Source organism: Thermobacillus xylanilyticus, from assembly GCF_907165215.1.
GTDB lineage: Bacteria > Bacillota > Bacilli > Paenibacillales > Paenibacillaceae > Thermobacillus > Thermobacillus xylanilyticus.
The window spans coordinates 78,238-162,056 of sequence record NZ_CAJRAY010000026.1; the positions used below are offsets into that span (position 1 = coordinate 78,238).

Consider the following 83,819-nt stretch of genomic DNA (forward strand, 5'->3'; position numbering starts at 1 on the left):
CGCGGGCGCGGCGATCAACGCGTCGATCGTCGATCTCGGCGACCGGTTCCGGCTGCTCGTCAGCGAGGTCGAGGCGGTGGCCGTCGAGCGTCCGATGCCGAAACTGCCGGTCGCGCGCGTCCTCTGGCGCGTCCTGCCGAACCTGCGTGACGGCGTCGAGTCGTGGATTCTCGCCGGCGGCGCGCACCATACCGGCTTCTCCTATCATGTGACGGCCGCGCAGATGGCCGATTTCGCTGAGATGGCCGGCATCGAGTCGGTCATTATCGGAGAGGGTACGCGCCCGGATGTGCTGCGCCGCGAGCTGGTGCTGGCCGACCTGGCGTGGAAATTGCGCACGTAACGGACGGAGGTTGGGCGGTGTCGACGGAATGACGCGCGGCGGCTTGCCGAAATATTTGCAACTGAAACGGGAAATTCTCTCCTGGCTGCACAGCGGCGAATGGAAGCCGCATGAGATGCTGCCGTCGGAGAACGAGCTGGCGGCCCGGTTCGGCATGAGCCGGCAGACCGTCCGCCAGACGCTCGGCGAGCTGGAGCAGGAGGGGTACCTGTATCGCCAGCGCGGCAAGGGAACCTTCGTGGCGCCGCCGAATTTCGCATCGAAGGCCGGGGCGGCGGGAGCTGCCGTCGGCATGGTGACGACTTATATTTCGGACTATATCTTTCCGCATATCGTCCGGGGGGCCGAGGCGGTGCTGCGCGCCCGCGGGATGGGCCTGTACCTGTCGAGCACCGACAACGACAAGGACCGCGAGCGCGACAGCCTGCGGATGATGATGGACCGCGGCGTCGGCGGCTTGATCGTCGAGCCGACGAAGAGCGCGGAGGGCAACCCGAACCTCGAGCAGTATCTCGCGTTCCGGTACCGCGGCGTGCCGATCGTCATGATCAACGCCCGCTATCCGGAGCTCGACTGCCCGTGCCTCATCGTGGACGACGAAGCCGGCGCGTTCGCGGCGGCGGAACATCTGATCCGGCTCGGCCACCGGCGGATCGCCGGCTTCTTCAAGACGGACGACCTGCAGGGCACGCGCCGGATGAAGGGGTTCCTGCGCGCGATGAAGCGCTATGGCGTGCCGGTCATGCCGGACGGCGTCGTCACGTACGCGTCGGAGAACAAGTGGACGTACCCGGCCGAACGGGCCGGGCTTCTGCTGCGGCGCGAAGACCGGCCGACGGCGTTCGTCTGCTACAACGACGAGCTCGCCGTCGCGCTGCTCAAGACGGTTCGGGAAGCGGGGCTCAGCGTGCCGGACGATCTGTCGATCGTCGGCTTCGACGATTCGACGCTGGCCCAGGCGGCCGAGGTGAAGCTGACGACGCTGACCCATCCGAAGACGGCGATGGGCGAGCGCGCGGCGGAGCTGCTGCTCCGCCTGATGGCCGATCCCGTGGCCGAGGCGGAGGATGTGACCTACGCGCCCGAACTGGTCGTCCGCGAATCGACGAAGGCGATCGGCGGGGAGACGCGCGACTAACGAAGGCAATTCCAAAGTGAAACAGCGCCATCATCAAGCCCGTGATCGCTTGATCGATGGCGCTGCTTGATTATCGCCGTTTCGCCTTCCGGATACCGGCTGCGGTCAATGTTGCCCCAACCGGCCTTCCAGTTTCAATACCGTATGGCCGGTCAATTCATCCTGGAAGGTGATCACTCCCCCGTATTTGTGTGCGTCATAAAGCAGTTTGTCGTTTTTGTCCAGTTTGAACTTGCCCTGATAAACGCCCGTGATCCAATAACCGTTTTCCACGATTTTGCCGTTATGCGGATACAGGAACAGAACGTAGCGCTTCTCTTTGTCAAAGGTAGTCATGCTCACCGGGGCGTATTCGAGAATATTGACGGTCTTGCCGAGCAGAGAAGGATCTCCTTTCAGAACCTTTGCAACCTTGACTTCCGTTATGGTGAAGTTCAAGAACTCGACTTCTTTGTTCATGCTGTTGCCGGTTTTTTCGGCCAGAATAATGAGCGTAGACTCCTCTTCCAAATCCTGAAACGTATCGAAAACGTGTACGGACATTCCGCCGTAGAAAGGTTCTTTTGAACCTTCAACGCCGCTTCCGGAAATGGAGCAGCCTGCAAGAAAAACAAGGAGCAAAGCGACGATGGCCGGGGTAACCGTCTTTTTCACGAAAGATCACTCCCGAATCTTTGGGTTTATCAAATTTTACAGTTCATACAATTTTCTTACTCCCGTTACGTCGTCATCCTGCGGGACATACCATCCTTTAACCAGAAAAGCCTCATCCATTATTTTCGGTTTTTGTGCCGTCCCCACATCATGTGCCAAACCAAAGGCATGTCCGATTTCATGAGCAGCCACGGCAGTGTATTCGGTTTCAGTCAATTGGTGATAATCAATCCCTTTCAAATTCAGAGCGATATATGCTTTTGTCCAATGATCGTTCGGAATATCCATCCTTGTGGAGCCTTTGTACCATATGCATATGCCGTACAAGTGTTTGTCGTCCAAATCTACGGAATAGGCAACGACTTTCGCGTCGGTCAGATTGCCGGATACCAGGTTAGCGATGCTTCTTTGTCTCCAATCGGTAAACGCGTTATTGAAAGCCCGCATGATGTAGTAAGTTTTACCGTTGTAGACGACTGTGACGCTGGTTTGTATGCTGTAGTGTCCTTCAGATATGCCGCCTTCCATTCGATAAAAGTTAAAGTACTGGTAAGCCATGGCGTTACCTCCGGTCAGCACGAAGGCAAAGACAGAAATCAGCAACATGCTTACAACTTTTTTCATCATAATCTCCTCCTCTCGATTATGTGAATGTTTTCCGTTTTCGGGTTAATTCCTTAGAATGGTTATATCACCTCCTATTGAAATAAAAACGTTTACATTGGTTTCTAATATTAATAATAAGTAATCATCAATTCTAATAACATGCATTTTTTTAATGTTTTATATATTAATCTTTAGAAAAACATGGGATTGGCTGTCGGTTCCAAAATGTGCGGAGCATCCGAGGAAAACTAGGGGCGAGTGGAGAGAGGCCACCTCAAAACAACCTTCCGCATGCGGGGCATCGCTGCGGGAGGTTGATCGTCTTCGTTCACTTCAGTCTGTCGATCCATGGACCAAGCAGGAGACGGCCGGGCAGATCTGGAATCTGTAAACCGTGGCCTAACGGACAATCCGCCCATGGAGGTGCCCATGCTCAAAACGCCGGAAGGCATTCTGGACTGGAAGAAGACGGAATGGATTCTGCACCCCGGAAATCCGGGGGTCACGCCGAACGTGGCGCATTGTGTCAGGCTGCTGGCCGACGGAACCGGCCTGTTCGAGCTCCGTTGCCATTATGAAGGCGATCGCCTGATCCGCACGGAGATGCTGGAGCTCGATCGGGACTTCGAGCAGCTGACGGATCGGCAACGGATCGAGGAGATGCTGCTCGGCCGGTAGGGCCGCCGCAGGGCGGGCGGAAGCGCCGCACATCGAAATACGACGGGCTGCCCGGTTCAGGCAGCCCGTCGTTGTCATTGTCCGAAGTTCGCCAGCGCGATCGCCGCGTCGGCGGCCACTTCCGCGGCCGCAACGATGAGCGCACGGTTCGCCGCCGCCGTCGCGCCTCCCGTCTCCTGCTCGATGGCGCGGATGATGCGGGGCGTGACGTGCTTGCCGTCGCCCTTGCCGCCCGCATCCGCCAGCACCCGGCTGATGATCGCCTCGATCCGCTGTCCGGACAGCGCCGCTTCTTCCGGAATCGGAACGCCGAGCAGCAGACCGCCGGATCTGCCGATCTCCCAATGCCTGAGTGCGATCCCCACCGCTTCTTCTCCCGAATCGACCCGGATGGCCGGAAATTCCGATTCCCGCACGTAGTAGCCGGGGAACCGGTCCTGTCTGTACGAAAGCACCGGTACGCCGAGCGTCTCCAGCGCTTCGAGGCTTTTGCCGATGTCGAGGAACGTCTTGATGCCGCCGCATACCATCAGGACGCTTGATGAGGCGAGCGTGTTCAGGTCACCGGAGATGTCCCAGGTGTCGAGCACATCGCGATGGACGCCGCCAAGGCCGCCGGCCAGCGCCACGCGGATGCCCGCCCGCGCGGCTATCCAGGCCGTGACGGCGGCCGTCGTACCGCCCGACAGCCGCCGGGCGCTGCTGACGCCGAGATCCGCCATCGACAGCTTCACCCGGCCTTCGGCGGAGGCCAGCCATTCCAACTCACCGCGGTCGAGACCGACGCGCAGCTCGCCCCGCACCATGGCCAGAAACGCAGGCACCGCGCCGCGCACGCGAATCGCCTCGTCGACGCCGAAGGCGAGGTCGAGGGCCCGCGGCAGGGAGAGGCCGTGCGTCAGAATCGTCGATTCGACCGCGACGACCGGCCGGCCGGCGTCGATCGCGCTTCGCACTTCAGCCGAGTAACGCAAGCTCATCACCCGCCTTGTCTGATTCAAGTTCCGGATCCGCGTTCGCCGTTTTTCCGTTCGCATCCGCACTTTCCGGTCCTTCTCCGCAAATACCGGTTCGCATCCATATTCCCCGCTTACAGGTCGAGCACGAAACGGCCTTCGCGAATGACCGTGACGCCGGAGCAGATGAACCAGGCGATGTCCGACGGGGCGCATCGGTGCACGACCGCCGACACGCGGTCGTGGCTGCAGACGAATGCCTGGCTCTCCGGGTCGAGCACGAGGAACGACGCCGCCTTGCCGACTTCCACCGTGCCGAGGTCGCGGTCGATGTTCAGCGCCCGCGCGCCGGTCAGCGTCGCCGAACGCAGCAGGAACCGCGCGTCGATGCTCCCCGGGTCCTGCGTTGCACCGCGCGTCACGCGGCTGGCCGTGTCCATTTCGCGGAACATGTCGGGGCTCGAGAACATCATGTTGTCCGAACCGATCGAGAACGGAATGCCCCGGCGGTAAAAGTCGTGCAGGGGCGGAATGCCGTCGCCGAGCAGCAGGTTCGTGCGCGGGCACACCGCGATCGCCTGGCCCCGTTCCTTGATTTCGTCCATGTCTTCTTCCGTCGCGTGGGTGAGATGGACCATCAGATCCGGCTCGAACTCGAACGCGCGCCGGATTTCGGTCCTGCCGTAACGCTCGAGCGACATCGCCGCGTCGCGCGGCGACTCGCTGACGTGGATCGCGACGAGCTTGTCCCGGGCGATTCTCCGCATCAGGCGAAACACGTCCATGTCGAACGCGTTGATGCCGGAAATGCCGAATCCGTCCGCTTCCTCGGCGACCATTTCCAGCTCCCGCCGCGTCAACTGCTCGTTCGCGCGGTAATCGGCCATCGGGCGGCCGAGGATGACCGGACGGATCGGGAGCCCGCGGCTTGCCTCCCGGAGCGCCCGCACGCCGTCGAGGCCGCCTTCGCGGAAATCGCCGAACGCGGCGATGCCGGACATCAGCATCTCCTTGAGTCCCTGGCGAATCGAGGCGAGCAGTTCCTCACGGCTCAGCTGCTGCAGGAAGCGGTGCTTCAGCCCGTGCGGCGGCTGCACCGCCAGCTCCACCTGCATGCCGATGCCGAGCTCCTTCGCCGCCGTGTCGCCGATGTGCGTGTGCGCGTCGACGAACGCCGGCATGACGAGCCCGCCGCGCAGGTCGATGCCGTCCCGGCTTGCGTCCCGTTCGATCGCCGCGATGCGCCCGTTCTCCACGACGATCGTCGCGTTCGGCGTCCATTCCAGCTCTTCGCCGACAAGGACGTTAGCGTTGGTGTAAATTTCCATTGGATCCCACCTCGATGACCGAAGGCACGACCGGGGACTTCTCCAGCATGTCCGCGATGTCGTCCTTCGTCGGATAGCAGACGGCATCCGGCGAGCGGCTGACCGATACCGCCGAAGCCGCCGTCGCCGTCACGGCCGCCTCTTCCGGCGGCTTGCCGGACAGGAGGGCGCAGACGAAGACGCTGGAGAAGATGTCGCCGGCGCCGAGCGAGCTGACGGTTTCGACCGGGATGGCCGGACAGGTGATCAGCCGGCCGGGCGCGCAGACGACGGAGCCGCGGGAGGCGCGCGTGCAGACGACGATCGACGGGCCGGAGGCGGTGATGCCGGGCAGCTTCGTCTCCGGCCCGGCTCCTCCGGGTACCAGCATGTTCACGGCCCGCTCGTTGACGAACGCGATGTCGGTGAGCGCAAGCGCCCGCCGCACCGCCTCGGTGCCCCAGCGCTCCACGGAAGACGGCTCGACATCGAGGGATGTCGTGACGCCCTGCCGCTTCGCCAGATCCAGCACGCGCAGCACGAGTTCCTCGCGGAACAGGTGCGTATGCAGATGATCGGCTGCGGAGATGTCGACGCCGGGCGGCAGCCCGGCCTCCGCCAGCCGTTCCCGGTCGATCGGCGGCGAGAGCAGCACGGCTTTCTCGCCCGTCCGGTCGACGATGACGACCGCCGTCGGCGTCGGCGCTTCGGGCACGCGCTGCAGCAGCGGCGACACGCCGCGCCGGCGCAGCGTCTCCTCGATCTGCCGGCCGAACGCGTCGGTGCCGATCCAGCCGAGCACGCCGGAAGAGAGGCCGAGCGAGGCGGCTTCCAGCGCGAAATGGACCGCCGGTCCGCCCGGCGACCAGGCCGCAGAGGACGCGAACACTTTCTCGTCGTGACCGGGCAGGGATTCGACCCGGTACAGGCCGTCCATGACGATGTTGCCAAAGGTCAGGATGGTCGGTCGTTTCATGGCATGCCTCCCGTCGATGATGCCGGGACTTGCGGACGACCCTCCTGCAAGACGAGTTCCGGCAGCCGGTTCGTCGTGTTCCCGTCGAACAGAAGCGCGGCGTCCGTCTGTACGGCCAGTCCGATGCGCTGCCCCGCCTGCGGCACGTCCTGCGGGGGAGCGACGGCGCACAGCCGGCTGCCGTCCGTCGTTCGCGCGTGCACCAGCGCCGATCCGCCCAGATGCTCCACGGCTTCGACCTTCGCGGCGATGACGGAGCCCGAGGCCTCGTCCGCATCGGTGACCCTCAGGTTCTCCGGCCGGATGCCGAGCACCAGCTCGCGTCCGTTCCCGATCGGCGCGCCGTCGCGGGCATCAAGCCGGAACCGCTTGCCCCAGACCGGCAGCTCCGCGCCGCCGTCCGCGATCTCCACCCTGCAGGGTTGCAGGTTGATCGGCGGATCGCCGATGAACCCGGCGACGAACAGGTTGACCGGCTCGCGGTACAGTCTAAGCGGCGTGTCGAACTGCTGGATCATGCCGTTCTGCAGGATCGCGATGCGGTCGCTCATCGTCATCGCCTCTTCCTGGTCGTGGGTCACCATGACCGTCGTGATGCCGAGTTCCCGCTGCAGCTGGCGCATCTCCAGCCGGATTTGCCGCCGGAGCTTCGCGTCCAGATTCGACAGCGGCTCGTCAAGGAGGAGCAGTGTCGGACGGAGCGCGATGGCGCGCGCGATCGCCACGCGCTGCTGTTGGCCGCCGGACAACTGGCGCGGATAGCGCTTCTCCATGCCGGTCAGCCCGACCAGCCCGAGGACGGACAGGACCCGCTCGCGCATTTCCGCCTTGTCCATCTTCCGGTAGGCGAGTCCGAAGCGCACGTTTTCCTCCACGGTCATGTGCGGGAACAGCGCGTAATCCTGGAAGACGAAGCCGATGTCGCGCCGGTTGGGCGGCAGATCGTGGATATGCCGTCCCGCCAGTTCGATCGAGCCGCCGTCCGGCCACTCGAAACCGCCGATCAGGCGCAGGATCGTGCTTTTCCCCGAACCGCTCGGGCCGAGCAGGCAGATGAATTCGCCTTCCTCGACGTTCAGCCGGATGTCGCGCAGCACCTCGACTTGGCGGAAGGTTTTGGACAGACCGTCAAGCACCAGGTAGCTCATGCCGCTGAATCTCCTTTCCACGTCGCGCCGGATCCGCTCACTCCCCGGCATTCCGTTCCCCGTCCAGCAGGACGATCGCGTCGAGCGCGGTGACGATGGCATTGGCGAAGCCGGCGCCGGGCCTGAACGGTTCGCCCGTCACGAAATTGTCGCCGATCGCGTTGACCACGCCGCCGCGCAGACCGAACAGCGTCGTCAGCGTGAGCAGGATCGACGCCTCGCGCTCCACGTTGAGGACGCCGGCGCGATGCCATTCCTCGAATTGCCGTTTGTGCCGCTCGAGCAGGAAGCCGTCCCGCGCGGGACGCGCAACGCCCGGATATTCGGAGTCGACGGAGCGGGTTAGACCGAGATGGTGGCGGAAACCGCGCCGCTCGGCGGCTTTCTTCATGCACGCGACCAGCCGCCAGTCGGCGACCGCCGGGAACTGCGGCGGCACGTACGAGAGGCTCGTGCCTTCGTCGCGCACCGCGCCGGTCGCGATGACGAGGTCGCCCACCCTGAGCCATTCCTGCATGGCGCCGGAACCGCCGACGCGGATGAATGTATGGGCGTCCGTGTTCATCATGAAATCCATCAGCACGATTTCCAGCTCGGGCGCGCCACTGCCGCTGGAGACGACCGTGATGGGAACGCCCGAATAGACGCCCGTGTACACCCGGCACATGCCGGTGTCGCTGACGAGCCGGCGCTCGTCGAAATAATCGGCCACTTCCTCGGCCGTATCCTTCTCGCAGCCGTGGAGCGGATCTTTCACCACGAAGATGACGTACGGAGCCGCCTGATCAGCCGTGATTTGCGTGAATGCGGGTTTGTCGCCGATGCGAAACGGGCCGATTTTGTTCTGCATGTCGAGTCCCTCCCGTGTCCGGATCGCGGCGTACCGGGTCTTGAGCCGGCGCCGCGGTCGGGGATGCTTCAGAAGTATCGCGACCATCTGGCAAATTTTTCGCCGATCAGCGAGATGATGAAGATGACGAACGTGATGACGGCCGACCAGGCGAGCACCACCATGTTCAGCCCTTCGCTGCGCTGTTCGGAGTAGACGCGCACCGGGAACGTCGTGTTGCCCGAGCTCGAGATGAACATGGTGAGCGTCACGTCGGTGAACGAAATGAGATAGCCGAACACCGCGCCGACCATCACGCCGGGCAGGATGATCGGGAAAATCACCCGCCGGAACGTCGACCATTTGCCCGCCCCGAGGCTGTACGCCGCCTCCTCCAGCCGGCTGTTCATCTCGCGCAGACTCTGCAGGACGACCCGCAGGATGAACGGCGTCACCATGACCGTGTGCGCCAGCACGAGGGTGACGAACCGGCCGGACAGGCCGAACATGCCGTACAGTTGCAGCAGGCCGAGCGACCAGATGACGAGCGGGAAGAACAGCGGCGCCAGCAGGACCGTCTCGACGAAGCGGTTCGCCCGGCGGTGGAGCCACAGCGACGCCGGCAGCGTGAGCAGAACGGACAGTGCGGTCGCATAGAGGGCCAGCCTCAGGCTGCTCACGACCGAACCGCGGTAGTTGCCGTTCTCCGCCATCTCGACGAACCAGCGCAGACTGACACCCTTCAGCGGGAAAGAGAAATAGTCGGCGTCGTTGAACGCCACGATGATCATCAGCAGGCCGGGGGCTGTCACGAACAGGAAGGCCAGCCACACCGCGCCGTGATAGAGCGCCTTCACGGAGCCGGAAAGCCATTTGCCACCTGCGTTCATCTGACCTCACCTCCCGTCCTGCGCGTCAGCAGCGCGAGCAGAGCGGAGATCATGCCGAGCATGGCGAGCAGATTGAGCGAGATGACGGCCGCGAACGGCCAGTCGAAGACCTGGATCGCCTGTTGGTAGATGATCTGGGCGAGCAACTGGATCTTGCCCTGGCCGACGATGCCCGGCGTCGCGAACGAGCCGAGCGTCATGCCGAAGACCAGCCCGCTGCCGGCGATCATGCCGCCTTTCGTGAGCGGCACGGTCACCCGGATGAAGGCGGACCAGGAGCCCGCGCCCAGACTGGCCGCCGCGTCGGGCAGGTTCGCCGGAATGGTGCGCAGCGAGTTCAGGATCGAGAGCACCATGAACGGCAGGAAGGCGTGGACGAGCGCGATCATGACGGCCGCGTCCGTGCCGAGGAAATTGAACGGCTTGTCCAGCCATCCTAAGGCGCGAAGCCCCGCGTTGATCGGTCCGTAACGCGCGAGCAGCAGGTACCAGCCGAGGGATTGGAGCAGCGCGCCGCTGAACAGCGGGGTGAGCACGAGCGTGATGAGCGTCGTCTTGGCGAACGATCTCGCCTTGTAGATGGACCAGGCCAGCAGATAACCGACCACGAGCGTCGCCAGGACCACGACGACGCAATAGGCGAGCGTCTTGCCGATCACCTTCAGGAAGTACGGGTCGGTGTAGAAACGCCGGTAGTTCTCCGGCGAGTAGACTCTCTCCCAGAGGTACAGTTCAGGCGCGTTGACCTGAAAGCTGATCACCATGAGCAGCAGCGCGGGGAGCAGGAAAATGATCCCGTACACCGCAAGGGCGGGAGAGAGCAACATCCACCCAACCCCGAACCGCCTTCCGCCGGTTGTTCGCGATGATTGAGTCATGCCGCCCTCTCTTCCTTCCTCTTCAAATTCGCGTTGCCGTGCCGCCGGAGGCGACGGAGGTCAATCGGCCAGAATTTCCGTGTTCCAGCGCTGCGTCCACTCCGAGCGCTTATCCAGGAGATACTCCCATTCCAGCACCTGCAGCTTGCTGACGGTCTCCTCGCCGTACACGATCTTCGCGGCGACTTCGTCCGGCACCTTGACTTCCTTGTTGGTCGGCCCCATGAACAGGTTCGTCGCGAAATAGGTCTGCGTCTCCACGCTGATGGCCAGGTTGACGAACGCTTTCGCGAGTTCCGGATGCTTCGTGCCCTTGGCGATGACGATCGTGTCCTTCGCCATGACCGCGCCCGGGCCGTCGGGATACACGAACTCGACCGGAAAGCCCTTCTCGATGTAGTCGTTGGCATAGCTGTTGAAGATCGGCGCGGCCAGCACGCTTCCGCTCTCCATCTCGAGGAACAGCTCGTCCAGGTTGTTGTAGGTCATCGGCACCGGCTTCAGTTCTTTCAGCTTTTCGAAGTTGTGGTCGTCGTCCCGCTCGGTCTTGCCGAAGGCGAGGCCGGCGATGGCGATGAACGCGTCGCTCTCGAAGCCCGGATAGGTCGGGAACGCAACCTTTCCTTTGAGATCGTCGCGCCACAGATCGGACCATTTCGTGATCGGCTCCTTGACGAGCTCCTTGTTGTACACGATCCCCAGGGCCATGAACGTCATGCCGTAGCCGTTCTGTTGCGCGGCCGGGTAGAGCTGCGGGAAGTTCGGGATCGATTCGTCCACCGGTTCGGCCACGCCGTCCTCGATCGCCTGCTTCGACTCGTACAGGTTCAGGAAGGCCACGTCCATCGTCGGATTGCCTTTCTCGGCGTACAGCTTGGCGACCCGGTCGCCGGTGCCGCCCAGCACCAGTTCGATCTCCGCGCCCATTTCCTCGAGCGGCTTGACCGCGAACTCCTCGATCGCCGCGCCGTAGTCGCCGCCCCAGACGCCGACCACGAGCTTCTGCCCCTTGTACGGCTTGTCGTTCGACGAGCTGCCGCCGGAGCCGCTTGCGCCGGAGCTTCCCGAACTTCCGGAACCGCCGGAACCGCTTCCTCCGCCCGATCCGCCGCCGCAAGCGGCGACCACCAACATCGCAACCACCGTCACCAACACCAGCAACATCCTTCGAACAGCCATCTCTCTCCATACCTCCCCATTGCCGCATGCGGCGGATTCACGGCGGCGATGTCCGAATCGTTCGCCCGTTCCCGTTTCGCGCCAGGCGTTTTGTCGAAACGGGTCGAATGGTCCGCTCCGCGCCGATACCAGCAGTATAAGCCCGGGACTCCGCGTCCCGTAAAGCGGAACGGGAAAGGATTGTGTCCGTAAACATCTGAATGGTGCATTCTTGTGCATTTGTCCAAAAACATGGCCAAAGGAGGGGCGATGCCTGTTCTCCGTTCGCGAATCTTGTTATGATCAGGGGTACAGCCGACGGGACAGCCGGCAACGTTCGATCTGTTTTGACAAAGGATGTGGAATGGATGCGGAGATATGAAGGACGCACCTGGAACGAGCGCTTCCTGCCGCGCCTCAGCACGGCGGAGATCGCCGCGCTGGACAGGGAGCGGTCGCTGCTCGTCCTGCCGATCGCATCGGTGGAGCAGCACGGCGGGCATTTGCCGGTATTCACGGATTCCCTGCTGAACGAGGGGCTGATCGAAGGCGCCGTCGCCAAGCTTCCGCCGGACGCCGCGGTATGGGTGCTGCCGCCCCTGTATTACGGCAAGAGCACCGAACACTGCGGATTTTCGGGGACGTTCTCGTTGTCGACGGAGACGCTGCTCGCGGTGCTCCGCGACCTCCTGGCCGGCGCCGGCGGCGACGGATGGCGCAAGCTGCTGATCGTGAACAGCCACGGCGGCAATCCGGAGGTTCTGGCGCTCGCCGCCCGCGACGCCCGCGCGGCGTACGGGCTCAAGGTCTTTGTGGTGAGTACCGGCGATCTGTACACCCACGAAGCGTTTCCGGAGCGGGAACTCCATTACGGTATCCACGGCGGCGCGCTGGAGACGTCGATCATGCTCTCGCTGAAGCCGGAGTGGGTGCGGCAGGACCAGTACCGCGCGGAATATCCGGTCGAGGTGGAGAGATCGCATTTCAAGCTGGGCGGCGCGGTCACGTTCGGCTGGCTGACGAGCGATGTCTCGGAGACGGGGGTTATCGGCGATCCGACGCTTGCAAGCGCGGATCTCGGAAGGGAAATCTACGGGCGGGTCTGTTCCCGCCTTGCGGACATGATGCTGGAGCTGCTGGAGTGAAGCCGGAGGGAATGACAAAACTCCCGCATGCGGTGGTTCGCAGCGGGAGTTTGCCTGACTTGGGTATGGGCGTCTCACGCCCGTCTGTCTTCGCTCACTTCAAACTTGCGATTTTCTCGCGGATCGCGCTCCGGCGCCAGCGGGATACCGGCAGCCGCTTCGCCTCTGGTCCTTTCTCGCCGAAATAGAGCACATCGCCGTCGAATTCGCTGACTTTCCGCAGGTTGACGTACGTATCGGGGGCGACCAGACAGAAATTCGGATCCGACCGGAGAAGGGCGATTCGGTCGGTGCTGAGCCGCTTCTTCAGATTGAAGTTGCGGCCGTGGAAGCAGACCAGACCGGGTCCGCCCAGCTTGAAAAACAGTACGTCGCGCTCCAGCGCCAGGTCCTCGTACAGATTGCGGTCAGACGTTACGGCTTGCACCATCGGCATATCCCCCTTCAAGTTGCTCTATATTTCTTGTGAGCGCTTTCATTATAACATGAAAACGGGTTCACCGGAAGCGGAAATTGCGGCGGCTTGTCTGCTGGCAACGCGGCGGGCGGAACATTATAATAGGGGTACATCGAAGCCGGCGACGGGCAATCGGCCCGGCGAAGGAGGAAGGGATGCACGTGTCAGATTCGGACAAACCGGTATATGAACAGGCGGCTTTCGCGGGCGGCTGCTTCTGGTGCATGGTCGAGCCGTTCGAGGAGATGCCCGGCGTCATCCGCGTCGTGTCGGGCTACACGGGCGGTCACAAACCGAACCCGAACTATGAGGAAGTCTGCTCGGGTACGACGGGGCACGCGGAAGCGGTTCATATCACGTACGATCCGCGGCGGATGCCGTACCGGCTGCTGCTCGACATTTTCTGGCGGCAGATCGACCCGACCGATCCGGGCGGGCAGTTCCACGACCGCGGCTCGTCGTACCGGACGGCGATCTTCTATTATACGGAGGAGCAGCGGGAACTGGCAGAAGCGTCGAAGCGCGAGCTGGAGGCGAGCGGACGGTTCGACCGGCCGATCGTGACGGAGATCGTGCCCGCCGGGCCGTTCTATCCGGCGGAGGATTACCACCAGGCCTACCACAAGAAGCAGCCTTACCGGTACAAAATGTACCGCAAAGCGTCCGGCCGGGACGAATTCATCGCGCGGCACTGGCGGATCCGGAAGGACCCCGAAGAGCTGAAGCGACGGCTCACCCCGATGCAGTACGAGGTGACGCAGAACAGCGCGACCGAGCCGCCATTCCGCAACGAATATTACGACAACGAAGAGGAAGGCATCTACGTCGACATCGTGTCGGGGGAGCCGCTCTTCTGCTCGAAGGACAAGTTCGACGCCGGCTGCGGCTGGCCGAGTTTCACGCGTCCGATCCACAAGGGCAGCATCACCGAGCACATGGACCTGTCCCACGGCATGGTGCGCATCGAGGTGCGCAGCCTGGAGGCCGACTCGCACCTCGGCCACGTCTTCCCGGACGGGCCGCCGGAGCGCGGCGGGCTGCGCTACTGCATCAATTCGGCGGCGCTGCGCTTCATACCGAAGTCGGAGATGGCGAAGGAGGGCTACGGCGCCTACCTCGGGCTGTTCGAGTCGGAGGAGTGAAGGCGCATCCCCGGGGGATGCGGGCGCCGGGTGCTCCGGTTATTTGGGGGAGTATTCAACCCAATCGGGATCATGAACGAAAAAACTTCCTCTATTCCGTCAAAAATCCCGAAATTCGGGCATCCGGCGGAAAATGGAGGAAGTTTTTTCTTCTATTATTCATCGGATAAAGACCGAATTCGACAAAACCGGCGAAGAAATTTCCGCTGTTGGAGCGGGGAAAGGCATCACGGCACCCGGCTGCGCAGCACGGTCAGCGAGCCTTCGATCTCGTACTCGCCGAGATTGGCCGGCACGAGGAAGCAGTCGCCGGGCGCGACCGGCTGCTCGCCGCCATTCCAGCGCAGCGTGCCGCTGCCGTCCGCGGCGATCAGGATGACGAAGCTGTCGCCGGTCGTCGCCAGCTTCACGCTGCCGTCCACGATGCCCTTCTCGACGACGAAGTACGGCGATTCCGCAATCTTGAGCCATACGCCCGGACGGACGCCGTCCGTCTTCATCCGGGTCGCGCCGGCGCCTTCGTAGGCGATGACGTTCAGGGAGTCCTCGATATGCAGCTCGCGCGGCTTGCCGTCGAGACCCGGGCGGTTGTAGTCGTAGAGCCGGTACGTCGTGTCGGAGTTCTGCTGGATCTCCGCCACGACGACGCCCGCGCAGAGCGCGTGCACCGTGCCCGCGGGGATGTAGAACGCGTCGCCCGCCTCCACGGGGACTTCCTGCAGGCATTCCATGATCCGGCCTTCGGCGATCGCGGCTTCGAGCTCGGGCCGGCCGATGCCTTCCTTCAGGCCGTAAATGATCTTCGCACCCGGCTTCGCGTCGAGCACGTACCACATCTCGGTCTTGCCGAGCTCGCCTTCCGGCAGCCCCTCGTAATCGTCCGTCGGGTGCACCTGCACGGACAGGTCGTCGTTGCAGTCGAGCAATTTGACGAGCAGCGGGAACCGGCCGTTGCGCTCGGAGAATCCCCGCGAGCCGAACCAATCCCGGCCGTAAGCCTCGCGGATCTCGTCCAGTCCCTTGCCGGCGAGCGGGCCGTTCACGACGCGCGTCGTGCCGTTCGGATGGTCGGCGATCATCCAGCCTTCGCCGATCGCCCCTTCCGGCGGCGTCAGTCCGAAACGTTCAAGCGCGCGTCCTCCCCATACCCGTTCCTTGAACTCGGGGGCGAACTTGAGCGGATAAGGTTGCACGGTCATGGCATTCTCTCCCTTTCATCTGTCTGCTGCGCAATCGGTTTGATATGCGCGTACTCTCTGTTGCATGATCTGTCCGCCGCTTTGCTCACTTGCGCTCCACCGCGATCAGATACGGCGCGTGCGGCCGCTGGATCATCCGGTACAGCACGGCCTGTCCGGCGTCGGCGGGCAGCGAGCGCGCCCATTCGTCGACCGCCTCGCCCTCTTCGCGGCCGCCTTCGTGGCCCGTGTAGACGACGACGGTGAGCACGCCGCCCGGACGGAGGAACGTGAGCGATGCGTCGAGCGCCGCCAGCGTCGTCTCCGGACGGGTCACGATCGACCGGGCGTCCTCGGCGCCGGGCAGGTAACCGAGGTTGAACATGACGGCGGAGACTTGACCCGCGAGCTTCGCGGGCAGCAGCTCCGCCATCCGGTGGTGGCTCGCGAGAAACAGCTCAAGCCGCGTCTCCGGAGCGGCGGACGCCACGCGGGCGCGCGCCGCATCCAGGGCGGCCTGCTGGATGTCGAAGCCGTAGACGACGCCCTTCGGCCCGACGGCCTGCGCGAGGAAGGCGGTGTCGACGCCGTTGCCGACGGTCGCGTCGATGGCGGCGTCCCCCGGCCGGATGCGTTCGGCGGCCAGCCGGTGGGCCATGGTCAGCACCGACGGGAAGCCCATCAGCATCCACCCGGACAGCCGCCGGCGCCGCTCGGGCTCGCGGCGAGCTCGTCGTCTTCATCCGAAGCGAAGAAGCCGCGATCCGCGCCCGTGACCGCCGCATTCGCGTCGTTCGCTCCGGATGCGGCGACGGCGCCGCGCCGCTTGCCCTGCCAGGTGTTCCGCCGCTCGAACTCCGCGTCGATCGCGTTCAGCACTTCCCATTTCTTCAGGCTCCACATCGGCCCGATGAGCAGTTCCCGCGGCGCGTCGCCCGTCACGCGGTGGACCACCATCTCCGGCGGCAGCATCTCGATCGTGTCGACGACCAGATTCACATACTCGTCCATCTCGAGGAAACGGACGAGGCCCGCCTGCCACTGCTTCACCATCGGCGTCTTCTTCATCAGGTGGAGCAGGTGGATCTTGATCCCCTGCACGTCCATCTCCGCGACCGCGCGCCCGGTCTCCAGCATCATCTCGTGCGTCTCGAGGGGAAGCCCGTAGATGATGTGGGCGCAGACGCGGATGCCGCGCTCCCTGAGCCGCCGGACAGCGTCATAGTAGCAGGCCGTGTCATGCGCGCGGTTGATCAGCTTCGACGTCGATTCGTGGATCGTCTGCAGCCCCATCTCGACCCACAGATACGTCCGCTCGTTCAGCTCGGCGAGGTAGTCGACGACGTCGTCCTTATCCGAAACGGCTCTCCTCCGTCAAGGGTTACCGGCGAACCGGCAATCGTCTGTCGACGACGGCTTGCGCCGCCCTTCCATCGTGCATACATTCCTCAGGCGCAGTTCGATCACCAAGCGATCCTGAAGCGTTTGCCAGAGCCGTTCAATCCGCCCTTTGGCTTGCGGGGACAGCGCCTCGATGTGGATCATGCCCAGATCGGCGATCGCGCGTCCGAACGTGGAAAGTGACTGCGGTTCGCCGGCCAGTTCCTGCTCAATCGTTCGTTTGCCCTTGGGAGGGTGGAAAATCGAATGGCAGTCGCTGTACAGCGCAAGCGGTACTCCTTTGCGGCGCAGTCCCTCGATCATCACGGTCACGTAACCCTCCAACGTCTCGGTCGGTCGGAAAGCGGCCGCGATGACTTCACCGGTGGCATCGTCGATAATACCGTGCAGGGTCAGTTGAGGACCGCGATCCTCCAGCCAGGCATAGGGGGACGCATCGATTTGCCACATCATGCCCGCTTGGGTTTTGCGAGGCCTGGGTCTGTGGACTTTTGGACGACGGCGTACCCGCGCAGGGCGCAACCCGCCTTCAAGGAGAATGCGCCGTACGGAAGACACGCTTAAGTGAATGTTCTCGTGTTCGGCTAACAGTTCGGCAAAGTGAGTCGAATTGCTTCCGAAGTAGCGATCTTGATACAGGTGCTGCACGCGTTGTTTGAGCGAATCGGCCAAGGTGTGAGCGGGCTTTTTCCCTCGATTCCCATGAGCCATTGCTGGCGCACCTCCGTTCCGATATTTTGCCTTGAGCCGATACGCTTGACGGACACTGATGCCCAGGTTGCGTGCAACGTCCTGTTCCGTGAGATGACCGTCGATCCATTTCTCAATGACCATAACGCGTTTCAGTTCGTCCTTTGTCAAAGTGATCTGCTCCTTACTCATACTGACATTTTCTCGGAACAGTTACACCCTGACAATATCACAGAACAACAACACCATTGACCGTACCCTCTGTCGAAAAACGATAAAAACTGTTATGATAAAGAAATCCCTGCTGTAAGGGTGATGGGACGTGACCAAGAAAGCAGATGATCACGCCTCCTGAAAAATGCATTCATTTTTTGGGAGGCTGTAACAAATGAATATGAAGTCTGCAAGATGGCTGATGATCGTACTGATTCTGTCTTCCCTGCTGGCCGCCGTCACGGTGGACATGGTGAACCCTGTTCTCGGCCTGATCAGCGAATCGCTGCAGGCGACAAAAGCTCAGGCCGGCTGGGTGGTGACCGGCATTACACTCCTGCTCGCGATCGGCATTCCGCTGTACGGCCGGTTGGCGGATGATATGGAACTGCGGAAGCTGTACACGTTCTCCGCCTTGGTCCTGGCTATCGGAAGCCTGATCTGCGTGCTGGCTCCCAATCTGGCGGTGCTGGTATTCGGGAGGATGGTTCAGGGAATCGGAATGGCCGCCATACCGGTCTTGTCCGTGGTGGCGGTTTCGAAGGTTTTCACGGAAGGTCAGCGCGGCATGGCGCTCGGCATGGTTGCAGGATGCATCGGCATCGGAACGGCCTTCGGACCGGTCTTCGGCGGCGTAGTCGGTCAATCCTGGGGATGGCCTGCATTGTTCTGGATCACGTTCATCCTGTCGCTCGTCATTGCGGTCGGCTCATTCTATGCCTTGTCCGGCATCACAACGGCAAGCGCAGCGGGAGACACGGGATCGTTTGATTGGGCGGGCGGCGCCCTGCTCGTACTGGCCGTCGGATTGTTCCTTCTGGGCATCACGCAAGGGGAGAGCAGCGGTTTCGCCTCATCCACGGTTCTGGGCTGTCTTGCCGGTTCCCTGATTTCCGCCATCGGGTTCGTCTGGCGGATCCGCGCGGCAAGCCGCCCGTTCGTGCCGCCGGTCCTGTTCAAGAACCGCCACTTTGTTCATGCGTTGATCGTGGCATTCATGTCTGCGTTTGCCTATTTCGCCATCCTCGTATACGTTCCGTTGCTGAATCTGGAGGTTCACGGGCTCACCCCCGGAGAAGCCGGCCTGACCCTGTTGCCGGGAGGCGCCGCTGTCGCCCTCTTGTCGCCGTGGGTCGGCCGAATCTCCGATCGAATCGGAACCAAGCCGCTCGTGATGGCCGGGGTGATCGCAATGGGAGGATCCGCGCTGTTCCTGTCGACGTTTGCTTCGGGCGCTTCCCCCGTCCTGAGTGCATTGGGCGTCATGGGGGCGGGAATCGCGTTTGCCCTCATCAACTCGCCCGTGACGAATTCGGCCGCCGGCGTCCTTCAGAAGGATACCATCGGGGCCGGCATGGGATTCTTCCAGGGCGCCCTCTATCTCGGGGCGGGAACGGGAGCCAGCCTCGTCGGCGCATTGCTGCACGCGCGGAGCGATGCCGAGGTTCCGTTAAACCCCGTATATGCCCTGCATGCCGTCAACTACTCCGACGCCTTTCTGTCGGTGGCCGCGGCGGCGTGCATCGCCCTCATCGCAAGTGTCGGATTGAAGAAGGATGCGAAATAACCACAACACAACCTGCCGGCTTCCGGCAGGTTGCTTGTTTCGATGAGCCGCTCCTTCCGCCAAGGGCTTTTCATCGAACGAAAAATAAATTGTACACATACTGATGCGCCGCAACATACAGCACGCAACATGACAAGACCGGGACGATCATTTTGGCATCCGGCTGCAGAAAGTATCTTGTCCGATGATGCAAGATAAAGATCAGCCCGGCCAGCGCGATCAGGATATAGAAAATCAGGTCGGCATATTGGGTTACATCGATGAATGCCAGGTGATGCCTTAACGGCCCTCCGCCCAGTTCCTTCTCCCCGATGGTCAGAACGTCCGGCGTGTGCAGCTTCGGATAAAAAAATATTCCGGAACAGAACGGCAATCAGCAGGTACAGTCGTTATGAAGTGTTATGGAACATCATGCCGTTTCCGCCGGCGACGTGCAACCTTGAATTGGGCTTGGCATTTCCGATCTAACCGTTGACAAGTCAACCATTCTTCCATTATAGTTGACTTATCAACCATTCCAGTGCACGGAGGCGGCGCACCATGAACGACCATCACAAAGAAAGCATCGGGAAATGGATCTCGGTACTCCATCGCCAATTCCAGATGTACCTGAACCGGGAACTGAAGCCGTACGGCATCCGCTCGTCGGAGTATATTTATCTCGTGAATCTGGACGAGGAAGACGGCGTCTCCCAGGAGACGCTGTCCCGGAACCTGTACATCAACAAGGCCGCGACGGCGCGGGCGATCAGCCGGCTGGAGAAGCTCGGACTTGTGCGCAGGGCGCGCGACCAGAACGACGCCCGGGCATACGCGGTGACGCTGACCCCTGAAGGGCTGAAGATACGCGATGTGATCCAAGAGAAGCTGCGAAAGTGGACCCGGGCGCTCGAAGAGGGGCTCACCGAAGACGAGTACGCGTTCATGATGCGCACCATCAAGCGCATGTCGGCGAACGCACTGGCGCTGGTCGAAGCCGGACGCCATGATGCGGGAGAAGAAGGAGGTGCGGATGACGATGACTGACCAACTGACACATGACGAGCAACGCGAACGGGCCGGCATGCGGCTGATGCGGCTGATGATGGTCACGGCGGTGCTGTCGTTCATGAGCGCCAGCTCGTTCAACATTGTCGTGCCGGAGATCAGCCGGCAGTTCGGGATCACGCTGGCGCAGGCGAGCTGGCTGTCTTCCGGCTATACGCTCTTTTACGGTTTCGGCACCGTCGTCTACGGCAAGCTGGCGGACCGGTTCGCGCTGCGGCCGATCATCACCATCGGTCTGTTCATCTTCACGGCGGGTTCCCTGACCGGCCTGCTGTCGCAGACGTTCTGGACGGCGCTCGCGGGGCGGCTGCTGCAAGCGGCCGGCGCGTCCGTCGTGCCGGCGATGGCCATGATTCTGCCGATCCGGTATTTCGCGCCGGAACGCAGAGGTTCGGCGATCAGCATGACCGCGGTCGGGCTGGCGATCGGCGGCGTGCTCGGCCCGGTCGTCTCGGCGCTGCTGCTCAGCTTCGCGAACTGGCGGTGGCTTTATGTACCGTCCTTGCTGATGCTGGCGCTCTTGCCGCTGTTCCGCAAATATCTGAAAGCGGCAGACGCCGCCGGCAACCCGCAAGGGAAGCTCGACACCCCCGGCGGCGGGCTGCTGCTTGCGGCGACGGCAGCGCTGCTGCTCGCATTCACCTGGTGGAACGTCTGGCTGTTCGCGGCGTTCGCCGCCGCGCTGGCGCTGTTCATCGTTCACATCCGGCGCGTGCGGGAGCCGTTCGTGCGGCCGGCCCTGTTCCGGAATCGGAAATATCGGACCGGTCTTATGATGACCTCGCTGATCGCCGCGGCCTCGAACGGCGTGTTCCTGCTGACGCCGATGCTGCTGGCGGACGTGTACCATCTCGAATCCCAGTGGATCGGCTTCGCCCTGGTGCCTGCCGCTTTCGCGGCGGCCGTGCTCGGCAGGCGCGGCGGCAAGCTGGCGGACCGCAAGGGGAATCTTGCGCTCTACGCCATCGCCGCCGGGCTGCTCATCACCTGCTTCTCGCTCATGGGCCTCCTCGCGGGGACATTGCCCGTCTGGGCGATTCCGCTCGTCCTGATGTTCGGCAACGTCGGACAGACGTTCATCCAGGTCGCCATCACCAACTCCGTGTCGGGCACGCTGCCGAAGCCGGAGGCGGGCGTCGGCATGGGCTTGTTCTCCATGACGAACTTTATCTCCAATGCGGTATCGGCCAGTTTGTACGGCGTCGCCGTCGAGGCGGGAAGAACCGGCTTGGCGCCCGAACTCGCACTGAACGCCGGAGCCTTCAATCTGATCTATGGTGCGCTGGCCGCCCTGCACATCGTCCTGCTCATCGTCTATCGGGTTCGATTCGGCGCCGGGGCCGCGCGTGAAAGGAGCGTGACAAGCGGATGACGGAACGAACGAAACCGCCGGCGTGGTTTGCCGAAGTATGCGCATGGCCGGGCGTGACGACGGGACCGCACCGGTTCGGCGGCACGGAATTTCTCGTAAACGGCAAAGAAATCGGCCATACGCACGGGTTTTCCCTCGTCGACATCCTGCTACCCAAGGCGGTGCGGGACGAAGCGATCGCACGCGGGAAAGCGTCCCCGCACCATATCCATCCGGAATCGAACTGGGTGTCGGTGCATGTCACCGATGACGCCGCGGCAGCCCATGCGGTCGAACTGCTGCGGTTCAACTACGATCGGCTGATGAACAAAGACAGCGTGCGGGACTGATCCGCCGCTGTCTTTTTCCTTTTCACCAGTCTTCCGCCACACGCCATGACCGCAACCGTGCGGCGGCCGCCTTCCGACTTGCGCGATCGTACCGGCATTTCTTTCTGTCGATCGTGCCGTTATGGAGCACATAGCAGGAAGCGCCGGGGATGTTCCGAAAATCTTATTAATTTCTGAAGCAACTTGCAATTGAACCATACTGCGGTATAATACGTCATTATTAAATGCCAGCGTCTTCCTGCGGCATCTCGGGTGGTCGGTATCGTGTTTTATATCCGGAACAATCTGCGGTTGGTATTCTATCATCTGATCCTGCTGCTGCTCATCGCCGCCGCGGGCTACGGCCTATGGAGGGCGGGCGTGGACACCTTTCATATGATCGGCTGGTTCCCCGCCGTCATCGTGCCGGGCTCTTTCGTCATCGGCCTGTTGCTCACCCCTCATCGCAAAGCGCTGGGCAATGTGCTGTCCACCCTGTCCCTGCTGATCATCAGCCTGCTGCTTTATCCGGTCTACGCCCTGCATGACCTGGCGTTGGACGCGATTTATATGTACGGCCTGTTCCATCTGCCGTACGCCTGGCTTCCGCTGGTCGATTCGTTCCATGCCGTCAATGTGCTGCTCATCACCCTGCTGCCGTTTCTGGCCGCCACACTGGGAATATTTGTAAAGCGGAGGCTTGTCCGATGAGATTGTCGTTGAAGTTGCTATGGAAAAAGCTTCTCCCGGCCATCGTCCTGCTCGGCCTGCTCACCCAATGCGTCGGCGGTTCGGGAGACATCTCGCCCGTTCTTCCCGCCTCGCTTCTGAAGGAAGCCGAGGCTGCGCCGGCAGCGTCCGGCCCGGAAATCCATGTCGATGTCCTGTTCCTGCACGGCTCCGGGGGGATCAGCGCCGCCGGCATTCTCCATCACCTGCGGCAAACCACGGTGGCGAACGCGCGGCTGACGGTTCGGCAGCTGGATGCGGCCGCCATCGATGACTCCTATGATCTGGTGTACCTGGACCGGGACCTGACCGGCGAACCCGCCTGGCCGGAAGTCCGGGACCGGCTCATCGCCTATGTCGAGCAAGGCGGCATCCTGTTCCTGTCCCATGAATATGCGGACGCCTTCCCTGCGGCATTCACCGGCATCGCGGCCATGACGCCCATCGAGGATACCGAGCTGAACTTCGCGTATCCGGAAGTGCGCCGCAACCTGCAGGGGATTCAGCGGGTGTGGCAGTCGTTCAGCGACATTTACGGCCGTTACAACGGGTTGAATCCGAAGTTTCATATTCATTTCGAAGAAGGCGCCGTGACGGATCAGGCCGTGCCGCTGGTGAAGAAGGGCGACCTCGCGCTGCTCACGGCCAATCAGGCGGGCGACGGCACCGTCATCTGGGCCAACAATTTCCTGCCGAACGAGCAGTTCATCACCCGCTTCGATCTGCAGGCCGAAGAAGGACAGAAATATTTCCACTTCGGCTATGCCAGCGCCAACTATCTGTTCCGGACGGAACTGATCAAGTTCGCCGCGAAGGAGCACCACGGCTTCTCCGTGCAGAAAGCCTACGGCCCGTACGGCAGACCGGGGATGGCCTGGCAGGCGCACTATGAGGCGCTGTATTCGTTCGTGCTGCGGGACATGATCAAATTCACCGAGCTGCTGGAAAAACACGACCAGGTCCCGACCTACTCCGTCGTGCGCGGCAGCTACAACGGCGGCGTCTGGATGGAATCGCTCCGCTATCTGGAGAACATCGGCACCGACCAAGCGCCGCGGTTCGTCAATATGGAAAGCGACTCCTTCTTCTCCGCCGGCCGGGCGCTGACGACCAAGAAGGCGAACATCCATTTCGGCCGGGTGCCGGGATACAACTCGTTCCTGTCGCAGCTCGACACCAGCTGCCGGGCCTACCCGACAGCCGTCGACTGGAACCGGGACGGCGCGACGGACTTCATCATCGGCACGCATGACGGATACGTCTATTTCGCGGAAAATGACGGCGAGGCAACAGACCTCGTCTTCAAGAAGCCCGTCAAGCTGAAAGGCGTCCGGACGGACAGCGACGCCGCGCCGTTCGTCGTGGACTGGGACGGCGACGGTCACCCCGATCTGGTGCTCGGAAGCGGCAATGGCGAAGTCGTCCTGTACCGAAATAACGGCAAAAACAAGCTGAAGCTTGCGGGAACCTTCACCGCCGGCGGCCAGGCGCTGTCCGTCGCCGGAGCAGCCGCGCCCGCCGCCGCCGATTGGGACGGCGACGGCATCCCGGATCTCATCGTCGGGGACGCGGAAGGCAGCCTCCATCTGTTCAGGGGGACCGCCTCCGGTTCGCTCGAGCTTCACCCAGCCGAACCGATCCGGGCGGACGGCGAGCCGGTGAACGTCGGACGGTACGCCGCGCCGTTCGCGACCGACTGGAACAGCGACGGCATCCCCGACCTGCTGGTCGGCACCGAAAGCGGAGAGATCGTGCTGCTGGAAGGCCGGGAAGACGGCACGCTGACGAACAAAGGGCCGCTTACGGGCGAGGAATACAATTTCTTCGGCACGAACACGATCAAGCCGGGGCGCAACGCGGTGCCCGTTGTCGTCGACTGGAACGGGGACGGGAAGAAGGATCTGATCACGGGACATCTGGAATTCGGCAGCCCTTACGCCATCGACAGTCCGCTGTTCCCCTATCCGAAGGATCTGCGGGGGAACCTCCGGTACATCCAGCGCAAGCATCTTCCGCTCATTCCGCACATGTACCTGCATGAATACATGTCGGACGAACGGGAGAAGCAGGAGATCGCCCTGCACAAGGCGGCCTTCCACGCGCTCGGCCTGGAATGGGACGACGACATGGGCGTCAACCATCATACGTGGCGAATCAACAAGGACGCGCTGCAGACGTTCCGCAACCAGCGGGAGGCGGGGATCTGGTGGAACTTCGGGTTCAATCCGCCGAACGTGAGCACGGCGCCGCGGGATGGGGCGGAGTTCCTGTTCGTCATTCCGTTCCTGCTGCCCGACGACAGCGGCGATACGCCGTCCGAGCCGTTCATGCTGTTCTCGCCGGCGCCCCACCCGCTCAACTACGGCATGGCATGGGACAGCCTGGCGCAGTTCGACATTCCGCTCATCAATTTTGAGCATATCGAGCACAGCATGAAGCCGGGAACGGATCTGTACGAGAAGCTGCTCAAGATGATCTCCGCCATGAACCGGGTCCGGGAGACGCACAAATACACCTTCATGACCGAGCAGCAGATCGCCCGGTCGCTGCTGAACACGTTCTATGCCGATGTGAAAGTGCAGGCGGACGGCGGACAGATTTATCTGACGCCTGACGGCTCGCAAGTGCCCGCCAATGTGAAGGAATACGCCGGCACGCTCGGCGTGAAGCTGGAGCTCGGCGAGGCGTACGCGGACCGCGAAGTCGACACGTCCGGCATGTTCTATTACGAGGGCAATGGCGGGCATTACATCGGCATTCCCGGGCCGACGGCGGTCGATCTTGTCGACTCGTCCAAGATAACGGAGCGCCTCCATGTCGTCCGCAGCAACGGCCCGGTCGCGTTCACCGTCCGGGAGGGCGCGCTGGAGCTGCAGCTTGACGCGCAGGGGATGCAGGAGATCGAGATCTACTCCCCCGAGCCGCTCAACGTGACGGGCAAAAATCTGCGCGTGAAGCGCGACGGCAACCATTACACCATCATCCATTACGGCGAGCGGGCTCAAATGAAGCTCAAGATTCGGTGACGCACCCGAATCATTGGTAGGATTCCAGCACATAAAGGGTTCGGAGATCGGGATTCAGGACGGCGATCAGACGGTCGCCGTCCGATTCATTTTTGACAAGGTAATAATCCTGTTCATCGAAAACCGGCGGGTGCTGTACGAACAATTGCGCGATTTTCTCGCGGTCTTCCGGGTACCATTGCTGCAGATCCGTCATGAAGGCATCAATCAATGCGGATACGTAGCCGGTCGCGGACTCGATGCTGACCCAATCGGGCATGGCAAGCATCTCCCGGACCGCTTCCTCGCTGTAACGGGCGATCGAATACTGCGCATGGTCCCTTCCGGGGTATGCGAGAATCCGCTCAAGCTGCTCCGGCTCGGGCGTATCGAATCCCCAGTTCAAACGCCACACTTCAGCCTGTGTCCTCTCCAGCGATTTGCTGACTTCCGTGATCACGACAAGCAGCGCCAAGATCGCTGCAAGGATCGCGCCAATCCAGACGATCAGCCGCGATCGCGATTTGCCGGTTCCGGCGGCCATCCAATCCCTCCTGACGCATATTGAAAATTGTACATAAAATTGAAAAACGGTGAAGTGGGGACATAAAGTCCCCACTTCATCTTAATCCTGTATATAAATTGTAATACTATAAGGCACAATGGCGCCAGCTTCTTGAGCATCAGCAGCATGGTTATTCACCCATGTGACAAAAGCACTGGGAACCCCATTGGAAGTCGTATAGTTCTGGTGTTCAAAATCATATATGTCGTAAAGTCTGAGATAAACCTTCCATGAACCGTTAATCTTTTCAGCCCCGGCAATATAAGACACTTTATTCAGGCTTAAATAGACATCAACCGGTTTATTTAAAGTTAGGCTCCCCATTTTACTGTAGTAATTCCCTGAAGACGGAAGTTCACTTCTGAAACTTTTAATGAAATTTTTTATGACTTCTGAGTTTTTTACCGTATTGGAGTAACCTTCACCTGCATTATAAACCAAATCAGATGGTTCATCTTGTAAAGAGTGGAACAAGAACGCTCCTGACATCGGCAATCCCGCATCTATCAACGCTTCTGACCATCTGCTTAATTGATAACGATATAACCATTTGTCCAAAGACAGGGGAACTACATACAACATATGGGTAATTTGGCTGTCAGTACGGACTTTCTCTTGTTTAAGAATAATTTCGGGACTAGGCACGTTCTTTGCAGAGTCAATTTCAAATTTAAGTTGGTCTACAATTCTTTTATGATCTTCTTCGGTATATGTTTTATCACCTGATGCTATGATGTTTTCAGTCGGTAGCAGAACCAACGATAGAACAATTAAGATTCCGGCAAACCTGATTTTCTTCATAAAATCCCTCCTAAATTAAAGTGTATTCTCCTAAAATATTACTATTTTGTTTTTTTATGTGTCAATTACCTTTGATTTAGAAACCTTTTTCTTATCTGTTTCCGGCGCTTCGAATGCGCAGTTCTTTTCGAATGGAGGCAACGCCTCCATAATTTCATTTCCCACTCCGCCGCTGCCCGGTCGGCATTGCTCAAATTCCCGAGCAACTCCTCCACCATGGATGATGCCCGATTTCTCGCGGTCTTCCGGGTACCATTGCTGCAGATTCGTCATGAAAGAATTGATTAATGTGGTCTTCCGACCGCAGTTATAACTTTTAAAATTAATATTTACAGGTTATAGTTGGTGTGGTATGATAACCCCACAATATAACCGTTAATAATCTATTATAATGGTTATATCAATTTGCATGGGGGAGGAATGCACATGCTTCTGCAACGTTTGCCATGGGCCGGGGTTCGCATCGCGGTCGCCGCCGCCGTCATTCTCGATGCAAAGACGCTAGTTCCCATCCACTACGGCACGATGCACCATCCCCCGATCTATCACGAGACGGCGGATATTGCGGCTCGACTTGAAGCGGCTGCGGCCAATAAAATAAGGGTGGACATGATCGGAACTGCGGAAATTCTGAGGCTGTAAGGAGAAATCCCATGCACAGGACCATGACACTCGGCGGCGCGTTGTGGATCAATCTGGCGAACACCGTCATGATGCGGGACGGCAAGCGGACGGACGGACTCGAAGATCCGCGTTTCGCGGTCGAATGGCTTATGTCGAACGGATTGCTGACGGAAGCCCCCGAAGATAAACATGCGGCCGGCCGGATGCTGGCCGCCGTTCTCCCCGCGCTCATGCGGCTGCGTGATCTTTGCGCCGGCGCGATCTCGGATCTGAAGCGGAACGGACGGTTGTCCGACCGGACTTGCGCGGACATTGCGGAAGTTCTGCGCGGCCTGGAGATTGAGGCGCGAATGGAACGGCGGGACGGCGGGTTCCGGCTGGTTCACGAAGGCCGGAGCCCTGCCGACCGCGCAAGCCATGCGGTGATCCAATCCATCGCCGACACGCTGGCCAGCCATTCGCCGGACCGGATTCGGAAGTGCGAACACCCATCATGCATCCTGCATTTCGTCGATACCTCGAAGAGCGGCAGGCGGCGCTGGTGCAGCATGGAATTGTGCGGCAACCGTCAGAAGGCGGCCGAATATTACGCCCGGCAGAAAAAGAAGTCAGGCGGATGACGTCCTCCATACCTATACGATCGCTTCGGCCCCGGCGGCGGCAACCCGCCCTTTCATCGCTACTGCTTCAAGATCTTCAAATACGCTACCCACGGGCCGACGTCGTCGCGGTACCGCTTGGCCATCACCCGGATGATCTGGGACAGATGGGTCAGGTCGTGCACCACCCAGGCCGAGAGCAGCTGGCCCAATGTCACGCTTCCGAATTCCGGGTGCATGCCTTTAAGCCCGAGATGCCGCTCCGGGTCAATGAACGCCCGCAGCCTGGCCACATGCCCGTCCCGCAGCTCCCGGAACTCGGCAAGCCGCTGCTCCAACGACCGGCCGGACGGTTGGCGCAAATGGGCGAACCGGTCAAACGGCGGAAATGGCTGCTCCTCACCATGCGCAAGCAGCCATTCCATCCGGGGAATCCAATTGCGCTTCTCCGCTTCGATCAGATGGTCGACCACTTCGGATGCACTCCAGGTTCCTTCCCCTTCGCGGCACCCAAGCCACGAATCGGACAGTCCCGTCAGCATGCTTTCCAGCGTCCGGGGCGTTCGCTCCAGCAACTCCAATGCTTCCTGCAAATTAAAATTCACGCGCACCCTCCTCGCAATGACATCGTGTCAGACTTCCCCTGCTGACATTGTACGCCAGTCTGTTCCTCTGAAAAAGCCGCTTTTCCGATTCTCCTCAGCGAAATAGCCGCCGATGAAGTCGATGAACTTCCGGGCCGCCAGGGAGAGATACCTCCGCTGCGGCCATACGAGCCAGTAGTCGCGCCGGCAGACCGGACGCTTGATCGGCAGGTAGACCAGCTCGGGATCATCGGGATTGATGCAGGCGAACAGCGCGACGCCGAGACCGGCCCGCACGAGGCTCAGAATCGCGGCAGGCTCGTCGACCCGGCAGACGAATCGCGGCGAGATGCCGGCCTGCCGGAACAGCGCGTCGTTCACATCCTGAAAAATAAACCCTTCCTTGTACCCGATGAACGGCTCGCCCGCGGCATCGGCGAGACGGACGGCGGAGCGGCCGGCCAGCCGGTGTTTCCGGGGCACGACAAGGTACAGCTCTTCGCCGAGCACCCGGGACTGCTCCACCCCTTCCCGGTCGATCGGCATCACCGAGAACCCGATGTCCGCCTCCCCGGAATCGATCGACGCGGCCAACTCGTCCATCGAAGCCGCGTGCGTAATCTGCATGTCGACGTTCGGATGCCGCTCCAGAAATTCACGGATCGGTTCGACGAGGGAAGTCATCGTCGAGGTCACCAGCCGGATGCTCCCCTGCTCCAGACCCGCCAGTTCGGCCACTTCCCGCTTCGCTTCCTCCAGCAGATTGAGCGCGGTCTCCACTTTGTGCAAAAAGGTTCTGCCGAACGCGTTCAGCCGGATTCTCCCGCTCTGACGGTCAAACAGCGGCACCCCCACGTGCTCTTCCAGCCGCGCGATCGTCTTGCTCAGCGCAGGCTGCGCGATGCGCAGCTCCTGCGCCGCGCGCGTCATGTGTTCCAGCCGGGCCACTGTGCGGAAATACTGCAGCTGCAACAGTTCCATGCGATCTCCTCCTGCCCCATATATCCGAGTATATGATTCATATATCAGAATATATATTTTTGTTTATTTCGGTTTCATTATAAACTAATGGCACAAGAACCGAACAGGGAAAAGAGGGATGAATCATGAAGGCGGCGGCATTTGCGACATTCGGCGGCCCGGAAGTGATGGAGCTGATGGACCTCCCCGAACCGCAGGCCGGCCCGGGCCAGGTCAGGGTGCGGGTGAAGGCGGCGGGTGTGCAGCATTTCGATTGCGCGGTGCGGAGCGGTCTGTACCCGGGGAATGTCGAGGTCCGTTTACCGCAAATTCCGGGCAACAGACGTTCCCGCTGGAACGGGCCGACGAAGCCCATCGGCTGATTGAAACCCGCCGGGGCCGCGGCAAGATCGTCCTGACAATCGACTGACCTCATCGCCAGACCGCACGGTTCGCGTGCGGTCTCTGTCCTTGGCCTTGACAATTCGTCAATATATATGAATAATTGTTCATATATAATTTATGAAGTTGATTTGGAGGCGAACGGTCATGCACACGGACGTGCTGGTCATCGGCGGCGGGCAAGCCGGGTTGGCGGCAGCATTTTTCCTCTCCCGGCGCAACATCCCGTACCTGGTGCTCGATAAGGGCCGTGAAATCGGCGAAGTCTGGCGGCGGCGCTATGATTCGCTCACGCTGTTCACGCCCCGGAACTACAGCGAGCTGCCGGGCATGCGCCTCGCCGGCGATCCGGACGGCTTTCCGGTGAAGGACGAGATCGCCGCGGCGCTTAAGCGATACGCCGAAGATCATCAACTGAACGTCCGGCTCGCGACCGAAGTGCTGACGCTGCGGAAAGCGGACGGGGAATTTCTGGCGGAGACGAACCGGGGCGCCTTCACCGCCCGGCAGGTGATCGTCGCCACGGGACCGTTCCAGGCGCCCTGGGTCCCGCCGATGGCAAGCCGGCTAGACCCGGACGTCGTCCAGCTGCACTCGGCGCGTTACCGGAATCCGGCCGATTTGAAGCCGGGCGCGGCGCTCGTCGTCGGCGGCGGCAATTCCGGCGCGCAGATCGCGGTCGAGCTGGCCGCAAGCCATCGGGTCACGCTGTCCGCCGCGCACCGGATGACGTTCTTCCCGCTCGCGATCGCCGGGCGAAGCGCCTTCTGGTGGTTCGACGCGCTGGGGATACTGAACGCGCCGTCCGATTCGCGCATCGGCCGGATCGTCCGGAAGCGGCCCGATCCCGTGTTCGGCTTCGAGCTGAAGCGCCTGATCGCCGCGAAGCGGATCGTGCTCAAGCCGAAAGCCGTCCGCGCGGAGGGACGGACCGTGCATTTCGCGGACGGCACGGCGGCGGAGGCGGACAATGTCGTATGGGCGACCGGATTCCGGTCCGATTACGGCTGGCTGCGGATTCCGGGCGCCCTGGACGCGGAGGGCAAGCCGCTGCACGAGCGGGGCGCAAGTCCAGTGAGCGGCCTGTACTACGTCGGCCTGCCGTGGCAGACGTCGCGCAATTCCGCGCTGATCGGCGGCGTGGGGAAGGATGCGGAGGCGATCGTCCGGCGCATTGCGGCCGGCCGCGCCATGCGCGCCTGATCCGGCGTTACATCGGAAATCGCTCCGGCTCGCGGCGTTCTTCGGCGCGGCGGTTCCAGATGGAGCGGAACAGGAGCGATGTCGCATTTCGCGCGCACCACAGGGCAACCCATGCGAAGTACAGCCCCCACACCACGGCGGGAACGGCAGTCGCCCGGCTCAGGTTCGCCGCGTCACCGGCCCCCGCCGGGTCCATGATCGCGATCGCCAGAATCGTCACGGAACTGATGACCGATTCCACGAGGCAGATGAACGCGACAAGCGAGGCGTAGAAGATGCGCAGCCAGTTCGGGGTCAGGAAGCAGACCAGCAGCGTGATGACCGCAAACCCCAGGCACCACAGCATGCCGTACCCGTTGCGGACGAAGAGAAGCAGCCCGAGGGAAGCGATGGCGGCGGCAAGCAGCAGCCCGATCTTCTCGCGCCCGCTCGCCTGCAGGCGGAACAGCAGCCACGCGAACAGGGAGGCGCCGGTATATCCGGCGAGGGAAATCAGAATCGACCGCCAGCCGGCCTGGATCATCGAGTGCGTGACGCCGCTCTGGTCGGCGTACAGATGGATGTACAGGACGCTGCCGGAGAGCAGCAAGGTCATGACGGCGTGCGCCATCTCGTGCACCAGCGTATAGACATTGCGGAAGAACGCCGAGAACGGCACCAGCCGGGTCAAGATCGCGGTGACCAGGACGAACAGCGCCATTTTCACCCAGGATTGCATGGGCGCCCCTCATTTCATACGGAAGATTTTTCCTTATCATACCGGGCGTCGGGGGGCGCGTCAACGAACGCGCGCTGCCCGCCGAACCCGTGCACCCTGAGCCGCTCGACGAAGGCGGTGAACGCCTTGCTGACGAACCGATCCCGGCGGCGGATCAGCCGGGTCGTCATGTGCCGGTACGCCTCGGGGACGGGCACAACGCGCAGCGTCCCGTCTCCTTCCGGCAGCGCGGATACGGGCAGCAGCGTCGCCCCCAGGCCGGACCGCACGCAGCCCAGCATCGTCTCCAGCGTGGCGGTCTCGATCACTTGCGCCGGCCGCAAACCCTCGCTTTCCAGCCATGCCTCCGTCACCGCGCGGAACGGGCACCCTTGCGGGAACACCACCCATGTCGCCCGGGACAGATCCGGCTCTTCCCCGCCGCTCCGCGTCACCAGTCCGACGACGTCCCGAATCTCGTAATCGGAGACCAGCAGGGACGAACCGATCTCCCCCGTCACGAACGCTCCGTCCAATTCATAATTCAGCACCTTCGCGCACAGATCCGGCGATGTTCCCGTCACCAGCGAGAGCGAGACGTGCGGATAGCGGGTCTGAAAATCGGACAGCACGTGCAGCAGCCCGGCGGAAGCGACCGTCTCGACGACGCCGATCGCAAGCGTTCCGCCCGGCTCTTCCGTCTCCCGCACCGCCTTGGCCGCATCCTCCGCAAGCTGCAGAATCTTTCGGGCGTACTCGCGGAACAGAGCCCCCCGCTCCGACAGCACGACGCCTTTCGGATGCCGGTGAAACAGCGGGACGCCCAGCTCCGACTCGAGCTTCCGCAGCCGGGTCGTCACATTCGACTGCACATAGTCCAGCTTCCGGGCGGCAGCGGATACGCTGCCTTCCTCGGCCACCGCCAGAAAAATTTTCAGGTCCGTCAGCTCCATGGCTTCCTCACCGCTCATCTATCAAAATAATTGGTACCTTTATCTTTATTGATCATTTTACGTTATGTAAATCCCGCATTACAATAACTCTCGCCATCACCATTTCACTGCGGGAGGGAATGATCGACATGCAGTCTTATGCACATCTCTTTGCACCATACCGGCTCGGCCCGCTGTCCCTGCCGAACCGGATCGCGCTGGCGCCGATGACGCGCACGAGCGCGGAGCCGTCCGGCCTCGCGAATGACCGGATGGTCCGGTACTATACCCGGTTTGCCGAGGGCGGGTTCGGCCTGCTCATCACGGAGGGCGCGTATCCCGACCTGGCGCACAGCCAGGCGTACGAGAACCAGCCCGGCATCGCCGACGAGGAGCAGGCGGCTTCGTGGCGTCCGGTGGTCGAAGCGGTGCATCGCGCGGGCGGCCGGATCATCTGCCAGTTGATGCATGCCGGCGCGCTCGTGCAGTACAACCGGTTCGTCCGGGAGGCGATCGCGCCTTCGGCGGTGAAGCCGAAGGGCAGGCAGCTTGAGGAGCACGGCGGCAGCGGCGAGTTCGCCGTCCCCCGCGAAATGACGCGCGAAGAGATCGATGCCGTCATCAGCGGGTTCGCGGCGGCCGCGCGGAGAGCGAAGCAAGTCGGGTTCGACGGCGTCGAGGTGCATGCGGCGAACGGTTATCTGCTGGACCAGTTTCTGAGCGAAGGGATCAACTTGCGGACGGATGAATACGGCGGACCCGCCGCCAACCGCGTCCGCCTGACCGTGCAAGTGCTGGAAGCGATCCGGCATGCGGCGGACCGGACTTCGTCGTCGGCGTGCGCATTTCCCAGGGCAAGGTGAATGACTTCGACCACAAATGGCGGAACGGCCTCGAGGACGCCCGGATCATCTTCACCGCACTCGCCGCGGCGAAGGCCGACTATATCCATACCACCGAGTACAAGGCGTTCCGCCCGGCCATTGGAGAAGACGGGCCGACACTCGCCGCGCTGGCCAAGACCTATGGCGGCCTGCCCGTCATCGCCAACGACAAGCTGGGCGAACCCGAACGGGCGGAGCGCCTGCTGGCGGACGGCGATGCCGACCTCGCGGCGATCGGGACGAGCGCCCTCGTCAATCCGGATTGGCCGCGCAAGGTGAAAACGGGCCTTCCGCTCGCGCCGTTCGATCATGCCTTCCTGCACCCGATCGCCACGATCCGGGACGAGGAGTGCGCGCTCCGATAAAGAAGACGTCCCCCGGCCGCGCATTCGGCCGGGGGACGTTCTGTTAGGCCATATCCAGCTTCCCGCCGTGGTAGCAGTAATAATGAGCCGCGCGCAGTGCCGTCAGCTTCCCGAGCGATTGCTCCGCGCCGGACAGATCGAGACAGAACTGCGGATTGGCGATGGCGAGCCGTCCGTTCTCGTTCACCGCCGCATCGCCGGCAATCACGCTGTTCAATTCGGGAATATGCAGCGAGATATGTCCGGGCGTATGACCGGGCGTCGCGATGACGCGGCACCGTCCGTCGAACAGCTCGTCGCCGTCGCGCACCGTTTCGTCAACGGGCACATGCTTCAGGCTCTCCAGCTGCCGGATGAACCAGCGGCCGAACTCCTGCTGCTCCTCGGGCAGATGTTGCTGCATGTTCTCGGCCTGGATCAGCCGCTCCGACTTCCGCTCGCCGCTGATGGCCCCCGCTTCCCGCTCGCTGGCGATGATCCGGACCCCGGGGTATTTGGCTTTGAGGTCATGCAGTGCCCCGATGTGATCGATATCGTAATGCGTCATGATGACGTGGGTCAGATTCCGCGCGTCATAGCCGTGTCTTGCGATCTCCTGCTCGATGCGCGGCAGAAAGCCCGGATACCCGGCATCCACCAGCGCCAGCACATGATCCGCCGCGATCAGACTCGGATAGATGACATCGGTTTGACCGTTCAATTCGAACGGCAAGCTCAGTTCGATGATGTTCACAAGCCCACCTCTATTCCGGATGATTCCCCGAAGCCTCGCCGACCGTATAAGGGGTCGTGACATTGGCGTACGTCAAATGCATCGACATCCCCCATGCCGCGTGGTCCAGGATATGGCAGTGGTCCATCCAGATGCCCGGATTGTCGGCGCGGAACGCCACCTCATACGTTTCGCCCGGATCCACGAGCAGCGTGTCGAGCACGAGCGGACTGCCTTTGTACGGCGTGCCGTTCCGGCTCAGGACGACCATATGGTGGCCGTGCAGATGCATGGGGTGATCCGAGAACGTCCGGTTGACGATGCGCGTTTTGACCAGATCCCCTTCCTCGACCACGAACGTCGGCGTACGCGGGAACACTTCCCCGTTGATGGCCCAGAGCGTGTTCGAGTTTCCATTATAATGCCCCAGGTAGATCTGGTCGAGCACCGTCAGAAACTCCCGGTCGAACGCGGCATTGCCGTCGATGGGCGCCGGGGCGTACGAGCCGTATGCCAGCGGGTCCAGGATCGGGCCTCCCGTCCGGATATCCGCCGCTTCTTGCCCGTCTTTGCTGAATATAATCGTGGTCTCGGGTTCCCGCCCGTCCAGCGTCAAGGCGACCGGATGGTCCGGCATCGTGAACGTCACGTCGTACCGCCCGCCGCCTCCGATCTTCAGCCGCATGCCGGTGACGGCTTCCGGTTCGTGGATGTCCCAGCCGTCGATCGCGGATACCCGGAAAGGCGTTCCGTGGAGCGAGAACAATTTCGTGTAGCTGGCGCTGTTGACGAGCCGGAGCCGCACTTCCGTGCCGGGCGGGATGATCCGCTGCCCGCCGGACGCCGGCCCGGGCAAATGCAGTACCGTCCGCGTCCCGTCCGGCGTCTCCCAGTCGTGGGAGAAAATCGTGACATCCGCCGTCCCGCCGCCCGCTTCGGCGCCGTCCTTCGGCAGTATGATGAAGGCGCCGAACAGCCCTTTCGCCACCTGGACCGAGGAAGCCTGATGGGAGTGGTACCAGTGGGTGCCCGTCTCGTTCACGACGAAGCGGTACGTATGGGATTCACCGGGCATGACGGCGTTCTGGGTGAGGCCCGCCACCCCGTCTTCGGCGTTCGGCACATCGACGCCGTGCCAGTGCACCGTGACGCCAAGCTCAATGTCCTTGTTGATGAGCTCCACTTCGACCAGATCGCCTTCGCGGACCACGAGCTGCGGGCCCGGCACCTGGCCGTTGAACGTCCACGCTTCGACCGTGTGTCCCGAGGCAAGCTCGATCATTTGCTTCTGCGCGACGAGCGTGAACCGCGCGTCAGGCTCGCCGGTCCGCGGACCGGTCAGATCGGTGACGCTGATCGCCGCGCTGCCGGCCGCGGACGCAACGGCATGGCGGGCATGATGATCATGATGCGCTGACGACACCGCTCCGGCAGGCACGGCACCTCCGCCATATTCGAACGTCTCGGGGTGGAGCATGGACATGGACGCGGGAAATTTGCTGCGCTCCATCGACCACAGGAACCATGCCATCAGCAGGACGACGGCCGACAGCGTGAACGCGGCGCTGCGGATCGCCATCGCCAGATAGCCGCGCCCCCGGGCCTCGATGGTCCGGACGCGCCGCCGATGGTACAGCTGCAAGAGCGCCGCGGTTCCGGCCAGCATGGCCAGGTACATCGTCGATTCCCGCAGATCCGGGACGGAGGGGATATCGAACCATACCAGGTACAGCACGAGCAGCGTGCCGGCTGCCATCGTGTGCACGGCTGCCGCAACGTTCGCCGCGGCCTCCGGCGTCATCGCCTTGTCCCCTCTCAGCGCGGGCAGCGCGCGTGCGGCGACGAGCAGCGCCGGCAGCGCGAGGAGCGGCAGCATGACGACGACGCGGTCCATGACGAATGCCCAACCCAGCGCAAAATAAACCGCCGCCGTGACGGCACCCCACAGGATCACCAGCAGGATGCCCGCCCATGAACCGATGTGCGCCGCCCGTCTCCAGAGCGGATGAGGGGATGGCCGGAACACCGCATATTTCAACCCGTTCGCCGCGATTCCGGCCATGACCCCGACGATCGACAGTCCCATGAGCAGCAAAACTTCAAGCGCGGAAAAGGTTTCAAACACCGGACTGCCTCCTTAACGCCTCCTTCCGCCGCGCTTCACACCGGCACCTTGTCGTGCCAATCCACGCGGTAATCGTACAGCCAGGCGTTGGATTGACGGCTCGCCTGCTTCAGGAAGAACGGCAGCATCAGATCGCGGAAAAAGACCTGCACCGGATTCGTCGCATGTTTGCGCTGGCCGATGGTTCTCGAATATTTGACGACCTTCTCCACCCGTTCCCGGCGCAGCAGTTCGAACTGCCGGAACGCAGCCTCCGGGCTGCGGTTGTCCCGGATGCAGCGGGCAAGTACCAGCGCGTCCTCCAGCGCCAGCGATGCGCCCTGCCCCGCGTTGGGCGAGGTCGCGTGAATCGCGTCGCCGATGAGCACGACCGGTCCCTTGTACCAGGAGGGAACGGACATCAGGTCGTAGATCGGATAGACGCCGATCTCGCTCTTCGTCGCCCGGATGATGTCCGGAACGGGATGAATCTCGTTGCGGTACAGGTCGTCAAGCACCCGGCGCCACTCCGCCTGCGGGATGGACTGCAATTCCTTGCGCGACGGTCTGCCCGGATAGTCGAGATTGCCGAACCAGTAGATTTCACCATCCCGCTTGACCAGGTAGCCGAAGAACGCCTTCTTCCCGAACACCATGTGCTGGGCCGGCTCGTGCGGGATGTCGACGCCGCGCGCGAAGCCGCCGAAGCTGATCAAGCCCGTGTAATCCGGCTCCGGAGCGTCGGGCAGAATGAGCCGGCGCGTGCGCGAATGGATGCCGTCGCAGCCGACGAGCAGATCGCCTTCCGCGGACGTCCCGTCGTCGAAGAGGGCGGTCACCCGGTCGCCCGCGATGTGCAGATTGGCCAGCCGCTTGCCGAATTCGATCGGGATGCCTTCCTGCTGCGCCGCTTCGCGCAGCACTTTGTGCAGGAAGCCCCGCTTGACCGTGAACCCTTGCGGCTCGCCGGACGGGTCCTCGATCTTGCCCAGCCACTTGCCGCTGCCGCTGTGGAAGTTCATGGCGCGCAATTCGATGCCTTCTTCGCGGATGCGGCCTTCCACGCCCAGCTCGCGCAGGATGCGCAGACCGTTGCGCGCCACGTTCAGGAACAGGCCGGTGTAATCGTCATGGCCCGGCTGCGCCTCGTAGATGTGAGGCTCGTACCCGGCCCGCTTCAGGAAGATGGCAACGGCCGGCCCGGCGATGCCGCAGCCGATGATGATCGCTTTCCTGTTTTCCATGGTCATGATCTCCTCCTTGAGAATGCAGTCAACCCGGCATTTATCTTAATAATTAAGATATTACGCCGCAGGTTGCCGGATTTGCATCCGGTGAAGGTTTGCTATATCTTAATAATTAAGATATCTAACTCCATCTTACGCACAACGAGCGAATTGTCAATACCGGCCAGAGCCCGGTCTTGAATCTGGACTTCGGTCGGGGTACCATTGCCATGATCGGAGGATGGATCGTCCATGAATCATCGCGAATTTGTTCCGCCGGAACTTTTCGAATCCCTGCTGGAAGCTTCCCGGCGGCTGTCGACCCAGACCGTCTTCTTCCACCAGGCGGCGGCCAAATATCTGGGCCTCAACATCACCGACCACAAATGCCTGGACATTGTGCTCGGCATGGGCCGGGCGACGGCCGGACAGCTCGCCGAGCTCACGGGGCTGACGACCGGCGCCATCACCAGCGTGATCAACCGGCTGGAGAAAGCTGGCTTCGTCCGCCGGGCGAAGGACCCGAACGACCTGCGCATCGTCTACGTCGAGCCGATCCCGGAAAATCTCCATCCGCTCGCGGGCGTCTTCGGCCCCCTCGGCGAAGAGATGGCCGAGCTGTTCTCCCGTTACAGCACGGACGAGCTCCGGCTCATCCTCGATTACATCGAACGCTCCATTCAGGTGCTTGCCCGGCAGGCGGAGCGGTTGAAGAGGGATTAACTCCTTTCATTCGTCCGCATCCAGTCGTCAAAGTGCCGCTCAAGGAAGTCCACTTCCTTCCTGTAATGATCCAGATGGCCTTCCTCCACCATTTTCAAAAAGGCCGGGTCGCCGGCTGCGGCGCGGTCAGACAACAGGGCGCACAGAAAGCGAATCCGCGAGGGGAATGCGCGGTTGATGCAAATCCTTCCGTCGCATCGTGGAAATCTTTCATCAGCTTGGCCAGCTCCGCCGTCACCGAATCCGACCAGATATAGCTTTCGGCTTCGGATGACACTCCAAAAATATCCGGACAAGACGCGCCGCATCTGATGTCGCCGGCCAAAACTGAAAGCAGCGGAAGACCTGTTGAGGCTCCTCCGCCGCTTTTTAAATCGAACCTTACTTTCTCTCCATCACGGCAAAATAGTTCTCTTCCTCATCCGCGAAATTGAATACCTTGCCGCCGGGAATCTCCACGAGATCTCCGACCTTGACGTTCTTGCCTTTCAAGTCATTGTACAGTTGTTCCGCATTGTCCGTATAGAACATCAGGGACGGCGTACTGAGATTCAGTTCGGGATGCATTTTGGCGACGAACGCTTTGTTCTGCAGCACGATGGTCGTGTCCGCGCCCGGCGGGGCGATTTCAATCCACCGCATGCCCTCGCCGTTGTCCTCTTCCGCTTTGACCTTGAACCCCAGTTTCTCTGTCCAGAAAGCCTTCGACTGATCCTGATTGTTGACGTACAACATGACTTGACCGAGTTTTTGTATCATGGTTTATCGCTCCTTTATTTAATTAAAAATGTAATCCGCCGATGTCATTGCCGCGAGAGTCCGGCGCTCCTTCGCGAGTGATTCGACACATATCGGTTTCCCAGGAACACCAGGGCGGTGAGAAGCATTACGATAAACGGCGAGACAGCCTCGGCGTACAGGCCTGCGATCAGACTCGACCCGACCGCCCCCAGCAGAATGATGAAAATGACACCGAGAGAAGCGTAGCCGATCGCGGCTCTCCACAACCCGACAATCAAGCCGATTGCCGCAAGCAATTCGAAAAACCCGATTGCATAAATAAACCCGACGCTGTAACCGATCGATTGAAGCGGATCGGTATAGATTTCCCTGATCGTCTCCGCGCTGGACGACAGCTTGAAGAAGCCGGCGAACCCCATGAGCGGAACAAGCACGATGTGCAGAATGCGGACTGCCCATTTCATGGTTCCTCACCTCCTTTATACTGGAGCCGTTCACCTGTATTGACGAACACCGACCGGGCAATTCATCGGCGGTGTCCCAAATTTCCGATGCGCCTGCTATTTTTTCTTCACATTGCGCCATCCCGGTATGCTCCCACCCTTCATCTCCACCACATTCGGCCGGTGCGGCGGCAGAGCGCCTTGCATAATTCCGCCGGTCATCAGGTATGTTATTTTATACCAGCTTTCAAGAAACTGCCTTCTTCTCAAGCATGGCGGGATATCACATTCGGAGGGAGAGAAATACAATGTCCAACGACAAACTGCACATCGGCATCATCCTGGGCAGCACGCGGGAAGGCCGGGTCAGCCCGCAGGTGGGCGAATGGGTCAAAGGCATCGCCGACATGCGCGGCGACGCACAGTATGAGATTGTGGATATCGCCGACTACAATCTGCCCTTTCTCGGCACGACGGACGATGCGGATCCCGCCGTTTCCAGATGGAACGAGAAGCTGTTCAGCCTCGACGGGTTTGTCTTCATCGTGCAGGAATACAACCACAGCATCACGGGGGCGCTGAAAAACGCGCTCGACCTTGCCCGCGAGGCGTGGAACAACAAGGCGGCGGGCATCGTCAGCTACGGCTCCACGGGCGGCGCGCGCGCGGCGGAGCATCTGCGGGGCATACTGGGCGAATTGATGATCGCGGACGTCCGGACGCATCCGACGCTGTCCCTGTTCACCGACTTCGAAAACATGACCGTCTTCAAGCCGGCCGAGCGGCACCGGCAGACCGTGAACGAAATGCTGAATCAGCTGATCGCCTGGAGCGCGGCGTTAAAGCCGCTGAGAGCGAAGCAATAAACAGTCGCCGTCGAGCAAAGCCCTGTACGGATGTGCAGGGCTTCTCGTCTTGTCTTGGGGGGATGCGAACGGGTAAGATCCTTTATAAGAGGAGGCTGGAGCGGATGAACGAAATCATGGACATCAAAAAAGCCGTCGATCGTCTGAGCCCCGACAACGCGAAGTCGATCCTGCGGCTTGTGCTGCACCAGATCCGGCTGCTGAAAGAACAGACGGCGTCCCCTGAAGGCGCCGCCGCCGGACTGATGGAGCTGTACGACCGGCTGATGACGTACGATGATCGCAAGCTTTCCTGGGATCCGGATCCCGGCTGCACCCATGTCCACATCGTGACGGGCGAATCCTTCGCAGGCAGCATGAAGCTGGCGCTGCGGGAGCTTGGCCGGGCAGATACGCACAAGATCGTCACGCTGAATGACAATTACGCCATCGGCCCGATCGGGGGCCTCGACACGCCGGAAGGCCGGCAGGCGCGGCGCGACTGGTTCAAGCACAACATCGCGGCCGCGCTTGAGGATGACGCGGATTCCGAAGCAGAATACGACGCGTTGCTCCGGAAACTGGATCAAATTCCGGAGCAGGCGGAAATCATCGTCTGGGCCAGCCGCAGCGTATATGAGCAGACGGGCATGCGGTACGCGCTGCATCTGCTCCGCCATAAGCCCAACGCCATCCGCGTATGCGACGCCTGCGCGATCTGCGATACGCTCGACAAGCGTCCCGATCATTCCGAAACCTACAGACGATCCGGTGAAATCGTGCCGGACAAGCTGCGGGAAGCGCTCCTGCAAGCGGAACACGGCAGCCGGCTGTCCGCCGGCGACATCCGGCGGCTTGCGGAAGAGTGGACGGCGATCGCGGAACAGGGCGGCGTGCTGCGCATCTGGCGGGACGGCGCGGTGCGGGAGGTTCCGGCGGATCATTTTGACCCGTACCTGCTGGAGATGCTGGAACAGGTGACGAACGCTGCCGATGCCGGCGGGTTTGTCAAAGCCGCACGCATAGTCGGGGCGGCCATCGGCCATTGCGAACAGGACATCGGTGACGCCTATTTTGAATACCGGCTGCGGGAGCTTATCTATGCAGGCGTCCTGGAGGTCCGGGGAATCCCGGCGGGGCTGCGCTATTACAGCGTCAGGCGAAAATAGTCCCTTACCTTCTCCGCTCCGCCGCGCTGATGCCGCCCATGGACGCAGCCGTCTCCCCCGCCTTCGGCAATGTCAGCACAAACCGCGTCCAACGGCCGCCGCTGTCGAGCTCGAGTCTGCCGCCATGCTTCTCCGCGATATGCCTGGCGATGGTCAAACCGAGCCCCGATCCGCCGTCGCTCTTGCGCGCGGCGTCGCCGCGGACGAACGCTTCGAACACACGGGCGCGCAATTCGGCGGGAATGCCGATGCCATTATCGGCGACCTCAAGCCGCACTTCGCCGGGACCGTCGATGAGCGACAGCCGTACATGCGTCCCCGGCTGGTTGTATTTCAGCGCGTTCGCCAGCAGATTCGAGATCGCCCGGTACAGCAGTTTCGCATGAATCGGCACGGGCAGTTCGTCCGCCGGGATGTCGCATTCGAACACCATCCCCTTCTCCTCGAACAGATCGTAATGGTCGACGGCCATTTCGCGCGTGAACTCCGCCAGATCGCATGTCGTCTTGGCGACGGGATAGTCGGGGACCTCCAGCTTCGCCAGCTCGAACACGTCGTCGATCAGTTCCGAGACCAGCTTCGTCTTGCCGTGGATGAGGCTGAGCGTCCGCTGCCGCGCGGCTTCATCCTTGATGACCCCGTGCTGAAGCGCCTCCGCGTAACCCCGGATCGTCGTGATCGGCGTCCTCAAATCGTGCGAAATATGAACGAGCATCCGCTGCTTGCTCTCGGCCATCCGCCGGTTGTCCGCTTCGGCTTGCTCCAGCTTTTCCGCCATCTTGTTGAAGCTCTCCTGGATTTGCGCAAGCTCGTAATTCGCTTCGACGCGAAGCCGCTCATGGTAGCGCCCGTCCGATATGCTGCGGATGCCCGCGGCAATCGCGCCGAGCGGGTTGGTCAATCTGACCGCGGTCAGGCGGCTGTACACGTACACGTTGAGCCCGAACAGCAGGACGAACAACGCCCCCGTCTCGGCCAGCGCGATCCAGAAGATGTTCCAGTTGGCCGCTGTCATCTCGCTCAGCACGACATCCGTCCGGACATGCTGTTTCGGCAGCCTGACCAGGACGTACCGGCGCTCTCCGTCATTCGTATGGAATGGCGCGATCGACGCGTAGAACGGATTGTCGTCCGTATCATGAAACAGCGCGTTCAGCTCCCGCTCCGTATAGCCCGCCGCCGCACCGTCCCGCTTCTCCCCCCTGACCTCCAGAATCCGCAGCTGCTCGTCGAGAATTTCCACCCAGCCATCCACCGCCTCGATCGCATCGGTCCGGATATCGGCCTGATCCGGACGGGCGATGGCATGGGCCTGAAGCAGCGACATATCTTCGGCGGGCATCCGCGCGTTGGTCCTCGCCACGAAAAACAGCAGCAACACGATGAAGCTTACGCCAAGCGACAGGGAAAAAAGGATATAGCTCCTGAGCAGCATCCCGGACAGCTTTCTCGGTTTACGGCGCATTGAGTTCTTCCTTCTTCGCGAACCGGTATCCGAGCCCGCGAACCGTACGGATGTAAAAGGGCTCCCGCGGCGAATCCTCGATCTTGTCCCTGAGCCGGCTGATCTGCACCATAATGGTGTTGTCATCGGCGATATACGAATCGGACCACACCTGCTCGAATATTTGTTTCTTCGTATAAATGCGCCCCGGCTTGCTCATGAACAGCTTCAGCAGCTTGTATTCTATCGCGCTCAACACGATCGGCTCCCCCCGCTTGTACAACAGGCACGCTTCATGATCCAGGACCAGCTCGCCAAGCCTTGTTTCCGCGGCAACCGCGTTCGCCCCCGTTCCCGCCGCACCCGCTTCGTTAAATTCATATGTTCTCCGCAAATGCGCCTGGATTCGCGCCACAACTTCCAATGGACTGAACGGCTTGGAGATAAAATCGTCCGCGCCGAGACCAAGTCCGGCAATTTTGTCCGCTTCCTGATTTTTCGCCGACAAGACAATCACGGGGATCGTGGAAGACTTCCGTATCCATTGCAGGAGCTTGAAACCGTCCACATAAGGCATCATGATGTCGATCACCGCCAGGTCGATCGACGCGCGGGCGAACATCTCCATCGCGGCCTGTCCGTCAGAGGCTTCGAGAACGTCATAGTCCGGCTCGAGAAATAGTTTCAGCATGTCCACGATGTCCTGTTCGTCGTCGACCAGCAGTATCGTTTTGCGCATCGCCGCACCACCTCACCACCTCGTAATGTTCGCACCGCGCGTCCGATCTCCTGCCATGTAAGGATAATTTAAGGAAGGCGACAGGAGGCGGAAAGACACGGATTCTATCCTGAGCTTGGCAGCAACATTCACCTGGGAGAGAGGTCATGAAATGGCTGAAACCAAGCTTTCTGAACGTGTCATGAACCGGACCTGGCGGAAGCGGCTGATGACGACCGTCCGGCGTCTGCCTCCGCTGTCTCCGGGATGGAAGGGGGCGGCGATCGCGCTCTCCGGAACCGCCGGCATCCTTTTTCTCGTCCAGAGCTATCTTCTGATCGGGTCGCGGGGACCGGGGGATTACGTGATCGGAACCGCCGTGTTCCTGCTCGCCATCGCGCTGATCAGCGGCGGTATCGCGGGCCTGCTGCATGTTGCCAAGCGCATCCCTTCAAGGTACATCGGCCCGGCGATTGCTTCCTTCATCCTGTTGTTCATCAGCTTCATCGGCCCGATGACGGTGATGGTGATCGTCACCTTGTCCATACTGGCGGGCTGCTCCTTGTCGGGTGCGCTTGTGTACCGGTGGATGCGGGGCGCGTATCGCGAGGCGAAGACGCTGAAGAAGACGGCGGCCGGCATCGCCGCGGCGGTGACAGCCGTGATGACGATCGGCATCGGAACCTGGCTGGTCGATGACGGGCGCGCGAAGCTGGCCAAGCCTTACCGGCTGTCGGTCACGAAGCCGGCTGAACGTTACCCGGCCGTGCTGGACAATCCGGCGGAGCCGGGGCCGTATCCGGTGCGCACCTTGACCTACGGGAGCAAGGACAGCTACCGCGCCGTCTTCAACGCGGAAGATTCGCTCATCACGGAGCCGGTGGACGGCTCGGCCTTCGTGGCGAACTGGTCCTCCCTCCGTACGAAGACATTCGGCTTCGGACCTGAAGCGATGCCGTTAAACGGGCTCGTCTGGTATCCGGACGGAGACGGGCCGTTCCCGCTCGTGATGATCGTGCATGGCAATCATCTCGCCACCGATTATTCGGACCCGGGGTATGCCTATCTGGGGGAACTGCTGGCGAGCCGCGGCTATATCGTCGTGTCGATCGACGAAAATTTTCTCAATACGTCGCCCTTCGACGACCTGTTCATGCTGAACGTGCTGGAGAACGAAAACCCGGCACGCGGCTGGCTCATGCTGGAGCACCTGAAGGTGTGGGAAGAATGGAACGGGACGGAAGGCAATCCGTTCCACGGCAAAGCGGACATGAGCCGGATCGCGCTGATCGGCCATTCCCGCGGCGGCGAGGCGGTGACCGTGGCGGCGGCTTACAACCGGCTGCCGGCATCGCCGGAGAACGGCGGCATCGCGTTCGATTACGGTTTCGGCATCCGATCCGTCATCTCGCTGGCGGGCACTGACGGCCAATACGAGCCGGCGGGCCGGCCGACGGAGCTGACCGACCTGAACTACCTCGCCCTTCAAGGCTCCCACGACATGGATGTCAGTTCCTTCGCCGGAGCCGCACAGTACAGCCGGATCGGCTTTACGCCGGGCAGCGACTATTTCAAAGCGTCGGTCTATATCTACGGGGCCAATCACGGACAATTCAACACGGTATGGGGCCGCAGCGATGCGCCGGGACTCGGCAACCTGCTGTATAACCGAGCCCAGCTGATCCCGCAGGAAGAGCAGCTGCAGGCGGCGAAGGTGCTGATCTCGTCCTTCCTCGAGGCAACCTTGTACGAGAAGACGGAATATCGCGCGATCTTCCAGGATCTCGGCCACGCAAGGGAATGGCTGCCGGATACGATGTACATCCACGATTATGCGGATTCCCGGACGACGCTCGTCAGCACCTTCGACGAAGATATCGATCTCACCACGACCACGCTGCCCGGCGGTCAACTGATTGGCGAGCAGCTGGCGGAATGGAAAGAAGAAAAGGTCGAAATGAAATTCGCCCCCGGTCCGTACAGCGCCGTTCGCCTCGGATGGGACCGGGACCGGGCCCGCGGCACGCCCTCCTATACGATCGTTCTGCCCGATACCGGGCTTGCCGTCCCGCCGGATGGCTCGATCGTCTTCTCCGTGGCGGACCGGTCGGAGGCGCGGGAAGAAATGACGGATCTGACCGTACAGGTCGAGGATGTGCACGGCAACACCGCTTCCATGCCGCTGAGCGCCGCCGGAGGCTTGCTACCGATGCTGGAAGGCGGTATTGTGAAATGGCCGTTGACGTCGCTGATGCCGACCAGGGAGCCGGTATTTCAAACCTTCGCATTCCGGCTGTCCGACTTCAGCCGCGTCAATCCGGCGTTCCAGCCGGAGCGGCTCAGCCGGATCCGCCTCGTATTTGACAAAACCGCCGCAGGCTCCATTTATCTGCGCGATGTCGGCATTCGTGACGACGTTGCCGTCAGCCATGCGGACGAATGAGAGATTGGAAAAGTTGACCATCCATAACCCTATGACAACGACAAAGAGGTGCTGACTGTGAAAAAAGTGTTCGCCGCATTGGTGCTGGGACTGGCGGCAGGTGCCGTACTGGGATTGCAGCAGACGATGACCTTGACCCCTGATCAGGAAGCTATGATCGTCGCCCAACTGGGTTCGAAGCAAGTGCTTGTGCTGCTCGCCATGCTGCAGACCGCGGCATGGGCGAGTGTTGCCGCCCTGGCGGGAGCGTGGGCTTCACCGAAAGTCAACCTGAACAAACCGTTTGTTGTCAGCAGAAGAAGCATTGCTGCGGCGGCAGGCATCGGACTGTTGTCGGCCGGCTTGATCGCCATTCCGGAAAAGCTGATATTCGCGGAAGCGTTGGGGCTCCCGGATCGTTTTGAGTTTTCCTGGCTGTACTTTCTCGGGAGCGTGCTCTACGGAGGCGTCATCGAGGAAATTCTTCTCCGGTTCGGGCTCATGACGGTCATCGTCTGGCTGCTCGGCCGGCTGATGAAATCCGCGGATCGCAGCGGCGTCTATATCGCGGGAATCATCATTGCCGCATTCGTTTTTGCAGCAGGACATCTTCCTGCCGCTGTGCAACTGTTCGGTTTCAGTGCCGTGACCGTCACCCGCACGATGCTGCTGAATTTCCTGCCAGGCATCGGATTCGGCTATCTGTACTGGAAACACGGACTGGCCTATGCGATGCTCGGACATATCTCCACCCATGTCATCAATCAGTTGATCCTGCTTCCGGTATTGTTCAATGTCATGTAACCCATGCCTGGCCCGGTCCCGATGCGGACCGGGTTTTCTTTTCCACTCCTTCTCTTCTTTCTCCCCCGCCCCCAAACCCTCTATAATAAACCCATGGAGGGACGGCCATGTTCAAGATCATGATCATCGAAGACGATCTGACGATCGCCCGAACGATCAGCGAGCACCTGAGCCAGTGGGGCTATGACGCAACCTGCGTCACCGAGTTCCACAACGTGGCGGATCAGGTGCTGCGCGCGGAGCCGCAGCTTGTGCTGCTCGATATCGCGCTCCCCTTCTACAACGGCTTCCATTGGTGCAGCGAGATCCGCAAGTTCTCCAAGGTGCCGATCATCTTCATTTCCTCCGCCTCCGACAATATGAACATCGTCATGGCGATGAACATGGGCGGCGACGACTTCATCGCGAAGCCGTTCGATCTGCACGTGCTGACGGCGAAGGTCGGCGCGCTGCTCCGCCGCACCTACTCCTTCCAGGGGCAGGTGAGCGTCCTCGAACACAACGGCGTCGTGCTGAACCTGAATGACGCCACGCTGACGTATCAGAACCACAAGATCGAGCTGACGAAGAACGATTTCAAGATCGTGCAGCTCCTCATGGAGAATGCCGGCCGGGTCGTCTCGCGGGACGAGATGATGCAGCGGCTGTGGGAGAGCGACCAATTTATTGACGACAACACGCTGACCGTCAACATTACGCGGCTGCGCAAGAAATTGGCCGAAGCGGGGCTGGAACAATGGATCGTCACGAAAAAAGGGCTCGGCTATCTGGTGGAATGAGCATGAGCCGCTGGAAACTGCTCGCCGCCTACGTCAAGCAGAATCTCCTCCTGATCCTGACGGCCGCGGGATCGGCGGGCATTTTTCTTGCGGTCATCGCCTTGTACCAATTGCCGGCCGAAACGGTCGGTTACGCCTCGGTGCTGACCGCGCTTTTCCTGCTCGCCGTCGGCTTCATTCGCTTCCGTCATTTCTGTCTGAAACACCGGGCGCTGGAAGAACTGCGCGGCCAGATTACCGTACCCGCCGTGCCGCTGCCCGAAACCGCGAGCCTGATCGAACGGGACTACCAGGAACTGATCCGCCTGCTCGACAAGGAGCGCGGCAGGATTGTCTATGACAAAGACCGGGCATTCCAGGAGATGGTGGAGTACTATACGATCTGGGCGCACCAGATCAAAACGCCCATCGCCGCCATGCGGCTGCTGCTCCAGACCGACAGCGCCCCCGACAAGGACGAGCTGGCCGAGCAGCTGTTCCGCATCGAGCAATATACGGAGATGGTGCTGCAATTCATCCGGCTGGGGGGCACCGGAACGGATTTCGTGTTCCGCACGGTATCGCTGGACGACTGCATCAAGCAGGCGGTGCGGAAATACGCCAAATCGTTCATTCGCAAGCAGATCAGGCTGAACTACGACCCGGTCGACGCCGAGGTCCTGACGGATGAGAAGTGGCTCGTCTTCGTCCTCGAGCAGCTGCTCTCCAACGCGCTGAAATATACCCCACAGGGGGAAATTTCGATCTACATGCATCCAAACCGGCCGCAAGCGCTGGTTATTGAGGATACCGGCATCGGCATCGACCCGGCCGACCTGCCGCGCGTGTTCGAGCACGGGTACACCGGGTTCAACGGCCGCGCGGACAAGAAATCGACCGGCATCGGCCTCTATCTGTGCAAGCGCATCATGGACAAACTGTCCCACACGATCGAGATCGAGTCCGAGGTCGGCCGGGGCACGAAGGTGATCCTCGGCTTGGAGAGCGCCCTGCTGGATGTGAGGTAGCGGGCTTTGCCCTGCAGACTGCGCCGCAATCTTACAAACATGTAAGCTTGCCTGAGAAAATGTAAGCCAAGCTTAAGGCTGCGCATTTTCTTTTTTTGTACGATGGAGGTGTGGAAATCAGCGAAGGAGGAACAACCATGGCACTCTTGGATGTGCGAAATCTGAAGAAGGTGTACACGACCCGCTTCGGCAAGCACCAGGTACAGGCGCTGTCGAACGTGTCCTTCACGATAGAAGAAGGCGAGTTCGTCGCGATCATGGGGGAATCCGGCTCGGGCAAGACGACGCTGCTCAACATTCTCGCGGCGCTCGATCAGCCGACCAGCGGGGAGGTGCTGCTCGCCGGCAAAAGCATGACGTCCATTCCGGAGAAGGAAATTTCCGCGTTCCGCCGGGATCAGCTCGGATTCGTGTTCCAGGACTTCAACCTGCTCGATACGTTCTCGCTGCGGGACAATATTTTCCTGCCGCTGGTGCTGGCCGGAAAATCCTACAAGGAGATGAGCTCACGGCTCCTCCCGATCGCCCGGACGCTCGGGATCTCGGAGATCCTGGACAAATTCCCGTACGAAGTGTCCGGCGGACAGAAACAGCGGGCGGCCGTCGCCCGGGCGCTGATCACCCATCCGCGCATCATTCTGGCCGATGAGCCGACCGGCGCGCTGGACTCGCGGTCCAGCGACGAGCTGCTGAATCTGTTCGGCGAGATCAACCGCCAGGGGCAGACGATTCTGATGGTCACGCACAGCGCGAAGGCGGCCAGCCACGCGAACCGGGTCATGTTCATCAAGGACGGGGAAGTGTTCCATCAGATCTACAAAGCTTCGAAATCGCGGCACGAATTCTACCAGAACATCTCGGACGCGCTGACCGTGATCGCGACAGGCGGTGACCGCCGTGAGTAAAGGGTTCTACACGAGGCTCGCCGTCACCAACATCCGCAAAAATTCGAAGACGTATTTCCCGTACATTCTCGCCAGTTCCGCGACGGTCATGATGTTCTACAACCTGCTGTACCTGTTGCTGTCCAAAGATGTGAACAGCATGCACGACAGCTCGACATTGTCCGCGGTGCTGGGGCTCGGCAGCATCGTCACCGGCATCTTCGCCTTCATCCTGCTGCTGTACATCAACAGCTTCCTGATCAAACGGCGCAAGAAAGAGTTCGGGCTGTTCAACATCCTGGGCATGGAGAAGAAGCATATCGCCCGGATCATGCTGCTCGAGACGGTGATGATCGGCCTGCTCTGCATCGGGCTGGGCCTGATCGCTGGCGTGCTGTTCAGCAAGCTCGCCCTGCTGCTCCTGCTGAAAATTTTGGCGATGAACGCATCCTTCGGCTTTGAAGTCCCGCTTCGGGCGGTTTCCATCACCGTCATCTTGTTCGGCGCCATTTTCCTGATCAACCTGGTGTACAACGTCTTCCAGGTGCATGTGTCCAAGCCGATCGAACTGCTGAAGGGCGGCAATGTCGGGGAGAAAGAGCCTCAGACCAAATGGCTGATCGCGCTCACCGGCGCGGCCGCGCTGGGCGGCGGGTACTTCATTGCCCTTACGGTGAAATCGCCGCTCGCGGCCCTCAATCTGTTCTTCGTCGCGGTCATTCTGGTCATCATCGGGACGTACTGCCTGTTCACGGCCGGCAGCATCGCGGTCCTGAAGACGCTCCGGCGGAACAAGCGGTTCTACTACCGCACCAATCCGTTCATCGCCGTGTCCGGGATGATCTACCGGATGAAGCAGAACGCCGCGGGCCTCGCGAGCATCTGCATCCTGGCCACGATGGTCATCGTCATGGTGTCGTCCACCGTGTCCCTGTACATCGGACTGGAAGACTCTCTCCGCACCAATTACATTCGGGAAATCTCCGTGTCCGCGAGCGATACGACACCCGACGATATCAAGCAAGTGGACGACGCGATTGCCGAAACCGTGAAAATCAGAGGGCTGTCCATCCACAATCCGATCCGTCTGCGCTATGCGTCGGAAGCGGCGATTCAGGACGGGAATGCGTTCACCGGGATCCGAAGTGCGGGTTTCAGCAGTTCCGGCCTCTCCATGCTGATGTTCATCACGGCGGAAGAATATCACCGGATTGAGGGCGTCAGCGTCGAGCTGTCCGAAGGCGAAGCGCTCGTGTATATCGTGAAGGGAAAGCTGCCAGGCGAAACGCTGGACTTCGGCGGCTATTCCCTGAACATCCGCGGCCGGTTGGACAAGATGGAGACGATTGAAGAGTTCTCTCCCCTCAAGAACAGCATGCTGGCGCAGAGTTACGTGATCGTCACGGCCGATGAACAGGATCTGAACCGCGCCCGGCAGGCTTTGAACGAGGGCGAAGAATGGCTTCCGGGTTTCCAATACAACTACCTGTTCGATACGAAGGCGGACCGGAAGGCGCAGGCCGACCTCGTGTCCTCGCTGCAGTACGTGATGAGGGATCTGTCCGTTCACGTATTCGTGGAAGGACGTGAAGCGTCGAAAAATGAATTCATCTCGCTGTACGGCGTACTGTTCTTCCTCGGCTTGTTCCTGGGCGCGCTGTTCATCCTGGGCACGGTGCTGATCATTTACTACAAGCAGATTTCGGAAGGGTACGATGACAAGGAGCGCTTCGCGATCATGTCGAAGGTCGGCCTGAGCCGCGGCGAGATCAAGAAAACGATCCGCTTCCAGGTGCTGTCCGTGTTCTTCCTGCCGCTCATCATGGCCGTCATCCATATCGCCGCGGCGTTCCCGGTCATCTGCAAACTGCTGACCATCTTCAACATGACCAACGTCCCGCTGTATGCGATCTGCACCGCGCTGACCATTCTGGTGTTCGCGGTCTGCTATGCGATGATCTACAGCCTGACGGCGCGGACGTATTACCGGATCGTTCGTTAAAATGGAGCAACTCAATCAAGAGCCTGCCCCTCGGCAGGCTCTTGCCGTTCCATGCCCTCACTCCGCTTCCGACGCGAACGCGTAGTGGTTGCGGCCGCCGTGCTTGACGCGATACAGCGCCTTGTCCGCATTGTTGAGCAGGGTGTCGCTGTCGCGGCCGTGTTCCGGATAGAAACTCACGCCGATGCTGATGTGAATCGGATGGCTTTCCCCGCCCGCGGCCAGCGGATTGCCGGCCAGATGCGCGCGCAGCTCGCCAATCTTCCGAACCACCCGGTCCTCCGAGGCGGACCGGAAGAAGATGATGAATTCGTCACCGCCGAGGCGCGCGGCAAAGTCGTCCCCCGACAGCATGGCACGGATCGAATCGGCAACCTGGAGCAACGCACGGTCGCCGGCCGAATGCCCGAACCGGTCATTGATCGCCTTGAACCGGTCGAGGTCGAAGATCATCACCGCCAGACGCTCGCCGGACGGCCCGGCCTCGGCCAATGCCTTGCCCAGCTGCTCGAAGAAATGCTTCCGGTTCGGCAGCTTCGTGAGCATGTCGTGATACGCCATGAACTCCAGTTCCCGCCGGTCGGCCATCTGGGCGGTGACATCCCGCATGATCAGAATCAGGTGGGGACGGTAATCGACCGATACGTAGTCCCCGTCGATGACGAGTTCGACCGGGCCGGCTCCGCCATGGACGGACAGGGCGACGTCCTGGATGGCCGTTTGGTTCCGGATGCGGTGAAGCAGCTCGCCCTGCAGCATATTCGAAATGTTCCCGTGACGGATATTGAGCGCCGCGAACAACTTCCGGGCGGCGGGATTCGCTTCCCGCACATGGCCGGCGAGGTCCGTGAGAACGATGGCGGCGGGGCTCATGTTGAACAGTTTCTCGAAACGGATTTCCACATGGTTCAGGAACTCGTATTTTTTCATTGTATGGCGGAGGAACACGCACCACACCCAGGTGCCGTAAATGTAGGGATACGGGGGCAGGTAACCTTTGAAATCGATCGTTCCGATCACCAGATTGAAGAACACGGTGATCAGCACGCCGTAAATCAATTGCTTGTAAATTTCGCGGAGCTCCTTCTGGCCGGTATGGACGATGCCCCGCCACAGGATGAAGATGTAGACCGCGTTGAACACGTTGCTTCCGAACATGGCGGCATAGTAGGCCGTATTGTACTCCGGCATCTTCCAGATGCCCGCTTGTTGGAAAGCGCTTCCCGATACCATCTCGTCATTGAGGAACAGATTGAGGATCACCAGTGCCGTCGGCAGGTAAAAAAGCCAGGGGTAGATGAATTTCGGGAATCGGTGCTCGATGTTCGTCAGCTTGACAAACAGATGCAGGCCCAGCCCGACGATCGTAATCCCCGACACGCTGAACCACGCCGCCGTGATGATCGGGCTGTATTCAATGGGCAGATAATGCCGGACGAATTCCTCGAGGAACATGGACAGGCAGCAGGCGATGATGCCGCCGACCAGCAGATACTCCGTTCTCTTGCGGCTGCGGGACAGCACATCCATCAGAATGTAGACAAAGTAGACGATCGGCACGAAATGGGTCACCAACGGAGCGACGGAAACCGCCAGGGACATCGTTTCACCATTCCTTCTGCTGATTGGGGATGCCGCAGATGTTCCGCAAGCTCCGTTCTATTGTACACCCATTCGGGAAGATTCGACAGATGACCCCTGTCAGTTTTGCCCCGATTTTCGCTTCACGGACGTGATGAGCGCGGCCAGCATGAGCGGAATGATGCCGACGGTCATGACGATAAACGGCCATACCACGTAAATGGAAAAGACAAATTCGGCTTCCGACCGGAACATCGTCATGGAAAGCAGGAAGGCAATGAACGATATGGCCGGCAGCAGCAATTTGTCGTCGTCCAGTTTGAAGAAGCGGACCGTAACATGATTGAGAATGTAAAGCACGATGGTGGCTTTCATGAAGGAGCCGGAGATCAGGGCGATGCCGACAACCGCTTCAAGGCCGAGCAAGAAATTGCCGATCTCGATCAGCCGCGCGACGGCGAAAAGGGAGAACTTCCGGTCGCCGGCCAGCGGTCCGAGGGTCATCAACGTAATGATGACGACGGTCAGCAGCAGGAGCCAGCTCAAGGCGGTCATGGCATACAGCCACTTCCCCGCATCCCGCCTGCTGTCCTTCCTTACGAACGGCAGGATGACCGAGAACAGGAACAGCTCCGCGATGGGAAAGCCGAACGAGAAATAGATGCCGTGAAGGACCGGCTTGATCCCTTCGGCAAACTGGGGAAGCAGCGTCTCGGTCTTTGCGCTCGGAATCGCCAGAAGGACGATCACCACAACGGCCAGCATCATGGAGGCCGTCAGCAGAAAATACATCCGCCCCATGACCTCGATGCCGGCATGCACGGTATAGGCGGCGACAATGATCGTAAGCCCGTTGAACACGTATATCGGGGTTTCCACCATCATGGTGTTGTTGAAGAAGTTCCCGATCCCGAGGACAATATAGCTGAACATGAGAAACAGCATCAGAATCAGCAGCGCGATGAACACGCCGGCGATCCATCTGCCGTAGACGCGGTTCAAATGGGCGGTGTATCCATCGTCCGGATAGCAGCGGAACAAATACAGAACCAGACTCAGGAGCAGCATGCCCAACAAGGCGGACACGGTGATGGAAAGCCAGGCCATATTGCCGGCGAACTGGGTCATCGGGTTCGGAACATAGACGATGGATGATCCGACCATAAAGCTGATATACAAGATGGCCAATTGTCCGGCACTGATGGTCTGCTTGCCGAGCCCCTTCATCAAGCGATGCCTCCGTTCGGAATCTGTGATTATCCTTTACCGGCGCCCCATATTTCGTCTCAGCAAGGTGATGAGCGCGGCCAGCATGAGCGGAATGATGCCCACGGTCATGACAACGAACGGCCATCCGACCTGAACGGCAAAGCTGAATTCGTCCTCTGTCCGGAACATCGTCATGGACAGCAGGAAGGTAAGAAATGAAATGGCCGGCAGCAGCAATTTGTCGTCGTCCAGCTTGAAGAAGCGGGCTGTCACATAATTGAGAATGAATAGCACGATGGTGGCTTTCGTGAAGGAACCGGCAATCAGGGCGATGCCGACAATGGCTTCAAGGCCGACCATGAAATTCCCGACCTTGATCAGCCGCGCGACGGCGAAAAGGGAGAACTTCCGGTCGCCGGCCAGCGGCCCGAGGGTCATCAACGTAATGATGACGACGGTCAGCAGCAGGAGCCAGCTCAAGGCGGTCATGGCATACAGCCACTTCCCCGCATCCCGCCTGCTGTCCTTCCTTACGAACGGCAGGATGACCGAGAACAGGAACAGTTCCCCGAAGGGAAAGCCGAATGAGAAGTAAATGCCGTGAAGGACAGGCTTGATTCCTTCGGTGAACAGGGGAAGCAGCGTCTCGGTTCTTGTGAGCGGAACCGCCAGAAAGACGATCACCACGACGGCCAGCATCATGGAACCCATCAGCAGAAAGAACATCCGCCCCATGACTTCGATGCCGGCATAAACGGTATAGGCGGCAACAACGATTGTCAGCGTGTTGAACACATACATCGGGGTTTCCACCATCATGGTATTGGTGAAGAAGTCCCCGATGTCAAGGATAATATAGGCCAACATGAGAAACAGCATCAGGATCAGCAGGACGATGAACACGCCGGCGATCCATCTGCCGTAGACGCGGTTCAAACAGGCGGTGTACTCGTCGTCCGGATAGCAGCGGAACAAATACAGAACCAGGCTCAGGAGCAGCATGCCCATCAAGGCGGACACGGTGATGGAAAGCCAGGCCATGTTGCCGGCGAAATGGATCATCGGATTCGGAATATTGATGATGGACGATCCGATCATATAGCTGACATACAAGATGGCCAATTGTCCGGCACTGATGGTCTGCTTGCCGAGCGCCCTCATCCTCTAGCGCAGCCTCCGTTCGGGGATCATCAGGTTTGTTCGAGCCATTTCACGATGAGATGGGCGATTCGTCCGAGCGACTGGTTGGCCAGATCATGCAGGTTGGGCCAGTCGCTGTCCGTAAGGTACATCACAGCCAGATAAAGGGCCGGCACGCCGAACGATGCCAGAATCCATCTTTCGCGCCGGCCGGAGCGTCTGACGCGCGATGCGTTGACGGCGAACAAGGCAACGCCCGTAAGGAGCAGGACGAGCACGCGCTCCATCATGGACTTGCAACCTCCAATCGGTTCAATCCTCGCCGATGCGGGAGAACGGACCGGGACTCATCATCTTCGAATTCATGATGTCCACCTTGACGTTAATCTCGATCGGCATGCGGGCGTAACGTTCCGGCCATTCCGGCTTTATTTTTTTCCACCGGGAAGGATGGCGCAGATAGAGTTTGTGTCCGATGCCGAGCACGTCCGTTTTTTTCTTCTGTATCGCGCTTACGGCGGACTCCATTTGTTCTTTGAAATGCCGCTCGGCTTTCTTCGCGTACCGGTCTTCGTCCGCCATATTCCGGATCATTGTGCAGGCCAGTTCTCCGATCGAAGCCTTGATGTTCACATCGATCCGGGCGGACACCTTATCGCCCCGGAGCATCGGCGTGATCTTCGAATTCGCCTGCACAACTTCAAGGGTTTCCGACAAATCGCTTTCCCGGCCGCACGGAATATCCAGAATGCCATAATGGTACTCATTGGCCAGCAGCAGCAAATACGCCGCTTTGTCCGGCGCGATCCTTCCGACTATCTTGTCCGGCTTCGCCAGCACAATGCCCTGCACGACGTCTTGCTTGTATTCCGGTTCATTCATGATAATGGGGAGCATGGCGCTTTCGGACTCGCTTTTGAGCTGGAACGCCAGATCCAGGATGGTGGTACTGATGGATCTCCCCGCAAGGTAGTGCGAGAAATCCAACTGTTTGAACACCTGGCTGCCGACCGTATTCTCGATCATGGGGCGGCCGGTCAAGTAATCCCGCGCCTCCCCTCTGGTGATCATGATGGGTGTGCCGAGGCGGATTTCCGGATCGCGGAAGAAGAAATCGAGAATGCTGCTCAGCCTCTCCCGCGCGACCTCTTCGCTGATCAGAATGATCTGGATATGGCTGAATTGGGAGTGCCGGCCGGACACGGTCTTGGTATTGCGTATGACCTCCGACACACTCGAACCGTCCAGCGTTACGTTGACAAATGCCGATGCCTGTCTCTGGTTGGAAGGCGCGCCGAATTGGCTGGCCGGCCGGTAGATCTGGGACGTGACATGAAGGACGTCCTTCTCGCCTTTGTCAATGGCAAGGGCCAGGACAAAGGCCCGTTCGGTCAGCTCCATCTGGCTCCAGCATCCGGTGAGCAGCAGCATGATGCCGGCCCATACGATCAGAGAGCACCACGCCTTCATGCCGCATCCTGTCCCGATTTGTTGAGGTCCGCGGCTTTGAACAGCAAGCCGAATTTGCGCGGGCGGAACGGTCCGACCGGATCAAAATACGGCTCCCCGAGCGAACGAAGCGAACACAGGTGCATCAGCAGCAGCAGAATGCCGATCATAAGCCCGAACCCTCCCAGCGATGCCGCGAGCAATATAAACGGAATTTTCAACAGCCGCAGCGCGATGGCGAAATTGTATTGCGGAATGGAGAAGGAGGCGATGCCCGTCAGCGCGACAACGACGATCATCATCGGGGAAGCGATGCCCGAATCGATGGCCGCCTGGCCGATGATCAGCGCCCCCACGATGCTGACGGCGGAACCGACGGCCTGCGGCAGGCGTATGCCCGCTTCCCTCAAGAGTTCGAAGAAAAACTCCATGATGATGACCTCGATGACGGCCGGAAACGGAATGCCCTCCCGCGTATTCGTAATGGCGAGCAGGAGCACGGTCGGGATCAGCTCGGAATGAAAGGTTGTCAGCGCGACATAAATGCTGGGCAGGAACAGCGCGATAAGAAACGCCGCAATCCGCAGCATTCGGATCAAAAAGGTAAAGCCCCTGCGGTGATAGTAGTCCTCGATGGACTGCAGAAATTCGACAAGCAGCGCAGGACAGATCAGCACCACGCCCGACCCTTGCGTCATGACGATGATTTTCCCCTCGAGCAGGGCCAGGGTGGCCGCGTCGGTCCGCTCCGTGTAACGGCATTGCGGGAAAGGGGACCAGGCGGAATCCTGAATCAGCTTCTCCACCATGGTCGTATCGATCAGCTCGCAGTCTTTCACCTTGACGATGCGTTGTTCAAATTGCTCAAGAACCGTGGGCGAAACAACGCCGTCCAGATAGCCGTACACAACCTCTTTCCCCGTCTTCCGGCCGGCACTGGGAATCTTGACGATCTTGAAATCCGGCGTCTGCAGCCGCAGCCGCAGCAAGCCGACGTTCAAGGACAGTTTCTCGACCGTGCCTTCCCGCGGTCCGATCGCCGCCCGTTCGGCGGAGGGTTCGTCCACGCCCCGGGTTTCCAGCTTCAGCCCGTCGAAACTGACGGCGCGGTCCCAATGTTCCATGAAAAAGACGACATGCCCCTGCAGCACCATGCGGACGACCGCATCCAGGGAGTCGTGAATGAAGTAGGAACGGTCAATCGTGCCATGAAATTCAAACCATTCCCGGATCCTCTCCGAAGTGATCATCTCCCCGTTGCCCCTCCGGTGCATCTCCAACTTCTGCAGCACGGACAGGATGTCGGACGAGCTCTGTTGGTCGGCAAGGGTTTCACAATACACAATCCATGCCGAGCAGCACATGTCCGGCCCGGCGGCGATGTGCTCGTACACGATGTCTGCGCAATTTTTGAAAATGTCTTTCAGATGCCGGATGTTCTCCCCGACGTCCTGCGATATGGGGAGATCCGTGATTTTGTAGGTCGGTTCGATGTTCATGGCCGCACCTTGTGCATGGAATGATTTTCACGTATCAGGTTTCGCCGTCGGGCGCAAAAATATGCAATGTTGGAAACCGGCGGGCATTTCGGATTCCACTTGACATAACACCTTTTGGTGTTATAATCAACGTAACACCTTAAGGTGTTATATTAGAGGCGGAGGTAGTTGGGATCCATGGAAGCACAGAAAACGCTGCCTGAAATCCGGAAGGTTGTTGTGCTGGACGCGCCGATCGAGAAAGTATGGAAAGCGGTCGCCACATCGAAAGGAATTGCCGGATGGTGGATGGACAATACGTTCGAGCCCGTGGTGGGTCATGAGTTCGTGCTTCACACCGGACATTTCGGGGATTCTCCATGCAAGGTGACGGAGGTGGACCCTCCCCGGCGCGTCGGTTTTGACTGGGGGAAAGACTGGCATATCACGTTTGAACTGAAGGCGCTGGAGGACGGCAAGACCGAATTCACCCTCATTCATTCCGGATGGGACCCCGGGAAGGTGACCGAGTTCGGCCAGCCGCACCCCGTCGTGCGCGGCATCATGGACGGCGGATGGGAGAAGATCGTCAAGGCAGCTCTCCCCGCCTATATCGGAAGGATGGCTTGAATTGGCCCATCCCGCTGCCAAGCATGACGTCTTCCACGCCATTGCGGACCCTACCCGCAGAAGCATGCTGATCCTGCTGGCGGACAGGGAGATGGCGATCGCCGAGATTGCGGGACGCTTCCCGATCACGCGCACGGCCGTGAACAAGCATCTGCATGTGCTGTCGGATGCGGGACTTGTCCGCAGCCGGCGGGTCGGGCGCGAGACGCGGTACAGGCTGCGGCCCGACCCCCTGGTCGAATTGAAGCGGTGGCTGGCCTTCTTCGAGCAATACTGGGACGAGAAGATGGCCAATCTCAAACATTTCGTCGAGACGGTCGACGAGTAACGGAGCCGGTCGCATGCCCGGCTCTTTTCCCTGTCATTCTCTCTGGTAGCGCAGGCCGACCACGCCGTGCCGATAGGTTTTGCAGTCAACCGGTTTCAAGGCCTGCTGCTCGCGGAGATGATCAAAGTAACTCCTGCCGGCAACAACAAGAGATCCGCAGTGCGGAGCAATGCGTCGCATCCGCGCTGCGGACCTTTCATTCGGCTGTCTTACCGGACCGGCTGCTCGCTCCACGTCTTGCCGCCGTCCGTGGAATACAGCTTCACACCGTCCTCCACCTTGATCAACAGGCCGGCTTGGCCTGCCTCGCCGTCGATCACGCTCTCTTGCGCGCCTTCGTCAACGCCATGTTGCGAGGTGTAGAACTTCCGGCCGTCCGCTTCCCCGTCCGCGGGCGCGTTTCCTCTCGTGATGGTCACCTTGCCGCTTTCATCCGTCGTTTCCGTCACGCCTTCCGGCGCATCGGTGCTCCACGTCCTGCCGTCGTCCGTGGAGTATTGCTTCACGCCGTCTTCGACTTTGACCTGCAGCGTCGTGAACGGGCTGGATGCGGATACCGACACGGCGCCGATGGCGGCGACGAGCGCCCCGCATGCGATCAGCGTGCTCATGTTCTTGAATTTCATTTTCGCGGTCCCTCCGTTTTGTTTTTTTTCGCAGTCAGCGCTGTCCTGCACGACTGATCATAAAGGGCGAACCTTTAGCCAACCTTTAACTGTTCGGTGCTGTTGACTTGGACCATGGTTTAACCTTTATGATGGTCGTGTCGACAACCAACCGCCGATTTGGAGGCCTCCGAATGAAGTATTATTCCATCAGCGAAGCGGCAGCCCTGTGCAACATTCCGGAAACGACCCTGCGCTATTACGACAAGAAAGGCCTGCTGCCGCTGATCGAGCGGGATGAGGCGGGCAGGCGCATGTTCTCGGAGACGCAGATGGCGCTCCTGCAAACGGTCATTTGCCTGAAGAACACGCACATGCCGATCAGCAGCATCCGCCAGTACATGGCGTGGATCGTGGAAGGAGAAGCCACGCTCGAACTACGGCTCGACATGATGCGGAAACATAAACAGAAGGTGCTGCAAGAAATTGCGATGTTGACCGGATACCTGCCCGCCATTGATGAGAAAATCGACCGCTATCTCAAACAATTGGAGGAGAAAACCACGTGAGGCTCTCTGGAAATACGATCCTGATCACCGGCGGAGGCTCCGGCATCGGCCTGGCGTTCGCGGAAAGGTTCGCGAAATCGGGCAATCGCGTCATCATTTGCGGCCGGCGGGAACATGTCCTGCAGCAGGCGAGAGAGAAAATCCCCGGTCTTGTAACGCGCGTGTGCGATCTGGATGCGGCATCCGAGCGGACGGCGCTGTTCGATTGGGTGACCGCCACCCATCCGGACGTGAACGTGCTGGTGAACAACGCCGGTATTCAGATGCGCTACAATGTGCTCAAAGCGGATGCGCGAAACCATTGGGACGATTACCGCAAAGAAATCACGACGAATCTCGAAGCGCCCTGCCATCTGGCCATGCTGTTCACCCCCTATTTCGCGGCCAAGGAGACGGCGGCGATCATCAACGTCACCTCCGGCCTCGCTTTTACGCCATTGGCGATCGCCCCGATCTATTCGGCGACGAAGGCGGCGCTGCATTCCTTCACCGTAAGCCTGCGGCACCAGCTTTCCGAAACGGCCGTCGAAGTGATTGAAGTGGCGCCGCCGGCGGTCAACACCGATCTGGGCGGGACGGGGCTGCATGCGCACGGAGAACCGCTGGATGCCTTCGCGGACGGCATTTTCGAAGCGCTGGCGGAGGGCAAGACGGAGATCGGTTACGGAACTTCCGCCGCCCGTCTGCACATGTCCCGGGACGAAATCGACGCATACACGGAGAAAATGTATCAGGCGATGAAAGACGAGATCCGATAACCGCCGCGAGAAAAACCGCATCCGGCACAGAGAAAGCAGCTCACAACGTGGGGCTGCTTTTTTCATTCGGCTGGTTAAGGTTATCTAAAGGTTTGCGATTTATAATGAGCCGATAGAGTTCTGGTGAACAGCGGGGGATGGCGGGATGCGGATATTGCTGGTCGAAGACGAGGTTGCGTTGGCGGAAGCGGTCGGCCAGGTGCTGCGGAAGAACGGGTACGCGGTTGATTTGTCTTTTGACGGGGAGGACGGACTGCACAACGGCCTTTCGGGCATTTACGACATGATCGTGCTGGACATCATGCTGCCCAAGATGGACGGCCTTCAAGTGCTCAGACAGTTGCGTGAAAACGAGATCGCGGCGCCGGTCATGCTGCTCACCGCGAGAGGCGAAACCGGGGACAGGGTGCAAGGACTCGACGCCGGGGCGGACGACTACCTGGCGAAGCCTTTCCAGACGGAAGAACTGCTCGCGCGCCTGCGGGCGCTCGGCCGCCGAACGGCGCATTACCACAAGGACGGGCTGCTGACCTGCGGCGATCTCACGCTGGACCCGCTCGCCTATACGCTGCGTTGCGGGAGCGCCGAGATCCGGCTTCCCCCGAAGGAGTCGCAGCTTCTGGAGTGGCTCATGCGGCGGAAAAACCTCGTCACGTCCAAAGACATGCTGATCGAGAAAGTGTGGGGCTATGATACGGATGCGGACGAGAACCGCGTCGAGATGTACATGTCCTTCCTGCGCAAAAAAATCGGCCAGCTCGGATCGACGGCGGTCATTCAAACGGTGCGGAGCGCGGGATACGTGCTGAAGCCGCGGGGGTGATGGTGTGTTCACGAAATTGCGCAACAAGTTTCTGCTGCTCAACTTGTCCGTCACGTCAGGCGTCATCATCCTGGCCTTCGGATTCGTGTACTTCATTACTTACAGCAATCTGCAGGCGGATATCCGGGAACGCCTTCGGGCTCGGCCCGAAGCGCAGATGCGTGTCGCCTCCGCCGAAAGCATGGCCGGCCGGCCGGAGGAGCAGGGCGGCGTTCAGTCCGCGGTCAGGAACGTGGTTGCGAATGGCGCGGGGACTTTTCAAGTCGAGGTGGATGAAGACGGAAGGATCGTCCGAATCGAATCGGCCGTCAATCTGCCGGAGGATGTGTATCGGGAACTCGCGGCGATCGCCTGGAGCAATCGGGACACGGACAAAGTGATCACAGCGGACAACCGGGAGTGGCGTTACGCCGTCTCGCCCATCCGCATTCAGGTCGTCGGAGAAGACGGCGTGCCGCTTGCCGTGGAACAGCACAATTACAACATCCTGTTCCTCGATGTGACGGAGATGAATGGCACGCTTGCCCGACTGCTTGCGACGCTGCTGCTCGTCGGCATCGGGACGCTGGTGGTGATTGCCGCCGTCAGCCTGTATTTCGCCAACCGGGCGATCCGGCCGATCCGGGAAGCGTGGGAAAAACAGAAGCAGTTCGTGGCCGACGCCTCCCACGAACTGAAAACGCCGCTTTCCATCATCCGCGCGAACTGCGACGCCCTCGCCGCAAGCCGGGAAGACACGATTCAAAACCAGATGAAGTGGATCGAATATATCCGCGCCGGCGCGGACCGGATGGCGAGGCTTGTCCAGGATCTGCTGATCCTCGCCAGGACCGACGACGAACGCGCGGGGCCGAACCCTGTGCGCTTCAATATCAGTCAGGTCGTCGACCGTGTTGCCCGATCCATGGAAGCGGCAGCGGCGGGCAAAGGCCTCTCCGTCACCCGGTCGGTCGAGCCGGACCTGATCGCATCCGGCGACCCGGACGGCATCAGCCAGGTGGCGGCAATCCTGCTCGACAACGCCATCAAGTATGCGAATCCGGACGGTTGGATCGCGCTGTCGCTTGCCCGCAGCGGCCGGCGCATCGTGTTCTCCATCACGAACAGCGGACCGGGAATTGCGAAGGAAGATCTTCCGCGGGTATTCGACCGCTTCTTCCGCGCCGACCGCTCCCGCGCGCATCAGGACGGAAGCTACGGGCTGGGCCTCTCGATCGCGCAGTCGATCATCCGGCGGCACGGCAGCGAGATCCGCGTCAGAAGCGAGGAAAATGCGGCGACCACGTTCTCGTTTTCGCTTGCGGCTGGAAGTCCGAGTGCGTCCAGGATTGAATAGGAACATATGATCGCGAACTTTGTGGTAGTTTCGCCTATAATATGGTAGAATTGCCTTGTACAGCGAAAAATCGGCTCTCAAGGGCGGTCGGCTAGCCTCCGGCAAGGAGGTGATGCCCGTGGACGTGTATCAAGCGCTGGCACTGATGATCTCGTTCGGGTCGTTGGTAGCGTTTATCATGTCGCACAAAAAGAAGTAGACCTCCCTTGACCTGGTAAGCGGGGAGGTCTGCTTTTCGCAACACCAGCAGCCGACCGCTCTTGAAGCGGACGCTGTACAGGACCGTGGGTGCGGCAACACCCGCGGTTCTTTTATGTTACGTTCATTATATCGAATTTATGCCCGGGAAACAACCCACGTTCTCGCACGCGGCCATCAGCCCGATCACCGGCAATTGAGAACCGGACAACGAGAACATACGATCGTAATTCTAATGGTAGTTTCACCCATGCTATGGTAGAATTGCCTTGTACAGCGGAAAATCGGCTCTCAAGGGCGGTCGGCTAGCCTCCTGCAAGGAGGTGATGCCCGTGGACGTGTATCAGGCACTGTCGCTCATGATCGCATTTGCGACACTCGTCGTACTGATAATGTCCCATAAACGCAAATAGACCGCCCTTCGGACAAGGGATGCGGTCTATTTGACCCAACCCCGCAGCCGACCGCTCTTGAAGCGGACGCTGTACAGGACCGTGGGTGCGGCAACACCCGCGGTTCTTTTATGCTACGTTCATTATATCGAATTTATGCCCGGGAAACAATCGCAACCGCCTTATGCGACAGCCTTCTTGTAAACATTCGTCGCCCAGACCAACGTGATTGCCAGCAGCGAGCCGGTGACGGCGAAGGCAAGGAGCACTTTCCCGTCCCATATGACGCCGCCCGCCAGCAGGCGGGAGGCTTCCACCACATGGTACAGCGGGTTCAAATGCGCCAGCACCTGCAGCCATCTCGGCCCGAACGAGATCGGAATGATGATCGCCCTCCGCCACGATGCGCCCGTGATCCATGATGGCGAGCCGGTCGCTCAGGGCGTCCGCTTCGTCGAGGAACAGCACATCCGTGCGGTGGATCACGCGGCCGACCCGGAACGAGACACCGCGCACCGCTTCCACCGTGGTCCTCCTGCCCCCGGATTTGACCGTGAAGCTTTTTCTCAACGCGCTGACTTCAATGGCAGGGGTCATCTCATTCCCTCCCGCTTTATTGTCGGTTCTTCAACGCCACAACCGCGTTGCTGATCATCCCGAATCCGAGACCGATGACGCCCCCGACCAGGACGCCGACCAGCGTATCGATCCAGCCTCCCGAGAGAAACGCATCCTTGCCGCCGCCGGCGATCAATCCCGCGAGCCCGCCGATCGCCACCCCGAAGAAAAGAAACCCCGCATAAAACAGACCGATCGCTTCGGACGCGGCGGGATCGAAGTTTTCATAGTACTCCGTGAACCGTTCCTTCAAATCGGCGGACTTGTCGGAGTCGCTGCGAAACTGCAGATCCTGCCGGGCGCGTTCGAACGCTTCCTGCTCGGAATACCCTTGCGCGATCAGATCGTTCATGTAATCGCTCATGTAGAGGATCATATCGTTCTGCGCTTCCAGCGCGGTCTCCGAGCGGTTTTTGAATTTCGCCAGCTTCTTCATGATGCGGTCCCGGGTCTGGGCGCTTTTGCGCCGCATCTTCTCCATGTAGGTCATCTCGGCGTCTTCCAGATAATATCGGGACTGCTCCTTCGCAAATTTCCGGATTTTGTCTATCGTTTCACGGCTTAAGCTCACGACGGCTTACCTCCTTGATTTCTCAACATTTCCATGCGCCCGCTCAGAAAATCCCATCGCGTCCAAAATTGCTCGAGCTCTTCCATCCCCCGCTCGTTGAGCGTGTAGAACTTGCGCGGAGGACCGATCTCCGAAGGCCTTTTGGTGACGTGAACCAGCTTGTTCTTCTCAAGCCGCAGCAGCAAGGCGTACACCGTCGCTTCCGCGAGCCCCTCAAATCCCATGGCGTGCAGCCTGCGGGTAATTTCATAACCGTAGATTTCGCCGCGGCTGATGATCTCCAGCACGATCCCTTCCAGCACGCCTTTCAGCATTTCGCTCAGATTGTCCAGGACGACCACCTTCTTCAAACTACTCTGCGACGTTGGTAATCAACATTATTGAGTACTGCTATACAATAACATTGAGTAGCTACTGCCGTCAATAGGGCGCACAAAAAAAACGACCTCCTGCCGACGCAGAAGGCCAATCGGTTTCATGCGTTCACCCGTTCATCTCCGAATCCGATCATGCGCGCAAGATACACCATGGTCATCGGAATGACGCTCATGTTCTTCAGGAAATACACCATCGCGTTGGACGCCGCTTCGCGCTTGTCATGCCCGAAACCCGCCATTTCCGCGGCCATCCGAACCGTTCCCTCGTTCACGATGACGGCGATCAGTCCGTTCATCAGGCCATACACGAGAAGAAGAAATCCCGCAATCTGCGCGAGCAGGACATGGGGCCAATTGCGGCCGAGATATGCGGCACACCGTGTCCGGAAATCGTTCCAGAACGCCTTGCGCAGCAGCAGACGAACCGGCAGCTTCTCCAAACGGGCGAGAATCAGCGCAAGCAGGACGACACGCGACAACTCCACGACGATTTCCATCCACATGGGCGTATTCAGCTCGCGCCACATCTGGACGGCGCGGAACGACGCGGGAACAAGCGAGAGGACAACGAACCCGGCATGCGTGTAAAAAAAAGGCGGCGGTCCAGAGGAACAGACCCGCTCTTTCTGTGAACCATTCCCTCCAGCGGCCTTTAAGTCCGTACATATTTCAGGATCCATCCCGTCCCGTTCCAATCCGTTACGCTTGCCAGCACGGCCCCGAAATTCGTGTCATGCGCCGGAACGAGCACTTGTCCGTCAGCACTCAAACTCTCATACGCCCGCCGCAGCGCTTCCTCGCTGTCGAATTCGACCATGACCTTCACCTGATCTCCCCTGACTGCCGGCTTCGCCATGACGGCATCGGCAAGGTGAATCATGGTGTCTCCCAGATGCAGCTCGGCTTGCATGACACGCCCCGCCTGCTCCATGAGAACCCGGACCTTGCCGCCGAATGCGGCACGGTAACGTTCCAGCGCTTCCTTGCAATTGTCCACCGCGACAAACGGACTTGCCTTGGGCACCTTCGTCTCCTCCTTCAAAGGATGTTCAAAATATCGAACAGATAGATTACGCTGACGGGAATCAGAAACAGATTCTTGAATGCGAGCAACACGGCGTTGCGGACGGCCGCAACTTCAAACCGTCTGATTCCGGCTTTGACCATCATCTTCCGCACGTTGGCCGGCCTCAAGATCGCGAGCAGGACAGCATTGTAGATGCCGAAGACGACCGCATAGCCGAGCAGATCCCACAAAAACGGCACGGCTTCCAACTGACGGATGCCGGCAAACACCCCCTTCCAGAATGCTCCCGAAAACAACGATCGGAGCGGCGCGTGTGCGCCATGCGCGATAAACAACACATACTGCACGACTCTCAACGACTCCGTCAAAACTTCCGCCGAAATCCACGCCGGCCTTCCCAACCTGCCCTGATACAGCGCTTGATACGTGCGTGCGGCGGCAATGGGCAGCGAAAGGAACAAACCGAGTGCGGTTGAGAAATAAAAAGCGTACGACGCAGCCAGCGTATGCAACGCTTCCGTCAGAAACAAACCTGTCCCTCCTGTTCATCAATGGTGTTATAATGGTGGCAGAAAACTAACTCAAAAATCGTGCATGTCAATTTTCGAATATCTCTGTTTTAGAGTGTCTCTATATTCGAGATATTAAAGCGGGGTGGTCTGTTTGTCAAGCGCCAATTCATCATTGGGTCAGCAATTCAGCCTGGCGCTCATCATGTTTCACCAGAGTCTGGCCGACAAAGTGGGGCTGAATCTGACGGATTACAAAGTGCTGGGCATCATCGGGGACGGCGTGACAGCGGGGAAAATCGCCGAAATCACGGGACTGTCCACCGGAATGGTCACGACGGTCGTGGACCGGCTGGAGAAGCGCCATTATGTCTACCGCGACCGCGATGCGCACGACCGGCGCAAAGTGATCATCAAGCTCAATGCGGACAAGGTGTCGTCCGAACTTGCGCCCTTGTTCCAATCGTTCGGAGAGGTCATGGGGAAGCTGTTCGCCAAATACGACGACGAGCAGCTTGCGCTTCTGGAAGACTTCATGCGGAGCTGCATCGACATCTTCCGGCAGGAGACGCTCAAATTGCGGAGCGCGTCGGATTGACGGGGCGATGAAGGGGACAAGCCCTGTCACGCGGAACGGAACAGGGCTTCGAACAGCGCTTTTCCTCTTCTCTCAAGCCAGGTGTCGAAATTCATCAGACCGGGATGCAGACTGCGCATTGCCGGGAAATCCACTTCGCAGCCTTCTCCAATGAGCCATTCGTAGATCCGGGCCAAAATCTCGTTCTGCCGGCGCACGGCATCGATCGGAATATGGACGTATCGGACGGAACGGCCGGTTGCGCGGGCAATGGCTTCGGCGATCTGCGTCGGGGTCAGCGCATCGCCGGCGATTTCAAGCGTCTTGCCCAAGAAGGTTTCGGGATCGTTGAACGCCAGCCGGACGAAGGCTCCGATATCGTCCACCGCGATGAGCTTGACGGGCACATCCGGGTTGGTCGCCTCCGCCAGCGTTCCGTTCTGCACCCCGAACCCGGGGCCGGCGTAGTTTTCCATGAATCCGGAAGGCCGCAGAATCGTCGCCGGCAGGCCGATCGCCCGGATGTATTGTTCGATCTCCCACTTCGCAAGATGTCGAAAGCGGGACTGCTTGTCTGCGCCGTTCACCGACGAATAGACGAAATGCCGGACTCCCGCATCCCGGGCCGCGTCGACTGCATTTTTGCCCAATCGCAGCTCTTCGGCTGCCGAGGCGTCGCTCGGGTTCCAGTCGGGCGGCTGCACGCTGAAGACGCCGTGCACGCCCCGCATCGCGGCATCCAGCGATGCGCGGTCGCCCATGTCCCCCGCGGCAACCTCCGCTCCGGCCTGCGCCAGCGCCCGCGCCGCCCGGCTCGAAGGATCGCGGGTCAATGCGCGCACCCGCCAACCGTCGGCCAGCAGCTGCGCCGCCGCCGCACCGCCTTGCCGGCCGGTGGCGCCAAGCACCAAGATCGTCTTGTCCTTCAAGGTCGGGCGTTCGCCGTAATCGCGCAACTCTATTATCAGCCCCAGGGCTTCAATCAGCTGCGCCGCAATCTGGGCAGCATCACCGTCAAATCGCTGACCGACACCCTGCGGCATTTGGAGCGGCATCAGATAGTGAAGCGCCGGGTGTTCCCGACGATCCCCGTAAGCGTAGAGTATTCCCTGACGGAAAAAGGCCGGGAATACCGCGCCATCCTCCTACAAATGCGCCAATGGGGTGAAAAGTGGATCGCGGCGCGCAAGGAATAAAAGAAGCTGTTCCTGGTTGTCATTTCGTACTTGAAACCCTGGGGAAAGCGGAAGACCGCGTAGACAGGCTCCTGCTCTTCGGGCGAAGCGCCCACGAAGCCATGTTCAACGCCGCATAGAACAGCGGAAGGATCACATTGAACCCGGCTTCGCCATAGTCGCCGGCCATCACATGCGACGCCGCCGCCCCGGTCATGAGGAAGAAAATGCCGGCATGCGCCCATTCTTTCAGCCGCGGCAAACCCGGTGCGACGAGCGCGGCGGCGCCGAGCAGCTTCCAGACTCCCAGGATGGTCAGGACATAGAGCGGATAGCCGAGTGTCGTCACCAGCTCGATGTTCCCCCCGTATTGCATCAACTGCCCGATGCCGCTTGTCGCAATGGCCGCGACGAGCAGCGACGTAACGGCCCAATACGCGATCGTTCTTCCCCGAGTACGGGGGCTTGCTTGCGCAACGGCTTCCGCACCATTCCACAGACGGCTCATGGAATCACCTCATATCCGGTTTAATTGGACACCATTTGGTGTCTAGTTGATTATACGCCACCATTTGGTGTCCTGTCAACATCTGCAACAAAAAAATCCACCACCGCATCCAGTAGTGGATTCGCATCTTCACAACTGCCCATCAACTCGATATGAGACCGTACTGTCGGATGCGCTGCCGGCGCATCCATTGCGTGGCGACCCATTTTTCGCCGCGGACAACGGGAACGCTGCTGTGCAGGGTCAGGTCGTTGAGGGCCTGGTTGCGATAGAAATATTCGAAGTACAGCGCGGCCCCCCGCTTCGGCTTCATCGCGATCCCGAGCAACGGAAAGACCGTCTCTCCGCCCTCCTCCACATCGTTCAGATAGACGATCAGCGTGCTGATCCGGTTGTTCCGGGCGGCCGGGCTGCCGGGGGCGAAGAAGTCATGGTGCGCCTTGTATTCCTGGCCGGGACCGTAGTGAAGGACCTGCAGCCCTTCCGCATGTTCGATCGGCACGTTCATGAGCTGCGCGATGCGCCTTTCGATGCGGTGAATGAACGGGCTCTCCTCTTCCTCGAAAAACATCCCGCGGCTCGTGCGGATGTCGCTGACCACCTTGTTCACGAGCTTCGATTCTTTCAGACGGGGAGCGGCCGTCTCGATCAACTGCCGGCATTCGTCGTCCGAGAGCAGCCGTTCGAACCTTACGATCAAAGGCTCTTGATGGAGCACCGTCGCTTCCACGACGCCGTCATCGAGCGAGTAGAAGGATTGAACCGGCAAGATGGACATCTCCTCGCTCATATCCCTCACCTCTTGCGGACTGCAGAATGGAATTTACATTTTTTTACTGATACATTAATTATACAACAGCCGGCGCCTGCCGAATATCCCCCGCGCCCGACATTTCGATCAGGTATAATAGATGGAAAGAATTCATGAGGAGCACGCGCATGCTGACCGCCAAAAGAGCATTGGGACAATATTCGACACCCTTGCGGACCGTCGATTACATGGTGCGGAAGGTCATCGAAAAAATCCGGCACCTCAAATCGCCGAAAATTCTCGATCCCGCGGTCGGCGACGGAGTTTTCGTGGAACGATTGATGGCGAGCGGCGTAAACCCCGCGTTCATCCATGCCTTTGACATCGATCCCGATGCGGTGCAGGCGAACGCCCATATCCCGAACATCCGGCACCAGGACTTCCTGACCGTGCAGGGCGGGGAATTCGACGCCATCATCGGCAACCCGCCCTACAAATCGAAACGGGAAAGCCGGTATATCAAAGAAAACAAGGCGAGACTGGAGCGGCAATTCGGGGAGATCGGCATCCGGAATCTGTATGCCATGTTCGTCCATCATGCCCTGTCGAACCTGAAAGAAGGCGGCACGCTTTGTTTCATCGTGCAGGACTCTTTTCTGACGAACGTCTATTATCAGGATTTTCGAAGGTTCATCCTCGACCATTGCCTGATCGATGAGATTGTGCTGGCCCCGCGGAAACTGTTCCATCACACCGACGCCGATGTCCGCACGGCCATCATCACGCTGACGAAATGCACGGGACCGGAAAATCGGGAAAAACGAAGCGCCCACGTGATGACCTTGATCGACCGCCTGCAGGAGGAAGACGACTATTTCCATCCGCCGCAGGACAAGGTCCAGAAGCTGGAGCAGCGGTACTTCGAACGAATGGAGAAGCACAACTTCTTCATCAATGTGCCGGTGTCGATCATCGACATCATTTTGAAAACGCCGCTTAAGCTCGGGCATGTCGTCGACGGCGGGACCGGGATTTCGACCGGAAACGACGCGAAGTTCCTCCGGAAGCCATCCGGGATCGCGGAGGAAGACCCGGATTGGGTGCCTTTCTACAAGAACGGCGGGACCAAGGACGCCTGGTTCTACGAAACGCCGTACCGCATCCACCGGGACTGGGAAACCCCCGGCCGCCAGTACAAAGACTTCATGACGCGGAACGCGCAGCATTATTTCAAGGAAGGCATCACCTGCTCCTCGATGGGCGTGGAGTTCTCGGCCTCCTACATGCCCGCCGGCTGCCTCTTCGGCGTCAACGCCAACTTCTTCTCCGATGACCGGGAGCACCTGTTCTATGTGCTGGCCCTGCTGAACAGCACGCTGGCCAAATATATCATCCGGGCCGTGTTCAACCGGACGAACATGGTGACAGCCGGTTATATCAAAAGAATCCCGTACATCGAGCCGGCTCCGGAACTCAAGACCCGAATCGCGGACATTGCCCGGACCATCGTCGCGTCCAAAAAAGCAAACCCGCAGTTCGATTATCGTCCGCTGCAGTGCGAGATCGACGCGTTGATTTACGAGATTTACGGTGTCGATCCTGCCGACAGAAAGCTATTGGAGCAATTTTGCGGGAACCTGTATGAAGCGGTATGAAGCCGGGGACATCAACAAAACTCAACAAAACTTTCGACGCCGCGGCCAACCCGGTCCCCCGGCCCGGGTGAAAAATCACACTTGACACATGTGAATGGTTGGTTTATATTGGGCTCACTCACCCTGATGGGGTGATCTTGGAATTCCATAACCTCAGGCCTGCCGGCGGCCAAGCTGTTGTTCATCCGAACAGCCCACTATGCGAATAGAGGCATAATGCTTGATATGAAGCGAATCGCAGGATTCTTTCCTATCGAGCGTTTATGCCTCTTTGTTGTTTCATCATGACGGGTGCAAAGGAGTTGGAGATGGAGAAAATCCGATTGGAGAGCGTGACCAAGACGTTCGAAATCCGGGACGCCGGACGAAACGGCGGAACCCTGACCTTCACCGCGCTGCGGGACATCGATTTTGCCGTTAAGTCCGGGGAGTTCCTCACCCTGGTCGGCCCCAGCGGCTGCGGCAAGTCCACTCTGCTCGATCTGCTGCTCGGGCTCAGCAAGCCCACGAAAGGGCGCATCCTGATTGACGGGCGGGAGATCAAGGGACCCGGTCTGGACCGCGGCATCGTGTTCCAGCAGTATGCGCTGTTCCCGTGGAAGACCGCGAGGGGAAACGTGGAATTCGGCCTGGAAGCCCAGGGCGTTCCGAAGAAAGAGCGCAAAGAACGGGCGGAGTACTACATGGAGCTGGTGGGCCTCAAGGACTTCGTGAACCACTACCCGCACGAGTTGTCCGGCGGAATGAAGCAGCGCGTCGCCATTGCGAGAAGCCTGGCCTGCAATCCGGATGTGCTGCTGATGGATGAACCGTTCGCGGCACTGGATGCGCAGACCCGGGAGACCTTGCAGGCCGAGCTGCTGCGGATTTGGGAGAAGACGCGGAAGACCGTCATCTTCATTACGCACAGCATCGATGAAGCCGTGTTTCTCGGGCAGCGGGTGGTCGTCCTGACTCCCCATCCCGGCACCGTGAGAAAGATCGTCGAGGTTCCGTTGAAAAACCGCCTGTTCGAAACGGACATCAACGCCCATCCCGAATATCTCAAGGCGCGTTCGGAGGTTTGGAATTTGCTCCACGAACCGGAATACCGGGGAGCTTACATCTGAACGCGAAGGAGTGGAGGAAACCATGGCATCCATTCAGAAAACCGAGAGCATCGGCAAACCCGTCACCATCCCCTCCAGGCTCGGGTGGAACCGATTTTCCCTGCTGGGCGCGTTGAAAAAGTCGATCGTCATCGTCCTGTTCCTCCTGCTGTGGGAGTTCTCCTCCCGCATCAACCTGGTGGACCGGCTGTTTCTGCCGCCGTTCTCCGACGTCATGCAAGCCTGGTGGAACATGATGGTGTCGGGCGAGCTGTGGTATCACTTTGAATCGAGCATCTTTCGTTCCGTCTTCGGCTTTTCGCTGGCGCTGCTTACCGCCATCCCGCTGGGCCTGCTGGTGGGCTGGTATCCGCTCGCGCGCGATTTGCTACAGCCGTTTCTGGAGCTGTTCCGCAACACGGCGGCGCTGGCCTTGCTTCCGGTATTCATCCTGATCCTGGGAATCGGCGAAGTGTCCAAAGTCGCCATCGTCACCTTCGCCTGCTTCTGGCCGGTGCTGCTCAATACGATTTCGGCCGTGCGGGATGTCGATCCGCTGCTCATCAAATCGGCGCGCTCGATGAATCTCGGCTCGTTCAAACTGTTCTGCAGCGTCATTTTGCCCGCCTCAATCCCGACTATTTTTACCGGAATACGTATGGCGGGCACGGGCGCCATCCTGGTCCTGATCGCCGCCGAAATGGTGGGCGCGAAAGCCGGGCTTGGCTACTACATTACGTACGCCCAGTACAACTTCCTGATCTCGGAGATGTACGCGGGCATTCTGACGATTTCCCTGCTCGGCCTGCTGATCAACTACGGACTCGTCAGCATCGAGCGCCGGTTGTCCCGTTGGAAACAGGAACCGAACCCGCAATGAAACTGTGAGAAAAGAGGAAGTGCGATGAGAACCAGAAGACTGTCGCGGATGATGGCTGCTGTGACCCTGATCGCCCTGGCCGCCGCCGGATGCGCCACCTCCGACGCCAAAAGCGGTGAGGAAGACAAGGTGCTGCAATATCTCGGTTCGCCGGGCGCGGTGATCCTCCCCGAACTGGCCGAAGCGCTGGGATACTTCGAGACGATCAAGCTGGAAAGAGTGGGCAATGCCGTCGGCGGGCCGGAAAGCATTCAACTGGCGGCGACGGGCGAGATCGATTTCGGCATCGCCTTCCAGGGCGCGATCTTGAAGTCCTATGCCAAAGGGGTCAAGGTCAAGGCGGTGGTCGCTTCATCGGGAACAAGCAACGGCAACGGGTTGTTCGGCTATGTGCTCGAAAACAGCGGCATCAACTCCGGCAAAGACCTGATCGGCAAGAAAGTGGCGGTCAATATTTTGGGCGCCAATCTGGAGTTCGTGACGAAAGCTTATCTGAAAAATGAAGGGCTGACGGATGACGAAATCAAGACCGTCTCGTTCATCACCCTGCCTGCGTCGAACTACGAGCTGGGCCTGCGCAACCGGCAGGTCGACCTGGTTCTGCTCAGCGGCGCGCAGCAGGAATTGGCGCTTGAGAACGGCGGGTTGAAGCAGCTGTTTGCGGAACATCAGGTGGTCGGGGATTACATTTCCAACAGCTTCTTCTTCAGCGAATCGTACATCAAGAACAATCCCGGCACGGTCAGAGAATTCACGGAAGGCGTCGCCAAAGCGATCGAATGGATCAAGGCGACACCGCTGGAAGAAGTCATCGCCAAATTCGAAGACATCGTAAGCAGCCGCGGGAACAATGAGACGACGGCGCTGCTTCAATACTACAAAAAACCCGGCATCTCGACGGAAGGCGGACGGCTCTCGGAAAAAGATTTCCAGGTGGTGCTGGATTGGCTGGAGGAGAACGGCGAGATCGCATCCGGCCGGGTGAAAGCTGCCGATGTCTTCACCAATGAATTCAATCCCTACGCCGACTAAACCACTCATAGATTCAAAAAATCCGTTAACAAGGAGAGGAGAGAAACCGATGAGCAAACGTCAATTGAGCCTCGGCGCATTCTTCATGCTGCCCGGTCAGCATGCGGGAGCCTGGCGCGATCCTTCCACGAAGCGGGAGAATCTGTGGAACCCCGGCTATCTGGCGGAACTGGCGAGAACGGCCGAGAAAGGAAAATTCGACTTGATCTTTGTGGCGGACGGCGTGTCGGCGGGTTATACCTCCAGGGCGTTCGAATACGGGGCGCGCGTGACCCAGTTCGAACCGCTCACGATGTTTTCCTACCTGGCCGCCGTGACGGAGAAGATCGGCTTCGTCGCCACCGCTTCCACCACCTATAACGAGCCTTTCAACCTGGCCCGTCAATTTGCGTCGCTGGATCACCTGAGCAAAGGCCGCGCCGGCTGGAACGTGGTGACGAGCACCGGCGAAGAGGCCGCGCGGAACTTCGGCAAGCGGGACCAGGACTGGCCGCACCACCTGCGTTATGAGCGCGCCCATGAATTTCTGGACATCGTGAAGAAACTGTGGGACAGCTGGGAAGACGACGCGATCCTCTACGATCAGGAGAAAGGCGTATTCCTGGACAAACGCAAAGTCCACCGAGTGAATTACGAAGGCAGGCATTTGCGGTCGGCGGTCCGCTCAACATCGGGCGCCCGCCGCAAGGCTATCCCGTCATCGTGCAGGCCGGCTCTTCCGAAGCCGGCAGAGAACTGGCGGCCAGAACCGCCGAAGTCGTCTTTACGGCATGGCAGACGCTGGAGGAAGCGCAGGCATTCTATCGCGATGTGAAAGGCAGATTGGCCAAATACGGCCGCTCGCCCGATGAGCTGAAGATCATGCCGGGCGTCTTCCCGATCATCGGCCGGACGGAAGAAGAGGCCCGGGCGAAGAAGAAGTATTTGGAAGAGCTGGTCCCCCTGCAGGTCGGGGTGGAACGGCTGTCGTTCCAACTGGGGGTGGATCTGAGCCGGTATGATGTGGACGGACCGCTGCCGCAGCTGCCGCCGGTGGAAGAGATCAACGGCAACAAGAGCCGGTTCGAACTGATCCGGAACATGGCCGAGCGTGAGCATCTGACCATTCGTCAGCTGATCGGCCGCGTCATCACGGGACGCGGGCATTGGGAGATCCTGGGCACCCCGGAACAAATCGCGGATCAACTGCAGGAATGGTTCGAGAACGGCGCCGCCGACGGCTTCAACGTGATGCCGCCGGTATTCCCGGAAAGCCTGAACGAATTCGTGGAACTGGTGATCCCGATCTTGCAGGAACGCGGCATATTCCGCAAGGAATATGAAGGCAGCACGCTGCGCGAGCATCTGGGATTGGAGCGGCCGGTCAACCAATTCGCCAGACAGACGGTGGCACAGAACTAAAGACCGTTCAACAGGCAATGGGCCAAGCGGAAAGCTTGGCCCATGTTTTCATCATGCAGATTACGAGATGATCCCCAGTTTCTTGAGGTCCTCCCGGTTGAAGTACAACCCGCCGTCGTACATGTAGCGGATGCCGTCGCCGGTCAGCACTTCTTCCGGTTCGAAATTGAGCGGAACATGATGGATGGTGTACAGGGTTTCATAGCCTTCGCCGTACCCTTTATACTTCGTGAACCGAATCTCGCTGCCGGACCTGGGATCGGGAATGTGGAGCGCTTATTCAATCTCGTAAATCTCGTAGATCTCGTCCAGCATCTGATTGGCTGCGATAATGCCGCCCGCCGTGTTCCAGATCGCGTCGTCCACCCGGATCACTTTCCCGTTCTGAACGGCTTTCAGGCTCTTCCAGAGCGGATCGTTCAGGATCTCATGCTCCATCTCGCTGCCTTTGCCGTCGCCGGTCTCATAAGTAAAATAGAAGATCCGGTCCGCATCCGCTTCCGGCAGACGTTCCTTCGTAATCTCCTCCACGAACGTATCCTTGTAATTCAGCTGATGGTCGGGACGCGTGAGGCCCAGCTTGGAGAAGGCGACGCCGGTAAAGGTGTCTTCCAGGTAAATGCGAATTTTGCCTGCCATGAAACGGACCACGGAGACTTTCTCGTTCAGCTTGTCGCCCGCCTTCTCTCTGAACTCGGCGGCGCGGCGATCGAAATCGGCGATGAGCTGTTCGCCTTTCGCTTTCAGTCCGAGCGTCTCGGCATAGAGCATGAAGTTCGTCTGCCATTCGCCTCTCAGCGTTTCGGAGAACACCGTCGGCGCGATCGCGTTCAACTGGTCGTACACTTTCTCCTGGCGCAGCTTGTTGCCGATGATGAGATCGGGCTGAAGGCTCGCGATCAGCTCGATGTTCGGCTGGCTTTCATCGCCGACGACCGTTACGCCCTCCATTTGGTCCTCGATATGCTTGTACCACGGATCGCCGGTCCACGATTTGACCGCGCCGACCGGCTTGACGCCAAGCGCAAGCAGCGCTTCGGTGCCTTCATTCGTCAGCACGACCACGCGCTGCGGGTTGTCCGGAACTTCGGTCTCGCCCATGGCGTGGACGATTTTCCGGCCGCCGTCGCCGCCGTTCGGTTCATGCTGCTCCGGTGCCGGATTCCCGGACTGCGGACTTGCCGACGGCGTATTCGCTCCGTCATTCGAGGCGTTCGGGTTCGATTGGCCGCACCCCGCCAGGATCAAGGAGATGGCCAGCACAATCGCGGCTGCCGCCCAGGCCGTCTTGTGTGCCCTATACTGGAACAAGTCATCTCTCTCCCTTGCAAGTGAAAATCATTCTCAACACCATTTCGAAGCAAAACTATAGCAGGGGCGCCGCCCGAAGTCAATAGATTTTTGATAATGATTTTCAAAATCATTGACGCTTGTTCCCCGATCCCCTAGAATTACACTTGATTCTTTCCATTTCATTGGCTGAAACGGGGATTCTATGAACGCGCTTCTCCATACACGCGCACAGCGAATCGCGGGATTCATCCTGGCGTTCCTCATCCTGATCATCGGCATGATCTGCAGCATCGCCTTCGGCGCGGCCAACATCCATTGGCGGACGGTCATCGAGGCGTTCACGAATTTCAACGGCTCGCAGGAGCATCTCATCGTCACGACGGCCAGACTTCCCCGCGCGTTGATTGCCGCGGCGGCGGGCGCCAGCCTTGCCGTTGCCGGCACCTTGATGCAAGCCGTCACGCGCAACCCCCTGGCGTCGCCGAGCCTGTTCGGCATCAATGCCGGGGCCGCGTTCTTCGTCGTCGCCGGCTCCGCCTTCTTCGGGGCGGGGGGACTGTCGACCTTCGCGACCCTCGCGTTCATCGGTGCCGCCGTTGCCGCCGCACTGGTCTATATTCTGGGCTCCATCGGAAGCGACGGGCTCACGCCGCTCAAAGTGACGTTGGCGGGCGCCGCCATGACCGCTTTCTTCTCTTCCCTCTCCCTGGGCGTGCTGATGACCAGCGGACAGACGTTTGACCAGGTCCTGTTCTGGTTCGTCGGTTCCGTCGCCGGCCGGGATCTGGATATTTTCCTGTCGGCGGCTCCTTATATGGCCGTCGCCCTGATCGGCGCATGGATCATGGCCCGGCATATGAACCTGCTGACATTGGGCGAGGATGTCGCCACGGGACTCGGGCAGAAGACGCTCACCATCAAGCTGATCGCCGGCATCTTCGTCGTCCTGCTGGCCGGCGGCTCCGTGTCCATTGCCGGTCCCATCGCGTTTGTCGGCATCATGATCCCGCATCTGACGCGGCATCTGGTTGGCCTCGACCATCGGTGGGTCATTCCCTACAGCGCGGTGCTGGGCGGCATCTTGCTGCTGTATGCGGATGTCGGGTCGCGCTACATCGCGTTTCCGAAAGAAGTGCCGGTTGGCGTCATGACCGCCGTTATCGGCGTGCCGTTCTTTGTGTATATCGCCAGAAGAGGAGATGCGTCCTGAGCATGAACAACGGGCTGACGCCGCAAGGCGCCAAGCGTGCCTTCCGTATCGGCAATCGAACCTTGTCCATGATCGTGCTGCTGTTGATCGCCAACGCGGTCGTCATGATCCTGTGCACCGGTCTCGGCAGCACGATGATCAGTCCCGTCAACGTGGTCAAAGCCCTGCTGGGACATGGCGACGCCGCGGCGTCGATGATCATCCTCAAGCTTCGCTTGCCCCGCGTCGTCATCGCAATCATGATCGGCTCGATGCTGGCCGTATCCGGCGCCGTGCTGCAAGGCATCGTGCGCAACCCGCTCACCTCGCCGGATGTGATCGGCATCACCGGGGGCGCCGCATTGGGGACGGTCGTCTTTATCTTGTATTTCTCCCATCTCAGCATTCGGTTCATGCCGGTCAGCTCCATCATCGGCGCATTCGGCGCGGCTCTGCTGATCTATCTGTTCGCCTATCGGCACGGGATCACGCCGCTGAGGCTCGTGCTGATCGGCATCGGCATGGCGACCGCGATCACCGCGGTCACCTACATGCTCATCCTGAGCGCGCAGTTCACCCCCACCGCGGTGGCCGTCAAGGCGTTCACCTTCATGACCGGCAGCATCTACGGCGCCTCATGGGAGCGCGACGTGCTGACGCTGCTGCCTTGGTGGGCGATCCTCATGCCGCTCGCTTTCATGAACGCGAGACATTTGAACGTGCAGGCGCTGGGCGATGAAGTGGCGATCGGCGTCGGCAGCCGCGTGCAGTTCAACCGGACGATGCTGCTCGTCATCAGCGTCGCACTGGCGGGGTCGGCGGCCGCGATCGGCGGCACCATCGGCTTCATCGGCCTGATGGCGCCGCACATTGCCCGCAAATTGGTCGGGCCCGCTTACGGCGGCGTCCTGCCCGTATCCGCGCTCACGGGGTCGCTCGTCCTGATGCTGGCCGATCTCGCCGCGCGAACCGCGTTCAACCCGCTGGATATTCCGGCCGGCGTCTTCACCGCCGCGATCGGCGCGCCGTTCTTCATTTACCTGATCTTCCGCCATCGGCGGGCCTGAGCATAACGATAAAAGGATGAAATCCCCGCACAGCACACGGCCTGGCGGGGATTTTTTCATTTGGTCGACCGCTTTCAAATGTTTCAGCCTTCCTCCGGCTCCGCCTCCTGGCGGAGATCGGCCAGCTTCTCCAGAAAATCCGCCACGATCTCCAGCGACGCCGCATCGTAACCGCTCAGCAGCGCCATCGCTTTCTTGTCCTGCTCCTGGTGGAACAGCCGGTGCAGCCCGGCCAGCTCCGCACCCAGCGGGGTCGCAAGAAAATAAATCTCCTTCAAATTGTCCGGCCGCTGCACTTTCCGGATCAACTCCTGCTCCAGCAGCTTGCGCGTAATTTTCGAGACCGTCCCCTTCGTGATGCCCAGCTCGCGGGCGATATCGATGCCTTTGATGCCGTCCGGGTGCGCCTCAATGACGTCCAGAACATGCAGGCCGGAAATGGACATGCGGGGCAGCAGTTTCCTGAGCCTGTCGTCCGTGATGCGCTCCATCAGCCAGAGCCGGTCCTGGTCTTCGTCCGACTCGCTGACGTAGATCCGGTACATGGCGGATTCGATCCGTTTTTTGAAATCGAGCAACCGTTCATCCACGCGGGATCCCTGCCTTTCACTGTCGATTATAGCATGGCACCGATATGGTTTCCACAGAAACCATTTGACAACCTCATCACCGCCTGCTATTATGGTTTCCGTGGAAACCATCCGGATGGCCCCAATCGATGAATGGGAGGCAAACCTGAATGAACGACGTGTTGCAAGTCATCCGCAGTCACCGCTCGATCCGCAAGTTCAAGCCTGTTCCGCTGACGAACGAACAGATCGACGCCATCGTGGAAGCGGCGCAGATGGCGCCTTCCTCGATGCACATGCAGCCGTTCTCGATCATCGGCGTTACCGACCCGAAGCTGCTGGAGAAAATCGCGAAGCGCTCGAACAATCCTCCGGTCGGGGAATGCGGCTACTTCTTCATCTTCTGCGCCGATCTGTACCGCATCCTGGCGGCCGGCGATCCGGCCCGGCAGGCGGCCATGAAGCGCAACCTCGGCTCCACGTACGTCTTTCAGACCGCCGTGCTGTGCGCCGGGCTTGCCCTGCAGAACGCCAATGTCGCGGCCGAATCGATGGGACTCGGAGCCGTCATGATCGGCGGCGTCACCGAAGCCCTCCCCGAACTGGACGAGTGGCTCGAGCTGCCCGAATTCGTCATCCCGCTGTGCGGGCTGGCGGTCGGCGTTCCCGACGAGTCCCCCGAACAGAAGCCGCGTCTGCCGCGTTCCGCCGTATTTTTCGAGAACCGGTATGATCCTGATGTCAAAGCGGCCATCGACGATTACGACCGGCAGATCGCGGACTATTACGGCTCGCGCCTGTTCAACCGCCGGAAGGCCAACTGGTCGGGCAAGCTCACCGCGATTCTGGGCCAGAAGCTGCCGGTCGACATGTACACGAAATATGTCCGGCACAAAGGGTTCTATCTGGTCGAATAAGCGGGACCGCAGGGACCCAAGCGAAAGGATCCCCGCCCGGCACGCGGCCGAGCGGGGATCCATCCGTCCAGCTATTCGGCGGCTTCCGGCAGCTCATTCACCGGCAGCCTACACCGAAATGACACCCATGAAATAGAGGAACACCAGCACAATCATCGCCGGCGCCACCACGCGCAGCAAGAACATCCATACCCGGTACCGGAATCCCGTGAGACCAGCCGCTTCTCCCGCCCGTTTCCATGCGTATCCGGCGAACAGGGTGACAATCAGACCGCAGAACGGCATCAAAATATACGCGGTGCTGAAATCCACCCAATCAAAGATCGTCTTGCCGCCGGGCTGCCATGAACCGAGCACGCCGCCGACCGACAGCGCCGACGGAACGCCGACAACGAAGCAGGCGCCCGAGACGATGACCGCCGCCTTTTTCCTGCTCCATTTCCACCGTTCCATCGCATAGGCGACCGGCACCTCAAGAATGGAGACGGCGGAGGTCAACGCGGCGATGCTGAGCAGCAGGAAAAACAACCCGCCGAACAGAAAGCCGAGCGGCATCTGCGAGAACGCCGCCGGCAGCGCCATGAACGCCAGCCCGACGCCTTCCCCCGGTTCCAGGCCGAAGGAGAACACCGTCGGGAAAATGACGAGGCCCGCGATGAACGCGTACAGCATATCCCCGAAACCGATGGCCCACGTTGCGGATCCGAGCGACTGCTTCTGATTCACATAGGAACCGTAGGTCACCATGCAGCCCATCCCCAGAGACAGCGAGAAGAAGGCATGTCCCAGGGCGATCAGCGCGGACTCCGCATCCAGCTTCGAAAAATCGGGCCGCAGAAAGAACTCCACGCCCTGACCCGCACCCGACAGCGTCAGCGAACGCCACATCAACACGACCAGAATGACGAAAAAGCTGGGGATCAAGATTTTATTGAACTTCTCGATGCCGCCGGATACGCCGCGGGCAATGACCCAGCCGGCGATCAGCATCGTCACCGCCTGCCAGAAGATCGGCAGATAGCCTGATGCGAAATCGAGAAATTTCTCTTTGTAATCCGTTCCCTCGCCGAACATAAGCCCGGTGAACGATTCCACCGTATAATGGAGCGTCCAGCCCGCCACCACGGCATAATACGACATGATCAGGAAAGCGGTCAGGATGAAAAGCAGCCCCACCATGCCCCAAAACCGGTTTCCCGTGAGCTGGTACAAGGAACCGGCGGCGTTTCGGCGCCCGCTGCGTCCGATCGTCATCTCCGCCAGCAGCACCGGCAGCCCCGTAATCAGCAGACAGACGATGAACAGCAGGAAGAATGCCGCTCCCCCGTGCTGTCCCGTGATATAGGGAAACTTCCACATGTTGCCGAGCCCGACCGAACTGCCGATCGCGGCCAGAATGAAGCCGGATGACGTGAACAGTTCTTTTTTCGACGGTTGGTCGGCCCCGTTCTGAGATGTCTGATGATTCAAGCCTGATGGTCCTTTCTGTAAAAATTCGCGCAACAGAATAAACTATAGCACAGTGCCTAACCCGAGCAAATATGCAAATTCGACAAAATGAATTGCAAAAATCAGGAAATCCCTATATAATGCAAAAGAATATTTAACCTAAATTTCGAAAGTACCGTTCATTGAAAACATAAAAAAGTGCCCAAATCTTTGGTA

The 83,819-nt window shown here is 60.1% G+C and carries 87 protein-coding genes and 5 pseudogenes; 44 read left to right on the plus strand and 48 right to left on the minus strand.

All coding sequences use genetic code 11. From position 1 onward, the window contains the following. Both KJQ12_RS06095 and KJQ12_RS06100 read left to right on the plus strand, forming a co-directional pair. A pseudogene (locus KJQ12_RS06095) lies at window positions 1-343 on the plus strand (L-arabinose isomerase); the annotation flags it as partial. Between the two features lie 28 nt (window positions 344-371). Then, window positions 372-1,481, plus strand: a complete 1,110-nt coding sequence (locus KJQ12_RS06100; RefSeq protein WP_213483899.1) for a GntR family transcriptional regulator — start codon at window positions 372-374, stop codon at window positions 1,479-1,481. A 105-nt stretch (window positions 1,482-1,586) separates the two neighbouring features. On the opposite strand, the gene KJQ12_RS06105 is transcribed toward KJQ12_RS06100, so the two are convergent. Both KJQ12_RS06105 and KJQ12_RS06110 read right to left on the minus strand, forming a co-directional pair. Next, on the minus strand, window positions 1,587-2,135 hold the full coding sequence (locus KJQ12_RS06105; RefSeq protein ID WP_213483900.1) for a hypothetical protein: 549 nt from the start codon (window positions 2,133-2,135) through the stop codon (window positions 1,587-1,589). Between the two features lie 36 nt (window positions 2,136-2,171). Further along, window positions 2,172-2,759, minus strand: a complete 588-nt coding sequence (locus KJQ12_RS06110) for a matrixin family metalloprotease (RefSeq protein WP_213483901.1) — start codon at window positions 2,757-2,759, stop codon at window positions 2,172-2,174. A gap of 411 nt (window positions 2,760-3,170) precedes the next feature. On the opposite strand from KJQ12_RS06110, the gene KJQ12_RS06115 reads away from it, so the two are divergent. After that, entirely contained in the window at window positions 3,171-3,419 is a 249-nt protein-coding gene (locus KJQ12_RS06115) for an NUDIX hydrolase (protein WP_213483902.1), read from the plus strand. A 74-nt stretch (window positions 3,420-3,493) separates the two neighbouring features. Here KJQ12_RS06115 and KJQ12_RS06120 read toward each other — a convergent pair whose 3' ends face one another. From KJQ12_RS06120 to KJQ12_RS06155, 8 genes are all read right to left on the minus strand, one after another. After that, on the minus strand, window positions 3,494-4,393 hold the full coding sequence (locus tag KJQ12_RS06120; protein WP_213483903.1) for a pseudouridine-5'-phosphate glycosidase: 900 nt from the start codon (window positions 4,391-4,393) through the stop codon (window positions 3,494-3,496). A gap of 116 nt (window positions 4,394-4,509) precedes the next feature. After that, window positions 4,510-5,703, minus strand: coding sequence for an amidohydrolase family protein (locus tag KJQ12_RS06125; protein ID WP_213483904.1), 1,194 nt, complete (start codon window positions 5,701-5,703; stop codon window positions 4,510-4,512). Further along, the gene (locus KJQ12_RS06130) at window positions 5,681-6,658 is read right to left on the minus strand and encodes a carbohydrate kinase family protein (protein ID WP_213483905.1); all 978 of its coding nucleotides are present in this window, start codon (window positions 6,656-6,658) and stop codon (window positions 5,681-5,683) included. The genes KJQ12_RS06125 and KJQ12_RS06130 overlap by 23 nt, the downstream gene beginning before the upstream one ends. Continuing rightward, on the minus strand, window positions 6,655-7,806 hold the full coding sequence (locus tag KJQ12_RS06135) for an ABC transporter ATP-binding protein (RefSeq protein WP_213483906.1): 1,152 nt from the start codon (window positions 7,804-7,806) through the stop codon (window positions 6,655-6,657). The genes KJQ12_RS06130 and KJQ12_RS06135 overlap by 4 nt, the downstream gene beginning before the upstream one ends. A 37-nt stretch (window positions 7,807-7,843) precedes the next feature. Next, window positions 7,844-8,656, minus strand: a complete 813-nt coding sequence (locus tag KJQ12_RS06140) for a nucleoside phosphorylase (RefSeq protein WP_213483907.1) — start codon at window positions 8,654-8,656, stop codon at window positions 7,844-7,846. Window positions 8,657-8,724: 68 nt separating this feature from the next. Then, complete coding sequence (locus tag KJQ12_RS06145; protein ID WP_213483908.1) at window positions 8,725-9,525, minus strand: ABC transporter permease; 801 nt, start codon at window positions 9,523-9,525, stop codon at window positions 8,725-8,727. Beyond that, window positions 9,522-10,403 (minus strand): ABC transporter permease, encoded by an 882-nt coding sequence (locus KJQ12_RS06150; protein WP_213483909.1) that lies wholly within the window; start codon window positions 10,401-10,403, stop codon window positions 9,522-9,524. The genes KJQ12_RS06145 and KJQ12_RS06150 overlap by 4 nt, the downstream gene beginning before the upstream one ends. Window positions 10,404-10,463: 60 nt before the next feature. Next, on the minus strand, window positions 10,464-11,582 hold the full coding sequence (locus tag KJQ12_RS06155) for an extracellular solute-binding protein (RefSeq protein ID WP_213483910.1): 1,119 nt from the start codon (window positions 11,580-11,582) through the stop codon (window positions 10,464-10,466). A gap of 347 nt (window positions 11,583-11,929) precedes the next feature. Here KJQ12_RS06155 and KJQ12_RS06160 point away from each other — a divergent pair, with 347 nt between their 5' ends. Then, window positions 11,930-12,706 (plus strand): creatininase family protein, encoded by a 777-nt coding sequence (locus KJQ12_RS06160; protein ID WP_213483911.1) that lies wholly within the window; start codon window positions 11,930-11,932, stop codon window positions 12,704-12,706. Between the two features lie 94 nt (window positions 12,707-12,800). Here KJQ12_RS06160 and KJQ12_RS06165 read toward each other — a convergent pair whose 3' ends face one another. Continuing rightward, window positions 12,801-13,136: a hypothetical protein gene (locus KJQ12_RS06165; RefSeq protein WP_213483912.1), complete on the minus strand. Its 336-nt coding sequence runs from the start codon at window positions 13,134-13,136 to the stop codon at window positions 12,801-12,803. 182 nt (window positions 13,137-13,318) lie between these two features. Between KJQ12_RS06165 and msrB the strand changes: the two genes are divergently transcribed. Next, window positions 13,319-14,305: a peptide-methionine (R)-S-oxide reductase MsrB gene (gene msrB / locus KJQ12_RS06170; protein ID WP_213483913.1), complete on the plus strand. Its 987-nt coding sequence runs from the start codon at window positions 13,319-13,321 to the stop codon at window positions 14,303-14,305. 227 nt (window positions 14,306-14,532) lie between these two features. On the opposite strand, the gene KJQ12_RS06175 is transcribed toward msrB, so the two are convergent. From KJQ12_RS06175 to KJQ12_RS06190, 4 genes and pseudogenes are all read right to left on the minus strand, one after another. Continuing rightward, a complete protein-coding gene (locus KJQ12_RS06175; protein WP_213483914.1) occupies window positions 14,533-15,504 on the minus strand; it encodes a type I phosphomannose isomerase catalytic subunit in 972 nt (323 codons plus the stop codon). A gap of 85 nt (window positions 15,505-15,589) precedes the next feature. Next, the gene (gene mnmM, locus KJQ12_RS06180) at window positions 15,590-16,165 is read right to left on the minus strand and encodes a tRNA 5-(aminomethyl)-2-thiouridylate-methyltransferase MnmM (RefSeq protein ID WP_213483915.1); all 576 of its coding nucleotides are present in this window, start codon (window positions 16,163-16,165) and stop codon (window positions 15,590-15,592) included. Beyond that, window positions 16,165-16,833 (minus strand): annotated as a pseudogene (mnmL, locus tag KJQ12_RS06185) (tRNA modification radical SAM protein MnmL/YtqA); the annotation flags it as partial. The pseudogene mnmL and the gene mnmM, both read right to left, overlap by 1 nt. Before the next feature lie 78 nt (window positions 16,834-16,911). After that, a pseudogene (locus tag KJQ12_RS06190) lies at window positions 16,912-17,745 on the minus strand (ISNCY family transposase); the annotation flags it as partial. 217 nt (window positions 17,746-17,962) lie between these two features. On the opposite strand from KJQ12_RS06190, the gene KJQ12_RS06195 reads away from it, so the two are divergent. The 6 genes from KJQ12_RS06195 to KJQ12_RS06220 all read left to right on the plus strand — a co-directional run bounded on the left by KJQ12_RS06195 (window position 17,963) and on the right by KJQ12_RS06220 (window position 25,836). Beyond that, window positions 17,963-19,354, plus strand: coding sequence for an MFS transporter (locus KJQ12_RS06195; RefSeq protein WP_213483916.1), 1,392 nt, complete (start codon window positions 17,963-17,965; stop codon window positions 19,352-19,354). A gap of 540 nt (window positions 19,355-19,894) precedes the next feature. Continuing rightward, window positions 19,895-20,380 carry a MarR family winged helix-turn-helix transcriptional regulator gene (locus KJQ12_RS06200; RefSeq protein ID WP_213483917.1) on the plus strand — a complete coding sequence of 162 codons (486 nt, stop codon included), beginning with the start codon at window positions 19,895-19,897 and terminating at the stop codon, window positions 20,378-20,380. Continuing rightward, window positions 20,373-21,773, plus strand: coding sequence for an MFS transporter (locus KJQ12_RS06205; protein WP_213483918.1), 1,401 nt, complete (start codon window positions 20,373-20,375; stop codon window positions 21,771-21,773). The genes KJQ12_RS06200 and KJQ12_RS06205 overlap by 8 nt, the downstream gene beginning before the upstream one ends. Then, window positions 21,770-22,102, plus strand: a complete 333-nt coding sequence (locus KJQ12_RS06210) for a luciferase domain-containing protein (protein ID WP_213483919.1) — start codon at window positions 21,770-21,772, stop codon at window positions 22,100-22,102. The genes KJQ12_RS06205 and KJQ12_RS06210 overlap by 4 nt, the downstream gene beginning before the upstream one ends. 264 nt (window positions 22,103-22,366) lie before the next feature. Beyond that, window positions 22,367-22,792 (plus strand): hypothetical protein, encoded by a 426-nt coding sequence (locus tag KJQ12_RS06215; RefSeq protein WP_015256169.1) that lies wholly within the window; start codon window positions 22,367-22,369, stop codon window positions 22,790-22,792. Continuing rightward, window positions 22,789-25,836 (plus strand): FG-GAP repeat domain-containing protein, encoded by a 3,048-nt coding sequence (locus tag KJQ12_RS06220; protein WP_015256170.1) that lies wholly within the window; start codon window positions 22,789-22,791, stop codon window positions 25,834-25,836. The genes KJQ12_RS06215 and KJQ12_RS06220 overlap by 4 nt, the downstream gene beginning before the upstream one ends. Before the next feature lie 10 nt (window positions 25,837-25,846). Here the strand turns inward: KJQ12_RS06220 and KJQ12_RS06225 are convergent, their stop codons facing one another. The 3 genes from KJQ12_RS06225 to KJQ12_RS06235 form a co-directional block, all read right to left on the minus strand. Further along, window positions 25,847-26,359 carry a hypothetical protein gene (locus KJQ12_RS06225; RefSeq protein WP_213483920.1) on the minus strand — a complete coding sequence of 171 codons (513 nt, stop codon included), beginning with the start codon at window positions 26,357-26,359 and terminating at the stop codon, window positions 25,847-25,849. An 81-nt stretch (window positions 26,360-26,440) separates the two neighbouring features. Then, entirely contained in the window at window positions 26,441-27,181 is a 741-nt protein-coding gene (locus tag KJQ12_RS06230; protein ID WP_213483921.1) for a hypothetical protein, read from the minus strand. Window positions 27,182-27,235: 54 nt separating this feature from the next. Continuing rightward, window positions 27,236-27,454 (minus strand): hypothetical protein, encoded by a 219-nt coding sequence (locus KJQ12_RS06235; RefSeq protein ID WP_213483922.1) that lies wholly within the window; start codon window positions 27,452-27,454, stop codon window positions 27,236-27,238. Window positions 27,455-27,607: 153 nt separating this feature from the next. Between KJQ12_RS06235 and KJQ12_RS06240 the strand changes: the two genes are divergently transcribed. Both KJQ12_RS06240 and KJQ12_RS06245 read left to right on the plus strand, forming a co-directional pair. Continuing rightward, complete coding sequence (locus KJQ12_RS06240) at window positions 27,608-27,823, plus strand: hypothetical protein (protein ID WP_213483923.1); 216 nt, start codon at window positions 27,608-27,610, stop codon at window positions 27,821-27,823. A gap of 11 nt (window positions 27,824-27,834) precedes the next feature. Further along, window positions 27,835-28,425 carry a CGNR zinc finger domain-containing protein gene (locus KJQ12_RS06245; protein WP_244860460.1) on the plus strand — a complete coding sequence of 197 codons (591 nt, stop codon included), beginning with the start codon at window positions 27,835-27,837 and terminating at the stop codon, window positions 28,423-28,425. A 59-nt stretch (window positions 28,426-28,484) separates the two neighbouring features. On the opposite strand, the gene KJQ12_RS06250 is transcribed toward KJQ12_RS06245, so the two are convergent. Together KJQ12_RS06250 and KJQ12_RS06255 are read right to left on the minus strand one after the other, a co-directional pair. Beyond that, on the minus strand, window positions 28,485-29,009 hold the full coding sequence (locus KJQ12_RS06250) for a DinB family protein (RefSeq protein WP_213483924.1): 525 nt from the start codon (window positions 29,007-29,009) through the stop codon (window positions 28,485-28,487). A gap of 27 nt (window positions 29,010-29,036) precedes the next feature. After that, the gene (locus KJQ12_RS06255; protein ID WP_213483925.1) at window positions 29,037-29,969 is read right to left on the minus strand and encodes a LysR family transcriptional regulator; all 933 of its coding nucleotides are present in this window, start codon (window positions 29,967-29,969) and stop codon (window positions 29,037-29,039) included. 125 nt (window positions 29,970-30,094) lie between these two features. On the opposite strand from KJQ12_RS06255, the pseudogene KJQ12_RS06260 reads away from it, so the two are divergent. The 3 genes and pseudogenes from KJQ12_RS06260 to KJQ12_RS06265 all read left to right on the plus strand — a co-directional run. Next, window positions 30,095-30,289: pseudogene (locus tag KJQ12_RS06260) on the plus strand (NADP-dependent oxidoreductase); the annotation flags it as partial. Beyond that, entirely contained in the window at window positions 30,223-30,378 is a 156-nt protein-coding gene (locus KJQ12_RS19870; protein ID WP_353682049.1) for a zinc-binding dehydrogenase, read from the plus strand. The pseudogene KJQ12_RS06260 and the gene KJQ12_RS19870, both read left to right, overlap by 67 nt. A 119-nt stretch (window positions 30,379-30,497) precedes the next feature. Next, window positions 30,498-31,553, plus strand: a complete 1,056-nt coding sequence (locus KJQ12_RS06265) for a flavin-containing monooxygenase (RefSeq protein WP_213483927.1) — start codon at window positions 30,498-30,500, stop codon at window positions 31,551-31,553. A gap of 7 nt (window positions 31,554-31,560) precedes the next feature. On the opposite strand, the gene KJQ12_RS06270 is transcribed toward KJQ12_RS06265, so the two are convergent. Both KJQ12_RS06270 and KJQ12_RS06275 read right to left on the minus strand, forming a co-directional pair. Continuing rightward, window positions 31,561-32,271, minus strand: coding sequence for a M50 family metallopeptidase (locus KJQ12_RS06270; RefSeq protein WP_213483928.1), 711 nt, complete (start codon window positions 32,269-32,271; stop codon window positions 31,561-31,563). 14 nt (window positions 32,272-32,285) lie between these two features. Continuing rightward, window positions 32,286-33,203, minus strand: a complete 918-nt coding sequence (locus tag KJQ12_RS06275; protein WP_213483929.1) for a LysR family transcriptional regulator — start codon at window positions 33,201-33,203, stop codon at window positions 32,286-32,288. A gap of 128 nt (window positions 33,204-33,331) precedes the next feature. Between KJQ12_RS06275 and KJQ12_RS19810 the strand changes: the two genes are divergently transcribed. Together KJQ12_RS19810 and KJQ12_RS19815 are read left to right on the plus strand one after the other, a co-directional pair. Continuing rightward, window positions 33,332-34,045 carry an oxidoreductase gene (locus KJQ12_RS19810; RefSeq protein WP_342344830.1) on the plus strand — a complete coding sequence of 238 codons (714 nt, stop codon included), beginning with the start codon at window positions 33,332-33,334 and terminating at the stop codon, window positions 34,043-34,045. Continuing rightward, window positions 34,021-34,431: an oxidoreductase gene (locus KJQ12_RS19815; protein WP_342344831.1), complete on the plus strand. Its 411-nt coding sequence runs from the start codon at window positions 34,021-34,023 to the stop codon at window positions 34,429-34,431. The genes KJQ12_RS19810 and KJQ12_RS19815 overlap by 25 nt, the downstream gene beginning before the upstream one ends. Window positions 34,432-34,474: 43 nt before the next feature. Here the strand turns inward: KJQ12_RS19815 and KJQ12_RS06285 are convergent, their stop codons facing one another. The 3 genes from KJQ12_RS06285 to KJQ12_RS06295 are packed head-to-tail and all read right to left on the minus strand — an operon-like array spanning window position 34,475 to window position 38,491. Continuing rightward, the gene (locus KJQ12_RS06285; RefSeq protein ID WP_213483930.1) at window positions 34,475-35,164 is read right to left on the minus strand and encodes an MBL fold metallo-hydrolase; all 690 of its coding nucleotides are present in this window, start codon (window positions 35,162-35,164) and stop codon (window positions 34,475-34,477) included. A gap of 10 nt (window positions 35,165-35,174) precedes the next feature. Continuing rightward, window positions 35,175-37,268: a multicopper oxidase family protein gene (locus KJQ12_RS06290; RefSeq protein ID WP_213483931.1), complete on the minus strand. Its 2,094-nt coding sequence runs from the start codon at window positions 37,266-37,268 to the stop codon at window positions 35,175-35,177. A gap of 35 nt (window positions 37,269-37,303) precedes the next feature. Further along, window positions 37,304-38,491: an FAD-dependent oxidoreductase gene (locus KJQ12_RS06295; protein ID WP_213483932.1), complete on the minus strand. Its 1,188-nt coding sequence runs from the start codon at window positions 38,489-38,491 to the stop codon at window positions 37,304-37,306. Between the two features lie 234 nt (window positions 38,492-38,725). Between KJQ12_RS06295 and KJQ12_RS06300 the strand changes: the two genes are divergently transcribed. Further along, window positions 38,726-39,196 carry a MarR family winged helix-turn-helix transcriptional regulator gene (locus KJQ12_RS06300; protein WP_213483933.1) on the plus strand — a complete coding sequence of 157 codons (471 nt, stop codon included), beginning with the start codon at window positions 38,726-38,728 and terminating at the stop codon, window positions 39,194-39,196. Between the two features lie 381 nt (window positions 39,197-39,577). Here the strand turns inward: KJQ12_RS06300 and KJQ12_RS06305 are convergent, their stop codons facing one another. Both KJQ12_RS06305 and KJQ12_RS06310 read right to left on the minus strand, forming a co-directional pair. Next, a complete protein-coding gene (locus KJQ12_RS06305; protein WP_213483934.1) occupies window positions 39,578-39,955 on the minus strand; it encodes a VOC family protein in 378 nt (125 codons plus the stop codon). A gap of 44 nt (window positions 39,956-39,999) precedes the next feature. After that, the gene (locus KJQ12_RS06310; protein WP_213483935.1) at window positions 40,000-40,401 is read right to left on the minus strand and encodes a DoxX family protein; all 402 of its coding nucleotides are present in this window, start codon (window positions 40,399-40,401) and stop codon (window positions 40,000-40,002) included. Between the two features lie 287 nt (window positions 40,402-40,688). On the opposite strand from KJQ12_RS06310, the gene KJQ12_RS06315 reads away from it, so the two are divergent. Together KJQ12_RS06315 and KJQ12_RS06320 are read left to right on the plus strand one after the other, a co-directional pair. Further along, a complete protein-coding gene (locus KJQ12_RS06315; protein WP_213483936.1) occupies window positions 40,689-41,246 on the plus strand; it encodes an NADPH-dependent FMN reductase in 558 nt (185 codons plus the stop codon). 104 nt (window positions 41,247-41,350) lie between these two features. Further along, window positions 41,351-42,394, plus strand: a complete 1,044-nt coding sequence (locus KJQ12_RS06320) for a DUF1835 domain-containing protein (protein ID WP_213483937.1) — start codon at window positions 41,351-41,353, stop codon at window positions 42,392-42,394. A gap of 4 nt (window positions 42,395-42,398) precedes the next feature. On the opposite strand, the gene KJQ12_RS06325 is transcribed toward KJQ12_RS06320, so the two are convergent. Together KJQ12_RS06325 and KJQ12_RS06330 are read right to left on the minus strand one after the other, a co-directional pair. Beyond that, on the minus strand, window positions 42,399-43,859 hold the full coding sequence (locus tag KJQ12_RS06325; RefSeq protein WP_213483938.1) for a sensor histidine kinase: 1,461 nt from the start codon (window positions 43,857-43,859) through the stop codon (window positions 42,399-42,401). Beyond that, complete coding sequence (locus KJQ12_RS06330; protein ID WP_213483939.1) at window positions 43,849-44,577, minus strand: response regulator transcription factor; 729 nt, start codon at window positions 44,575-44,577, stop codon at window positions 43,849-43,851. The genes KJQ12_RS06325 and KJQ12_RS06330 overlap by 11 nt, the downstream gene beginning before the upstream one ends. Before the next feature lie 151 nt (window positions 44,578-44,728). Here KJQ12_RS06330 and KJQ12_RS06335 point away from each other — a divergent pair, with 151 nt between their 5' ends. From KJQ12_RS06335 to KJQ12_RS06360, 6 genes are all read left to right on the plus strand, one after another. Continuing rightward, the gene (locus KJQ12_RS06335) at window positions 44,729-46,999 is read left to right on the plus strand and encodes a dienelactone hydrolase family protein (RefSeq protein WP_213483940.1); all 2,271 of its coding nucleotides are present in this window, start codon (window positions 44,729-44,731) and stop codon (window positions 46,997-46,999) included. Window positions 47,000-47,056: 57 nt separating this feature from the next. Next, complete coding sequence (locus KJQ12_RS06340) at window positions 47,057-47,782, plus strand: CPBP family intramembrane glutamic endopeptidase (protein ID WP_213483941.1); 726 nt, start codon at window positions 47,057-47,059, stop codon at window positions 47,780-47,782. A gap of 107 nt (window positions 47,783-47,889) precedes the next feature. After that, window positions 47,890-48,561: a response regulator transcription factor gene (locus KJQ12_RS06345; RefSeq protein WP_213483942.1), complete on the plus strand. Its 672-nt coding sequence runs from the start codon at window positions 47,890-47,892 to the stop codon at window positions 48,559-48,561. 2 nt (window positions 48,562-48,563) lie between these two features. Then, window positions 48,564-49,568 carry a sensor histidine kinase gene (locus KJQ12_RS06350; protein WP_213483943.1) on the plus strand — a complete coding sequence of 335 codons (1,005 nt, stop codon included), beginning with the start codon at window positions 48,564-48,566 and terminating at the stop codon, window positions 49,566-49,568. A gap of 137 nt (window positions 49,569-49,705) precedes the next feature. Beyond that, window positions 49,706-50,473 carry an ABC transporter ATP-binding protein gene (locus tag KJQ12_RS06355; RefSeq protein WP_015256185.1) on the plus strand — a complete coding sequence of 256 codons (768 nt, stop codon included), beginning with the start codon at window positions 49,706-49,708 and terminating at the stop codon, window positions 50,471-50,473. Then, the gene (locus KJQ12_RS06360; protein ID WP_213483944.1) at window positions 50,466-52,454 is read left to right on the plus strand and encodes an ABC transporter permease; all 1,989 of its coding nucleotides are present in this window, start codon (window positions 50,466-50,468) and stop codon (window positions 52,452-52,454) included. The genes KJQ12_RS06355 and KJQ12_RS06360 overlap by 8 nt, the downstream gene beginning before the upstream one ends. 57 nt (window positions 52,455-52,511) lie before the next feature. Here KJQ12_RS06360 and KJQ12_RS06365 read toward each other — a convergent pair whose 3' ends face one another. The 6 genes from KJQ12_RS06365 to KJQ12_RS06390 form a co-directional block, all read right to left on the minus strand. Then, window positions 52,512-54,056, minus strand: a complete 1,545-nt coding sequence (locus KJQ12_RS06365) for a sensor domain-containing diguanylate cyclase (protein WP_213483945.1) — start codon at window positions 54,054-54,056, stop codon at window positions 52,512-52,514. A gap of 99 nt (window positions 54,057-54,155) precedes the next feature. Next, window positions 54,156-55,262 carry a GerAB/ArcD/ProY family transporter gene (locus tag KJQ12_RS06370; RefSeq protein ID WP_244860466.1) on the minus strand — a complete coding sequence of 369 codons (1,107 nt, stop codon included), beginning with the start codon at window positions 55,260-55,262 and terminating at the stop codon, window positions 54,156-54,158. A 36-nt stretch (window positions 55,263-55,298) separates the two neighbouring features. Next, window positions 55,299-56,405 (minus strand): GerAB/ArcD/ProY family transporter, encoded by a 1,107-nt coding sequence (locus KJQ12_RS06375; protein WP_213483947.1) that lies wholly within the window; start codon window positions 56,403-56,405, stop codon window positions 55,299-55,301. Window positions 56,406-56,434: 29 nt separating this feature from the next. Continuing rightward, window positions 56,435-56,674: a hypothetical protein gene (locus KJQ12_RS06380; protein ID WP_015256190.1), complete on the minus strand. Its 240-nt coding sequence runs from the start codon at window positions 56,672-56,674 to the stop codon at window positions 56,435-56,437. A gap of 22 nt (window positions 56,675-56,696) precedes the next feature. Beyond that, window positions 56,697-57,854: a Ger(x)C family spore germination protein gene (locus KJQ12_RS06385; RefSeq protein ID WP_213483948.1), complete on the minus strand. Its 1,158-nt coding sequence runs from the start codon at window positions 57,852-57,854 to the stop codon at window positions 56,697-56,699. Continuing rightward, window positions 57,851-59,332 carry a spore germination protein gene (locus tag KJQ12_RS06390; protein ID WP_213483949.1) on the minus strand — a complete coding sequence of 494 codons (1,482 nt, stop codon included), beginning with the start codon at window positions 59,330-59,332 and terminating at the stop codon, window positions 57,851-57,853. The genes KJQ12_RS06385 and KJQ12_RS06390 overlap by 4 nt, the downstream gene beginning before the upstream one ends. 177 nt (window positions 59,333-59,509) lie before the next feature. On the opposite strand from KJQ12_RS06390, the gene KJQ12_RS06395 reads away from it, so the two are divergent. Beyond that, window positions 59,510-59,941, plus strand: coding sequence for an SRPBCC family protein (locus tag KJQ12_RS06395; RefSeq protein WP_213483950.1), 432 nt, complete (start codon window positions 59,510-59,512; stop codon window positions 59,939-59,941). A 1-nt stretch (window position 59,942) separates the two neighbouring features. Further along, a complete protein-coding gene (locus tag KJQ12_RS06400) occupies window positions 59,943-60,269 on the plus strand; it encodes an ArsR/SmtB family transcription factor (RefSeq protein WP_213483951.1) in 327 nt (108 codons plus the stop codon). A gap of 209 nt (window positions 60,270-60,478) precedes the next feature. On the opposite strand, the gene KJQ12_RS06405 is transcribed toward KJQ12_RS06400, so the two are convergent. After that, window positions 60,479-60,895 carry a hypothetical protein gene (locus tag KJQ12_RS06405; protein WP_213483952.1) on the minus strand — a complete coding sequence of 139 codons (417 nt, stop codon included), beginning with the start codon at window positions 60,893-60,895 and terminating at the stop codon, window positions 60,479-60,481. A 173-nt stretch (window positions 60,896-61,068) separates the two neighbouring features. Between KJQ12_RS06405 and KJQ12_RS06410 the strand changes: the two genes are divergently transcribed. The 5 genes from KJQ12_RS06410 to KJQ12_RS19875 all read left to right on the plus strand — a co-directional run bounded on the left by KJQ12_RS06410 (window position 61,069) and on the right by KJQ12_RS19875 (window position 64,971). Beyond that, window positions 61,069-61,443 carry a MerR family transcriptional regulator gene (locus KJQ12_RS06410; RefSeq protein WP_213483953.1) on the plus strand — a complete coding sequence of 125 codons (375 nt, stop codon included), beginning with the start codon at window positions 61,069-61,071 and terminating at the stop codon, window positions 61,441-61,443. Continuing rightward, the gene (locus KJQ12_RS06415; protein WP_213483954.1) at window positions 61,440-62,201 is read left to right on the plus strand and encodes an SDR family oxidoreductase; all 762 of its coding nucleotides are present in this window, start codon (window positions 61,440-61,442) and stop codon (window positions 62,199-62,201) included. The genes KJQ12_RS06410 and KJQ12_RS06415 overlap by 4 nt, the downstream gene beginning before the upstream one ends. Before the next feature lie 145 nt (window positions 62,202-62,346). Then, entirely contained in the window at window positions 62,347-63,024 is a 678-nt protein-coding gene (locus tag KJQ12_RS06420; RefSeq protein ID WP_213483955.1) for a response regulator transcription factor, read from the plus strand. 4 nt (window positions 63,025-63,028) lie between these two features. Next, window positions 63,029-64,360: a sensor histidine kinase gene (locus KJQ12_RS06425; protein WP_213483956.1), complete on the plus strand. Its 1,332-nt coding sequence runs from the start codon at window positions 63,029-63,031 to the stop codon at window positions 64,358-64,360. Between the two features lie 524 nt (window positions 64,361-64,884). Next, window positions 64,885-64,971, plus strand: a complete 87-nt coding sequence (locus KJQ12_RS19875) for a putative holin-like toxin (protein ID WP_425315963.1) — start codon at window positions 64,885-64,887, stop codon at window positions 64,969-64,971. A 108-nt stretch (window positions 64,972-65,079) separates the two neighbouring features. On the opposite strand, the gene KJQ12_RS06430 is transcribed toward KJQ12_RS19875, so the two are convergent. The 6 genes from KJQ12_RS06430 to KJQ12_RS06455 form a co-directional block, all read right to left on the minus strand. Further along, window positions 65,080-65,547: a hypothetical protein gene (locus tag KJQ12_RS06430; RefSeq protein ID WP_213483957.1), complete on the minus strand. Its 468-nt coding sequence runs from the start codon at window positions 65,545-65,547 to the stop codon at window positions 65,080-65,082. 16 nt (window positions 65,548-65,563) lie between these two features. Next, window positions 65,564-66,139: a hypothetical protein gene (locus KJQ12_RS06435; RefSeq protein WP_213483958.1), complete on the minus strand. Its 576-nt coding sequence runs from the start codon at window positions 66,137-66,139 to the stop codon at window positions 65,564-65,566. Then, on the minus strand, window positions 66,136-66,453 hold the full coding sequence (locus KJQ12_RS06440) for a PadR family transcriptional regulator (protein WP_041854602.1): 318 nt from the start codon (window positions 66,451-66,453) through the stop codon (window positions 66,136-66,138). Before KJQ12_RS06440 ends, KJQ12_RS06435 begins: the two co-directional genes overlap by 4 nt. 161 nt (window positions 66,454-66,614) lie before the next feature. Then, entirely contained in the window at window positions 66,615-67,001 is a 387-nt protein-coding gene (locus KJQ12_RS06445; protein ID WP_213483959.1) for a hypothetical protein, read from the minus strand. 167 nt (window positions 67,002-67,168) lie between these two features. Beyond that, window positions 67,169-67,540, minus strand: a complete 372-nt coding sequence (locus KJQ12_RS06450; protein WP_213483960.1) for a VOC family protein — start codon at window positions 67,538-67,540, stop codon at window positions 67,169-67,171. 14 nt (window positions 67,541-67,554) lie between these two features. After that, on the minus strand, window positions 67,555-68,073 hold the full coding sequence (locus KJQ12_RS06455) for a hypothetical protein (RefSeq protein WP_213483961.1): 519 nt from the start codon (window positions 68,071-68,073) through the stop codon (window positions 67,555-67,557). A 133-nt stretch (window positions 68,074-68,206) separates the two neighbouring features. Here KJQ12_RS06455 and KJQ12_RS06460 point away from each other — a divergent pair, with 133 nt between their 5' ends. Next, on the plus strand, window positions 68,207-68,650 hold the full coding sequence (locus tag KJQ12_RS06460; RefSeq protein ID WP_244860463.1) for a MarR family winged helix-turn-helix transcriptional regulator: 444 nt from the start codon (window positions 68,207-68,209) through the stop codon (window positions 68,648-68,650). Between the two features lie 26 nt (window positions 68,651-68,676). On the opposite strand, the gene KJQ12_RS06465 is transcribed toward KJQ12_RS06460, so the two are convergent. Continuing rightward, window positions 68,677-69,537: an NmrA/HSCARG family protein gene (locus tag KJQ12_RS06465; RefSeq protein WP_244860468.1), complete on the minus strand. Its 861-nt coding sequence runs from the start codon at window positions 69,535-69,537 to the stop codon at window positions 68,677-68,679. Here KJQ12_RS06465 and KJQ12_RS06470 point away from each other — a divergent pair. Further along, on the plus strand, window positions 69,514-69,825 hold the full coding sequence (locus KJQ12_RS06470) for a winged helix-turn-helix transcriptional regulator (RefSeq protein WP_244860465.1): 312 nt from the start codon (window positions 69,514-69,516) through the stop codon (window positions 69,823-69,825). The genes KJQ12_RS06465 and KJQ12_RS06470 overlap by 24 nt on opposite strands. A 19-nt stretch (window positions 69,826-69,844) precedes the next feature. Here KJQ12_RS06470 and KJQ12_RS06475 read toward each other — a convergent pair whose 3' ends face one another. Continuing rightward, complete coding sequence (locus KJQ12_RS06475) at window positions 69,845-70,312, minus strand: DoxX family protein (protein ID WP_213483963.1); 468 nt, start codon at window positions 70,310-70,312, stop codon at window positions 69,845-69,847. A 142-nt stretch (window positions 70,313-70,454) separates the two neighbouring features. Continuing rightward, window positions 70,455-71,102, minus strand: a complete 648-nt coding sequence (locus KJQ12_RS06480; protein ID WP_015256206.1) for a 2OG-Fe(II) oxygenase — start codon at window positions 71,100-71,102, stop codon at window positions 70,455-70,457. A gap of 149 nt (window positions 71,103-71,251) precedes the next feature. Between KJQ12_RS06480 and KJQ12_RS06485 the strand changes: the two genes are divergently transcribed. The 5 genes and pseudogenes from KJQ12_RS06485 to KJQ12_RS06505 all read left to right on the plus strand — a co-directional run bounded on the left by KJQ12_RS06485 (window position 71,252) and on the right by KJQ12_RS06505 (window position 77,119). Beyond that, window positions 71,252-72,718, plus strand: coding sequence for an Eco57I restriction-modification methylase domain-containing protein (locus tag KJQ12_RS06485; RefSeq protein ID WP_213483964.1), 1,467 nt, complete (start codon window positions 71,252-71,254; stop codon window positions 72,716-72,718). A 308-nt stretch (window positions 72,719-73,026) separates the two neighbouring features. Beyond that, entirely contained in the window at window positions 73,027-73,827 is an 801-nt protein-coding gene (locus KJQ12_RS06490; RefSeq protein ID WP_213483965.1) for an ABC transporter ATP-binding protein, read from the plus strand. A 22-nt stretch (window positions 73,828-73,849) separates the two neighbouring features. Continuing rightward, window positions 73,850-74,686, plus strand: coding sequence for an ABC transporter permease (locus KJQ12_RS06495; protein WP_213483966.1), 837 nt, complete (start codon window positions 73,850-73,852; stop codon window positions 74,684-74,686). 24 nt (window positions 74,687-74,710) lie between these two features. Continuing rightward, the gene (locus tag KJQ12_RS06500) at window positions 74,711-75,718 is read left to right on the plus strand and encodes an ABC transporter substrate-binding protein (RefSeq protein ID WP_213483967.1); all 1,008 of its coding nucleotides are present in this window, start codon (window positions 74,711-74,713) and stop codon (window positions 75,716-75,718) included. A 49-nt stretch (window positions 75,719-75,767) separates the two neighbouring features. Continuing rightward, window positions 75,768-77,119 (plus strand): annotated as a pseudogene (locus KJQ12_RS06505) (LLM class flavin-dependent oxidoreductase). A 276-nt stretch (window positions 77,120-77,395) separates the two neighbouring features. Here the strand turns inward: KJQ12_RS06505 and KJQ12_RS06510 are convergent. Beyond that, complete coding sequence (locus KJQ12_RS06510) at window positions 77,396-78,430, minus strand: ABC transporter substrate-binding protein (protein WP_213483968.1); 1,035 nt, start codon at window positions 78,428-78,430, stop codon at window positions 77,396-77,398. A gap of 184 nt (window positions 78,431-78,614) precedes the next feature. Here KJQ12_RS06510 and KJQ12_RS06515 point away from each other — a divergent pair, with 184 nt between their 5' ends. Further along, window positions 78,615-79,622 (plus strand): FecCD family ABC transporter permease, encoded by a 1,008-nt coding sequence (locus KJQ12_RS06515; protein ID WP_213483969.1) that lies wholly within the window; start codon window positions 78,615-78,617, stop codon window positions 79,620-79,622. A gap of 2 nt (window positions 79,623-79,624) precedes the next feature. Beyond that, window positions 79,625-80,668: a FecCD family ABC transporter permease gene (locus KJQ12_RS06520; RefSeq protein ID WP_213483970.1), complete on the plus strand. Its 1,044-nt coding sequence runs from the start codon at window positions 79,625-79,627 to the stop codon at window positions 80,666-80,668. An 83-nt stretch (window positions 80,669-80,751) separates the two neighbouring features. On the opposite strand, the gene KJQ12_RS06525 is transcribed toward KJQ12_RS06520, so the two are convergent. Beyond that, the gene (locus KJQ12_RS06525) at window positions 80,752-81,258 is read right to left on the minus strand and encodes a MarR family transcriptional regulator (protein ID WP_015256219.1); all 507 of its coding nucleotides are present in this window, start codon (window positions 81,256-81,258) and stop codon (window positions 80,752-80,754) included. A 149-nt stretch (window positions 81,259-81,407) separates the two neighbouring features. Here KJQ12_RS06525 and KJQ12_RS06530 point away from each other — a divergent pair, with 149 nt between their 5' ends. Beyond that, the gene (locus tag KJQ12_RS06530; RefSeq protein ID WP_213483971.1) at window positions 81,408-82,154 is read left to right on the plus strand and encodes an NADPH-dependent oxidoreductase; all 747 of its coding nucleotides are present in this window, start codon (window positions 81,408-81,410) and stop codon (window positions 82,152-82,154) included. A 108-nt stretch (window positions 82,155-82,262) separates the two neighbouring features. Here KJQ12_RS06530 and KJQ12_RS06535 read toward each other — a convergent pair whose 3' ends face one another. Then, window positions 82,263-83,624, minus strand: a complete 1,362-nt coding sequence (locus KJQ12_RS06535; RefSeq protein ID WP_213483972.1) for a sodium-dependent transporter — start codon at window positions 83,622-83,624, stop codon at window positions 82,263-82,265. Between the last annotated feature and the right edge of the window lie 195 nt (window positions 83,625-83,819).

What these genes read in the sequence shown, in the direction of transcription:
- KJQ12_RS06265 (WP_213483927.1), top strand. Translation starts at nt 30,498, where the DNA reads ATGCACACGGACGTGCTGGTCATCGGCGGCGGGCAAGCCGGGTTGGCG.
- KJQ12_RS06165 (WP_213483912.1), bottom strand. Translation starts at nt 13,136, where the DNA reads ATGGTGCAAGCCGTAACGTCTGACCGCAATCTGTACGAGGACCTGGCG.
- KJQ12_RS06140 (WP_213483907.1), bottom strand. Translation starts at nt 8,656, where the DNA reads ATGCAGAACAAAATCGGCCCGTTTCGCATCGGCGACAAACCCGCATTC.
- KJQ12_RS06210 (WP_213483919.1), top strand. Translation starts at nt 21,770, where the DNA reads ATGACGGAACGAACGAAACCGCCGGCGTGGTTTGCCGAAGTATGCGCA.
- KJQ12_RS06295 (WP_213483932.1), bottom strand. Translation starts at nt 38,491, where the DNA reads ATGGAAAACAGGAAAGCGATCATCATCGGCTGCGGCATCGCCGGGCCG.
- KJQ12_RS19810 (WP_342344830.1), top strand. Translation starts at nt 33,332, where the DNA reads ATGCAGTCTTATGCACATCTCTTTGCACCATACCGGCTCGGCCCGCTG.
- KJQ12_RS06515 (WP_213483969.1), top strand. Translation starts at nt 78,615, where the DNA reads ATGAACGCGCTTCTCCATACACGCGCACAGCGAATCGCGGGATTCATC.
- KJQ12_RS06345 (WP_213483942.1), top strand. Translation starts at nt 47,890, where the DNA reads ATGTTCAAGATCATGATCATCGAAGACGATCTGACGATCGCCCGAACG.
- KJQ12_RS06330 (WP_213483939.1), bottom strand. Translation starts at nt 44,577, where the DNA reads ATGCGCAAAACGATACTGCTGGTCGACGACGAACAGGACATCGTGGAC.
- KJQ12_RS06480 (WP_015256206.1), bottom strand. Translation starts at nt 71,102, where the DNA reads ATGAGCGAGGAGATGTCCATCTTGCCGGTTCAATCCTTCTACTCGCTC.
- KJQ12_RS06305 (WP_213483934.1), bottom strand. Translation starts at nt 39,955, where the DNA reads ATGATACAAAAACTCGGTCAAGTCATGTTGTACGTCAACAATCAGGAT.
- KJQ12_RS06380 (WP_015256190.1), bottom strand. Translation starts at nt 56,674, where the DNA reads ATGATGGAGCGCGTGCTCGTCCTGCTCCTTACGGGCGTTGCCTTGTTC.
- KJQ12_RS06275 (WP_213483929.1), bottom strand. Translation starts at nt 33,203, where the DNA reads ATGGAGCTGACGGACCTGAAAATTTTTCTGGCGGTGGCCGAGGAAGGC.
- KJQ12_RS06485 (WP_213483964.1), top strand. Translation starts at nt 71,252, where the DNA reads ATGCTGACCGCCAAAAGAGCATTGGGACAATATTCGACACCCTTGCGG.
- KJQ12_RS06325 (WP_213483938.1), bottom strand. Translation starts at nt 43,859, where the DNA reads ATGCGCCGTAAACCGAGAAAGCTGTCCGGGATGCTGCTCAGGAGCTAT.
- KJQ12_RS06385 (WP_213483948.1), bottom strand. Translation starts at nt 57,854, where the DNA reads ATGAAGGCGTGGTGCTCTCTGATCGTATGGGCCGGCATCATGCTGCTG.
- KJQ12_RS06200 (WP_213483917.1), top strand. Translation starts at nt 19,895, where the DNA reads ATGAACGACCATCACAAAGAAAGCATCGGGAAATGGATCTCGGTACTC.
- KJQ12_RS06390 (WP_213483949.1), bottom strand. Translation starts at nt 59,332, where the DNA reads ATGAACATCGAACCGACCTACAAAATCACGGATCTCCCCATATCGCAG.
- KJQ12_RS06110 (WP_213483901.1), bottom strand. Translation starts at nt 2,759, where the DNA reads ATGAAAAAAGTTGTAAGCATGTTGCTGATTTCTGTCTTTGCCTTCGTG.
- KJQ12_RS06115 (WP_213483902.1), top strand. Translation starts at nt 3,171, where the DNA reads ATGCTCAAAACGCCGGAAGGCATTCTGGACTGGAAGAAGACGGAATGG.
- KJQ12_RS06365 (WP_213483945.1), bottom strand. Translation starts at nt 54,056, where the DNA reads ATGTCCCTGGCGGTTTCCGTCGCTCCGTTGGTGACCCATTTCGTGCCG.
- KJQ12_RS06300 (WP_213483933.1), top strand. Translation starts at nt 38,726, where the DNA reads ATGAATCATCGCGAATTTGTTCCGCCGGAACTTTTCGAATCCCTGCTG.
- KJQ12_RS06440 (WP_041854602.1), bottom strand. Translation starts at nt 66,453, where the DNA reads ATGCTGAAAGGCGTGCTGGAAGGGATCGTGCTGGAGATCATCAGCCGC.
- KJQ12_RS06240 (WP_213483923.1), top strand. Translation starts at nt 27,608, where the DNA reads ATGCTTCTGCAACGTTTGCCATGGGCCGGGGTTCGCATCGCGGTCGCC.
- KJQ12_RS06195 (WP_213483916.1), top strand. Translation starts at nt 17,963, where the DNA reads ATGAATATGAAGTCTGCAAGATGGCTGATGATCGTACTGATTCTGTCT.
- KJQ12_RS06150 (WP_213483909.1), bottom strand. Translation starts at nt 10,403, where the DNA reads ATGACTCAATCATCGCGAACAACCGGCGGAAGGCGGTTCGGGGTTGGG.
- KJQ12_RS06355 (WP_015256185.1), top strand. Translation starts at nt 49,706, where the DNA reads ATGGCACTCTTGGATGTGCGAAATCTGAAGAAGGTGTACACGACCCGC.
- KJQ12_RS06245 (WP_244860460.1), top strand. Translation starts at nt 27,835, where the DNA reads ATGCACAGGACCATGACACTCGGCGGCGCGTTGTGGATCAATCTGGCG.
- KJQ12_RS06230 (WP_213483921.1), bottom strand. Translation starts at nt 27,181, where the DNA reads ATGAAGAAAATCAGGTTTGCCGGAATCTTAATTGTTCTATCGTTGGTT.
- KJQ12_RS06495 (WP_213483966.1), top strand. Translation starts at nt 73,850, where the DNA reads ATGGCATCCATTCAGAAAACCGAGAGCATCGGCAAACCCGTCACCATC.
- KJQ12_RS06310 (WP_213483935.1), bottom strand. Translation starts at nt 40,401, where the DNA reads ATGAAATGGGCAGTCCGCATTCTGCACATCGTGCTTGTTCCGCTCATG.
- KJQ12_RS06405 (WP_213483952.1), bottom strand. Translation starts at nt 60,895, where the DNA reads ATGAAATTCAAGAACATGAGCACGCTGATCGCATGCGGGGCGCTCGTC.
- mnmM (WP_213483915.1), bottom strand. Translation starts at nt 16,165, where the DNA reads ATGGGCTTCCCGTCGGTGCTGACCATGGCCCACCGGCTGGCCGCCGAA.
- KJQ12_RS06430 (WP_213483957.1), bottom strand. Translation starts at nt 65,547, where the DNA reads ATGACCCCTGCCATTGAAGTCAGCGCGTTGAGAAAAAGCTTCACGGTC.
- KJQ12_RS06135 (WP_213483906.1), bottom strand. Translation starts at nt 7,806, where the DNA reads ATGAGCTACCTGGTGCTTGACGGTCTGTCCAAAACCTTCCGCCAAGTC.
- KJQ12_RS06235 (WP_213483922.1), bottom strand. Translation starts at nt 27,454, where the DNA reads ATGACGAATCTGCAGCAATGGTACCCGGAAGACCGCGAGAAATCGGGC.
- KJQ12_RS06315 (WP_213483936.1), top strand. Translation starts at nt 40,689, where the DNA reads ATGTCCAACGACAAACTGCACATCGGCATCATCCTGGGCAGCACGCGG.
- KJQ12_RS06155 (WP_213483910.1), bottom strand. Translation starts at nt 11,582, where the DNA reads ATGGCTGTTCGAAGGATGTTGCTGGTGTTGGTGACGGTGGTTGCGATG.
- KJQ12_RS06320 (WP_213483937.1), top strand. Translation starts at nt 41,351, where the DNA reads ATGAACGAAATCATGGACATCAAAAAAGCCGTCGATCGTCTGAGCCCC.
- KJQ12_RS06530 (WP_213483971.1), top strand. Translation starts at nt 81,408, where the DNA reads ATGAACGACGTGTTGCAAGTCATCCGCAGTCACCGCTCGATCCGCAAG.
- KJQ12_RS06350 (WP_213483943.1), top strand. Translation starts at nt 48,564, where the DNA reads ATGAGCCGCTGGAAACTGCTCGCCGCCTACGTCAAGCAGAATCTCCTC.
- KJQ12_RS06395 (WP_213483950.1), top strand. Translation starts at nt 59,510, where the DNA reads ATGGAAGCACAGAAAACGCTGCCTGAAATCCGGAAGGTTGTTGTGCTG.
- KJQ12_RS06270 (WP_213483928.1), bottom strand. Translation starts at nt 32,271, where the DNA reads ATGCAATCCTGGGTGAAAATGGCGCTGTTCGTCCTGGTCACCGCGATC.
- KJQ12_RS06205 (WP_213483918.1), top strand. Translation starts at nt 20,373, where the DNA reads ATGACTGACCAACTGACACATGACGAGCAACGCGAACGGGCCGGCATG.
- KJQ12_RS06160 (WP_213483911.1), top strand. Translation starts at nt 11,930, where the DNA reads ATGCGGAGATATGAAGGACGCACCTGGAACGAGCGCTTCCTGCCGCGC.
- KJQ12_RS06125 (WP_213483904.1), bottom strand. Translation starts at nt 5,703, where the DNA reads ATGGAAATTTACACCAACGCTAACGTCCTTGTCGGCGAAGAGCTGGAA.
- KJQ12_RS19875 (WP_425315963.1), top strand. Translation starts at nt 64,885, where the DNA reads ATGCCCGTGGACGTGTATCAGGCACTGTCGCTCATGATCGCATTTGCG.
- KJQ12_RS06130 (WP_213483905.1), bottom strand. Translation starts at nt 6,658, where the DNA reads ATGAAACGACCGACCATCCTGACCTTTGGCAACATCGTCATGGACGGC.
- KJQ12_RS06220 (WP_015256170.1), top strand. Translation starts at nt 22,789, where the DNA reads ATGAGATTGTCGTTGAAGTTGCTATGGAAAAAGCTTCTCCCGGCCATC.
- KJQ12_RS06500 (WP_213483967.1), top strand. Translation starts at nt 74,711, where the DNA reads ATGAGAACCAGAAGACTGTCGCGGATGATGGCTGCTGTGACCCTGATC.
- KJQ12_RS06410 (WP_213483953.1), top strand. Translation starts at nt 61,069, where the DNA reads ATGAAGTATTATTCCATCAGCGAAGCGGCAGCCCTGTGCAACATTCCG.
- KJQ12_RS06225 (WP_213483920.1), bottom strand. Translation starts at nt 26,359, where the DNA reads ATGGCCGCCGGAACCGGCAAATCGCGATCGCGGCTGATCGTCTGGATT.
- KJQ12_RS06370 (WP_244860466.1), bottom strand. Translation starts at nt 55,262, where the DNA reads ATGAAGGGGCTCGGCAAGCAGACCATCAGTGCCGGACAATTGGCCATC.
- KJQ12_RS06100 (WP_213483899.1), top strand. Translation starts at nt 372, where the DNA reads ATGACGCGCGGCGGCTTGCCGAAATATTTGCAACTGAAACGGGAAATT.
- KJQ12_RS06420 (WP_213483955.1), top strand. Translation starts at nt 62,347, where the DNA reads ATGCGGATATTGCTGGTCGAAGACGAGGTTGCGTTGGCGGAAGCGGTC.
- KJQ12_RS06520 (WP_213483970.1), top strand. Translation starts at nt 79,625, where the DNA reads ATGAACAACGGGCTGACGCCGCAAGGCGCCAAGCGTGCCTTCCGTATC.
- KJQ12_RS06475 (WP_213483963.1), bottom strand. Translation starts at nt 70,312, where the DNA reads ATGAGCCGTCTGTGGAATGGTGCGGAAGCCGTTGCGCAAGCAAGCCCC.
- KJQ12_RS06335 (WP_213483940.1), top strand. Translation starts at nt 44,729, where the DNA reads ATGGCTGAAACCAAGCTTTCTGAACGTGTCATGAACCGGACCTGGCGG.
- KJQ12_RS06375 (WP_213483947.1), bottom strand. Translation starts at nt 56,405, where the DNA reads ATGAGGGCGCTCGGCAAGCAGACCATCAGTGCCGGACAATTGGCCATC.
- KJQ12_RS06255 (WP_213483925.1), bottom strand. Translation starts at nt 29,969, where the DNA reads ATGGAACTGTTGCAGCTGCAGTATTTCCGCACAGTGGCCCGGCTGGAA.
- msrB (WP_213483913.1), top strand. Translation starts at nt 13,319, where the DNA reads ATGCACGTGTCAGATTCGGACAAACCGGTATATGAACAGGCGGCTTTC.
- KJQ12_RS06145 (WP_213483908.1), bottom strand. Translation starts at nt 9,525, where the DNA reads ATGAACGCAGGTGGCAAATGGCTTTCCGGCTCCGTGAAGGCGCTCTAT.
- KJQ12_RS06175 (WP_213483914.1), bottom strand. Translation starts at nt 15,504, where the DNA reads ATGACCGTGCAACCTTATCCGCTCAAGTTCGCCCCCGAGTTCAAGGAA.
- KJQ12_RS06490 (WP_213483965.1), top strand. Translation starts at nt 73,027, where the DNA reads ATGGAGAAAATCCGATTGGAGAGCGTGACCAAGACGTTCGAAATCCGG.